This is a genomic window from Streptomyces sp. NPDC002588, from assembly GCF_040295925.1.
Lineage (GTDB): Bacteria > Actinomycetota > Actinomycetes > Streptomycetales > Streptomycetaceae > Streptomyces.
This window is the reverse complement of sequence record NZ_JBEOWF010000035.1, coordinates 1-111,531: the sequence shown is the minus strand read 5'-3', so window position 1 is coordinate 111,531 and position 111,531 is coordinate 1. Positions and strand designations below refer to the sequence as shown.

115 protein-coding genes, 3 tRNA genes and 2 pseudogenes (1 of these 120 only partly in view) are annotated in these 111,531 nt (G+C 70.0%); 36 read left to right on the top strand and 84 right to left on the bottom strand.

Translation table 11 applies throughout. The annotated features are described in order from the left end of the window. The 4 genes from ABT057_RS33580 to ABT057_RS33565 all read right to left on the bottom strand — a co-directional run. A protein-coding gene (locus ABT057_RS33580) for an FG-GAP-like repeat-containing protein (RefSeq protein WP_352347412.1) crosses the window boundary here: on the bottom strand, positions 1–1,324 show its 5' portion. 77 nt of this gene lie to the left of the window's left edge; 1,324 of the gene's 1,401 nt are visible here — the first part of the coding sequence; it begins with the start codon at positions 1,322–1,324; its stop codon lies off the left edge, out of view. An 82-nt stretch (positions 1,325–1,406) separates the two neighbouring features. Further along, positions 1,407–2,462: an LCP family protein gene (locus ABT057_RS33575; protein ID WP_352347411.1), complete on the bottom strand. Its 1,056-nt coding sequence runs from the start codon at positions 2,460–2,462 to the stop codon at positions 1,407–1,409. 83 nt (positions 2,463–2,545) lie between these two features. Beyond that, entirely contained in the window at positions 2,546–3,904 is a 1,359-nt protein-coding gene (locus ABT057_RS33570; RefSeq protein WP_352347410.1) for a glycoside hydrolase family 10 protein, read from the bottom strand. Positions 3,905–3,985: 81 nt separating this feature from the next. Further along, complete coding sequence (locus ABT057_RS33565; protein WP_352347409.1) at positions 3,986–5,053, bottom strand: LacI family DNA-binding transcriptional regulator; 1,068 nt, start codon at positions 5,051–5,053, stop codon at positions 3,986–3,988. A gap of 113 nt (positions 5,054–5,166) precedes the next feature. Here ABT057_RS33565 and ABT057_RS33560 point away from each other — a divergent pair, with 113 nt between their 5' ends. Genes ABT057_RS33560 through ABT057_RS33545 form a run of 4 tightly spaced genes read left to right on the top strand, consistent with a single transcriptional unit; the run spans position 5,167 to position 10,657 of the window. Further along, positions 5,167–7,470: a beta-xylosidase/alpha-l-arabinosidase gene (locus tag ABT057_RS33560; RefSeq protein WP_352347408.1), complete on the top strand. Its 2,304-nt coding sequence runs from the start codon at positions 5,167–5,169 to the stop codon at positions 7,468–7,470. Between the two features lie 14 nt (positions 7,471–7,484). Next, entirely contained in the window at positions 7,485–8,969 is a 1,485-nt protein-coding gene (locus tag ABT057_RS33555) for a M48 family metalloprotease (protein ID WP_352347407.1), read from the top strand. Then, the gene (locus ABT057_RS33550) at positions 8,966–9,907 is read left to right on the top strand and encodes a hypothetical protein (RefSeq protein WP_352347406.1); all 942 of its coding nucleotides are present in this window, start codon (positions 8,966–8,968) and stop codon (positions 9,905–9,907) included. The genes ABT057_RS33555 and ABT057_RS33550 overlap by 4 nt, the downstream gene beginning before the upstream one ends. A 45-nt stretch (positions 9,908–9,952) precedes the next feature. Beyond that, positions 9,953–10,657, top strand: a complete 705-nt coding sequence (locus ABT057_RS33545; RefSeq protein ID WP_352347405.1) for a DUF4253 domain-containing protein — start codon at positions 9,953–9,955, stop codon at positions 10,655–10,657. Between the two features lie 313 nt (positions 10,658–10,970). Here the strand turns inward: ABT057_RS33545 and ABT057_RS33540 are convergent. The 4 genes and pseudogenes from ABT057_RS33540 to tsaB form a co-directional block, all read right to left on the bottom strand. Continuing rightward, positions 10,971–11,219, bottom strand: a pseudogene (locus ABT057_RS33540) (hypothetical protein); the annotation flags it as partial. Beyond that, positions 11,216–12,313 carry a tRNA (adenosine(37)-N6)-threonylcarbamoyltransferase complex transferase subunit TsaD gene (tsaD, locus tag ABT057_RS33535; RefSeq protein WP_352347404.1) on the bottom strand — a complete coding sequence of 366 codons (1,098 nt, stop codon included), beginning with the start codon at positions 12,311–12,313 and terminating at the stop codon, positions 11,216–11,218. The gene tsaD and the pseudogene ABT057_RS33540, both read right to left, overlap by 4 nt. Continuing rightward, a complete protein-coding gene (gene rimI, locus ABT057_RS33530; protein ID WP_352347403.1) occupies positions 12,306–12,824 on the bottom strand; it encodes a ribosomal protein S18-alanine N-acetyltransferase in 519 nt (172 codons plus the stop codon). The genes tsaD and rimI overlap by 8 nt, the downstream gene beginning before the upstream one ends. Beyond that, the gene (gene tsaB, locus ABT057_RS33525) at positions 12,821–13,474 is read right to left on the bottom strand and encodes a tRNA (adenosine(37)-N6)-threonylcarbamoyltransferase complex dimerization subunit type 1 TsaB (protein ID WP_352347402.1); all 654 of its coding nucleotides are present in this window, start codon (positions 13,472–13,474) and stop codon (positions 12,821–12,823) included. The genes rimI and tsaB overlap by 4 nt, the downstream gene beginning before the upstream one ends. A gap of 142 nt (positions 13,475–13,616) precedes the next feature. Between tsaB and ABT057_RS33520 the strand changes: the two genes are divergently transcribed. Further along, positions 13,617–14,165, top strand: a complete 549-nt coding sequence (locus tag ABT057_RS33520) for a hypothetical protein (protein WP_352347401.1) — start codon at positions 13,617–13,619, stop codon at positions 14,163–14,165. 7 nt (positions 14,166–14,172) lie between these two features. Here ABT057_RS33520 and ABT057_RS33515 read toward each other — a convergent pair whose 3' ends face one another. The 7 genes from ABT057_RS33515 to ABT057_RS33485 all read right to left on the bottom strand — a co-directional run bounded on the left by ABT057_RS33515 (position 14,173) and on the right by ABT057_RS33485 (position 20,404). Then, positions 14,173–14,343: a hypothetical protein gene (locus ABT057_RS33515; RefSeq protein ID WP_352347400.1), complete on the bottom strand. Its 171-nt coding sequence runs from the start codon at positions 14,341–14,343 to the stop codon at positions 14,173–14,175. Between the two features lie 143 nt (positions 14,344–14,486). Then, positions 14,487–14,999, bottom strand: coding sequence for a tRNA (adenosine(37)-N6)-threonylcarbamoyltransferase complex ATPase subunit type 1 TsaE (gene tsaE / locus ABT057_RS33510; protein WP_352347399.1), 513 nt, complete (start codon positions 14,997–14,999; stop codon positions 14,487–14,489). Further along, positions 14,965–16,230 (bottom strand): alpha/beta fold hydrolase, encoded by a 1,266-nt coding sequence (locus ABT057_RS33505; protein WP_352347398.1) that lies wholly within the window; start codon positions 16,228–16,230, stop codon positions 14,965–14,967. Before ABT057_RS33505 ends, tsaE begins: the two co-directional genes overlap by 35 nt. Positions 16,231–16,297: 67 nt before the next feature. Further along, entirely contained in the window at positions 16,298–17,464 is a 1,167-nt protein-coding gene (alr, locus tag ABT057_RS33500; RefSeq protein WP_352347397.1) for an alanine racemase, read from the bottom strand. 35 nt (positions 17,465–17,499) lie between these two features. Next, positions 17,500–18,393, bottom strand: coding sequence for a L,D-transpeptidase family protein (locus ABT057_RS33495; protein WP_352347396.1), 894 nt, complete (start codon positions 18,391–18,393; stop codon positions 17,500–17,502). 175 nt (positions 18,394–18,568) lie between these two features. Further along, entirely contained in the window at positions 18,569–20,005 is a 1,437-nt protein-coding gene (locus ABT057_RS33490; protein ID WP_352347395.1) for an NAD(P)H-hydrate dehydratase, read from the bottom strand. 27 nt (positions 20,006–20,032) lie between these two features. Beyond that, the gene (locus ABT057_RS33485) at positions 20,033–20,404 is read right to left on the bottom strand and encodes a holo-ACP synthase (RefSeq protein ID WP_352347394.1); all 372 of its coding nucleotides are present in this window, start codon (positions 20,402–20,404) and stop codon (positions 20,033–20,035) included. Positions 20,405–20,866: 462 nt separating this feature from the next. Here ABT057_RS33485 and ABT057_RS33480 point away from each other — a divergent pair, with 462 nt between their 5' ends. Next, positions 20,867–21,298: a hypothetical protein gene (locus ABT057_RS33480; RefSeq protein ID WP_352347393.1), complete on the top strand. Its 432-nt coding sequence runs from the start codon at positions 20,867–20,869 to the stop codon at positions 21,296–21,298. Positions 21,299–21,346: 48 nt separating this feature from the next. Here the strand turns inward: ABT057_RS33480 and glmS are convergent, their stop codons facing one another. Beyond that, positions 21,347–23,194 carry a glutamine--fructose-6-phosphate transaminase (isomerizing) gene (gene glmS / locus ABT057_RS33475; protein WP_352347392.1) on the bottom strand — a complete coding sequence of 616 codons (1,848 nt, stop codon included), beginning with the start codon at positions 23,192–23,194 and terminating at the stop codon, positions 21,347–21,349. Positions 23,195–23,361: 167 nt separating this feature from the next. On the opposite strand from glmS, the gene coaA reads away from it, so the two are divergent. Continuing rightward, positions 23,362–24,330 carry a type I pantothenate kinase gene (gene coaA, locus ABT057_RS33470; protein WP_352347391.1) on the top strand — a complete coding sequence of 323 codons (969 nt, stop codon included), beginning with the start codon at positions 23,362–23,364 and terminating at the stop codon, positions 24,328–24,330. 28 nt (positions 24,331–24,358) lie between these two features. Further along, the gene (locus tag ABT057_RS33465; protein WP_352347390.1) at positions 24,359–25,297 is read left to right on the top strand and encodes a DUF389 domain-containing protein; all 939 of its coding nucleotides are present in this window, start codon (positions 24,359–24,361) and stop codon (positions 25,295–25,297) included. Here ABT057_RS33465 and ABT057_RS33460 read toward each other — a convergent pair whose 3' ends face one another. Both ABT057_RS33460 and ABT057_RS33455 read right to left on the bottom strand, forming a co-directional pair. After that, a complete protein-coding gene (locus tag ABT057_RS33460; protein WP_352347389.1) occupies positions 25,298–26,548 on the bottom strand; it encodes a glycosyltransferase in 1,251 nt (416 codons plus the stop codon). Between the two features lie 19 nt (positions 26,549–26,567). Continuing rightward, the gene (locus tag ABT057_RS33455) at positions 26,568–27,572 is read right to left on the bottom strand and encodes an alpha/beta hydrolase (protein WP_352347388.1); all 1,005 of its coding nucleotides are present in this window, start codon (positions 27,570–27,572) and stop codon (positions 26,568–26,570) included. Between the two features lie 192 nt (positions 27,573–27,764). Between ABT057_RS33455 and ccrA the strand changes: the two genes are divergently transcribed. Then, on the top strand, positions 27,765–29,087 hold the full coding sequence (gene ccrA, locus ABT057_RS33450; RefSeq protein ID WP_352347387.1) for a crotonyl-CoA carboxylase/reductase: 1,323 nt from the start codon (positions 27,765–27,767) through the stop codon (positions 29,085–29,087). A 27-nt stretch (positions 29,088–29,114) separates the two neighbouring features. Here ccrA and ABT057_RS33445 read toward each other — a convergent pair whose 3' ends face one another. Together ABT057_RS33445 and ABT057_RS33440 are read right to left on the bottom strand one after the other, a co-directional pair. Continuing rightward, positions 29,115–35,789, bottom strand: a complete 6,675-nt coding sequence (locus ABT057_RS33445) for an SDR family NAD(P)-dependent oxidoreductase (RefSeq protein ID WP_352347386.1) — start codon at positions 35,787–35,789, stop codon at positions 29,115–29,117. Then, positions 35,786–37,555, bottom strand: a complete 1,770-nt coding sequence (locus ABT057_RS33440; RefSeq protein ID WP_352347385.1) for a fatty acyl-AMP ligase — start codon at positions 37,553–37,555, stop codon at positions 35,786–35,788. Before ABT057_RS33440 ends, ABT057_RS33445 begins: the two co-directional genes overlap by 4 nt. A gap of 347 nt (positions 37,556–37,902) precedes the next feature. Between ABT057_RS33440 and ABT057_RS33435 the strand changes: the two genes are divergently transcribed. Beyond that, positions 37,903–39,342 (top strand): MFS transporter, encoded by a 1,440-nt coding sequence (locus tag ABT057_RS33435; RefSeq protein ID WP_352347384.1) that lies wholly within the window; start codon positions 37,903–37,905, stop codon positions 39,340–39,342. A 37-nt stretch (positions 39,343–39,379) separates the two neighbouring features. On the opposite strand, the gene glmM is transcribed toward ABT057_RS33435, so the two are convergent. From glmM to rplM, 3 genes are all read right to left on the bottom strand, one after another. Beyond that, on the bottom strand, positions 39,380–40,738 hold the full coding sequence (gene glmM / locus ABT057_RS33430) for a phosphoglucosamine mutase (protein ID WP_352347383.1): 1,359 nt from the start codon (positions 40,736–40,738) through the stop codon (positions 39,380–39,382). Positions 40,739–40,913: 175 nt separating this feature from the next. Beyond that, the gene (rpsI, locus tag ABT057_RS33425; protein WP_352347382.1) at positions 40,914–41,435 is read right to left on the bottom strand and encodes a 30S ribosomal protein S9; all 522 of its coding nucleotides are present in this window, start codon (positions 41,433–41,435) and stop codon (positions 40,914–40,916) included. Between the two features lie 44 nt (positions 41,436–41,479). Further along, on the bottom strand, positions 41,480–41,923 hold the full coding sequence (gene rplM, locus ABT057_RS33420; protein ID WP_352347381.1) for a 50S ribosomal protein L13: 444 nt from the start codon (positions 41,921–41,923) through the stop codon (positions 41,480–41,482). A 321-nt stretch (positions 41,924–42,244) separates the two neighbouring features. Between rplM and ABT057_RS33415 the strand changes: the two genes are divergently transcribed. Further along, the gene (locus ABT057_RS33415) at positions 42,245–43,120 is read left to right on the top strand and encodes a hypothetical protein (protein ID WP_352347380.1); all 876 of its coding nucleotides are present in this window, start codon (positions 42,245–42,247) and stop codon (positions 43,118–43,120) included. Between the two features lie 24 nt (positions 43,121–43,144). Here the strand turns inward: ABT057_RS33415 and truA are convergent, their stop codons facing one another. The 39 genes and pseudogenes from truA to ABT057_RS33220 form a co-directional block, all read right to left on the bottom strand. Continuing rightward, on the bottom strand, positions 43,145–44,002 hold the full coding sequence (gene truA / locus ABT057_RS33410; RefSeq protein ID WP_352347379.1) for a tRNA pseudouridine(38-40) synthase TruA: 858 nt from the start codon (positions 44,000–44,002) through the stop codon (positions 43,145–43,147). Between the two features lie 144 nt (positions 44,003–44,146). Continuing rightward, positions 44,147–44,659 carry a 50S ribosomal protein L17 gene (gene rplQ, locus ABT057_RS33405; protein WP_352347378.1) on the bottom strand — a complete coding sequence of 171 codons (513 nt, stop codon included), beginning with the start codon at positions 44,657–44,659 and terminating at the stop codon, positions 44,147–44,149. A gap of 117 nt (positions 44,660–44,776) precedes the next feature. Next, entirely contained in the window at positions 44,777–45,799 is a 1,023-nt protein-coding gene (locus ABT057_RS33400; RefSeq protein ID WP_062640332.1) for a DNA-directed RNA polymerase subunit alpha, read from the bottom strand. Positions 45,800–45,913: 114 nt separating this feature from the next. Next, positions 45,914–46,318: a 30S ribosomal protein S11 gene (gene rpsK, locus ABT057_RS33395; RefSeq protein WP_010354218.1), complete on the bottom strand. Its 405-nt coding sequence runs from the start codon at positions 46,316–46,318 to the stop codon at positions 45,914–45,916. Between the two features lie 68 nt (positions 46,319–46,386). Continuing rightward, positions 46,387–46,767: a 30S ribosomal protein S13 gene (gene rpsM / locus ABT057_RS33390; RefSeq protein WP_336539795.1), complete on the bottom strand. Its 381-nt coding sequence runs from the start codon at positions 46,765–46,767 to the stop codon at positions 46,387–46,389. A gap of 202 nt (positions 46,768–46,969) precedes the next feature. Then, positions 46,970–47,083 carry a 50S ribosomal protein L36 gene (rpmJ, locus tag ABT057_RS33385; protein ID WP_004984509.1) on the bottom strand — a complete coding sequence of 38 codons (114 nt, stop codon included), beginning with the start codon at positions 47,081–47,083 and terminating at the stop codon, positions 46,970–46,972. Between the two features lie 73 nt (positions 47,084–47,156). After that, positions 47,157–47,378 (bottom strand): translation initiation factor IF-1, encoded by a 222-nt coding sequence (gene infA / locus ABT057_RS33380; protein WP_003948620.1) that lies wholly within the window; start codon positions 47,376–47,378, stop codon positions 47,157–47,159. A 235-nt stretch (positions 47,379–47,613) separates the two neighbouring features. Continuing rightward, a pseudogene (locus ABT057_RS33375) lies at positions 47,614–47,772 on the bottom strand (type I methionyl aminopeptidase); the annotation flags it as partial. A 98-nt stretch (positions 47,773–47,870) separates the two neighbouring features. Next, positions 47,871–48,707, bottom strand: coding sequence for a type I methionyl aminopeptidase (gene map / locus ABT057_RS33370; protein ID WP_352347377.1), 837 nt, complete (start codon positions 48,705–48,707; stop codon positions 47,871–47,873). 129 nt (positions 48,708–48,836) lie between these two features. Next, positions 48,837–49,499: an adenylate kinase gene (locus tag ABT057_RS33365; RefSeq protein ID WP_352347376.1), complete on the bottom strand. Its 663-nt coding sequence runs from the start codon at positions 49,497–49,499 to the stop codon at positions 48,837–48,839. Further along, entirely contained in the window at positions 49,499–50,812 is a 1,314-nt protein-coding gene (gene secY / locus ABT057_RS33360; RefSeq protein WP_352347375.1) for a preprotein translocase subunit SecY, read from the bottom strand. The genes ABT057_RS33365 and secY overlap by 1 nt, the downstream gene beginning before the upstream one ends. Before the next feature lie 259 nt (positions 50,813–51,071). Further along, positions 51,072–51,527, bottom strand: coding sequence for a 50S ribosomal protein L15 (gene rplO, locus ABT057_RS33355; protein WP_003974249.1), 456 nt, complete (start codon positions 51,525–51,527; stop codon positions 51,072–51,074). Positions 51,528–51,529: 2 nt separating this feature from the next. Next, positions 51,530–51,712 carry a 50S ribosomal protein L30 gene (rpmD, locus tag ABT057_RS33350; RefSeq protein ID WP_009190145.1) on the bottom strand — a complete coding sequence of 61 codons (183 nt, stop codon included), beginning with the start codon at positions 51,710–51,712 and terminating at the stop codon, positions 51,530–51,532. Continuing rightward, complete coding sequence (gene rpsE, locus ABT057_RS33345; protein ID WP_019753099.1) at positions 51,712–52,317, bottom strand: 30S ribosomal protein S5; 606 nt, start codon at positions 52,315–52,317, stop codon at positions 51,712–51,714. The genes rpmD and rpsE overlap by 1 nt, the downstream gene beginning before the upstream one ends. Before the next feature lie 36 nt (positions 52,318–52,353). Next, complete coding sequence (gene rplR, locus ABT057_RS33340; RefSeq protein WP_352347374.1) at positions 52,354–52,737, bottom strand: 50S ribosomal protein L18; 384 nt, start codon at positions 52,735–52,737, stop codon at positions 52,354–52,356. Positions 52,738–52,740: 3 nt separating this feature from the next. Then, positions 52,741–53,280, bottom strand: coding sequence for a 50S ribosomal protein L6 (gene rplF / locus ABT057_RS33335; protein WP_352347373.1), 540 nt, complete (start codon positions 53,278–53,280; stop codon positions 52,741–52,743). A gap of 24 nt (positions 53,281–53,304) precedes the next feature. After that, the gene (gene rpsH, locus ABT057_RS33330; protein ID WP_030788259.1) at positions 53,305–53,703 is read right to left on the bottom strand and encodes a 30S ribosomal protein S8; all 399 of its coding nucleotides are present in this window, start codon (positions 53,701–53,703) and stop codon (positions 53,305–53,307) included. A gap of 214 nt (positions 53,704–53,917) precedes the next feature. Beyond that, positions 53,918–54,103: a type Z 30S ribosomal protein S14 gene (locus tag ABT057_RS33325; protein ID WP_003956452.1), complete on the bottom strand. Its 186-nt coding sequence runs from the start codon at positions 54,101–54,103 to the stop codon at positions 53,918–53,920. A 5-nt stretch (positions 54,104–54,108) separates the two neighbouring features. Then, entirely contained in the window at positions 54,109–54,666 is a 558-nt protein-coding gene (gene rplE, locus ABT057_RS33320; protein ID WP_007494758.1) for a 50S ribosomal protein L5, read from the bottom strand. Then, on the bottom strand, positions 54,666–54,989 hold the full coding sequence (gene rplX / locus ABT057_RS33315) for a 50S ribosomal protein L24 (RefSeq protein ID WP_030039760.1): 324 nt from the start codon (positions 54,987–54,989) through the stop codon (positions 54,666–54,668). Before rplX ends, rplE begins: the two co-directional genes overlap by 1 nt. 2 nt (positions 54,990–54,991) lie before the next feature. Next, complete coding sequence (gene rplN, locus ABT057_RS33310; protein ID WP_003998823.1) at positions 54,992–55,360, bottom strand: 50S ribosomal protein L14; 369 nt, start codon at positions 55,358–55,360, stop codon at positions 54,992–54,994. Between the two features lie 97 nt (positions 55,361–55,457). After that, positions 55,458–55,745: a 30S ribosomal protein S17 gene (rpsQ, locus tag ABT057_RS33305; RefSeq protein ID WP_003992363.1), complete on the bottom strand. Its 288-nt coding sequence runs from the start codon at positions 55,743–55,745 to the stop codon at positions 55,458–55,460. Further along, on the bottom strand, positions 55,745–55,969 hold the full coding sequence (gene rpmC / locus ABT057_RS33300) for a 50S ribosomal protein L29 (RefSeq protein ID WP_352347372.1): 225 nt from the start codon (positions 55,967–55,969) through the stop codon (positions 55,745–55,747). The genes rpsQ and rpmC overlap by 1 nt, the downstream gene beginning before the upstream one ends. After that, positions 55,969–56,388 carry a 50S ribosomal protein L16 gene (rplP, locus tag ABT057_RS33295; protein WP_030788270.1) on the bottom strand — a complete coding sequence of 140 codons (420 nt, stop codon included), beginning with the start codon at positions 56,386–56,388 and terminating at the stop codon, positions 55,969–55,971. The genes rpmC and rplP overlap by 1 nt, the downstream gene beginning before the upstream one ends. Before the next feature lie 5 nt (positions 56,389–56,393). Next, complete coding sequence (gene rpsC / locus ABT057_RS33290) at positions 56,394–57,221, bottom strand: 30S ribosomal protein S3 (protein WP_352347371.1); 828 nt, start codon at positions 57,219–57,221, stop codon at positions 56,394–56,396. Further along, positions 57,221–57,568: a 50S ribosomal protein L22 gene (rplV, locus tag ABT057_RS33285; protein WP_030420835.1), complete on the bottom strand. Its 348-nt coding sequence runs from the start codon at positions 57,566–57,568 to the stop codon at positions 57,221–57,223. Before rplV ends, rpsC begins: the two co-directional genes overlap by 1 nt. Before the next feature lie 41 nt (positions 57,569–57,609). Beyond that, positions 57,610–57,891: a 30S ribosomal protein S19 gene (rpsS, locus tag ABT057_RS33280; protein ID WP_030782571.1), complete on the bottom strand. Its 282-nt coding sequence runs from the start codon at positions 57,889–57,891 to the stop codon at positions 57,610–57,612. A gap of 12 nt (positions 57,892–57,903) precedes the next feature. Continuing rightward, positions 57,904–58,740, bottom strand: coding sequence for a 50S ribosomal protein L2 (gene rplB, locus ABT057_RS33275; protein ID WP_352347370.1), 837 nt, complete (start codon positions 58,738–58,740; stop codon positions 57,904–57,906). A gap of 38 nt (positions 58,741–58,778) precedes the next feature. After that, positions 58,779–59,198, bottom strand: coding sequence for a 50S ribosomal protein L23 (rplW, locus tag ABT057_RS33270; protein ID WP_079660414.1), 420 nt, complete (start codon positions 59,196–59,198; stop codon positions 58,779–58,781). After that, positions 59,198–59,857: a 50S ribosomal protein L4 gene (gene rplD / locus ABT057_RS33265; protein ID WP_352347369.1), complete on the bottom strand. Its 660-nt coding sequence runs from the start codon at positions 59,855–59,857 to the stop codon at positions 59,198–59,200. The genes rplW and rplD overlap by 1 nt, the downstream gene beginning before the upstream one ends. Positions 59,858–59,865: 8 nt before the next feature. Further along, entirely contained in the window at positions 59,866–60,510 is a 645-nt protein-coding gene (rplC, locus tag ABT057_RS33260) for a 50S ribosomal protein L3 (protein ID WP_210572712.1), read from the bottom strand. Between the two features lie 18 nt (positions 60,511–60,528). After that, positions 60,529–60,837, bottom strand: coding sequence for a 30S ribosomal protein S10 (gene rpsJ / locus ABT057_RS33255; RefSeq protein ID WP_003948644.1), 309 nt, complete (start codon positions 60,835–60,837; stop codon positions 60,529–60,531). Between the two features lie 420 nt (positions 60,838–61,257). After that, complete coding sequence (locus ABT057_RS33250) at positions 61,258–61,770, bottom strand: hypothetical protein (RefSeq protein WP_352347368.1); 513 nt, start codon at positions 61,768–61,770, stop codon at positions 61,258–61,260. Positions 61,771–61,800: 30 nt separating this feature from the next. Next, on the bottom strand, positions 61,801–62,934 hold the full coding sequence (locus ABT057_RS33245) for an acyltransferase family protein (protein WP_352347367.1): 1,134 nt from the start codon (positions 62,932–62,934) through the stop codon (positions 61,801–61,803). Between the two features lie 176 nt (positions 62,935–63,110). Next, positions 63,111–64,304 carry an elongation factor Tu gene (tuf, locus tag ABT057_RS33240; RefSeq protein WP_352347366.1) on the bottom strand — a complete coding sequence of 398 codons (1,194 nt, stop codon included), beginning with the start codon at positions 64,302–64,304 and terminating at the stop codon, positions 63,111–63,113. A 156-nt stretch (positions 64,305–64,460) separates the two neighbouring features. Next, a complete protein-coding gene (fusA, locus tag ABT057_RS33235) occupies positions 64,461–66,587 on the bottom strand; it encodes an elongation factor G (protein WP_352347365.1) in 2,127 nt (708 codons plus the stop codon). A 39-nt stretch (positions 66,588–66,626) separates the two neighbouring features. Then, positions 66,627–67,097: a 30S ribosomal protein S7 gene (gene rpsG / locus ABT057_RS33230; RefSeq protein ID WP_030788318.1), complete on the bottom strand. Its 471-nt coding sequence runs from the start codon at positions 67,095–67,097 to the stop codon at positions 66,627–66,629. Between the two features lie 3 nt (positions 67,098–67,100). Then, on the bottom strand, positions 67,101–67,472 hold the full coding sequence (rpsL, locus tag ABT057_RS33225) for a 30S ribosomal protein S12 (RefSeq protein ID WP_003948652.1): 372 nt from the start codon (positions 67,470–67,472) through the stop codon (positions 67,101–67,103). Between the two features lie 264 nt (positions 67,473–67,736). Then, complete coding sequence (locus ABT057_RS33220; protein WP_352347364.1) at positions 67,737–68,750, bottom strand: glycosyltransferase family 2 protein; 1,014 nt, start codon at positions 68,748–68,750, stop codon at positions 67,737–67,739. Positions 68,751–68,898: 148 nt separating this feature from the next. Here ABT057_RS33220 and ABT057_RS33215 point away from each other — a divergent pair, with 148 nt between their 5' ends. Continuing rightward, positions 68,899–70,176, top strand: a complete 1,278-nt coding sequence (locus ABT057_RS33215; protein WP_352347363.1) for a glycosyltransferase family 39 protein — start codon at positions 68,899–68,901, stop codon at positions 70,174–70,176. 46 nt (positions 70,177–70,222) lie between these two features. Here ABT057_RS33215 and ABT057_RS33210 read toward each other — a convergent pair whose 3' ends face one another. From ABT057_RS33210 to ABT057_RS33195, 4 genes are all read right to left on the bottom strand, one after another. Continuing rightward, entirely contained in the window at positions 70,223–70,708 is a 486-nt protein-coding gene (locus ABT057_RS33210) for a DUF1707 and DUF4190 domain-containing protein (RefSeq protein ID WP_352347421.1), read from the bottom strand. Between the two features lie 121 nt (positions 70,709–70,829). Continuing rightward, positions 70,830–71,042, bottom strand: a complete 213-nt coding sequence (locus tag ABT057_RS33205) for a MerR family transcriptional regulator (RefSeq protein ID WP_352347362.1) — start codon at positions 71,040–71,042, stop codon at positions 70,830–70,832. Further along, positions 71,039–71,656, bottom strand: a complete 618-nt coding sequence (locus ABT057_RS33200) for a hypothetical protein (protein WP_352347420.1) — start codon at positions 71,654–71,656, stop codon at positions 71,039–71,041. Before ABT057_RS33200 ends, ABT057_RS33205 begins: the two co-directional genes overlap by 4 nt. A 127-nt stretch (positions 71,657–71,783) precedes the next feature. Beyond that, positions 71,784–72,140, bottom strand: a complete 357-nt coding sequence (locus ABT057_RS33195; protein WP_352347361.1) for a WhiB family transcriptional regulator — start codon at positions 72,138–72,140, stop codon at positions 71,784–71,786. Between the two features lie 220 nt (positions 72,141–72,360). Between ABT057_RS33195 and ABT057_RS33190 the strand changes: the two genes are divergently transcribed. The 5 genes from ABT057_RS33190 to ABT057_RS33170 all read left to right on the top strand — a co-directional run bounded on the left by ABT057_RS33190 (position 72,361) and on the right by ABT057_RS33170 (position 75,251). Then, complete coding sequence (locus ABT057_RS33190; protein ID WP_352347360.1) at positions 72,361–72,876, top strand: helix-turn-helix domain-containing protein; 516 nt, start codon at positions 72,361–72,363, stop codon at positions 72,874–72,876. A 402-nt stretch (positions 72,877–73,278) separates the two neighbouring features. After that, positions 73,279–73,692 carry a hypothetical protein gene (locus ABT057_RS33185; RefSeq protein WP_352347359.1) on the top strand — a complete coding sequence of 138 codons (414 nt, stop codon included), beginning with the start codon at positions 73,279–73,281 and terminating at the stop codon, positions 73,690–73,692. Positions 73,693–73,835: 143 nt separating this feature from the next. Next, complete coding sequence (locus tag ABT057_RS33180) at positions 73,836–74,438, top strand: phage tail tube protein (protein WP_352347358.1); 603 nt, start codon at positions 73,836–73,838, stop codon at positions 74,436–74,438. A gap of 91 nt (positions 74,439–74,529) precedes the next feature. Continuing rightward, positions 74,530–74,820 (top strand): hypothetical protein, encoded by a 291-nt coding sequence (locus ABT057_RS33175; protein WP_352347357.1) that lies wholly within the window; start codon positions 74,530–74,532, stop codon positions 74,818–74,820. Between the two features lie 65 nt (positions 74,821–74,885). Beyond that, entirely contained in the window at positions 74,886–75,251 is a 366-nt protein-coding gene (locus ABT057_RS33170; RefSeq protein ID WP_352347419.1) for a hypothetical protein, read from the top strand. 31 nt (positions 75,252–75,282) lie between these two features. On the opposite strand, the gene ABT057_RS33165 is transcribed toward ABT057_RS33170, so the two are convergent. After that, positions 75,283–76,074, bottom strand: a complete 792-nt coding sequence (locus tag ABT057_RS33165) for a hypothetical protein (protein WP_352347356.1) — start codon at positions 76,072–76,074, stop codon at positions 75,283–75,285. Between the two features lie 401 nt (positions 76,075–76,475). On the opposite strand from ABT057_RS33165, the gene ABT057_RS33160 reads away from it, so the two are divergent. From ABT057_RS33160 to ABT057_RS33085, 16 genes are all read left to right on the top strand, one after another. Beyond that, the gene (locus ABT057_RS33160; RefSeq protein WP_352347355.1) at positions 76,476–76,691 is read left to right on the top strand and encodes a hypothetical protein; all 216 of its coding nucleotides are present in this window, start codon (positions 76,476–76,478) and stop codon (positions 76,689–76,691) included. A gap of 204 nt (positions 76,692–76,895) precedes the next feature. Next, positions 76,896–77,294: a hypothetical protein gene (locus tag ABT057_RS33155; RefSeq protein WP_352347354.1), complete on the top strand. Its 399-nt coding sequence runs from the start codon at positions 76,896–76,898 to the stop codon at positions 77,292–77,294. Positions 77,295–77,404: 110 nt separating this feature from the next. Further along, positions 77,405–78,145, top strand: coding sequence for a hypothetical protein (locus ABT057_RS33150; protein WP_352347353.1), 741 nt, complete (start codon positions 77,405–77,407; stop codon positions 78,143–78,145). A gap of 31 nt (positions 78,146–78,176) precedes the next feature. Continuing rightward, the gene (locus ABT057_RS33145; RefSeq protein WP_352347352.1) at positions 78,177–79,370 is read left to right on the top strand and encodes a phage tail protein; all 1,194 of its coding nucleotides are present in this window, start codon (positions 78,177–78,179) and stop codon (positions 79,368–79,370) included. Continuing rightward, a complete protein-coding gene (locus ABT057_RS33140; RefSeq protein ID WP_352347351.1) occupies positions 79,367–80,635 on the top strand; it encodes a phage tail tape measure protein in 1,269 nt (422 codons plus the stop codon). Before ABT057_RS33145 ends, ABT057_RS33140 begins: the two co-directional genes overlap by 4 nt. A 43-nt stretch (positions 80,636–80,678) precedes the next feature. Next, positions 80,679–81,599: a phage distal tail protein gene (locus tag ABT057_RS33135; RefSeq protein ID WP_352347350.1), complete on the top strand. Its 921-nt coding sequence runs from the start codon at positions 80,679–80,681 to the stop codon at positions 81,597–81,599. A 4-nt stretch (positions 81,600–81,603) separates the two neighbouring features. Next, positions 81,604–82,803 (top strand): hypothetical protein, encoded by a 1,200-nt coding sequence (locus ABT057_RS33130; protein ID WP_352347349.1) that lies wholly within the window; start codon positions 81,604–81,606, stop codon positions 82,801–82,803. A gap of 45 nt (positions 82,804–82,848) precedes the next feature. Then, the gene (locus ABT057_RS33125; RefSeq protein WP_352347348.1) at positions 82,849–84,069 is read left to right on the top strand and encodes a hypothetical protein; all 1,221 of its coding nucleotides are present in this window, start codon (positions 82,849–82,851) and stop codon (positions 84,067–84,069) included. A 27-nt stretch (positions 84,070–84,096) separates the two neighbouring features. After that, on the top strand, positions 84,097–85,281 hold the full coding sequence (locus ABT057_RS33120) for a hypothetical protein (RefSeq protein ID WP_352347347.1): 1,185 nt from the start codon (positions 84,097–84,099) through the stop codon (positions 85,279–85,281). A 28-nt stretch (positions 85,282–85,309) separates the two neighbouring features. Then, positions 85,310–86,332, top strand: coding sequence for a hypothetical protein (locus ABT057_RS33115; protein ID WP_352347346.1), 1,023 nt, complete (start codon positions 85,310–85,312; stop codon positions 86,330–86,332). Between the two features lie 36 nt (positions 86,333–86,368). Then, complete coding sequence (locus tag ABT057_RS33110; protein WP_352347345.1) at positions 86,369–87,511, top strand: hypothetical protein; 1,143 nt, start codon at positions 86,369–86,371, stop codon at positions 87,509–87,511. Then, positions 87,511–88,254, top strand: a complete 744-nt coding sequence (locus ABT057_RS33105) for a hypothetical protein (protein WP_352347344.1) — start codon at positions 87,511–87,513, stop codon at positions 88,252–88,254. The genes ABT057_RS33110 and ABT057_RS33105 overlap by 1 nt, the downstream gene beginning before the upstream one ends. 12 nt (positions 88,255–88,266) lie before the next feature. After that, a complete protein-coding gene (locus ABT057_RS33100; protein ID WP_352347343.1) occupies positions 88,267–88,728 on the top strand; it encodes an ATP-binding protein in 462 nt (153 codons plus the stop codon). A 72-nt stretch (positions 88,729–88,800) separates the two neighbouring features. Further along, positions 88,801–89,676, top strand: coding sequence for a peptidoglycan-binding protein (locus tag ABT057_RS33095; protein WP_352347342.1), 876 nt, complete (start codon positions 88,801–88,803; stop codon positions 89,674–89,676). A 15-nt stretch (positions 89,677–89,691) separates the two neighbouring features. Further along, positions 89,692–89,967 carry a hypothetical protein gene (locus tag ABT057_RS33090; RefSeq protein WP_352347341.1) on the top strand — a complete coding sequence of 92 codons (276 nt, stop codon included), beginning with the start codon at positions 89,692–89,694 and terminating at the stop codon, positions 89,965–89,967. After that, the gene (locus ABT057_RS33085; RefSeq protein WP_352347340.1) at positions 89,964–90,230 is read left to right on the top strand and encodes a hypothetical protein; all 267 of its coding nucleotides are present in this window, start codon (positions 89,964–89,966) and stop codon (positions 90,228–90,230) included. Before ABT057_RS33090 ends, ABT057_RS33085 begins: the two co-directional genes overlap by 4 nt. Before the next feature lie 85 nt (positions 90,231–90,315). Here ABT057_RS33085 and ABT057_RS33080 read toward each other — a convergent pair whose 3' ends face one another. The 11 genes from ABT057_RS33080 to ABT057_RS33030 form a co-directional block, all read right to left on the bottom strand. Beyond that, entirely contained in the window at positions 90,316–94,215 is a 3,900-nt protein-coding gene (locus ABT057_RS33080; RefSeq protein ID WP_352347339.1) for a DNA-directed RNA polymerase subunit beta', read from the bottom strand. A 94-nt stretch (positions 94,216–94,309) separates the two neighbouring features. Next, a complete protein-coding gene (gene rpoB / locus ABT057_RS33075; protein ID WP_352347338.1) occupies positions 94,310–97,795 on the bottom strand; it encodes a DNA-directed RNA polymerase subunit beta in 3,486 nt (1,161 codons plus the stop codon). 524 nt (positions 97,796–98,319) lie between these two features. Next, complete coding sequence (gene rplL, locus ABT057_RS33070; RefSeq protein ID WP_352347337.1) at positions 98,320–98,745, bottom strand: 50S ribosomal protein L7/L12; 426 nt, start codon at positions 98,743–98,745, stop codon at positions 98,320–98,322. Between the two features lie 81 nt (positions 98,746–98,826). Continuing rightward, entirely contained in the window at positions 98,827–99,357 is a 531-nt protein-coding gene (gene rplJ / locus ABT057_RS33065; RefSeq protein ID WP_266521127.1) for a 50S ribosomal protein L10, read from the bottom strand. 292 nt (positions 99,358–99,649) lie between these two features. Next, the gene (locus ABT057_RS33060; RefSeq protein WP_352347336.1) at positions 99,650–100,636 is read right to left on the bottom strand and encodes an SCO4651 family lipoprotein; all 987 of its coding nucleotides are present in this window, start codon (positions 100,634–100,636) and stop codon (positions 99,650–99,652) included. A gap of 115 nt (positions 100,637–100,751) precedes the next feature. Then, entirely contained in the window at positions 100,752–101,663 is a 912-nt protein-coding gene (locus ABT057_RS33055; protein ID WP_352347335.1) for an SCO4651 family lipoprotein, read from the bottom strand. A gap of 158 nt (positions 101,664–101,821) precedes the next feature. Continuing rightward, the gene (gene rplA / locus ABT057_RS33050) at positions 101,822–102,547 is read right to left on the bottom strand and encodes a 50S ribosomal protein L1 (protein ID WP_352347334.1); all 726 of its coding nucleotides are present in this window, start codon (positions 102,545–102,547) and stop codon (positions 101,822–101,824) included. 83 nt (positions 102,548–102,630) lie between these two features. Then, on the bottom strand, positions 102,631–103,065 hold the full coding sequence (rplK, locus tag ABT057_RS33045) for a 50S ribosomal protein L11 (protein ID WP_005481290.1): 435 nt from the start codon (positions 103,063–103,065) through the stop codon (positions 102,631–102,633). Between the two features lie 153 nt (positions 103,066–103,218). Continuing rightward, positions 103,219–104,070, bottom strand: coding sequence for a transcription termination/antitermination protein NusG (nusG, locus tag ABT057_RS33040; RefSeq protein WP_352347333.1), 852 nt, complete (start codon positions 104,068–104,070; stop codon positions 103,219–103,221). Positions 104,071–104,150: 80 nt separating this feature from the next. Then, positions 104,151–104,438, bottom strand: coding sequence for a preprotein translocase subunit SecE (gene secE, locus ABT057_RS33035; protein ID WP_352347332.1), 288 nt, complete (start codon positions 104,436–104,438; stop codon positions 104,151–104,153). Between the two features lie 113 nt (positions 104,439–104,551). Further along, a tRNA-Trp gene (locus ABT057_RS33030) sits at positions 104,552–104,624 on the bottom strand. A 226-nt stretch (positions 104,625–104,850) separates the two neighbouring features. On the opposite strand from ABT057_RS33030, the gene ABT057_RS33025 reads away from it, so the two are divergent. Continuing rightward, positions 104,851–106,077: a pyridoxal phosphate-dependent aminotransferase gene (locus tag ABT057_RS33025; RefSeq protein ID WP_352347331.1), complete on the top strand. Its 1,227-nt coding sequence runs from the start codon at positions 104,851–104,853 to the stop codon at positions 106,075–106,077. Positions 106,078–106,225: 148 nt separating this feature from the next. Next, positions 106,226–107,257: an adenosine deaminase gene (locus ABT057_RS33020; protein WP_352347330.1), complete on the top strand. Its 1,032-nt coding sequence runs from the start codon at positions 106,226–106,228 to the stop codon at positions 107,255–107,257. 12 nt (positions 107,258–107,269) lie between these two features. On the opposite strand, the gene ABT057_RS33015 is transcribed toward ABT057_RS33020, so the two are convergent. The 6 genes from ABT057_RS33015 to ABT057_RS32990 all read right to left on the bottom strand — a co-directional run bounded on the left by ABT057_RS33015 (position 107,270) and on the right by ABT057_RS32990 (position 109,821). Beyond that, a complete protein-coding gene (locus tag ABT057_RS33015) occupies positions 107,270–108,325 on the bottom strand; it encodes a UDP-N-acetylmuramate dehydrogenase (protein WP_352347329.1) in 1,056 nt (351 codons plus the stop codon). A 55-nt stretch (positions 108,326–108,380) separates the two neighbouring features. Beyond that, on the bottom strand, positions 108,381–108,809 hold the full coding sequence (locus ABT057_RS33010) for a MaoC family dehydratase (RefSeq protein ID WP_352347328.1): 429 nt from the start codon (positions 108,807–108,809) through the stop codon (positions 108,381–108,383). Next, on the bottom strand, positions 108,809–109,273 hold the full coding sequence (locus tag ABT057_RS33005; RefSeq protein WP_352347327.1) for an FAS1-like dehydratase domain-containing protein: 465 nt from the start codon (positions 109,271–109,273) through the stop codon (positions 108,809–108,811). The genes ABT057_RS33010 and ABT057_RS33005 overlap by 1 nt, the downstream gene beginning before the upstream one ends. A gap of 101 nt (positions 109,274–109,374) precedes the next feature. Further along, positions 109,375–109,539, bottom strand: coding sequence for a 50S ribosomal protein L33 (gene rpmG / locus ABT057_RS33000; protein ID WP_018834916.1), 165 nt, complete (start codon positions 109,537–109,539; stop codon positions 109,375–109,377). A 90-nt stretch (positions 109,540–109,629) separates the two neighbouring features. Next, positions 109,630–109,702 (bottom strand) — tRNA-Met (locus ABT057_RS32995). A 46-nt stretch (positions 109,703–109,748) separates the two neighbouring features. Beyond that, a tRNA-Thr gene (locus tag ABT057_RS32990) sits at positions 109,749–109,821 on the bottom strand. A 322-nt stretch (positions 109,822–110,143) separates the two neighbouring features. Between ABT057_RS32990 and ABT057_RS32985 the strand changes: the two genes are divergently transcribed. Further along, the gene (locus ABT057_RS32985; RefSeq protein ID WP_352347326.1) at positions 110,144–111,409 is read left to right on the top strand and encodes an amidohydrolase family protein; all 1,266 of its coding nucleotides are present in this window, start codon (positions 110,144–110,146) and stop codon (positions 111,407–111,409) included. Positions 111,410–111,531 lie beyond the last annotated feature (122 nt).

Here is a 111,531-nt window from a genome sequence, read left to right as displayed (position 1 = left end):
CCGTCACGATGCCCGTCGGACGGCCCCGCAGCGACCAGACCGCGCCGTCACCCGAGTTCTCGTGGGGCGCGGCGGCCGCGAGGTCGGCGTAGCCGTTGCCGTTGATGTCGAGGAGGCGGACCGCGCCGCCGAAGTCGTCGCCCGTCTCCACGGCGCCGGGGACGCCCTTGGTGTCCTGGGTGAAGGCCTGGGCGCCGTTGCCGGTCAGGCCGCCGCGGCTGCCGTAGAGGATGTCGACGACACCCGCGCCGTCGTCGTAGCCGAGTTCCTCGCCGGGCGCGCCGACGGCCACGTCGTCGTAGCCGTCGCCGTTGACGTCGCCGACCGACACGGCGCCGCCGAACAGGTCCACGGTCTCCCGCCCGCCGGGGACTCCGGGCGTGTTCTGGCTGTACGTCTTCCAGGTGGACGCGGGCCTGAGGCCGGCGGCCGAGCCGCGGGCCACGACGACCGTCGAGTTGTCCTCGTCGCCGCGCACGACGTCGTCGTAGCCGTCGCCGTCGACGTCGCCGAAGGCCACCCCGCCGGCGCCGGCGGGGGCCTGGGCGGAGGTGAACGTGGCGCCGGCGGACGAGGAGGAGCCGAGGTAGAAGGTGGAGCCGAAGCCGCCGTCGCCGGTGTAGACGGTCAGTGCGAGGTCGTCGCGTCCGTCGCCGTTGACGTCCCCGGCGGCGCTGTCGAGCACGTCGTCGTACCGGAAGTCGTCCGGGCCGAAGTCCCGGGTGGCGGCCGGCTTGCCGGCGCGGGAGAGCGGGCCGGTCCAGACGGTGGCCGTGGTGCCGAAGGGGTCGTCGACCTGGGAGCGGCCGCCGCGGAAGAGGGCCAGGTCCTGCTTGCCGTCGCCGTCGAAGTCGCCGGTCTGGGTGACCGAGGCGGGGACGGAAACACCGCCGGACAGACCGCCCCTGCCGCCCCAGACGACGACCGCGTCCCGTGTCGTGCGGGTCTGCCCGACGACGAGGTCCGTGCGCCCGTCGCCGTCCAGGTCGCCCTTGGACAGCTGGATGCCGAATCGCTCGCCCGCGGCGGGGCTGCCCGGGATGCCGGTCGTGGCGCGGCTGACGACCGTGCGCCGGGTCTTGGTCAGGCCGTGCGGGCCGCCGTACATGACGACGACGTAGCCCGCCTCCTTCTGCCCGCTCACCGTGCCGTTCGGGGCGCCGATCGCGAGGTCCTGGTAGCCGTCGCCGTCGAAGTCGTCACGGACGGAGTGCGGGGTCGCCGCCTCGGCGTGGCCCGTCAGGACGGACGGGACCGCGCCCAGCGCCAGCACTCCGGCCACGAAAGGCACGGTCCATGTCTTGTACGAACGCAGAGTGGACACCAGGAAACCCCCTTGTTACGGCGACACCGTCACCGCAACAGACACCTCGGGGCTCCCGAAAGTTGTGGCGACCGGCCCGGCGTCAGCGCAGCGACTCCCACAGCTCGCTCGCCTCCGGCTCGTCGGCCACCACCCGGTTGGGGTCGGACGGGGCCGTCACGACCGGCATGGTGACCGTCCTGACCTTGTCGGCGCCGAGGCCCTCGAGGCTCCGGCCGAGCTCCATCAGTTCGCTCAGCGAGTTCAGCCCGGTGTCGGTGGTGAGGCTGCCGGTGATCGCGTCGGCGACCTTGTAGAGCTTGGCGGGGCTGGTGAGGAGGTCGGTGGCGGCGATCTGTTCCAGCAGGGCCTTGACCAGCTTCTGCTGGAGCTTGATGCGGCCGAGGTCGCTGCCGTCGCCTATGCCGTGCCGGGTGCGGGCGAGCGCGAGGGCCTTCTTGCCGTCGAGGTGGTGGGTCCCGGCCTCGAGGTGGAGATGGCTGTCGTCGTCGTCGATGTCCTCGTCGGTGGTGACGGTGACCCCGCCGAGCGCGTTCACCAGCTTCGCGAAGCCGGAGAAGTCGACCTCGATGTAGTGGTCCATCCGGACGTCGGTGATCGACTCGACGGTCTTGACCGCGCAGACGGGTCCGCCCACCGAGTACGCGCTGTTGAACATCGCGCCGTAGGCCACCGCCGAGGTGCCGCCGGAGGTCAGCGGGCAGGACGGGCGGGTGACGAGGGTGTCGCGGGGGATGCTGACGACGGTCGCGCTGGTCCGTCCCGCGTCGATGTGCACCACCATGGCGGTGTCGGAGCGGGCGCCGCCGCTGTCGCCGCCGCCGAGTTCCTGGTTCTCCTTGCCGCTGCGCGAGTCGGAGCCGAGGACCAGGATGTTCACGGCCTCGGTGGGCAGCGGCGTGGCGGAGGCCGAACCCGACGGGGTCGGCGTGGTGACCGCCTTCGCCGGGCGGTTGTCGCCGAGCGCGCTGTCGATGTCGACGCTCTTGATGTTGTCGTTGAGGTGCCAGTAGACCCAGCCGCCCGCCCCGATGCCGAGCACCAGGGTGGTGGCCAGTGCGAGGCCGGCGGCCTTCACCACTCTCGACCGCCGGCCCGCTCTTCTGCCGTCTTCGCCGTGCTCCTCGCGTCGCGTCACGGGGAGCAACGTAGGTGGGGATTATTAGCGGACTGTTAGGACGGCGAGCCCGACCGGGATTTCTTGTGAAAATCTCAGGATTCTCAGCTCACCGTCACGGTCGGCACCGGATTGCTGCCGCTCCAGCTCGCGTTGAACCCGAAGCTCACCGAGCCGCCGTCCGGCACCGAGCCGTTGTAGGTCGCGTTGACGCAGGACACCACCGCGCCCGACTGGGTACAGCCGGCGTTCCAGGCCTGGGTGATCTGCTGGCCCGCCCCGAACGTCCAGGTCGCCCGCCAGGACGACAGGGCCGCACCCGAGCAGGAGATCGTCACGTTCCCGGTGAACCCGGTGTTCCACTGGCTGCCCACGCTGTACGCCGCCGTGCACGCACCGGCCGGCGGGGGCGTGGTCGTGCCTCCGAGTGCCTCCGCGATGCCGTAGTACGCCGGTTTCGGCGCGTAGTTCGCGTCGTACGGCGTCGCCGCCCCGTACCCGGGGAAGGTGCTGTCGACCCACGAGTCGGAGTCGGTGAAGCCCCACACGGTGAGGTTCACACAGCGCGCGACCGCCACGCAGGCCGCGGTGACCGCCTTGTAGTCGGCCTTCTGCTGGGCGAGTTCGGCGCTGTCGGCGGGCAGCGCCATCCGGATGTCCAGCTCGGTGATCGCCACGTCGACACCGAGGTCGGCGAAGCGCTGGATGTTCTGCTGGAGGGTGGACGGCACCTGACCGAGGACGAGGTGGGCCTGGAGTCCGACCCCGTCGATCGGAACCCCGCGCTCCTTCAGCGACCTGACCAGGTTGTAGAGGGCGGTGGACTTCGCGTTGACGCCCTCGACGTTGTAGTCGTTGATGTACAGCCTGGCGGCCGGGTCGGCGGCCCGCGCCCAGGTCAGGGCATTGGCGATGTAGTCGGCGCCGAGGCCGTTGTACCAGAGGGTCGAGCGGTAGGTGCCGTCCTCGTTGAAGGGCTCGTTGACGACGTCCCAGGCGGCGATCTTCCCCTGGTAGCGGCCGACCTCGGTGGTGATGTGGTTCTGCAGCAGGGTGGTCAGCTGCGCCGACGTCCAGCTGCCGTTGGTCAGCCAGCTCGGGTTCTGGCTGTGCCAGACCAGGGTGTGGCCGCGCACCTGCTGGCCGTGCGCCTGGGCGAAGGCCACGATCTGGTCGGCCTCCGTCCAGTTGAAGCCGCCCTGCGTCGGCTCCACCGAGCCCCACTTCATGGCGTTGCCGGGGGTGAGGGAGCCGAACTGCGCCCCCGCGATGTCGCCGTAGGTCCCGGTGAGCTTGGAGCCGGTGACCGCCGTGCCGACGACCTTGCCCTTGGCCGCGCCGAGGTCGCGCAGCGGGGTGTCGGCGGCGTGCGCCGCCGGTGCCGTGAACAGCAGCGCGAGGCCGGACACGAGCGCCGCCAGGGACAGGCCTGTTCTCAGAGATCTCGTGCGGGTGGATCTCATGCGGGTGCCTCCGAAAGTTTCGGTCGTGCAACCGATTGGCTTCGGAGGAGTGTGGAGGCGCCCCCCGCACCCGTCAATACGTCAGCTTCCAGCCACCGGCGGCGGCGCCGTGCTCGTCCGCACCACCAGGCTCGTCGCCAGCTCCACCCGCGTCGCCGCCGGCGCCTCCTCGGACGACGCGGACCGCCCGAGCTCCAGCACCAGCCGGGCCGCCGCCTCCGCCATCTCCGTCAGCGGCTGCCGTACGGTCGTCAGCGGCGGCCCCACCCAGCGGGCCACCGGAAGATCGTCGAAGCCGACCACGCTCACGTCCTCCGGGATCCTGAGCCCCAGCTCACGGGCGGCCTCGTAGCAGCCGAGGGCCTGCAGGTCGTTGCCTGCGAACACGGCGGTGGGCCGGTCGGGGCGGTCCAGCAGCTCACGGCCGAGCCGGTAGCCGGTCTCGTGGTGGAAGTCCCCCGTCTTGACCAGTCCCTGCTCGACCGGCAGCCCGGCGGTCTCCAGCGCGGCCCGGTAGCCGTCGATCCGGGCCCGGCTGCACATCATCTGCGGGGGCCCGCTGATCGCCCCGATCCGCCGGTGCCCGAGCTCGACCAGATGCCGGGTGGCGGCGAGCCCGCCCTGCCAGTTGGTCGCCCCGATCGACGGCACGTCGGCGCCCGGGTCGCCGGCCGGGTCCATCACCACGAACGGGATGGAACGGCTGGTCAGCAGCGCCCGCTGGGACTCGTCGAGCCCGGAGAGGACGAGCACGACCCCGTGCGGACGGCGGGCCGCGACCTGGTCGGCCCAGGTCCGCCCGGGAGTGAGCCGCCCGGCGCTCTCGCTCAGCACCACGCTCAGCCCGGCGTCCCGCGCCACGTTCTCCACTCCCCGGATGACCTCCATCGCCCAGGCGCTCTCCAGTTCGTGGAACACCAGGTCGATCAGTGGCGAACGGGTCGCCTCGGCGCGCCGGCGCCGGTAGCCGTGGGCGCGCAGCAGTTCCTCCACCCGGGTGCGGGTCGCGGGGGCGACGTCCGCGCGGCCGTTGAGGACCTTCGAAACAGTCGGTGCCGAGACGCCCGCCTCGCGGGCGATCTCCGCGAGCGTGGCGGTCTGCGTCAGCCGCGCTCCTGTCCGCGTTCCCGCGGGCTCCGAGGAAGTCATGGCGGCGATCGTATCCCCGCACCCCCTCTTGACGAACCTTGTGCGGCACCATAGGTTCCCGGAACATTCGAAGTGTGTTACGAAACATTCGAGTTCTTCGGGACAGGAGTTTCATGACCACCGCCCCCTGGCGTGACCCCGCTCTGCCCGCCGCCGCCCGTGTCGACGACCTCCTCTCCCGAATGACCCTGGAGGAGAAGACCGCCCAGCTGTACGGCGTGTGGGTCGGCGCCACGACGGACGGCGACGGAGTCGCCCCGCACCAGCACGACATGACCGCCGACTACGACTGGAACGAACTGATCACCCGCGGGCTCGGCCAGCTGACCCGTTCCTTCGGCACCGCCCCGGTGGACCCCGCGACGGGCGCCCGCGCCCTGGCCCTGGCCCAGCACCGCATCGCCGCCGCCGGCCGCTTCGGCATCCCGGCCGTCGCCCACGAGGAGTGCCTGGCCGGCTTCACCGCCTGGCGGGCCACCGCCTACCCGGTCCCGCTGGCCTGGGGCGCCGCCTTCCACCCGGAACTGGTGGAGGAGATGGCCCGGGCGATCGGCCGCGACCTGCGCGCGGTCGGCGTCCACCAGGGTCTCGCCCCGGTCCTGGACGTCGTACGCGATCCGCGCTGGGGCCGGGTGGAGGAGACGATCGGCGAGGACCCGTACCTGGTCGGCACGGTCGGCACGGCCTATGTCCGCGGACTCGAGTCCGCGGGCGTCGTCGCCACGCTCAAGCACTTCGCCGGATACGCCTCCTCGGCGGGCGCCCGCAACCAGGCACCGGTCCGGGCGGGCACCCGCGAGTTCGCGGACGTCACCCTGCCGCCCTTCGAGATGGCGCTGCGCGAGGGCGGCGCGCGCTCGGTGATGGCGGCGTACACCGAACGGGACGGGGTCCCCTCCTCCGCCGATCCGGAACTGCTCACCGCGCTCCTGCGCGAGGAGTGGGGCTTCACGGGCACGGTCGTCGCCGACTACTTCGGCATCGGCTTCCTCCAGACCCTGCACCGGGTGGCGGGCACCCCGGCCGAGACGGCCGGGCTGGCGCTGGCGGCCGGCATCGATGTCGAGCTGCCGACCGTGAAGTACTACGGCGAGACGCTGACCGCCGCCGTCCGCGCGGGCGAGATCCCGGCGGACCTGGTCGACCGGTCGGCCCGCCGGGTCCTGCTCCAGAAGTGCGAGCTGGGCCTCCTGGACGAGGACTGGCAATCGCCGGTCCCGGAGACGGTCGACCTCGACCGGCCGGAGAACCGCGCCCTGGCCCGCCGGCTGGCGGAGGAGTCGGTGGTCCTCCTCGACAACCCGGACGGCCTGCTCCCCCTCTCCCCCGACACCCGGATCGCGGTGGTCGGCCCGCGGGCGGCGGACTCCCTCGCCATGCTCGGCTGCTACTCCTTCCCGTCCCATGTCCTGCCCCACCACCCCGGGGTGGAGACGGGCGTCGCGATCCCCGCCCTCCTGGACTCCCTGCGGGCCGAACTCCCGGACGCCAAGGTCACGTTCACGGAAGGGTGCCCGGTCTCCGACCCCGACCCGTCCGGCTTCACCGAGGCCATCGCCCGCGCCTCGGAGGCGGACGTGTGCGTGGCCGTGCTCGGCGACCGGGCCGGCCTGTTCGGCCGGGGCACCTCGGGCGAGGGCTGCGATGTGACGGACCTGAACCTCCCCGGCGTCCAGGGCGAGTTGCTGGACGCGCTGGTGGCCACCGGCGTCCCGGTCGTCCTGGTCCTGCTCACCGGCCGCCCGTACGCGCTCGGCCGCTGGCACGGGCGGCTGGGAGCCGTGGTCCAGGCGTTCTTCCCCGGCGAGGAGGGCGGCCCGGCCGTCGCCGGAGTCCTCTCGGGCCGCGTCAACCCCTCCGGCCGCCTCCCGGTGAGCGTGCCGCGCGTACCGGGCGGCCAGCCCTGGACCTACCTCCAGCCGCCGCTGGGCCTGGCGGGCGAGGTCAGCAACGTGGACCCGACACCGCTGTACCCGTTCGGACACGGCCGCTCGTACACGTCCTTCGCCTGGGAGGACTTCACCGGCCCGGCCGCGGAGACCGGCACGGACGGCTCGTACGACCTGTCCGTCACCGTACGCAACACCGGGGACCGGGCGGGGGCGGAGGTCGTCCAGTTGTACCTGCACGACCCGGTGGCGAGCGTGACCCGCCCCGACGTACGGCTGATCGGCTACCGGCGGCTGGAACTGGCGCCCGGCGAGTCGGCCCGCGTGACCTTCGGCTTCCACGCCGACCTGTCCGCCTTCACCGACCGCTCGGGGCGGCGGGTGGTCGAACCGGGCGACCTGGAACTGCGGTTGGGGACGTCGAGCGCGGCGATCCGGGAGGTGGCACGGCTGCGGCTGACGGGAGCGGTACGGGAGGCCGGGGCGGGACGGCGGCTGCACTGCGACGTGGAGGTTTTGCACAACTGAGGTGCGGACGGGGGGTGCCCCCGTGTCAGAATCCGCCGACATGTCGGGCCGGCGGCGGGACAGCGCATGGACACCCCATACCGGAGCGCCACGGAGCGCGCGAGTGGCTGCTGGGCGCCGCCCTGCTGATCCTGGCGTGGCTGCCGACGGCCGTGGCCTGCGCGGCATGCCTCGGTGTCACGCTGTTCTGGCACCCGGACGGTTCCGTGCTCGCCCCCCTGCTGCTGTTCTGGTTCGGTGTCTTCGGCGCCGTCGCGCGCAAGCGCGGACCGCTCCCCGGGCGGGTGGTGCGCCCCGACGACGAACCCGAACTCGCCGCGCTCGTCCGGGACGTGGCCGCCCGCCTCGGCTTCCGCGCACCGCTCCTCGTCCGGATCGTCCCGGAGGTCCAGGCTTCCGTGGGCCGGGTCCGGGTCGCCGGGGTCCGCTCCCACGTCCTCCTCCTGGGCCTGCCCCTCCTGCGCAACCTGACCGAACGCGAGCTGGCCTCGGTCGTCGCGCACGAACTGGCACACGAGCGCCGGGAGAGGGGCCACTGTGCCGCCCTGCTGTCCTACGCCCATGCCCGCCTCGCCGACCGCCTGGACCGCCGTTTCCGCCCCCTCGCGCCGCCGGCCGCCCCGCTTCTGCGCGCCTCCCAGCGGTACCTGTGGCGGACCGAGACGGCCGCCGACGCGGGCGCGGCCGAGGTCGCCGGCACCGAGGCCACCGCGTCGGCGCTGGAGCGGACCGTCACCCTCCACTCCGTCTTCGAGTGCCTCGCCGAACCCTGGCTGTCCGAACTGGCCGAACGCGACGCCTGGCCCAAGGACTTCTACGACGCCCTCGACACCGCGTTCGCCGACCCGCACATGGCGGCCCGCGCCGCCCGCACCGCCGCCGAGGACGACGCGGTCGACCCGTACGCCACGGCCGACCACCCTCCCCTGGCGATCCGCCTCGCCGCACTGCCGACGCGGGCGGGGACGGGGACGTACGGCGCCGCGCCCGTCGCGCTGCGCACGGGCCCGGAGATCGCCCGCTGGTGCACGCGACGACTCGCCCTGCAGAACGGCGAGGAGGAGAACGACGTCCAGCCCGTACGGCTGCTGGCGCTGCCCCCCGAGGAACTGCGCGAACTGAACGACGCCCCGGGCACGGCCCCGTTGTTCCGGGCCACCGGCACGGACACCCCGGCAGCCGCGGTCGCGACGGCCCTGGACACCCTCGCCGACGGCAGCTGGCAGCGGCTGGCCCGCCGCCTGGAACCGCGTCTGCGCCGGGCCCCGGCGGCCGTGCGCGGACAACTGGCCCGGAGGGTCTTCACGGCGGCGGTCGCCGAAGCGCTCGCCGAGACACTGGAGACGTCCCGCTGGACGCCGGCGACCCGCTGGACGACCACGGTCCTGACGTCCCCGGACGGCCGCCGGACCGTGGACCTCCGCGCCCTGGTCGCCGACGCCGTGACCGCCGCCGACCCGGCCGTCCCCCGTGCCCTGCTGAAGGAGACGCCCGCATGACCCGCCCCCTGCGCGCAGGGCTCCTCGGCATCGCCGTCACCCTCACCGGATACGCCCTGTTCGCCGCCTGGCTGGGCCTCCACGCCGCGAGCTACGTGGACGCCCGCGACCGTGCCACGGCCCGGACGACGGGCGTGGTCGTCGAGGACGGCATCGGCGACGACCTCGACATCCGGGTCCGCTGGACGGACGCCGAACACCACACCCATGTCCAGCGCTTCGGCGTCTACGACACCGACCGCTACTCCAAGGGTGCGGACTTCCCGGTCGCCTACGCCCCCGGCTCCCGGGAGGGCTTTCCGGCCGACCCGGACGAGACGGCGGAGGAGGACGACCTGACCGCCCCGATCCTCCTGGCCGCCGCGTCGGCCCTCCCCGTCCTCCTCGTCTGGATCCGGCGCGCCCTGCGGTTCCGCCGGACGGCCCGCCGCCCCGGCCGGCCCATGACGGCACGCGTCCGCGCCGGCACCCGCAGGGCGCTCTGGCGCGCCTCCACGGCGACCTGGCTGCAGCTGACGGCACCGGAGGGCCACGAGCACTGGCAGCGGGTCATGTGGCATCCCGCCCTGCACGACCCACCGGCCGAAATCCCCGTGACCGTGCACGGCACGGGCACCGTCGTGGCCGTCCTCCCCGACGGCACCCGCCTGGTCCCCCTGGGGCGGCTGCGGGAACATCCCCCGGCCACCGTCCTCTTCCACGACGACGAGACCGTCCGCGCGGACCTGCGGGACGCGTTCGTCCTCCCGCCCGGCATCGCCGTACGCCCCGCACCGCCCTGGCCCGAGGGCGCCCGGAGAGCCGCCGTCGGCACCGCCCTCGGCCTCGTCACGGGCCTCCTCCTGACGGGCCCGACCCTGACCGGCACGGTGGCCTTCGCCCTCGGCGGCGCGACCTTGTTCACCTCGGTGTGGGCGCTGTCGGCACCGCAGCCGTAGCCCGGCCGCAGCCTCGTTGTCAGTGGCCCCCCTTACCTTCCGCCCATGGACATCTCACTGCCGCAGTCCCTGCCACCGGGCAGGATCGTCGAGTCGTACGGCCAGGACGGCCTCCTGGTGTGGATGAGCGAGCGCAAGCTCCTGGACGCGGACGTGTGGTGGCAGCGCCTCTACGCCGAGCGGGCACGGACGGGGCTGTATCCGGTGCTGCTCGAGTACACGGAGGACACGTACGAGTTCAAGACCGACGGGGACGGCCCGGTCGACGCCGCCGCGTACCTCCGGGGCGAGTGGAATCCGCGCTCCTGGCCGGTCTTCCCCGAGTGGCCGGGCCTGGCCGCACCGGCCTCGACGGGACCGGACCCCGACCTGTGCGCGGCCGAGGCCGCCACCGCCGTCGTACGCGAGGACCGGGCCCGCTGCCTGGCGCTGGTCCAGGCCGAGCGGGGCTCCGACGTACCGGTCGTCCTGGGCTGGCCGGGAATGGGCAACCACATGACCGCGGACGAACTGTCAGGGGTGCTCCGCTCCTGGGAGGACCGCTTCGGAGCGCGTCTCGTCGGCCTCACCCACGGCGAGACGCTCCTCTCGGCCGCGGCTCCCCCACGCGACCTCCACGAGGCCCACGTCCTGGCCTGCGAGCACTACCTGGCCTGCCCCGACGTGTTCCACAACAACTTCGACGACTGGGAGAACACGTATCCGCAGGAACTCCTGACCCTGCGCCGGTGGCGGTTCTGGTGGGACTGAGGGGGTCTATTCAGCCCGTCCGCTCCGCCCCCGTCGCGAAGAAGCGCTCCACGTACTCCCCCGGCGGGAGCGTGCTCTCGCGCATGAGGGAGAAGACCTCGGCACCCTCGCCGGGCGGGTCGCCCAGCAGGTAGCTCTCGGCGAAGCGGACGTACTCGACGCCGTCGACGTCCTCGCAGTATCGGGCGGCCTCCGCCTCCGCGCGGGCGATCGCCTCGTCGCAGGAGCGGGCGGTCCAGAGCGTGACGCGTTCCTCGTAGGTGCCCAGGCGGGCGTGGCGGAAGACGCAGCGGACGGCGTACCAGGAGCGTTCCAGTGACTCGAAGCGCCAGCGGTGGACCGGGCGGGTCACCGACTCCGGCGGCGGATCCGGGAGTTCGGGAAGCCCGGCGTCGTCGTACTCCGCGTCCCACCACGTGATGACCAGGACCCGGTCCTGCGGGGCACGGAAGGTCTCGCGGCGCAGGGGCCGTTCCGGGAGGGGCTGGGCTTCGGCCCAGCCGACGAGGTCGGGGCCGCCGCCCGCGACCGCCCGGGCCTCCCACATCAGCGCGACCGTCATGAGTACAGGTTGTCCCCACTGACCTCGTGCACATGGTCGTGGTCCTGGCCGGTGCCGGGGACGTGCGGGTCCGTCACCGGGAGGGAGGAGTCGGCCGAGAGGTCCCAGCTCGATGCCGAACGGCCCCTCGCCACCATCTCCGCGCCCAGCGCCGCGACCATCGCGCCGTTGTCCGTGCACAGCTTGGGACGGGGGACGCGCAGACGGACACCGGCCGCCTCGCAGCGCTCCTGGGCCAGCACCCGCAGGCGGGAGTTGGCGGCCACCCCGCCGCCGATCATCAGGTGGTCGACGCCCGCGTCCTTGCAGGCCCGTACCGCCTTGCGGGTCAGGACGTCGACGACGGCCTCCTGGAAGGACGCGGCCACGTCCCGGACCGGGACCTCCTCGCCCGACGCCCGCTTCGCCTCGATCCAGCGGGCGACCGCCGTCTTCAGACCGGAGAAGGAGAAGTCGTACGCCGGGTCGCGCGGGCCGGTCAGACCGCGCGGGAAGGTGATCGCGGCCGGGTCGCCCTCGCGGGCGTAGCGGTCGATGACCGGTCCGCCGGGGAAGCCCAGGTTCAGCACGCGCGCGATCTTGTCGAAGGCCTCGCCCGCCGCGTCGTCGATGGTGGCGCCCATGGGGCGGACGTCCGAGGTGATGTCCGACGACAGCAACAACGACGAGTGGCCTCCGCTCACCAGCAGGGCCATCGTCGGCTCCGGCAGCGGGCCGTGCTCCAGCTGGTCCACGCAGATGTGGGAGGCGAGGTGGTTCACGCCGTAGAGGGGCTTGCCGAGGGCGTAGGCGTACGCCTTCGCCGCCGAGACGCCGACCAGCAGCGCGCCCGCCAGTCCGGGGCCCGCGGTGACCGCGATGCCGTCGAGGTCCTTCGCCGAGACGCCCGCCTCCTTGAGCGCCCGCTCGACGGTCGGGACCATCGCCTCCAGATGGGCGCGGGAGGCGACCTCCGGGACGACACCGCCGAAGCGGGCGTGCTCGTCGACGCTGGAGGCGACGGCGTCCGCCAGCAGGGTGGTGCCCCGGACGATGCCGACGCCGGTCTCGTCGCACGAGGTCTCGATGCCGAGGACGAGGGGTTCGTCAGCCATGGGTGTCGGTTCCTTGTCCTGTTCCCTGTAGTGGAGTCGCCGGGTCGGTGCGGCGCATCACCAGCGCGTCCACGTTCCCCGGCTGGTAGTAGCCGCGCCGGAAGCCGATCGGCTCGAAGCCGAAGCGTTCGTAGAGCTTCTGCGCCCGGACGTTGTCGACCCGGCACTCCAGCATCACTTCGGCGCACTCGAACGCGGTCGCCGCCCGCAGCAGCTCGGCGAGCAGCCGCCCGCCGAGACCGGTGCCCTGCTGGTCGCGGGCGACGGCGATCGTCTGGACGTCGGCGAGGTCTCCGGACGAGGCGAGTCCGGCGTATCCGACGACGCGCCCGCCCTGCTCGGCGACGACATAGCGGCGGGTCGCCTCGGGCCCGCGCGAGTGCGCCAGCTCGGACCAGAACATGCCCCGGGACCAGGTGTCCTCGGGAAACAGGTCCTTCTCCAGCTCCAGCACGGAATCGATGTCCCACCAGCGCATCTCGCGCAGACGAGGAGTCACGGCGTCGGTCACTTGGGGGTGACCACCTTGTAGTTCTTGGGGACCTGGGCGTCCGGCCGGCGCAGGTACAGCGGGCGCGGGTCGGGGAGTTCACCGCCCGCGGCGAGCCGCTCGACTGCCAGCGAGGCCAGCGCGGCCGCCGAGACGTGCTCCGGCTCGTGCGCCTCGGGGAAGGTGTCCGGGTACAGCAGCGCGCCCGCGCCGACGGCCGGCAGCCCGGCCACCTGCTCGGCGATCTCGGCGGGCCGGTCCACGGCCGGCTCCGTGAGGCGGGTGCGGGAGTCGGCGTAGCGCGCCCAGTAGACCTCCTTGCGGCGGGCGTCCGTCGCCACGACGAACGGGCCCGCGACGTCGGAGGCGTACGCGAGGCCGTCGAGCGTGCACAGTCCGTGCACGGGGACGCCGAGCGCGAGCCCGAAGGTGTCGGCGGTCATCAGCCCGACGCGCAGCCCGGTGTACGGGCCGGGGCCGACGCCGACGACGATCCGGGTGACGGCGTCGAGCCTGCACCCGGCCTCGGCGAGGAGCCTGTCCACGGCCGGCAGCAGCAGTTCTCCGTGCCGGCGCGCGTCCACCTGGCTCGAGGAGGCGATGACGTCCGTGCCGTCGTGGAGCGCGACGGTGACGGCGGGGGTGGCGGTATCCAGAGCGAGCAAGAGCACGCAAACAGCCTACGGCCCTCCGGCGCCCGTGTCGGATGTCCCGGTCGGGCCCGGGGCGACTGCTAACGTCGCCGCGACGACATTCAATACATTCAAGGCATTCAAGACAGCATCGAAGACAACGACGCCGAGGTGATCGTTCGTGTCAGGCAGCAGCTCGGCCTTCGTCGCCGGGTTCACGGCGGCGGCCGTCGCGACGGTCGGGTTCCTCGCCTACCAGGCGTCGGCGACCGTGCCCGCGGGCCTGGGCAGGCCGCGCGCCGCCGTCTCGTCCGCCGCGCCGAAGGCGCCCCGGGACACGAAACACCCCGCCGCGCTGCCGGGCAGGTCCGGGAGCGGCCGACGGGTGGTGTACTCGGTGGACGACGACCGGGTGTGGCTGGTCGGCATGGACGGCCAGGTCCGGCGCACGTTCCCGGTCACCCCCGGCAGGGTCGACCCGCTCCCCGGCACGTACTCCGTCACCTCCCGCTCGGGCCGGATCACCGGCACCGACGGCACGCCGGTCGAGCACGTCGTCCGCTTCACCACGGTGGGCGGCGTGACCATCGGCTTCAGCGCGGCGGTGAAGGACGTGACACCGCCGTCAGGAGCACCGGTGCGCACCGGCGGCATCCGGGAGTCCCGGGCGGACGGCAACGCGATGTGGGACTTCGCGACGATCGGCCAGCAGGTGGTCGTGATCCGCTAGAAGCGCCCTAAGCCGCCCGGGGGTGGTCGACCGGCTTGCGGGCGACGGCCGGATCCGGCAGCCGGGGCGGGGTCGACACCGCCTCCGCAGCCGCGCACGAGGCCAGCAGATCGCGCATGGACACCCCGGCGAGCGCGAACGGCCCGGGCGGCTGGACCTTGGGCTCGGTGGTCGGCATGGGCGCCTCCTGAGAGCGGGGCGGGACCTGGTTAGGCAGACCTAACTACGGACTGGCTACCATGTGACCACGCACAAGACGCCGAACGCAACATTTTGCCGACGTCCTGTCGGAAACGTTCACGGAAACGAGCGCACGGCAGGTCAGGCCGCCAGCACGGTCAGATCCGCCGCGGCCCACCGCTCGCCCAGCCCGGTGACGGTCACCTGCCGCACCTCGTCCGTCGTGTCGCCGACGGCCCGGTGGATCCGTACCTGGAGCCGCTCCTCGGTCAGCTCCTCGACCTTCCCCTCGCCCCACTCCACGACGATCACGGACTCGGGCAGCGACACGTCGAGGTCCAGGTCCTCCATCTCGTCGAGCCCGCCGCCCAGGCGGTAGGCGTCGACGTGGACGAGCGGCGGACCGTCCCCGAGGGAGGGGTGCACCCGGGCGATCACGAAGGTCGGCGAGGTGACGGCCCCCCGGACCCCGAGCCCCTCGCCGAGCCCCCGGGTCAGCGTCGTCTTGCCCGCGCCGAGCTCCCCGCTGAGCATCACGAGATCGCCGGCGCGCAGCAGTTTGGCCAGGCGGCGGCCCAACTCGCGCATCTGCTCGGGAGAGTTGATGATCAGGTCGGTCTCAGCCAGGTTGTGCGCTGCCGCTGGTGCTTCCATAGCCACCCACGGTAGCCCCTGCCGGAACGGCACCCGCGCGGGCGAGCAGATCGGCGAGGCGGTCGGTGACGACCTCCGGGTGCTCCAGCATGACCAGGTGCCCGGCGTCCGGCACCAACACCAGCTCGGCGCCCGGCAGCATGTCGGCGATCGCCTCGCTGTGCTCACTCGGCGTGACGAGGTCCCCGATCCCGGCCAGCACGAGCACCGGCATGTCCGCGAACAGGGCGAGCGCCTCGGTCTTGTCGTGATCGGTGAACGCCGGATAGAACTCGGCGACGACGTCGATGGGCGTCCCCTCGATCATCCGCTCGGCGAACCGCGCCACGGCCGGGTCGACGTCCCGCGAGGCGAACGAGTACCGCTTGATGATCCCCGCGAACAGGTCCGCGGTGGCCCGCCGCCCCTTCTCCACCAGCGCGGCCTGCTGCCCGAGCGCCTTCAGCACACCGGGCAGCACCCGCCGTACGGCGTTGACGCCGGCCACCGGCAGCCCGAAGTTGACCTCGCCGAGCCGCCCGGAGGACGTGCCCACGAAGGCGGTGGCGACGACCCGCTCCCTGATGAGCTCGGGGTACTGCGCGGCGAGCGCCATCACCGTCATCCCGCCCATGGAGTGCCCGACGAGCACGATCGGCCCCTCCGGCACGGCCGCGTCGATCACGGCCTTCAGATCGCGCCCCAGCTGGTCGATGGTGAGCGCCACCCCGTCCTTGAGCTGGTCGACCCCGCGTGCGGAGCGCCCGTGGCTGCGCTGGTCCCAGTGCACGGTCCGTACGACGCCCCGCAGCGCCGCCCGCTGGAAGTGCCAGGAGTCCTGGTTGAGGCAGTAGCCGTGGCTGAAGACGACGGTGACCGGCAGCGGCGCCTTGCGCCCGAACAGCCGGCGGCGCCGCCCGGCCGGCCCGCCCTGCGGCTCGACGTCGTCCACCTCGTAGTACAGCTCGGTGCCGTCGTCGGCGACGGCCTTGCCCGGAATGCCGCGCAGTCCGCCGTACGGCCCGGCGGCGTCGAGCGCGAGGCGGGCCTTCGCCCGCATGCCGCGTCCCACGGTCATCCGCTCGATGGCAACCCCGGCCGCCGCGCCCGCGGCGATCACGCCTATCGCGGCGCCGGCGATACCGGTCGCCCGGCGCCAGCCTCCCGCCGCCCCGGCCGCCCCCGTGGCGGAGGCCGCGGCGACGACCGCCGAGGCGGCACCCGCCACCGCCTCCGCGCTGCTCTCGCTCACGTACCGCTCCTCTGGTCCCCAAGGTGCCGACTACAGGTGATCCCTTACCCGCGGGTTACCCGCTTCGTCACTCGTTCACATAGACGCGAGGAACCCGTGCACCGATCCGCGTGACGATTTCGTATCCGATGGTTCCCGCGGCCTGCGCCCAGTCCTCGGCGGTGGGCTCACCCCGGTCGCCGGACCCGAAGAGGACGGCCTCGGTACCGGGCGCGGGCTCGTCACCGCCGAGATCGACGACGAACTGGTCCATCGCGATCCGCCCCGCGACGGTACGCCACTTGCCGCCGACGAGGACCGGCCCGGTCCCGGAGGCGTGCCGCGGCACTCCGTCGGCGTACCCCAGCGGCACCAGCCCGAGGGTGGTCTCGCCCGGGGTGACGTAGTGATGGCCGTAGCTCACGCCGTGGCCGCCCGGGACGTGCTTGACCAGGGCCAGCGAGGCCGTCAGCGTCATCACGGGGCGAAGCCCCAGGTCGGCGGAGGAGCCGAGCGCGGGGCCGGGCGAGACGCCGTACATCGCGATGCCCGGCCGGACCAGGTCGAAGTGGGCCTCGGGGAGCGTGAGTGTGGCCGGTGAGTTGGCGATGTGCCGGACCTCGGGCCGCGCGCCCTGCCCCTCGGCGTACGCGACCATCTCGCGGAAGAGGGCGAGCTGGGCGGCGACCGAAGGATGTCCCGGCTCGTCGGCGCAGGCGAAGTGCGACCACAGCCCGGTGATCCGGATCAGCCCGGCCGCCTCCGCCTCCAGCGCCCCGGCGACGAGCCGCCGCCAGTCCGCACCGGGCTGGCTGCCGCCCCGCCCGAGCCCGGTGTCGGCCTTGAGCTGCACCCGCGCCGGCCGGCCCGCCGCGCGCGCCGCGCCCACGAGCTCGTGCAGCGCCCACTCCCCGCTCAGCGACACGTCGAGGTCGGCGTCGATCGCCTCCCGCCAGGGCCCGCCGGGCGTCCACAGCCAGCACATCATCCGTACGTCGGCCGGCAACTCGCCCGAGGCGCGCAGCGCGAGGGCCTCCTCGGGAGTGGCGGTACCCACCCAGCCGGCCCCGGCCCGCACGGCGGCACGGGCGCACGCGAGCGCCCCGTGCCCGTATCCGTCGGCCTTGACGACGGCCATGAACGCCGCCCCCGGCGCCTTGGCGCGCAGGGTCCGCACATTGGCCCGCAGCGCGGCCAGGTCGATCTCGGCACGCGCGCGCGGCGGGTCGGCGGGCGTCTTGGCGGTCTCACTCATCACGGCCCAGTGTCTCAGAGGTGTCGGACAACGCCTCAGCTGCCGGGTCGCCGGCCCCACACATACACCCGGTCCCCCTTCTTCAGCACGTCCCACAGCTTGCGTGCGTCACGGACGGTGAGATTGACGCAGCCCATGGAGCCGACCGTGGTGTGGATGGTGCCGTAGACGGCGTGGAACGCCTGTCCCCCGTCGAAGAACTGGGCGTAGGGCATGGGGGTGTTGTAGAGGGTCGACACGTGGTTCTTGTGCTTCCAGTAGACGGTGTGCCACCCCGTGCGGGTCGGGTACGCCTTCCGCCCGCTCCGCATGGTGAGGGGGCCGAGGACGACCTTCGGCCCCTTCTGCACCCAGGTCAGCTGACGGTCGAGATCGACACAGGCAACACGGGCGTCGGTCTCGGGGCACTTCTTGGCGGCGTTGGGGTTCTTGCGCGCCGACAACCACATCACCCGGGCCCAGGTCACCGGCCCCGCGAACCCGATGGCGGGCTTGATGTTCTCCTTCTTCTGGAACGCCTGGATCGCCTTGCAGTCGGCGGCGGACTGCTTCCCGTCCACCTTCAGCTTCAAGTACCGCTCGACCGCCCGCTGGTACGGCCCGGTCGACCTGGTGCAGGTCACCCGGGCGGCGGCGTCCGCGAGGGGCACCCACTCGATGAGGTCGTAGGTCCCGTCCGGCGCGCCCTTCGGTTCGACGGCGTCCTCGGCGGCGCTCGGCCGGTACACGTGCGGCGCGAGCACCTGGTCGGGGGTGTCGATCTGCCAGGGCTGGTGGGGGCCGGGCGGAACCCCGGGCACGAGCTCGCTCTCGGGGACCGGAGCGGGAGCGGGCCGCGCGGGGAGGGCGGCGGCGGCACCGACGGGCAGCAGGGCGGCCGCGGTGAGCAGGACGGCGAGACCGCGGGAGGCAACAGGTCCACTGATCATGCGACAAGCGAAACGTCCCTCTTGTGTGATTCACGGCAGCCGCGCGGAAAGGTCACCCGGACGCGGCGGCACCCGCCGCGGGCCTGGCAGAAGGGTCTGCGCCCGTTGCCGAGCCTCAGGGCGGGGGGTGCGCCGACTCGGGACGGTAGTGCCCGCCGTATGAAACAGCGGCGCCTCAGCGCCGTACGTCCCGCCAGGCCTCCGGAATCGCCTCGGCCACGCCGTACGCCCCCACCGGCGCCCCCTCCGCCGCGTACCGCCCCGCCAGCCCGTGCAGATACGCCCCCGCGCTTCCCGCGTCCACCGCGCTCAGCCCCGCCGCCAGCAACGAGCCCGCCAGCCCCGACAGCACGTCCCCGCTTCCCGCCGTGGCGAGCCAGGGCGTCCCGGTCGCGTTCACCCGCACCGGCCCGCCGCCCGCACCGGTCACCACCGTGGTCGACCCCTTGAGCAGCACGGTCGCCCCGTACCGCTCCGCGAGCTCGCGGACCGCCGACAGCCGAGCCGCCTCGACCTCCTCCCGCGCCACGCCCAGCAGCGCGGCGGCCTCCCCGGCGTGCGGGGTCATCAACGTCGGCGCGGTACGGCCCCGTACGGCGTCCCGCTCGGCGAGCCGCAGCCCGTCCGCGTCCAGCAGCACCGGCACGTCCGCGTCCAGCACCTCGGCGACGGTCGCCGCGTCGTCCCCCGCGCCCGGTCCCACCACCCACGCCTGCACCCGGCCCGCCCGCTTCGGCCCCCGCTCGGACACGAGGGTCTCCGGGAACCGCGCGATGACCGCGTCACCGGCCGGCCCCACGTACCGCACGGCGCCCGCGCCGCCCCGCAGCGCCCCCGCGACGGCGAGCACGGCGGCCCCCGGATACCGCGCGGAGCCGGCCGCGATCCCCACGACCCCCCGCCGGTACTTGTCGCTCTCGGCCCCGGGGAGAGGCAGCAACTCCGCGACGTCGGCATGCTGCAGGGCCTCCGTCTCCGCCTCCTCCGGCAGCACGGCCCCCAGCCCGATGTCGACGAACCGCACCGCCCCTGCGTATCCCCGCCCGGGATCGATGAGCAGCCCCGGCTTGTGCGTGCCGAAGGTGACGGTCACATCGGCCCGTACGGCGGCCCCCCGCACCTCGCCGGAGTCCGCCTCCACCCCGCTCGGCAGATCCACGGCGACGACGACGGCCCCGGACCGCTCGACGATCCGGACCACCTCGGCCGCGTCCGCCCGCAGCCCGCCCTTGCCCCCGATCCCCACGATCCCGTCGACGACGAGGTCGGCCCGCTGAATCACCCTCTCGGCGCCCGCCACCCGCACCGCACGGCCTCCCGCCCGCCGCAGGGCGGCCAGTCCGCCGCCGTGCGCCCGCTCGGGCGACAGCAGCACCGCGCTCACCCCGGCCCCCCGCCGCGCCAGCCGGGCCCCGGCGTACAGCGCGTCACCCCCGTTGTCCCCGCTCCCCACCAACAGCACGACCCGCCGCCCGTACACCCGCCCCAGCACATCCGCGCAGGCGACGGCGAGCCCGGCAGCGGCCCGTTGCATGAGCGCCCCCTCGGGAAGCCGCCCCATCAGCTCCCGCTCGGCGGTCCTGACCGTGTTCACACAGAAGGCAGTACGCATGTGCCCGAGTCTGTCACTGCCGGGCCCTCACCCCTCGGCAATCACCACCGCCGAAGCCACCCCCGCGTCATGACTGAGCGACACATGCCACGCCTGGACGCCCAGTTCGGCGGCCCGGGCCGCGACGCTCCCCTGTACCCGCACCCGCGGCTGCCCGCTGTCCTCGACATACACCTCCGCGTCCGTCCAGAGCAGCCCGGGCGGCGCGCCCAACGCCTTGGCCAACGCTTCCTTCGCCGCGAACCGCGCCGCCAGCGAGGCGACCCCTCTGCGCTCCCCGCTCGGCAGCAGCAACTCGCTCTCGACGAACAGCCGCCCGGCGAGCGCGGGTGTGCGCTCCAGCGACGCCGCGAACCGTTCGATCTCCGCCACGTCGATTCCGACGCCGATGATGCTCATGCCGAGCACCCTAAGGCCGGGATATCACCCCGCGCGTTGTCACAGCCCGCTGCTGCCCTGCGGCGACTTGATCACCACCTGGGGGCGGAGAGATGAGCGGCACCGACGGCGGACCCATACCCTCGACCGGGCCGACCTTCGATCCGTACGACAACACGCCCGAGCTGATCCCGCTGCGCACCGCCGCCCGGGCGGGTGACTGGCCCGCCGTGCGCGCCTTCTTCGCGGGACTGGACACGGCCGACAAGATCTCCTCCGCCTCCGCCCTCCTCGCCGACATCTCCGGCGTCGAAACGTTCCTGGAACCGGCGGCCGGCCCCCCAGTGGTCGTCGTCCGCGCTGACCGGCACCCAGCACTACTCCCTGGAGGACGAGGACGTCCTCCTGCTCATCTCTCCCCGGGGCGTCACGCTCCGGACCCCCCGCGGCCCGATCACGGTCCTCTACGACTCGGTGGCGGCGATGACCGCCCGCCCCGACGGCGCCCGTTCCCTGACCGGCCACGACGGATTCGTGGTCACCGTCGAACCGACCCTCTACCAGGACATCACCCCGGAGGTCATCGCCGAGATCGACGCGGCGGTACCGCCGGAGGCGGTGGTACGGATGCCTGCCCGCGCCCCCGACCGCATCCCGCGCCCCCGCCCGAGCGAGCCCGCCCCCGAACAGACCGGGGGCGACCGCCCCCGCCACCCCTGGGGCTGGACCGTGGGCGTGTGGCTGATCGGCGCGACGGCCGCGGCGTGGAGCGTGATCACGGCGATGGTCCTGGCCGTCGAGTTCACCGACCCCCGTGTGGAGTGGGACGTGGTCCTGGCCGTCCTGATCCCGGAGGTCCCCCTGGTCTGGACGACCTGGGCCCTGGCCAAGGGCCGCCGGGCCCGCCGCCGCTGACGGCGGGCCGGGGCGCCGCCCCCACCGGGCAGGGGCGGCCTCGGGGGACTACTCCACCGTCACCGACTTCGCCAGGTTGCGCGGCTGGTCCACCTCGTTCCCCCGCGCCGTCGCCAACTCGCACGCGAACACCTGCAACGGCACCGTCGCCACCAGCGGCTGCAACAGCACCGGCGTCGCGGGGATCCGTACGAGATGGTCGGCGTACGGCACCACCGCCTCGTCCCCTTCCTCCGCGATGACGATCGTCCGCGCACCCCGCGCCCGGATCTCCTGGATGTTGGACACGACCTTGTCGTGAAGGACTGACCGCCCCCGGGGCGAGGGCACGACCACGACCACCGGGAGATCCTCCTCGACGAGAGCGATCGGCCCGTGCTTGAGCTCCCCCGCCGCGAACCCCTCGGCGTGCATGTAGGCGAGCTCCTTCAGCTTCAGCGCTCCCTCCAGCGCGACCGGATACCCGACGTGCCGCCCGAGGAACAGCACGGTCTTCTTCCCGGCGAGCGACCGCGCCAGCTCCCGTACCGGCTCCATGGTCTCGAGGACGCGCTCGACCTGACCGGAGATCTGCGCGAGGTCGCGGATGACGGCCCGGATCTCGTCGGCCCACTTGGTGCCCCGCACCTGCCCCAGATACAGGGCCACCAGATAGCAGGCCACCAGCTGGGTGAGGAAGGCCTTCGTCGACGCGACCGCCACCTCCGGCCCGGCATGCGTGTACAGCACCGCGTCCGACTCCCTGGGGATCGTCGAACCGTTGGTGTTGCAGATGGCCAGCACCCTGGAGCCCTGCTCGCGCGCGTGCCGCAGCGCCATGAGCGTGTCCATGGTCTCCCCGGACTGCGAGATGGCGATGACGAGCGAACGGGAGTCGAGGATGGGGTCGCGGTACCGGAACTCACTGGCCAACTCGACCTCGCACGGAATCCGCGTCCAGTGCTCGATGGCGTACTTGGCGATGAGCCCGGCGTGGAAGGCCGTACCGCACGCGACGACCACGACCTTGTCGATCTCCCGCAGCACCCCCGGAGGGATCCGCACCTCGTCGAGCGTCAGCGAGCCGGACGGATCGATCCGGCCGAGCAGGGTGTCGGCGACGGCCTTGGGCTGCTCGGCGATCTCCTTGAGCATGAAGTAGTCGTAGCCCCCCTTCTCCGCGGCGGAGGCGTCCCAGTCGATGTGGTACGACCGCACCTCCGCCGGGGCCCCGTCGAAACCGGTGACCGTCACCCCGTCCCGCCGCAGCTCCACCACCTGGTCCTGTCCCAGCTCGATCGCCGACCGCGTGTGGGCGATGAACGCGGCGACGTCCGAGGCGAGAAAGGCCTCCCCCTCCCCGACGCCCACCACGAGCGGTGAGTTCCGCCGCGCGCCCACGACCACGTCCGGCTCGTCGGCATGCACCGCGACCAGCGTGAACGCCCCCTCCAGCCGCCGGCACACCAGCCGCATGGCCTCGGCGAGGTCGGCGGTCGCCGAGTACTCCTCGGCGAGCAGGTGCGCCACGACCTCGGTGTCCGTCTCGGACGACAGCTCATGGCCCCGCTCGGCCAACTCGCCCCGCAGACAGGCGAAGTTCTCGATGATCCCGTTGTGGACGACGGCGACGCGCCCGGCGTTGTCGAGATGGGGATGCGCGTTCGCATCCGTCGGCCCGCCGTGCGTGGCCCACCGCGTGTGCCCGATCCCCGTCGTCCCGGTCGGCAGCGGCCGCGCCCCGAGCTCCTTCTCCAGATTGACGAGCTTGCCGGCCCTCTTCGCGGCGGCGAGCCCCCCGTCCGCCAGGACGGCGACGCCCGCCGAGTCGTATCCCCGGTACTCCAGCCGCTTCAGCCCGGCCATGACGACCTCGAGCGCCGACTGAGACCCCACGTATCCCACGATTCCGCACATGCGGGGCAGCCTAGGCTCGAGAAGCTCCCCGAACACGCCTCCGTGTGCCCGATTCCGGATTTTCCCACGGCCGTATCCCGTCGTCGGGCGCGACGGCGTGACGCACCCCACCCCGCCACCCGTTCAAACTCCGTTAACAATGGACTGTGATCTCTCCGGTCTCCTCGATGCCCCGGAGCGCCCACCGGCACAGGCCGGAGGCGACTCCCTTCGTCGACCTCACCCGCTCCGAGTGGAGCGCCCTGCGCGACAAGACGCCGCTGCCCCTCACCGCCGAGGAGGTCGAGAAGCTGCGCGGCCTCGGTGACGTCATCGACCTCGACGAGGTGCGGGACATCTACCTCCCGCTCTCCCGCCTCCTCAACCTCTACATCGGCGCGACCGACGGCCTCCGCGGGGCCCTGAACACCTTCCTCGGCGAACAGGGCTCACAGTCCGGCACCCCGTTCGTCATAGGGGTCGCCGGCTCCGTCGCCGTGGGGAAGTCGACCGTCGCCCGCCTCCTTCAGGCCCTCCTCTCCCGCTGGCCGGAACACCCGCGGGTGGAACTGGTGACCACCGACGGTTTCCTGCTCCCCACCAGAGAGCTCGAAGCCCGCGGCCTGATGTCGCGGAAAGGGTTCCCCGAGTCCTACGACCGCCGCGCCCTCACCCGTTTCGTCGCCGACATCAAGGCCGGCAAGGACGAGGTCACCGCCCCCGTCTACTCCCACCTGATCTACGACATCGTCCCCGACCGGCGCCTCACGGTCCGCCGTCCCGACATCCTCATCGTCGAGGGACTCAACGTCCTGCAGCCCGCCCTCCCCGGCAGCGACGGCCGCACCCGGGTCGGCCTCGCCGACTACTTCGACTTCAGCGTGTACGTCGACGCGAGCGCCGAGGACATCGAACGCTGGTACCTCAGCCGCTTCCGCAAGCTGCGCGCGACCGCCTTCCAGAACCCCGACTCGTACTTCCGCAAGTACACCCAGGTCTCCGAGGAGGAGGCCCTCGACTACGCCCGCGCCCTCTGGCGCACGATCAACAAGCCCAACCTGGTCGAGAACATCGCGCCCACCCGCGGCCGCGCCACCCTGATCGTCCGCAAGGGCTCCGACCACAAGGTCCAGCGCCTGAGTCTGCGCAAACTCTGACTCGGACCCCGACGGCTACCCTGCCCCCATGCTGCACCTGCGCCTGATCAGCCCGTCGGAGAAGACCGCCGAGGTGCTCCGCCTGATCGAGAAGACCGTCGGCACCACCCATCTGGTGGTCATGGAGGGCGCGGCCCGCAATCCCTCCGGCGACGTCGTGACCTGCGACGTCGCCCGCGAGGCCGGTGACGAACTGCTCACCGGGCTCCAGCGGCTGGGCCTCGAGGAGTCCGGCTCGATCGCCGTCGAGAACATCGACCTGTCCCTCTCCCTGCGCGCCGACAAGGCCGAGGCGGAGGCACCGGGCGAGGGCGCCGACGCGGTCCTGTGGGAGCACCTCACCGACGCCACCCACGAGGAGTCGACCCTCTCCGTCACCTATGTCGCCTTCATCACCCTGGCCACGATGATCGCGGCCTGCGGCGTCGTCCTCGACAACGCGATCCTGATCGTGGGCGCGATGGCCGTGGGACCGGAGTTCGGCCCGCTGGCGGGCGTCTGCACGGCGATCGTGCAGCGCACCCCACGGCTGGCGGTGCGCTCGCTCGTCGCGCTGCTGGTGGGTTTCGCGGCGGCGATGGTACTGACGGCGGGCTTCAGCGTCTTCATGGACGCCGTCGGACTGTTCACCAAGGCCCAGTTGGAGGCCGACCGGCCCAACACGGGCTTCATCTACGCCCCGGACTGGTTCTCCTTCGTCGTGGCCGTCCTGGCCGGTGCGGCCGGCATGCTCTCCCTCACCTCCGCGAAGTCGGGCGCCCTGGTCGGCGTCGCCATCTCGGTGACCACGGTCCCGGCAGCCGCCAACGCGGCCGTCGCGCTGGTCTACGGCGACACCCATCAGACGCTGCGCTCCTCGGAGCAACTGCTCCTGAACCTGCTGGGGATCATCCTGGCCGGCACCCTGACGCTGCTGACCCAGAAGTGGCTCTGGGAGAAGCAACGGGGTCGTCTGCGCAGGCCTTGATCACCCCCGGGAGACCCCGTACCGGGCGAGGACCCGGCAGGCCCGGGCGGTACCGTCCTCGGTTTCCAGGGCACGGCCGAGCCGACGCGCCGCCTCGGCGTAGGGGGCGTGCCGGGTGAGGGCGTGCAGGCGTCGGGCGAGGACGGGAACGGCGAGTTCCCCGGCCGGCAGGGGCGGGGGCCCGGCGCCGAGCTCACGCACCCGTGCGGCCCAGTAGGCCTGGTCACCGAAGAACGGGCAGACCAGCGCGGGTCTGCCGGCCCGCAGTGCCGCGGCCGTCGTGCCGGCCCCGCCGTGGTGGACGACGGCGGCCATCCTGGGGAACAGCCAGTGGTGAGGGGTGTCGCCCACCACGAGGATGTCGTCCTCGCTGGTGGCGGGGTCTCCGGCCAGCACCCCGCGCAGTCTCGCGCGTCGCAGCGCCGTGCGTACGACGGCGTCGGTCGCCGCGGGGTCGGCGGTCCGCATACTGCCGAATCCGACGTAGACGGGCGGGGGCCCGCCTGCCAGGAAGTCGAGCAGGCGCTGTGGGGGTTTCCACGACGGCTGTTCGTGGTGCCAGAAGCCGGTCATGTGGACGTTCGGTCCCCAGTCGGCCGGCCGCGGCACGACGGCGGGGCTGAACGCGCAGAGCACGGGGGCGCGACGGGCCTGCCGGAGAGCAGCCGTCAGGGACAGCGCCGGCAGGCCGAGGCCGTCCCGGCGCCATGTGTTGACGAACTTCCGGCACACGAGCCAGGAGCCGAGGTCGACCGCGTCGAAGCTGAGCCGGTTGCCCCAGCCCCCCAGCATCCGGGCAGCCGGTGCGAACGGGTGCGGAAAGGCCTTCGTCGGCTGGCTCGGCTGGAAGTGGATGACGGCGTGCGGTACCCGGAGGTACTGGCTCAGATGGACGCCGAGGAGGCCGAAGGTGGGTGCCAGCACCAGGTCGGCGCCCTTCGCTCCGGCCTGTGTCTCTTCCAGCATCGGCATGATGTGGGGTCGCAGGACTCGGTCGACCCGGCGGATGAATGCCACCGGGTTGCTTCGGCCGGCGAGCAGTTCCTGGCCCTCGGCGGATGCGATGATCTCGGCGGGGTCGGCGGGAAGGGGATGGAAGTCCAGCCCCGCCCCGGCGATCAGATGCTGATAGCGCGAGCTGGCGAGAACCCTCACCGTGTCGCCCCGAAGGGTCAGCGCCCGGCCCAGTGCCAGGCAGGGCTGGACGTCGCCCCGGGACCCCGCGGCGAAGAGCACCACTGCCCGACCCATGCCGATGCCTCTCTGTGTCTCACCTGCCGCTGCCGGCGTCCGCCCGCGTACTCGGCTCGAGCGACTTCAGGACCGCGGGCCAGATGTGGTGCAGTTCGTTCTGCCAGTACGGCCAGGAATGCGTCCCGGGCCTGTACAGATGCATCGAGACGGCGACGCCCGCGGAGCGGAGCGACGACGCGAACTTCGCGTTCTGCTTGGGAAGCACCGCCTCGCCCAGCACACTCGCCATCATGACGTCCAGTGAGCGCCCCTGGTCCAGGGGTCCGAGCGTGCTGTCGCCCGAGGACAGATGGACGTGTGTTCCGCGAAAGGCGCGAGGCATGGCAGCGGGGTTGTGGGCCTGCCAGACATCGGCGTCGGCCACCGGGTCTCCCCAGACCTTCCTGATGTCGACGCCGTCCCTCTGGGAGCCGAGCGCGAGGGCCAGACGCACGCCTGGGTCGTTGAGATCCACGTAGGAACTCATGGCCGCCACATACCGGAACATCCGCTGGTGGTGTGCCGCGTAATTGAGTGCGCCGAAGCCTCCCATGGAAAGCCCCACAACGGCTCGCGAGCGTCCGGCATGGAACTTCCGTTCCATGAGCCGTACGAGTTCGGCGGTGTGGAAGGTCTCCCAGCGGGGTGTACTGGCGAACCAGTCGCTGTAGTATCCGGCTTTTCCTGCGTCAGGCATGACGATGAGCACGTCGGAATTACGCGACAGCGCTTCCACATCTGTCTCGCGCGTCCACGACGTGTAGTCGTCATTGCCGCCGTGCAGCATGTACAAAACCGGGAAGGTGCTTCTCGAATCCTTTCTCCAATTCTTGGGGAGAATGACACGGACAGGAATCGACATACCCATGGCCGGCGAACGGACCGTGAGGTCGAGCATTCTGTCGTCGATTTTTCTCTCTGCGGTGACGCGCGCCTCCGCGCCGACAGGTCGGGGCGGTCCGTCCACCCTCTGTTCAGTTGCGCTCGCCTCGGATGAGAGCAGGGCGGCGACGAGCCAGAAGCACACCACGAAAAACTTCATGAGATGCGAAACTCCTCAGGGGGGATAGGCTCGGCAAAGCATGTCGAAATACCTCCTTTACTGCCAGCGGACACACCGTTCGTGCGACGCCCGGGGGGCAATCGCCCGTACGGCAGAGCAGCGGTTGCGGAGCAACGGGTCAGCGGTTCTCGTGGAACAAGTCGTGAGACTCGAGCCAGATTGGAGCCGAAAATGACATTGCCCCTGTCCGAAGCGGTCATCGCGGGTGCGGACGCGGCGGACCTCGAGTCGCTTCCCCTCCCGGACCACTTCTCGGCTGCCTGTGTGCGCGCCAGCGACGTCAGCATGTTCGAGGGCGTCGAGGACAAGGACGTACGCAAGTCGCTGAACGTCACGGACGTGCCGATGCCCGAACTCGCTCCGGACGAGGCCCTGATCGCCGTGATGGCGAGCGCGATCAACTACAACACGGTCTGGACGGCCATGTTCGAGCCGTTGCCCACCTTCCAGTTCCTCAAGGCGATGGGGAAGACCGGGCGATGGGAGGCGCGGCACGACCTGCCGTACCACATCGTGGGTTCGGACGCCTCGGGCGTCATCGTCCGCACGGGGTCGTCCGTGCGCAGATGGAAGGTCGGTGATCACGTCTCGATCTCGCCGGCCTATGTCGACGAACAGGATCCCGACACGCACCACGACGGCATGCTCGGGCTCGGGCAGAAAGCGTGGGGGTTCGAGACGAACTTCGGCGGTCTGGCTCACTACGCCGTCGTCCGAGCCAGCCAGCTGATGCCGAAGCCACCTGCTCTGACCTGGGAGGAAGCGGCCGTCAACCCGTTGTGCGCCAGCACCGCCTACCGCATGCTGGTCAGCGACCGCGGTGCGCGGATGAAGCAGGGCGACATCGTGCTGGTCTGGGGGGCGACCGGTGGGCTGGGCTCCTACGCCGTCCAACTGGTACGCAACGGCGGCGGCGTTCCGGTGGGCGTGGTGAACTCCGACGAGAAGGCGCGACTGCTCAGGTCGCTGGGGTGCGACGCCGTCATCAACCGCCAGGAGGTGCTCGACGGGGACGACACGCTCCTGCAACGCCCCGAGGGGTGGAAGAAGATGGGCAAGGCGATCCGCGAGGCGGTCGGCGATGACCCGCACATCGTGTTCGAGCACGTCGGCAGGAAGACCTTCCCCGCGTCCGTGTTCCTCGCCAGGCGCGGCGGGACGATCGTCACCTGCGGATCCAGTACCGGCTACGAGCACACCTACGACAACCGGTACCTGTGGATGCGGCTGAAGCGCATCATCGGCAGTCACGGCGCGAACCTTCACGAGCAGTGCGAGGTCAACCGGCTCATCGCGATGGGCGGCGTCGTTCCCGCTCTGTCGAGGACGTATCCGCTGGCGGAGGTCGGGGCGGCCGCGCGGTCCGTCCAGGCCAACGAGCACATCGGCAAGGTCGGTGTGCTGTGTCTGGCTCCGCGCCCCGGGCTCGGGGTCACCGACCCGCAGGCCCGTGCCCGGGTGGGTGAGGAGCGGTTGCGCCTGTTCCGCAGGTGAGCCCGCGGAACAGGCGCGGCGCGCCGGTCACCCGGCGGGCCACCCCAGTGCGCGGGTGAGGTGCCGCGCGATGGTCTGCACATGAGGCGGGTCGATGACGGACAGGTGGTCGCCCTCGACGGGAACGATCTCGAGGGACCGGCACAGCGGAGCCCATCCGAGGTCGGCGTCCTGCCGGAGATAGCGCGGATCCAGGGCGGTGGTCAGCTTCTGGGGCTGCCGGGCGCGGTAGAGCACCACGTGGCCGTCGTGGGGACGGGGGGCGTACCGCTCGCCGACGCGGGCGTCGACGTACGAGGTCCGTTGGTGTTCCATGATGCCCGGGCTCATCTCGAGGCCTGCGTCGGCGACCAGACGCATGATCACCTCGATCTGCTGGTCGTCCGGGGTGGCCGCCAGTTCCTCGTAGGGCAGGTCGAGGCGGTGACCGTACGTCTTCTCGATGTATTCGGCGAAACGGCCGAAACGCTCGAGCAGGAACTCCGGTGACTCCCGCTGTTGCAGAGCGGCGGGCAGGATGGTGTCGATCAGTCCGAGGAACCCGACACCCTGTCCTTCGGCCTTCAGCTGACGAGCCACCTCGTAGGCGAGACATCCCCCGAAGGACCAGCCGAGCAGGTGGTAGGGCCCGTCCGGCTGGATGTCCCGCAGGAGCGTCAGGTAGTGGGCGGCCTTGCCCTCCATCGTGCTCAGCTCGTCGACGCGTTCCAGCCCGTACACGGGTTGTCCGGCCGGCAACAGCCCGGTCAGGGGCAGGTAGACGGAGGTCGGGCCGCCGGCGGGGTGGAAGGTGAACAGCGGGGGGCGCTGTGCCCCGGCGAGTGGGGGGCGCAGGGTGGTGACCGCCGACGGGCCGGTCCGGTTGACCACCGGCCGGATCAGTTCGGCGACGGCCGCGACGGTGCGCTGGGCGAGGACGTCGTCGGCCGTCAGGCCGAGTTCCGTGTCGTTGCCGAGGCGCTGGAGGATGACGTCGACCATGGCCGCGGCGGACTGTCGGTCTCCGCCCACGGCTGTGAAGTCCTCGCGGATGTCCTTGGGCCCATGGTGCAGGACCTCGGCCCAGGCGCTCGCGACCAGCCGCTCCGCGGCGTCCCTGGCACCGAGGAGGCTCGGCAGCCGGGGTGTGGAGGGCTCTGTCCGCCCGGTGCCGTCCGGCGCTGCCGGTGCGGAGGCGGCCCTGGGTCCCGCGGCGTCGAGGCCGAGTTGTTCCAGCACCGCGGAGCCGAGTTCACGCAGGGAGGCGCCGCGCAGCAGAGACGGGGCGGGCAGGTCGACGTCGAAGTCCTGACGGATCGCGTTGCGGATCCGCACCGCCATCAGGGAGTCCAGTCCCAGCTCGGTCAGCGGGATCGTCTCGCTGAGTTCGTGGGCACCGAACCCCATGATGGCCGCCGTTCTCCTGACCAGGCGGGCGTACACCGTGTCCGGGGCGGAGTCTCCGAGGGCCGCGATGCCGACGGGGCCGGCCCAGTCGTCGTCGCCGAGTGTGCCGTCCTCGAGGACGTCGGTGAAGAAGGGGATGGCCGACAGGCCGGGGAATGCCGCCAGCACGCGGTCGGTGTCGAGGTGGACGACGCCGGAGTGGGTGCGGTTGAGGGTGACGAGTGCCTGCAGGGCGTCCATTCCCTCGCCCAGCCGGATGGGCTCCAGGGCCAGCGCCGGGTTCGCGGCGGCCGCACCGATGTTCTCCCAGGGGCCCCAGGCGATGGCGGTGGCGGGCAGGCCGATGGCCCTGCGCCGGTGGGCCAGGGCGTCGAGCCAGGCGTTGGCGGCCGCGTAGGCGGACTGTCCGGGTGAGCCGAGAAGGGCGGCGGCCGAGCTGTAGATCACCCACCAGTCCAGGTCGTGGCCGGCGACGGCCGTCTCCAGGTGCCGGGCTCCGACGGTCTTCGGCCGCAGCACCACGTCGATGTCCGCCGGCTCGAGGTCCGTGATCATGCGGTCGTGCAGGACACCCGCACAGTGCGCGACGCCGCGCAGGGTGTGCCCCTCGGCGAGGGCGGCCCGCACCAGGCTGGGGGCCACCTCCGGTTCCGCGATGTCCCCTTGGACGACGGTGACCGAGGTCCCCCGGGCCTGCAACTCGCCCATGACGGCCTGGGCTTCGGGTCCGGGGGGCCGACGTCCGTTGAGGACGATGCGCCCGGCGCCCTGCTCGGCGAGCCGGCTCGCGGTCGCCAGGCCCAGTCCGGTCAGGCCGCCGGTGATGACGTAGGCGCCGTCGGGACGGGTGAAGGTCACCTGGTCGTTGCGCTGTGGGGTGAGGTCGGCACGGGCGAGACGGGCGGTGAGGCGGGTGCCGGTCCGCCAGGCGATTTCGTCGGCGTCGCCGTCGGCGAGGAATTCCTGGACGAGGTCGTCGACCGCGCCGGGCTGTTTGTCGATGTCCACCAGGGAGGCGCGCAGGTGGGGGTGTTCGAGTGCCAGCACACGGACGAGGCCGCGCAGACACGCGAGGGGCGGTGTCCCGGGTTCCCCGGGTGCCGTCGCCTGTGCCAGCACGGTGGCCATCCACAGACGCGGCGGTTTGCGGTGCGTACCGCCGGCCAGGCGGCGGGCCAGCCGTGCCGCCGTGCGCAGTGGCCCCATGTCGTCCTCCCGGTCGTGCTGCGGGAGGAAGAGGATCACGGCGCTCGGGCCGTCCTGCGGGGCCTCCAGCCAGACGTCGAGTGCGGCGTCGCAGTCGTCGTCCCCGGCATCGGTCAGGGTGACGTCGACGCCCCCGGCTTCCAGGGCCGACACGAGCGAGGCGGTGGTGCCGCCCGCGGCGTCCGGTTCGTCGCCGACGAGCAGGGCACGCTGCAGACGGCCCACCGGCAGGGGGGCGGTGGACTTCTCCCACCGGATGTCGTAGGTGCACGTCTCGAGCGGCCGGGGCACTTCGTGCTGCTCGACGGGACGCAACTGGACGAACCGTGCGGCGATCTCGCTCGTGGCGCCCTCGGCGGTGACGTGCCACTGGTCGACGTCGGTGTCCGAGGGACCGGCCACGCCCGCGGGCGTGCAGTGGATGTCGTACCCGGTGTCGAGCACGCCCGGCCCCTTGACCTGCAGGGACCGTACGCCGACCGGGACGGTGTGCGTGGTGGCCCGGGCGGTGCGGTCGCCGCCCGGCGGGGTGCGCGCGGCGCTCAGCGCTTCCAGCATGGCGGTCAGCAGGTGTGCGTAGGACGGCCGGTGCGGAGGCTGAAGGTCCTCGGGTGCGAAGCGCTGTACGAGGACCGGCGCCGGTTCCGCGTCGGGGTGGTCGGCGTCCTGGAGTTCGGGGTCGCGGGTGATGCGGGCCGAGGCGTGACAGCGCCAGGTGCTGCCGGTGCCCCTGGCGTGGAGGGAGACGGAGCCGCGGGTGCCGGAGTCCGGTTCCCACACCACGGTCAGCGGGGTGCTGCTGGAGACGGCCAGCCACTCGTGGATCCGCAGGTCCTCGATGCCGAGGTGGGTGATGCCCTCTCGGGCCCACAGGTCCAGGCCCGCCTCGATCACCAGTTCCGCGGCCTCGACCAGGGTCAGCACCGCTCGGTCGTGGACCGTGCTCCGGGGGCCGTGCCGGAGCGTGCCGACGTCCGCCTGCCACAGCGCGGCACCGCTCCTCGGGTCGTCGGTGCGCACCCCCAGCAGAGGGTGGCCGAGGACGTCGGCCGAGGGGGCGGGGCGGGGGAACCAGAACCGTTCGTGACGCCAGGCGGGGGTGGGCAGTGGGGTGCGTGCGCCGGCCGGCCACAGCCCGGTGTCGACGGTGACGCCCGCGAAGTGCAGCCGGGCCAGCGCGGCGCGCAGGTCGACGGTGTCGTCGGCGTTCTTGTGCAGGGTCGGGACGACCAGGGCCCGGTCGCCGCCCGCGGTCGCGTCGAGGGTCTCGGTGAGCGGCACGACGGCGATGGGATGGGGCGAGATCTCCAGGAACAGCGTGTGGCCGTCCTCGGCGGCGGCGGTCACCGCCTGCTGCAGGCGTACCGGGCGGCGGACGTTGAGGCACCAGTAGCCCGCGTCGGCTGCCATGTGTTCGCGGGGATCGTCGAGGACCGTGTTGTACCAGGGCGTGGTGGGTGTGCGCGGGCGCAGTGCGGCGAGATCTTCGCGCAGCGGCGTCAGGACGGGATCGACCGCGGCCGAGTGACCGGCTCCGCCGACCTCGAGCAGCCGGGCGAGGTGCCCCTGTTCGGCCAGCTCGTCCACCAGGTCTCGCACCGCCTGGACCGGTCCCGCCACCGTGCAGCGCTGGGGCGAGGAGTGTACGGCGACCTCGACGCCGGGGAAGCGGCCTAGGACGTCCGTCCGGGTCTGCGCGGACAGCTCGACCGCGGCCATCGCTCCGGCGTGTCCGGCGTCGATGGTGGCGAGGTGGGCCGATCGGCGGGCGATGACGCGAAGTCCGTCGTCGGCGTCGAGGGCTCCGGCGACCACGGCGGCGGTGACCTCGCCCATCGAGTGGCCGATGACGGCGGCCGGCTCCACACCGTAGGCCCGCAGGGTCTGCGCCAGGGCCAGCTGGATGCCGAAGAGCAGCGGCTGGGTCCGGTCCACGGTGTGGTCGGAGCCGGACGTGAGGAGGTCGGCCAGCGAGGAGCCGGTCTCCTTGAGGAAGACCGGGTCGAGCGCGGACACCTGGGCGGCGAAGAGCGGGTCGTCGGTCAGCAGTCGCCGCGCCATGCCGTCCCACTGCGAGCCGTAGCCCGAGAAGACGAAGACGGGCCGGCGCGCCGTCGACGGCTGCGCCGCTGCGGCGTCGGTGCACGCGGCGACCACTCCGGGCACCGTCTCGTCCCTGGCCAGCGCGGCGAGCTTGGCAGCCGCCTCGGTGCGGGTCCGCGCGACGACGGCGGCGCAGGACGGGCCACGGCGGTACGAGGCGAGAGTGTGGGCGATGTCGGTGAGGGCGGGCGCGTCGTCGGAGGCCACCCACCGCGACAGACTCGCGGCCACGTCGGGGAGCCGGTCCGAGGAACGGGCGGACACCACCAGGATGTGCGGCGGATCGCCCTCCTCGGCGTCGGCCCGCGAGGACCGGCCGGGCACCGGAGCGGTCGGCGGCGCCTGCTCGACGACGACGTGGGCGTTGGTCCCGCCGAAGCCGAAGGCGGACACACCGGCGCGTCCGGGGCGGTGCCCGGGAGTGGGCCACGCCGTCGGTTCGGTGACCACGCGCAGACCCAGGCCGGTGAAGTCGATGTGCGGGTTGGGGGTGTCGAAGTGCAGGCTGGGCGGGATACGGCCGTGCTGCAGGGCCAGCGCGGTCTTGATCAGGCCCATGATGCCGGCGGCGCCTTCGAGGTGGCCCAGGTTGCTCTTGACCGATCCGATCAGCAGCGGCCGGTCGGGCTGTCTGCCGCCGCCGACGACCGCGCCGAGGGCCGAGGCCTCGATGGGGTCTCCCAGCAGGGTGCCCGTCCCGTGCGCCTCGACGTAGTCGATGTCGGCGGCGCCGACCGTCGCGTCACGCAGGGCGTCGCGCAACAGCGCCTCCTGCGCCGTCGGGTTGGGTGCCATGAGGCCGGCCGACCGGCCGTCCTGGTTCACGGCGGTGCCCCTGATGACGGCGATCACCCTGTCGCCGTCGCGCCGGGCGTCGGCGAGTCGCTTGAGCACGACGACGCCGCAGCCCTCGCCGCGGGTGATTCCGTCCGCGGCGGCGTCGAAGGGTTTGCATCTGCCGTCGGCGGCCAGCGCTCCGGCCTGTTCGAACGAGGCCGTGACCGCCGGGGACAGGAGCACATTGACTCCCGCGGCGAGTGCCGTGTCGCACTCCCGGCTGCGCAGACTGCGGCAGGCCAGGTGCACGGCCACGAGGGACGACGAGCAGGCCGAGTCGGTGGTGATGCTGGGGCCGTGGAGGTCGAGCAGATAGGACACGCGGTTGGCGACGATGCTGCCGGCGGCTCCGGTGCTGGTCCACGGTGTCAGGCGCGCGGGATCCGAGGTGGTCAGATGCCCGTATTCGAGGGCGCTGAGGCCGACGAAGACGCCGGTGGCGGTGGACCGGAGGGCGTGGGCGGGGACTCCCGCGTGGTCCAGCGCCTCGCAGCCGACCTCGAGCACCAGCCGCTGCTGGGGATCCATGACTTCGGCCTCGTGAGGCGTGATGCCGAAGAATCGCGCGTCGAAGCCCTCGATGTCGTCGAGGAAGGCGCCCCACCGTGTGGTGGACTCCATCAGGGCGGTGGCGTCGGGCGCCGTGCCGGCGAAGTTCGGCCAGCGTTCTTCGGGCACCTGGCCGACCAGGTCCGTTCCCGCCAGGAGCCGCTCCCAGAACGCGTCCGGCCCGTGCACGTTCCCGGGCAGGCGGCATCCGATGCCCACGATGGCGATGGCGCCCTCGTCGGCGGGGGCGGTGGGGGCCGCTTCGCCGGACGCACCGGGCCGCTCGTCCGTCTCCACGGTGCCGTCGTCGTCGGCCCTCGTCAGGGTGCTGACCAGTTGTCCGATGGTGGGGTGCTCCCACAGCAGCGTGGCGGACAGCGACCGGTCGAGCATCTTCTCCAGTTCGCCGGTCAGTCCGACGGCGTCACGGGAGGTGAGACCGTACTCCGCCAAAGGGCGGGCGTCGTCGAGCTGTTCCGGAGGGATGCCGCTGATCTCCGAGACCAGTTGCAGCAGCGCGTTCCGCAGTTCGGCGACGCCCGCCCCGGAGCGACGGTCCGTGGTGAAGGGGGTGGTCCGGGTGTCCTCGACCGGCTCCTGGTCTCCGCCTGGTCGCTTCATGCGGTGCCGGCCTCCCCCTGCGCTCGCGCGTCGGAACTCCAGGCGCCCTGGAGGTACTGCTCACGGCAGGCGCCGCGGGCGACCTTGCCGCTCGTGGTGTGGGGAACGGTGCCGGGCGCGGCCAGGACGAAGTCGTGGACGGCGACGCCGTGACCGGCGGAGACCGCCGCCCGGACGGCACGTGTCGCCTCGTCCCGGACACTGTGGGGTTCCGCCAGGTCACGGGTGTGCTCGGCGACGACGACCAGGCGTTCTCCGTCATCGGTGAGGACGGAGAACGCCGCGGTGTGATGGCGGCGGATCGCCGGGTGGGCGCTCTCGACGGTCTGCTCGACGTCCTGCGGATAGTGATTGGTGCCGTCGATGATGACGAGGTCCTTGATGCGCCCGGTGATGTAGAGCTGCTTGTCGTGACACAGCCCCAGATCGCCCGTGCGCAGCCAGCGGCGCGTTCCGTCGCCCGGATCGTCGCCGTGCAGGGTGGCTCCGAAGGTGGCTTCGCTCTGCTCCCTGCGCCCCCAGTAGCCACGTCCGACGTTGGGCCCGCGAAGCCAGATCTCACCGACGTGCCCGTCCTCCAGACGGACGCCGGTGACCGGATCGACGATGGCGGCCTCCTGGCCGGTGGGCCGGCCGCAGCCGACCAGGCGGGTCACGGCCTGCGTCTCGGTCTCCTCGGCCACTCGCGCGGTGCCGGCCGCCAGCGCGGCCCGGTCGAAGCAGGTGACGGTCGGTTCCTCGCCGGCCGGTGACGCGGAGACGAAGACGGTCGCCTCGGCCAGCCCGTACGACGGGCGCATGGCGGTGCGGACCGTGCCGACGGGGGCGAAGGCCTCCTGGAACCGCCGGAGCGTCTGCCCGGAGATGGGTTCGCTGCCGTTGACCATGGCGGCGACCGACCCCAGCGACAGCTCGGCGCGCTCCCCGTCGGCGACGCGGCGCACACAGTAGTCGTAGGCGAAGTTCGGAGCGGCGGTGAGCGCTCCCGGATGCCGGGTGAGCAGCCGCAGCCATCTGACGGGCTGCTGGACGAAGGCCAGCGGATCCATGAACACGGAGTGGACGTGACCCACCACGGGCAGCACGATCGCCAGCACGAGCCCCATGTCGTGGTACAGCGGGAGCCATCCGACGGTGCAGTTGCGCCCCGCGCGGATGTCGTACGCCTCCAGGGCCTGGCGAGCGTTGACGCAGACGTTGGCGTGGGTGATCTCCACGCCGGACGGTACGCGGGTGGAACCCGAGGTGTACTGCAGATAGGCGCAGTCCTCGGGCTGCGGACGAAAGGACCTCCCACCCGTCATCGCGCCCTCCGGCGCCGGCTCCGCGACCAGGTCCTGCTCGGTGACCACGCGCACCCGCAGGCCGTCCAGGTCGGCGCAGAACTTCTCGGCGGTCTGCAGCGACCCCGGGCTGGTGAGGGCGAGGACGGGGTCGGCGTCGGCGAGCACGGCGGCGAGTTTCTCCGCATGACCGGGCAGGTCCGGGGGGAAGAGGGGCACGGCGATCGCGCCGGCGCAGGTGGCCGCGAGGAAGCCGACGACGTAGTCCAGGTTCTGCGGTGCGACGACGGCCACCCGCTCGCCGGCTGCGCCGGCGTGGCGCAGGGCCGTCGTGAGGGCGCTCACGCGCTGCTCCAGTCGGCGCCAGGTCAGACTGGAGGGAACGCCGTCGCGGTCGCTGCTGAAATCCACGAAAGTGAACGCAGTTTCGTCGGGTGCACGTGCTGCGGCCTGAGCGAGATAGTCGCTGATCGTGTCTCTCACGGTTTCCAGCACCGAGTCACCGAACCTTTGTTCTAGGAAAGGAATGGACTCTTCGGCCGTCAGGCCGTCGGGCGTATCCGATGGCGGTTTTCGCCGCCCGTCACCGCTTCCACGAACAGCGGCAGCAGGTGAGCGAACAGCCAAACACGGAGACATGCCGGGCTTCCAGTGACACGCCGAGGCGGCTTTCCAGCCGGCGCAGGCCAGCAGGGTCTCCGCGAGTCGCGCTCGATATACCCGGACGGCAGCGTATGCAGGAGGGATTGAAGAACGTGACCGCCCGTCCGCCCCCTCCCCCGCCGCCCGAGGCAGGTACCGTGAGTCGATCGCGCGCCATTATCATTGTCATGGCCGTCCTTTTGCCGTCGTTCATGACGGCCCTGGACAACACCATCGTGAATGTGGCGCTGCCCCAGATTCGCGCCGAACTCGCATTGGACGATGCCGGATTGAAGTGGGTGGCGGCCATTTACCCGCTCACCCTGGCGAGCCTTCTCCTGCTGGGCGGACATCTGGCCGACACCATCGGTCGGCGCCTGACGCTGCTGCTCGGCGTCGCCCTCTTCAGCGCCTCCTCGGCCGGGTGCGGCCTGGCGGCCTCCGGGACGGCCCTGATCGCCTTCCGCGGGCTGCAGGGAGCCGGCGCCGCCCTGATTCTGCCTTCCTCGCTGGCGGTCCTCTCCCATGACCTGCCGCCCCGCGCGCGCACCGCGGCCTTCAGCGCGACCACCGCCACCCTGGCCTCGGCACTGGCCTGCGGACCCGTGGTCTCCGGAGTCCTGACCCAGCATCTCGGCTGGGAGTCGGTGTTCGCCATGAACGTTCCGCTCGGATGCGCGAGTCTCCTCGCCGGTCTCCTGCTCCCCGGACCCGGCTCCTCGACCCCCTCTTCGACCGCCCCGTCGGCCACCATCTCGCTGCGCGTGGTCGCGTTGGCGTGCTGCTCGCTCGCGGCCCTCGCCCACTGCCTGATCGAGGGACCTGAACGCGGTTTCGACAGCATTCCGGTGGCCGCTTCGGGGGTCATTCTCGTCGCCTCGGCCGTCGGCCTGTCGTACGAGTTGACCCTGCGCCGCAACACCGCGCTGCGGCTCCTCTTTCGGCAACGCCCATTCGTGGGCGGAATCATCACTCAACTGCTGTGGGGCCTCAGCGTGAGTGGAGTCTATTTCTTCACGTCGCAATTTCTGCAGAACGGCCTCGGCCTTGCCCCGACATCAGCCGGACTGACGTTTGTCCCCGTGGCTCTTTCCCTGATCGTCGCCGCACCTTTCATTGCCCGAATGGCGCTCCGCTGGGGAGACGGGCGAATCTCCGCCCTGGGCCTGCTCATGGTGGGCCTGGGGCTGCTGATGGTCGCCCTGGGAAGCTCCGGAGGAAGTCTCGTCCATATCCTGCCCGGCCTTTCGGCCATCGGCTTCGGCTCCGCGCTGGCTGTTCCGCTGACCACGCGTGCTCTGGAATCCCCGCCCGATCGCCTTTCCGGCATCGCCGCCGGACTGTTCAGCGCCGTGCGCGAGGCATCCGGAGTCGTCGGGATCGCCCTCGTGGGCGCGATGGTGTCGTTCGTGGAGCGGGCCGCGGCCGCCGCGGGGGCCAACGACTCGGACGCCTTCCTCTCCGGCTACCAAGCCGGTCTCTGTCTGGCGTCCGCGCTGGTCGGGGCAGGGGCCCCCGTCGCGTTGTGGGCACTGCGACGCCACGGGGGCGCGGGGCACCGCGTGACAGGTCCCGGCGAACCGGACGGCCCGAACCACGCGGATCCCGCCACACCGAACCATCCCTAAGGGCTGTCCCGTAATCCCCGGTGTGGTGCGACTCGCTCTAACCCAGCGCGGACTTGACCGCGTCGGCCAGCCGGCCGGCGACGGAGCGAGCCTGGTCGATGTCCGCCGCCTCGACCATCACCCGTACCAGCGGCTCGGTACCGGAGGGCCGCAGCAACACCCGCCCGGTGGAACCCAGCTCCCGCTCCGCCTCGGCGATCGCGGAGGCGAGCTCCTCCGAGGAGGAGACCCGGGACCGGTCCACATCCGGCACATTGATCAGCACCTGCGGCAGCCGCTCCATCACCGAGGCCAGCTCCCGCAGCGACCGCCCGCTCTGGGCCACCCGCGCCGCCAGCATCAGCCCGGTCAGCGTCCCGTCCCCCGTGGTCGCGTGGTCAAGGATGATCACGTGGCCGGACTGCTCACCGCCGAGCGCGTACCCGTGCTCCTTCATCTCCTCCAGCACGTACCGGTCACCGACCGCCGCCTGGACGAGCCGGATCCCCTCCCGCTCCATCGCGAGCTTGAACCCGAGGTTGGACATCACGGTGGCCACCACGGTGTCCGACCGCAGCGCCCCCCGCTCCCGCATGGCCAGCGCCAGCACGGCGAGGATCTGGTCCCCGTCGACCTCGCCGCCCGTGTGGTCCACGGCGAGACAGCGGTCCGCGTCACCGTCGTGGGCGATGCCGAAGTCCGCCCCGTGCTCCACGACCGCGGCCTTCAGCTTCTCCAGGTGTGTCGACCCGCACCCGTCGTTGATGTTGAGCCCGTCCGGCTCCGCACCGATGGTCACGACCTCCGCGCCCGCCCGGGCGAATGCCTCCGGCGACACCCGGGCCGCCGCGCCGTGCGCCTCGTCGAGGACGATCCTCAGCCCGTCCAGCCGGTTCGGCAGGACGGCGATGAGGTGGGCGACGTACCGGTCGAACCCCTCGTCGTACGAGCGCACCCGCCCGACGCCGCCGCCCGTCGGGCGCTCCCACGGCTCCCCGCGCCGGTGCTCCTCGTAGACCGCCTCGATCCGGTCCTCGAGCTCGTCGGCGAGCTTGTGGCCGCCGCGGGCGAAGAACTTGACGCCGTTGTCGGGCATCGCGTTGTGGCTCGCGGAGAGCATCACGCCGAGGTCGGCGCCGAGCACACCGGTGAGGTACGCGACGGCCGGCGTCGGCAGCACCCCGACCTTCAGCACGTCCACGCCCGCACTCGCGAGGCCCGCCACCACGGCGGCCTCCAGGAACTCCCCGGACGCACGCGGATCCCGTCCCACGACGGCCACCGGCCGGTGGCCCTCGAAGGTGCCCGCCTCGGCCAGCACGTGTGCCGCGGCGACGGACAGGCCGAGCGCCATCTCGGCCGTCAGATCCGCGTTGGCGACACCGCGCACGCCGTCCGTACCGAAGAGTCGTCCCACTTGTCCTCCTGAGGAAGCGTCAGTTACGAAAATCGCACTACACCGGATAGCGGCATCCGGTCACACAAGCATTTGAGCATCTTGTGCCGTTATACGCCCCCGTTTGCGGTAAAACGAACGCCCCGACGGCACTGTGGCGTGCCGCCGGGGCGTTCGCAGAGCAGGCAGCGAGCGATTAACGCTTGCTGTACTGCGGAGCCTTGCGGGCCTTCTTCAGACCGGCCTTCTTCCGCTCGACCGCACGGTCGTCGCGGCGCAGGAAGCCGGCCTTCTTCAGGGCGCCGCGGTTGTTGTCGACGTCCGCCTCGTTCAGCGCGCGGGCGACACCGAGACGGAGCGCACCGGCCTGACCGGAGACACCGCCACCGGCGATGCGGGCGACGACGTCGTAACGGCCCTCGAGCTCGAGGACCTTGAACGGCTCGTTGACTTCCTGCTGGTGCACCTTGTTCGGGAAGTAGTCCTCGAGGGTGCGACCGTTGATCTTCCACTTGCCGGAGCCCGGGACGATCCGGACACGGGCGATGGCGTTCTTGCGACGGCCCAGGCCGGCGGCCGGCTGCGGGTCGCCGAAGCGGGAGGCCAGCGACTCCGAGGTGTACTCGCCCTCGACGGGGACCTCGGACTCGGTGGTGTAGCTGTCGATGTCGACGAGCTCGGTCTCTTCGAGCGGCTGCTCGGCAGTGGTCTCAGCCACGGTGATTCCTCAGATTCTCTTAGCTTGGGGTGGTGTGGCCGGTGTTACTGCGCGACCTGGGTGATCTCGAACGGCTGCGGCTGCTGCGCGCCGTGCGGGTGCTGGTCACCCTTGTAGACCTTCAGCTTCGTGAGCATCTGACGGCCCAGCGTGTTCTTCGGGAGCATGCCCTTGACGGCCTTCTCGATGGCCTTCTCCGGGTTCTTGTCCAGCAGCTCGTCGTAGCGGACGGAGCGCAGACCACCCGGGTAGCCGGAGTGGCGGTACGCCATCTTCTGGGTCCGCTTGTTGCCGGACAGGTGCACCTTGTCGGCATTGATGATGATGACGAAGTCACCGGTGTCGACGTGAGGGGCGTAGATCGGCTTGTGCTTGCCGCGCAGAAGGGAGGCGGCAGTGGTGGCGAGACGGCCCAGGACAACGTCCTGAGCGTCGATGACGTGCCACTGGCGCGTCACATCGCCGGGCTTGGGGCTGTACGTACGCACGGTTCGTAGCCTTCGCTTCGAGTGAGTGGTCCTGACAAGGTCACCGAAGACGATCACGACAGCCCAGACCGCACTGCGGTGACGCAAACCGCGTGCTGGTCGCTGGTCATCGGCCCGGTGGACCGGTGTAAGGGCCCGTCCCGTGAGAATGAGCAAGCCAATACACAACGAAGATGCAGGATACCCGTGCGGCCACGGTGGGGTCAAAACGAGCGCATCACGCCCGCCCCCGCACGGCAAACACGACATCTCCGGGTGAGAGGGTTTCAAAGCGAGTTGAGGCGGAACACCGGGCGTGTCATGCCGTCTAAGATGCGGCCCATGAGCTATGGGCAGGGGGGACCTCAGTCCCAGTGGGATCCGTGGAAACCGAACTCCCAGCAGCCGTGGAGCGGCGGCGGCGACGGCGCGAGCCCTGACTGGGCCGCGCTGGCGGAGGCGTCGGAGACGCGTAACCGGCGCCGCAAGCTGTTCTTCATAGGCGGGGGCGCGCTCGCGACCATCGGCATCGGCACCGCCGTCGCCATGGGCGTGGTGAACGCGAGCAGCGACGACGAGGCCAACCGGCCGACGTCCTCGGTGCCCGCGACCGCCGATCTGCCGAGCGCGTCCGGCACCCCGTCCTTCGCACCGACCAGCGCCCCGCCGCCGCTGGACCCGAAGGAGTTCGTCTCCAGCAAGGCCAAGGACACGGCGGCCAACAGCCCGAACCTGATGTTCCCGGGCAACCAGCTGACCATGGGCTCGAACGTCTACTCCAAGGGCCCGACCGCCGACTCCCCCACCTGCACCTCGGGCGCCCAGGGCACCCTGCCCAAGGTGCTGACGGCGAACGGCTGCACCCGGATGATGCGGGTCACCTACACCAAGGGCAACATCGCGGTGACGCTCGGTGTCGCGATCTTCGACACCGAGGCCCAGGCCCTCAAGGTCAAGAGCCAGTCCGACAAGCAGAGCATCGTCAAGGCCCTCACCGGCGGCGGCGTGAAGGCCTTCTGCAACGGCGCGATCTGCCGCTCGACGACCAACTCCTACGGCCGCTACGCCTACTTCACGATCACCGGCTTCAGCACCGGCAAGGACGTGACCACCAAGGACACCGCGGTCTTCACCGCGGGTGACGACCTCGCCCAGTTCGCCTTCCAGCAGATCCGCAAGCGCGGCCAGACCCAGGCCTCCGCGGCCGCGAACGGCTGATCCACCGCCCGGGCCGGGGCCGGCTCAGCAGCAGCCGGCCCCGGGCAGCGTCCGCCTGTTCCGCGCCTCCTTGTTGCGCGCGGCGAGCAGCTCGTCGGCCGGGTAGCCGACCTCCTCCAGCGTCAGCCCGTGCGGCCGTACGACATGCACGGCCGAGTCCCGTACGCCCGCGGCCAGCACCTTCCCGGGCCACTCCGGCCCCCGGTGCCCGTCCCCCACGAACAGCAGCGCGCCGATCAGCGAGCGCACCATGTTGTGGCAGAACGCGTCGGCGCGGACCGTGGCGGTGATGATCCCGTCCTCGCCCTTGCGCAAGCTCAGTTCCTGCAGTGTGCGGATGGTGGTCGCGCCCTCCCGCCGCTTGCAGTAGGCAGCGAAGTCGTGCTCCCCGAGCAGCCGCTCGGCCGCCTCGTTCATCGCGTCGACGTCGAGCGGCCAGTCGTGCCAGAGGACGTGCCCCCGCAGCAGCGGGTCGACGCCCCCGGGATTGTCGGTGACCCGGTACGCGTAGCGCCGCCAGACGGCCGAGAAACGGGCGTTGAAGCCCCTGGGAGCCTCCCTGAGCGCCCACACCCGGACATCGCGCGGCAGCCGCCCTGCGAGCCGCTTCAGCAGCTTCTCGTGGTGCTCCCGCCAGACGCCCTCCGGCAGATCGACATGGGCGACCTGCCCGCGCGCGTGCACCCCGGCATCGGTCCGCCCGGCCACGGTCAGCTCGTACGTCGTCCCCCCGGAGCGCGTGACGGTCCGCAGGGCGTCCTCGATCTCCCCCTGCACGGTCCGCCGCCCCCCTGCCTGCTTCGCCCACCCGGAGAACGAGGTCCCGTCGTAGGACAGATCAAGGCGCACCCGCACGAACCCGGGCTCAACTTCGTCACTCACACAGAGATCCTCTCAGGTACCCGAAAGCGGGCCCGCTCCTGAAAGGAACGGACCCGCTGAGCGCGCCCCAGAGGGGCGCGGGAAACCGCGCGACAAGCCGCGACGAAGCCGCGGCCCGCCGAACAGACAGGACCCGGCAGACGCTTACGCGTCCTTGGACTCCTCGGCCGGAGCGTCCTCGGCCTCGCCGGCCTCGGAAACGTCGGCCTTGGTCTCCTCGGCAACCGGAGCGGCCTCGGCGTCCTTGGCGGCACGCTTCGTCGCGGCCTCGGCCTCACCGGTCGCCTGCTGCGCCACCGTCAGCGCCTCGACCAGCTCGATGACGGCCATGGGCGCGTTGTCGCCACGACGGTTACCGATCTTGGTGATACGGGTGTAGCCGCCCGGACGGTTCTCGTAGCGCGGGCCGATCTCGGTGAAGAGCGTGTGGACGACGCTCTTGTCCGTGATCACCTGGAGCACCTGACGGCGGTTGTGAAGGTCGCCCTTCTTCGCCTTGGTGACCAGACGCTCGGCGTACGGCCGCAGACGGCGGGCCTTCGCCTCGGTGGTGGTGATGCGGCCGTGCTCGAAGAGGCTCTTCGCGAGGTTCGCGAGGAGCAGCTTCTCGTGCGCGGCACTGCCGCCCAGACGGGCACCCTTGGTGGGCTTCGGCATGGTTCTTCTCCTGTGTGTCTGCCCCGGCCGTATCAGGTACCGGGGTCAGTATCCGAGCGGGCGGTCGCCCGTCGGAGATCCGGGGTCCGCCGACGCGGACCCCGGAGGTGGTGGAGATCAGTACTGCTCGGTCTCCACGAAGCCCGCGTCCGCGTCGTCGTCGGCGCCGAAGGCGTCGGCAGCGGCCGTGGGGTCGAATCCGGGCGGGCTGTCCTTCAGGGCCAGGCCCATGCCGGCCAGCTTCGCCTTGACCTCGTCGATGGACTTCGCACCGAAGTTGCGGATGTCCAGGAGGTCCGCCTCGGAACGCGCCACGAGCTCACCCACGGAGTGGATGCCCTCACGCTTGAGGCAGTTGTAGGAGCGGACGGTCAGCTCGAGCTCCTCGATCGGGAGCGCGAGGTCGGCCGCCAGCGCCGCGTCCGTCGGGGACGGACCCATGTCGATGCCCTCGGCGTCGATGTTGAGCTCGCGGGCGAGCCCGAACAGCTCGACCAGCGTCTTACCGGCGGAGGCCATGGCGTCACGCGGACGCATCGCCTGCTTGGTCTCGACGTCGACGATCAGCTTGTCGAAGTCGGTGCGCTGCTCGACACGCGTGGCCTCGACCTTGTACGTGACCTTCAGAACCGGCGAGTAGATCGAGTCGACCGGGACACGGCCGATCTCCTGGCCCACCTGCTTGTTCTGCACAGCCGAGACGTAGCCGCGACCGCGCTCGACGGTCAGCTCCATCTCCAGCTTGCCCTTGCCGTTGAGCGTGGCGAGGACGAGGTCGGGGTTGTGCACCTCGACACCGGCCGGGGGCGCGATGTCGGCGGCGGTGACCAGACCCGGACCCTGCTTGCGCAGGTACATCACGACCGGCTCGTCGTGCTCACTGCTCACGACCAGCTGCTTGATGTTGAGGATCAGGTCGGTGACGTCCTCCTTGACGCCCGGCACGGTGGTGAACTCGTGCAGGACACCGTCGATGCGGATGGACGTGACCGCCGCACCCGGGATCGACGAAAGGAGCGTACGGCGGAGGGAGTTGCCGAGGGTGTAGCCGAAGCCCGGCTCCAGCGGCTCGATCACGAACCGGGAGCGGAACTCGTCGACGACCTCTTCGGTCAACGAGGGACGCTGAGCGATCAGCATGTTGTGTTCCTTCAGTCAGGGGCGCCCGCTATTTGACGCCCGACTCTGTACTGCAAGGGTACGGGCGGTGCGCCTCGAAGGAGACACACCGCCCGAGCCCCGAAAACCAGCGCGTCAGACGCGACGACGCTTCGGCGGGCGGCAGCCGTTGTGGGGGGTCGGGGTGACGTCCTGGATGGAGCCGACCTCGAGGCCCGTGGCCTGCAGGGAACGGATGGCGGTCTCACGACCGGCGCCCGGGCCCTTGACGAACACGTCGACCTTGCGCATGCCGTGCTCCTGAGCGCGGCGGGCAGCCGACTCGGCGGCCATCTGCGCGGCGAACGGCGTGGACTTGCGCGAGCCCTTGAAGCCGACGTGGCCGGCGGAGGCCCAGGAGATCACGTTTCCGGCCGGGTCCGTGATGGACACGATCGTGTTGTTGAACGTGCTCTTGATGTGCGCCTGGCCGTGCGCGACGTTCTTCTTTTCCTTGCGGCGCACCTTCTTGGCAGCGCCCTGACGTCCCTTGGGGGGCATGTGGAAAACTCCTACGGGAGGTGGTCGGTCCTACAGCGAAGACCGCTGGACGGCGAGTCCGCTGCGGACTACTTCTTGCCCGGCTTCTTCTTGCCGGCGATGGCGCGACGCGGGCCCTTGCGGGTGCGGGCGTTGGTGCTGGTGCGCTGACCGCGGACGGGCAGACCGCGACGGTGACGGAGACCCTGGTAGCAGCCGATCTCCACCTTGCGGCGGATGTCGGCCTGGACCTCGCGACGGAGGTCACCCTCGGTCTTGATGTTGTTGTCCACGTACTCGCGGATCGCGACGAGCTGCTCCTCGGAGAGGTCGCGAACGCGGGTGTTCGGGTCGACGCCGGTCGCAGCCAGCGTCTCCTGCGAGAGGGTCCGGCCGATGCCGAACACGTAGGTGAGGGCGACCTCCACGCGCTTGTCGCGCGGGATGTCAACACCGGAAACGCGTGCCATTCAATGGCTCCTGGTGATCGTCGGAGGTCTTCCACAGGACCGCCTCCCAGCCGCCGTACCAGGTACGAACTGGGTCCCCGGCCTCCGAACCGGGGGTGTCAGGCGATTTCGGGAAATCCCCTGGGTCCTGCGTATGAACATATTCAGCTCGCGTCGCGCGAATCTCTGCGATGTCGATGCAGAGGGTGTGATCCTTGTGCGATCAGCCCTGGCGCTGCTTGTGGCGCGGGTTCTCGCAAATGATCATGACCCGGCCGTGACGGCGGATCACCCTGCACTTGTCGCAGATCTTCTTGACGCTCGGCTTGACCTTCATTGGGTGAGGTTCTCCGGGTCAGTTGCCGACAGCCCCGAACGCCCGCCAGGACGCACGAAGGTATGGGCAAGATCTACTTGTACCGGTAGACGATCCGGCCACGAGTCAGGTCGTACGGAGACAGCTCCACCACGACCCGGTCGTCAGGGAGGATACGGATGTAGTGCATCCGCATCTTGCCGCTGATGTGTGCCAGGACCTGGTGGCCGTTCTGGAGCTCGACCTTGAACATGGCGTTCGGAAGAGACTCGACGACAGTGCCCTCGATCTCGATGGCACCTTGCTTCTTGGCCACGCTTCGCCCTTCGAATCGACTACCTTGATCGACTCCCCCGCTTTCCCCTGGGGCCGCATGCAGACATGCGGGTGCACGAGAGCCGACGAGTCAGTCTACGTCAGCACTCCGAGAAACACGAATCGAAGAGTCTGCCCCACAGCGGAGATCATTACGCAAGGGACCGCCGCTACCACCGTGGGCAGTGGCACCCCATGACGGACCAGCCGACCCCGACCGACAACGCCGAGTGCCGTCAGGTCAGTGGATCCGGCGCGGTCTCGACGCCGTGCTCCGCCAGCTTGGCCCTGCCGCCGTCCGGGGACGTCAGGACCAAGGGGCCCTCCTCCGTCAGCGCGACGCTGTGCTCCCAGTGCGACGACCACGTGCCGTCCGTCGTGATGACCGTCCAGTCGACCCATCCCCGACGCCCCTCTCGCGGGCTCGGCGCCGGAGGCGCCTCACAAGCTTCGAGCGGCTGCGCCGGCCGCCGCGGCACAGGCCCGGGGGCCGTCAGGTCAGTGGATCCGGCGCGGTCTCGACGCCGTGCTCCGCCAGCTTGGCCCTGCCCCCGTCCGGGGACGTCAGGACCAAGGGGCCCTCCTCCGTCAGCGCGACGCTGTGCTCCCAGTGCGACGACCACGTGCCGTCCGTCGTGATGACCGTCCAGTCGTCGTCGAGGACCTGGGTGCGGGGGGTGCCGAGGGAGACCATCGGTTCGATCGCGAGGCAGAACCCGGGGACCAGCTTGGGGCCCTTGCCGCGGCGGCGGTCGACGTAGTTCAGCAGGTGCGGGTCCATGTGCATCTCGGTGCCGATGCCGTGGCCGCCGTAGTCCTCGATGATGCCGTAGCGGCCGCCGCCGGGCTTGGGCTGGCGGCGGATGTAGGTCTCGATCGCGCGCGAGACGTCGACCAGGCGGTTGCCGAGCTTCATCGCGGCGATGCCGGCCCACATGGACTCCTCCGTGACCCGGGAGAGCTCGATCAGCTCGGGGGCGTGGCCCGAGCCGACGAACGCCGTGTACGCCGCGTCGCCGTGCCAGCCGTCGACGATCGCGCCGCAGTCGATGGAGATGATGTCACCGGACTTCAGGACCACCTCGTCGGAGGGGATGCCGTGGACCACCACGTCGTTCACCGAGGTGCAGATCGTCGCGGGGAAACCGCCGTAGCCCAGGAAGTTCGACTTCGCGCCGTGCTCCGCGAGGACCTTGCGCGCCACCTCGTCCAGGTCCTTCGTGGATGCCCCCGGCACCGCCGCCTCCCGCGTCGCCGCGTGGATGGCGGCGACGACCAGCCCCGCCGCACGCATCTTCGCGATCTGCTCGGGGCTCTTGATCTGCACCATGGGGGCCTGCGCTCTCCGTCACTAGGTCGGGGTGACCCGTCGGGGTCACTCGGTCGGGGGGTCCTGCTACGTACACAACAGTACGGCCGTGGGGTCCCGGGGACTCCCACGGCCGTACAGGGGCGACGACTACGCGTCCTCGCTCTCACGCTTCAGCGCGGCCAGCGCGCGGCTGGTGACCTCTTCCACCGGGCCCATGGAGTCGATCGTCACGACCAGTCCCTGGGCCTTGTAGTAGTCGATGATCGGCTCGGTCTGCGTGTGGTAGACCTCCAGCCGCGTACGGACCGTCTCCTCGGAGTCGTCGTCCCGCTGGTACAGCTCGCCGCCGCACACGTCGCACACGCCGTCCTGCGCCGGCTTCTTGTACGACACGTGGAAGACGTGGGACGAGTCGTTGCGGCAGATGCGCCGGCCGGCGATCCGCTTGACGACCTCCTCCTCGGGGGCCTCCAGGTCCAGTACCGCGTCCAGCTTGATGCCCTCGGTGGTGAGCAGTTCGTCCAGGGCCTCGGCCTGCGAGACGTTGCGCGGGAAGCCGTCCAGCAGGAAGCCGCGCTCGGCGTCCGGCTGCTCCATGCGGTCCTTGGCCATCGCGATGGTCACCTCGTCGGGGACGAGGTTCCCGGCGTCCATGTAGGACTTCGCGAGTTTCCCGAGGTCGGTCTGCCGGCTGATGTTGGCGCGGAACAGGTCGCCCGTGGAGATGTGCGGCACGCTCAGTGTCTCGGCCAGGCGAGTGGCCTGCGTACCCTTTCCGGCACCCGGCGGCCCGACGAGGACGATTCGCATCAGCGGAGGAACCCTTCGTAATTGCGCTGCTGGAGCTGGCTCTCGATCTGCTTCACCGTCTCGAGACCCACACCCACGATGATCAGGATGCTGGTCCCGCCGAACGGGAAGTTCTGGCTTGCCCCGAAGCCAGCCAACGCCATCGTCGGGACGAGAGCAATCAGACCCAAGTACAGCGAACCCGGCCAGGTGATCCGGTTGAGCACGTACGACAGGTACTCAGCGGTCGGTCGGCCAGCCCGGATGCCCGGGATGAAGCCACCATACTTCTTCATGTTGTCGGCGACTTCCTCGGGGTTGAAGGAGATCGCCACGTAGAAGAAGGAGAAGAACACGATGAGCAGGAAGTACATGCTGATGTAGACCGGGTGGGTGCCCTTGGTCAGGTTCTGCTCGATCCAGGTCTTCCAGCTGGAGTTCCCGCTGGAGAACTGGGCGACGAGAGCCGGGATGTAGAGCAGCGACGAGGCGAAGATGACCGGGATCACACCGGCCTGGTTCACCTTGAGGGGGATGTACGTCGAGGTGCCGCCGTAGGACCGGCGGCCGATCATGCGCTTCGCGTACTGCACGGGGATCCGGCGCTGGGCCTGCTCGACGAAGACCACCAGGCCCACCATCACCAGGCCGACCAGGATGACCGTGCCGAACTCGATCCAGCCGTCGGCCAGGGTGCCCTGCTTCTTGATGGCCCACAGCGCGGACGGGAAGGTCGCGGCGATCGAGATGAACATCAGGATCGACATGCCGTTGCCGATGCCGCGGTCGGTGATGAGCTCACCGAGCCACATCACGACGGCCGTACCGGCGGTCATGCAGATGACCATGACGATGGTGGTGAAGATCGCGCGGTCCGGGACGATGCTCGAGGCGACCGAGCAGCCGGAGAACAGGGCGCCGCTGCGGGCGGTGGCCACCAGGCCGGTGCCCTGCAGGATGGCGAGCGCCACCGTGAGGTATCGGGTGTACTGCGTGATCTTCGTGGTACCGGCCTGGCCCTCCTTCTTCAGGGCCTCCAGGCGCGGGATGACCACGGTCAGCAGCTGAAGGATGATGCTCGCCGTGATGTACGGCATGATGCCCAGCGCGAAGACGGTGATCTGCAGCAGCGCACCACCGCTGAACATGTTCACCAGACCGAAGAGGCCCTGGTTGCCGGACGCCTCGTCCACGCACTGCTGGACGGACGTGTAGTCGACACCGGGGATCGGGATGTGCGTGCCGACCCGGTAGACCACGATGATGGCGAGCGTGAAGAGCAGCTTCTTGCGCAGGTCGGGCGTCTTGAACGCCCGGGCGAACGCGGTGAGCACGGTGCCTCCTGCGACCCCCGCGCAACTGCGTCAAGGGTGACGGTCTTGAGGGTCCAATAAGAACAACGACATACGACAACGACATGAGTAACGGTCGACTGCCGCTCAAGGTGCCCTCTTGAGAGAACCTTGTGAAAAGTGGGCAGTGCAGGTCACCTTACCCGCGACACAGCCGCCCTAGGAACGACCAACCGGGGATACCCCATTTGTGGGGTATCCCCGGTCGGGATCGCTCAAGTCATCGAGACGCCTGATGGGTTCAGACGAGCTCGGTGACGGTGCCGCCGGCGGCGGTGATCTTCTCCTTGGCGGAGCCGGAGACGGCGTCGACCGTCACCTGCAGCGCCACGGAGATCTCGCCCTGGCCGAGGACCTTGACGAGGCTGTTCTTGCGAACGGCACCCTTGGCCACCAGACCCTCGACGGTGACCTCGCCACCCTCGGGGTAGAGCGCGGCCAGCTTGTCGAGGTTCACGACCTGGAACTCGGTCTTGAACGGGTTCTTGAAGCCCTTCAGCTTCGGAAGACGCATGTGGAGGGGCATCTGGCCACCCTCGAAGCGCTCCGGAACCTGGTAGCGGGCCTTCGTGCCCTTGGTACCACGACCGGCCGTCTTACCCTTCGAGGCCTCACCACGACCGACACGGGTCTTCGCGGTCTTGGCGCCCGGGGCGGGACGGAGGTTGTGGATCTTGAGCGGGTTGTTCTCCGCCATGATCAGTCGACCTCCTCGACCGTCACGAGGTGGCGGACGGTGTGCACCATGCCGCGGAACTCGGGGCGGTCCTCCTTGACGACCACGTCACCCAGGCGCTTGAGGCCCAGGGAACGCAGGGTGTCACGGTGGTTCTGCTTGCTGCCGATGTAGGACTTCGTCTGCGTGATCTTGAGCTGAGCCATCACGCACCCGCCCCGGCACGCGCACGCAGCAGGGCCGCGGGAGCGACGTCCTCGAGCGGCAGACCACGGCGGGCCGCGATCTCCTCGGGACGCTGCAGACCCTTCAGGGCCTCCACGGTGGCGTGCACGATGTTGATCGCGTTGTCGGAGCCGAGCGACTTCGACAGCACGTCGTGGATACCGGCGCACTCGAGCACGGCACGCACCGGACCACCGGCGATGACGCCGGTACCGGGGGACGCGGGCTTCAGGAGCACGACGCCGGCCGCCTTCTCACCCTGGATGGGGTGCGGGATGGTGCCCTGGATACGGGGGACCTTGAAGAAGTGCTTCTTGGCCTCCTCAACGCCCTTGGCGATGGCGGCCGGCACCTCCTTGGCCTTGCCGTAGCCGACACCCACGGTGCCGTCACCGTCGCCCACCACGACCAGCGCGGTGAAGCTGAAGCGACGACCACCCTTCACAACCTTGGCGACGCGGTTGATCGCGACGACGCGCTCAACGTACGCGGTCTTCTCGGCGGCAGCAGCGCCGCCGTCACGGCCCTTCCGGTCCCGCCGCTCGCCGCCACCGGCACCGCTTCCGCGGCGCTGGGGTCCAGCCATTGGATTACCTCTCTCTTTCCGCTAGCTACAAGCGGCTCAGAACTTGAGCCCGGCCTCGCGGGCGGCGTCCGCCAGGGCGGCGATGCGCCCGGCGTACTGGTTACCACCACGGTCGAACACGACAGCCTCGACGCCGGCGGCCTTGGCACGCTCGGCGACCAGGGCGCCGACCTGCTTGGCCTGCGCGGACTTGTCGCCCTCGCCACCGCGGATCGACGTGTCCAGCGTGGACGCCGAAGCCAGGGTGTGGCCCTTCAGGTCGTCGATCACCTGCGCCACGATGTGGCGGTTGGAGCGGGTAACGACCAGACGGGGACGCTCCGACGTACCGTTGATCCGCTTGCGGATCCGGATGTGACGGCGCTTGATCGCGGCGCGCTTGTAGGCGTCGCCCTTCAGGATCTTCTGCCCGTATGCCATGGCTTACTTACCCGCCTTTCCGACCTTGCGGCGGATGACTTCGCCCTCGTACTTGACGCCCTTGGCCTTGTACGGGTCAGGCTTGCGCAGCTTGCGGATGTTGGCCGCAACCTCGCCGACCTTCTGCTTGTCGATGCCCTCGACCTGGAAACGGGTCGGGGTCTCGACCTTGAAGGTGATGCCCTCGGGGGCCTCGACCAGGATCGGGTGGCTGTAACCGAGCGCGAACTCGAGGTTCGAGCCCTTGGCGGTCACGCGGTAACCGACACCGCTGATCTCGAGCTTCTTCACGTAACCCTGGGTCACGCCGGTGATCATGTTCGCCACCAGCGTGCGGGACAGGCCGTGCAGGGCCTTGCTCTGACGCTCGTCGTTGGGGCGGGTCACCTGCAGGGTGCCGTCGTCGCCCTTGGCGATGTCGATCGGTGCCACGACGGTGTGAGTCAGCGAGCCCTTGGGACCCTTGACCGACACGGTCCGGCCGTCGATGGTGACGTCCACGCCGGCGGGAACCGCGATGGGGAGCTTGCCGATGCGCGACATAGCTGTTTCCTCCGTTCCCTTCTGCTACCAGACGTAGGCGAGGACTTCCCCACCCACGCCCTTCTTGCCGGCCTGCTTGTCGGTGAGGAGCCCGTGCGACGTGGAGATGATCGCCACGCCGAGGCCGCCCAGCACCTTCGGCAGGGAGGTGGACTTCGCGTACACCCGGAGACCGGGCTTGGAGATCCGCTTGATGCCCGCGATGGAGCGCTCACGGTTCGGGCCGAACTTCAGCTCGAGGGTGAGGTTCTTGCCGACCTCGGCGTCCTCGACCTTCCAGCCCGTGATGAAGCCCTCCTGCTGGAGGATCTCCGCGATGTGCGACTTGATCTTGGACGCCGGCATCGTCACGGAGTCGTGGTACGCCGAGTTCGCGTTCCGCAGACGCGTCAGCATGTCTGCGATCGGATCAGTCATGGTCATGAATTGGCCTGTGGCCTCTCTCGCCGGGGTTTCCTGGTGCGCCATCCCTCTCCCCGATCCGAGACGGGACGGGTGCGGCGCGGTGGACCTACGGCGTAGTAAGTCGTACGGGCGACTGTCAGGCGCCCAACCCTCTAAGCCTAAGCCATGAAGGGGTGGGCGCCTGACACGCCCAGTGCTTACCGAGAGCCTCTGGAACCCCTAGATAAGGGATTTACCAGGAGCTCTTGGTCACGCCCGGCAGCTCGCCACGGTGAGCCATCTCACGAAGGCACACGCGGCACAGGCCGAACTTGCGGTACACGGAGTGCGGACGACCGCAGCGCTGGCAGCGGGTGTATGCGCGCACACCGAACTTGGGCTTGCGAGCAGCCTTAGCGATCAGAGCCTTCTTCGCCATCTCGCTCACGCCTCCTTGAAGGGGAAGCCGAGGTGACGAAGGAGCGCGCGGCCCTCAGCGTCGTTGGTCGCCGTGGTGACCACGGTGATGTCCATACCCCGGACACGGTCGATCTTGTCCTGGTCGATCTCGTGGAACATGACCTGCTCCGTGAGACCGAAGGTGTAGTTGCCACGGCCGTCGAACTGCTTGGGGGACAGGCCGCGGAAGTCGCGGATGCGCGGGAGCGCGAGCGACAGGGTGCGGTCCAGGAACTCCCACATGCGGTCGCCACGGAGCGTGACGTGGGCACCGATCGGCTGGCCCTCACGCAGCTTGAACTGCGCGATGGACTTGCGGGCCTTGGTGACGGCCGGCTTCTGACCGGTGATCGTGGTGAGGTCGCGGATGGCGCCCTCGATCAGCTTGGAGTCGCGGGCGGCGTCGCCCACACCCATGTTGACCACGATCTTGACGAGGCCGGGGATCTGCATGACGTTCTCGTACTTGAACTCGTCACGCAGCTTGCCCGCGATCTCCTCGCGGTACTTCGTCTTGAGACGCGGAGTGGTGGTGGTAGCCATCAGATGTCCTCACCCGTCCGCTTGGCAACGCGGATCTTGTTGCCCTCGTCGTCGAAGCGGTAACCGACACGCGTGACGACCTTGTTGCCGTCCTTCTCCACGACCAGCTGAACGTTGGACACGTGGATCGGGGCCTCGGTGGTCACGATGCCGCCGGCCTGGGAGCCCTTGGCGGTCGGACCGGCCTTCGTGTGCTTCTTGACCCGGTTGACACCCTCGACCAGGACGCGGTCCTCGCGGGGGAAGGCCGCGATGACCTTGCCCTGCTTGCCCTTGTCCTTGCCGGTGATGACCTGGACCAGGTCGCCCTTCTTGATCTTCATGCTTACAGCACCTCCGGAGCCAGCGAGATGATCTTCATGAACTTCTTCTCGCGCAGCTCGCGCCCGACCGGGCCGAAGATGCGGGTGCCGCGAGGGTCGCCGTCGTTCTTCAGAATGACGGCGGCGTTCTCGTCGAAGCGGATGTACGAGCCGTCCGGACGGCGGCGCTCCTTGACGGTGCGAACGATGACCGCCTTGACGACGTCACCCTTCTTCACGTTGCCACCGGGGATCGCGTCCTTGACGGTGGCGACGATGACGTCACCGATGCCCGCGTAGCGGCGACCGGAGCCACCGAGCACACGGATGCAAAGGATCTCCTTCGCACCAGTGTTGTCGGCGACACGCAGTCGCGACTCCTGCTGGATCACGTCTATCTCCTGTTTGTCTGCCGGTTCCCCGGGGGCCGTTCAGTGACGGCCCCCGGAGCCTGGCGGAACTGTCCTGCGAGGGATGCCTCGCAGGAAATTACTTGGCCTTCTCGAGGATCTCGACGACGCGCCAGCGCTTCGTGGCGGACAGCGGCCGGGTCTCCATCAGGAGGACGCGGTCGCCGACGCCGGCGGCGTTCTGCTCGTCGTGCGCCTTGAGCTTGTTCGTACGGCGGATGACCTTGCCGTACAGCGCGTGCTTGACGCGGTCCTCGACGGCGACGACGACGGTCTTGTCCATCTTGTCGCTGACGACCAGACCCTCACGGGTCTTGCGGAAGCCGCGCGCCTCTGCGGTCTGCTCAGTCACGTTGCTCTCACTCATCAGGCGCTCTCCACCGTCTCGATGCCCAGCTCGCGCTCACGCATCAGGGTGTAGATCCGCGCGATGTCCTTACGGACGGCCTTGAGCCGGCCGTGGTTCTCGAGCTGGCCCGTCGCCGCCTGGAAGCGGAGGTTGAACAGCTCTTCCTTGGCTTCGCGGAGCTTCGCCAGAAGCTCCTCGTCACCCAGTTCGCGCAGCTCGGACGCCTTGGTACCGACCGACATCACGCTTCACCTGCCTCGCGCTTGACGATCCGGCACTTCATCGGCAGCTTGTGGGCCGCACGGGTCAGCGCCTCACGGGCGATCTTCTCGTTCGGGTAGGACAGCTCGAACATGACCCGGCCCGGGTGCACGTTCGCGATCCACCACTCCGGCGAACCCTTACCGGAACCCATGCGGGTCTCGGCGGGCTTCTTGGTCAGCGGGCGGTCCGGGTAGATGTTGATCCAGACCTTGCCGCCACGCTTGATGTGGCGGGTCATCGCGATACGGGCCGCCTCGATCTGGCGGTTGGTCACGTACGCCGGAGTGAGGGCCTGGATGCCGTACTCACCGAACGCAACCGTCGTACCGCCCTTGGCCTCGCCGCGGCGCTTCGGGTGGTGCTGCTTGCGGTGCTTGACCCTACGGGGGATCAGCATTTCGGTCAGGCCTCCGTTCCGGTGCTCTCAGCCGGAGCGGCGGCGGGAGCGTCGGCCTTGGGGGCCTCGGCAGCCGGAGCCTGCTGCGGCTTACGACCGCGACCGCCACGCTCGCCACCGCGGCCACCACGGGCCGGGCGGTCGGCGCCGCCACGGGCCGGGCGGTTGCCGGCGCGGGCAGCGGCGTTCTCGGCGCGGACCTCGGCGATGTTCTTGACGTCGCCCTTGTAGATCCAGACCTTCACACCGATGCGGCCGAAGGTCGTCTTGGCCTCGAAGAAGCCGTAGTCCACGTTCGCGCGGAGCGTGTGCAGGGGCACACGGCCCTCGCGGTAGAACTCCGAGCGGGACATCTCGGCGCCGCCGAGGCGGCCACCGCACTGGATCTTGATGCCCTTGGCGCCCGCCTTCATCGCCGACTGCATGCTCTTACGCATGGCACGACGGAAGGAGACGCGGGAGGAGAGCTGCTCGGCGACGGCCTGGGCCACCAGCTGAGCGTCCGTCTCCGGGTTCTTGACCTCGAGGATGTTGAGCTGGACCTGCTTCTTGGTCAGCTTCTCCAGGTCGCCGCGGATACGGTCGGCCTCGGCGCCGCGGCGGCCGATGACGATGCCCGGACGCGCGGTGTGGATGTCCACGCGGACACGGTCACGGGTGCGCTCGATCTCCACCTTCGAGATGCCGGCGCGCTCCATGCCGGACGTCATCATCCGACGGATGGCGACGTCTTCCTTGACGTAGTCCTTGTACGACTTGTCGGCGTACCAGCGGGACTTGAAGTCCGTGGTGATGCCGAGCCGGAACCCATGCGGGTTAACCTTCTGGCCCATTACCGGGTTCCTTCCTTGCTGCTGACGACCACGGTGATGTGGCTGGTCCGCTTGCGGATCCGGTAGGCACGGCCCTGGGCACGCGGACGGAACCGCTTCAGGGTCGGACCCTCGTCGACGTACGCCTCGGAGATGAAGAGGCTGTCGACATCGGTGTGGTCGTAGTTGTGCGCGGCGTTGGCGATGGCGCTGTCCAGCACCTTGCCGACCGGCACGCTCGCGGCCTGCGGGGCGAAACGCAGGACCGCCTGAGCCTCCGCGGCATCCATGCCACGGATGAGGTCCACCACGCGGCGGGCCTTCATGGGCGTGACGCGGATGTACCGCGCCTGGGCCCTGGCTTCCATGGTTGTCCTTCCAGTGTCTGTCATGGTCATTCCACCCCGCGTTAGCGGCGCTTCGACTTCCGGTCGTCCTTGACGTGACCCCGGAAGGTGCGCGTCGGCGAGAACTCGCCGAGCTTGTGGCCGACCATCGACTCGGTGACAAACACCGGAATGTGGGTCTTGCCGTTGTGCACCGCGATCGTGTGGCCCAGCATGCTGGGGATGATCATCGAGCGACGGGACCAGGTCTTGATGACGTTCTTGGTGCCGGCTTCGTTCTGGGCGTCCACCTTCTTTACGAGGTGGTCGTCGACGAAGGGCCCCTTCTTGAGACTGCGCGGCATCTAAACCCGCTCCTAGCGCTTCTTGTTCGTCTTGCGGCGGCGGACGATGTACTTGTTCGAAGCCTTCTTCGGCGAACGAGTACGACCCTCCTTCTGACCCCACGGGGAGACCGGGTGGCGACCACCGGAGGTCTTGCCCTCACCACCACCGTGCGGGTGGTCGACCGGGTTCATCGCGACACCGCGGACGGTCGGGCGAACGCCCAGCCAGCGCTTGCGGCCCGCCTTGCCCCAGTTGATGTTGCTCTGCTCGGCGTTGCCGACCTCGCCGACCGTGGCGCGGCAGCGCTGGTCGACCAGGCGGATCTCACCGGACGGCATGCGGAGGTGGGCCATCGAGCCCTCCTTCGCGAGCAGCTGCACGGAGGCACCGGCGGAGCGGGCGAACTTGGCACCGCCACCGGGACGGAGCTCGATCGCGTGGATCGTGGTACCGACCGGGATGTTGCGGAGCGCCAGGTTGTTGCCCGGCTTGATGTCGGCCGCGGGGCCGTTCTCGACGCGGTCACCCTGCTGCAGGTTGCGCGGGGCGAGGATGTAGCGCTTCTCGCCGTCGGCGTAGTGCAGCAGCGCGATGCGCGCGGTGCGGTTGGGGTCGTACTCGATGTGCGCGACCTTCGCCGGCACGCCGTCCTTGTCGTGACGACGGAAGTCGATCACTCGGTAGGCGCGCTTGTGTCCGCCACCCTGGTGGCGAACGGTCACACGACCGGAATTGTTACGGCCGCCCTTGCTGTGCAGGGGGCGGACCAGCGACTTCTCCGGCGTGGACCGCGTGACCTCGACGAAGTCGGCGACGCTGGCGCCACGACGGCCCGGCGTAGTCGGCTTGTACTTGCGGATACCCATTTCTCAGTCCTCGTCCGATATCGGACGATCCGACCCGCTTACGCGGTCGGACCGCCGAAGATGTCGATACGGTCGCCCTCGGCGAGGGTCACGATCGCGCGCTTGGTGGCCGCGCGCTGACCGAAACCGGTCTTGGTGCGCTTGCGCTTACCGATGCGGTTGATCGTGTTGACCCCGGTGACCTTGACCGAGAAGACCGCCTGGACGGCCTGCTTGATCTGGGTCTTGTTGGCGTTCGGGTCGACGATGAACGTGTACTTGTTCTCGTCGAGGAGCGCGTAGCTCTTCTCCGAAACGACCGGCTTCAGCAGCACGTCACGGGGGTCCGTGTACGCCTTGCTGGGCGCGGTGACGACGGTGTTCTTGCCCTCGGTGGCGTGGCGCTTCGCCTTGGCGACGCGCGCGGCCTTGGCAGCCTTGGCGGCCTTGGCGGCGATGCTCGGGTGACGCGTGGCCATCAGGCTTCGCTCCCTTCGGTGTCGTTGGCCTTGTTCGGGCCGGACACGAAGGACTCCAGGGCGGCCTGGGTGAAGACCACATCGTCCGAGACGATCACGTCGTACGTGTTCAGCTGGCCCGGCTCCAGGATGTGCACCTGGGGCAGGTTGCGGGCGGACAGCCACGCGGCCTCGTCGGCGCGCTCGACGACCAGGAGCAGGTTCTTGCGCTCCGAGATCTTGCCGAACAGCGTCCGAGCGGACTTGGTGGAGGGGGTCTCGCCCTCGATCACGCCGGTGACGACGTGGATGCGGTTGTGGCGGGCCCGGTCGGTGAGGGCGTGACGCAGAGCGGCGGCCTTCATCTTCTTCGGGGTCCGCTGCGAGTAGTCACGCGGCTGCGGGCCGTGGACGACGCCACCGCCGGCGAACTGCGGCGCGCGGGTCGAGCCCTGACGGGCGCGGCCGGTGCCCTTCTGCCGGTAAGGCTTCTTACCGCCACCACGGACTTCACCGCGGGTCTTGGTCTTGTGCGTGCCCTGGCGGGCAGCCGCGTTCTGCGCGACGACGACCTGGTGGATCAGCGGGATGCTGACCTTCTCCACGCCGAAGATCTCCGCGGGGAGCTCGACGCTACCGGTCTTCTCGCCGGCAGGCGAAAGGATGTCAACAGTGCTCATCGGTTACCTCAGGCCCCCTTGGCCGCGGTGCGGACCAGGACGAGGCCGCCGTTCGGACCGGGAACCGCGCCCTTGATGAGCAGCAGACCCTTCTCCGCGTCAACGGCGTGGACGGTCAGGTTCTGGGTGGTGACACGCTCGTTGCCCATGCGACCCGCCATGCGGAGGCCCTTGAACACGCGGCCCGGGGTGGCGCAGCCACCGATGGAACCGGGCGAGCGGTGCTTGCGCTGGGTGCCGTGACCGGCGCCGAGGCCCTTGAAGTTGTGACGCTTCATGACACCGGCGAAGCCCTTGCCCTTGCTCTTGCCGGTCACGTCGACCTTGATGCCGGCCTCGAACACCTCGGCGGTGATCTCCTGGCCCAGCGTGTACTCGGAGGCGTCCGCGGTGCGGATCTCGACGAGGTGGCGACGGGGGGTGACGTCGGCCTTGGCGAAGTGACCCTTGAGGGGCTTGTTCACCTTGCGCGGGTCGATCTCGCCGAAGGCGATCTGGACCGACTCGTAGCCGTCACTGTCGTTCGTGCGCACCTGGGTGACGACGTTCGGGCCGGCCTTGACGACGGTGACCGGAACAACACGGTTGTTCTCGTCCCACACCTGCGTCATGCCGAGCTTCTCGCCCAGGATGCCCTTGATCTGCTTGGTCATCTCTCAGATCACCGGCCCTCAGAGCTTGATCTCGATGTCGACACCGGCCGGGAGGTCGAGTCGCATCAGAGAGTCAACGGTCTTGGGGGTGGGGTCGAGGATGTCGATGAGGCGCTTGTGCGTGCGCATCTCGAAGTGCTCGCGCGAGTCCTTGTACTTGTGCGGCGACTTGATGACGCAGTACACGTTCTTCTCAGTGGGCAGCGGCACCGGGCCTGCGACCGACGCACCAGTGCGGGTCACCGTCTCGACGATCTTCTTCGCCGAGGAGTCGATGACCTCGTGGTCGTAGGCCTTGAGCCGGATGCGGATCTTCTGTCCCGCCATGGCTACTCAGTAGTCCTGTCTCTCGTACGCTCCGGAACCCGGTGATTCCGCCTTGTCCTCCGACCCACGCGGTCGGGCGTGTCGCGCTCCCACTGACAAAGATGTCCCTTGTTCGAACATCCCTGCGGGAATGCACACGGCCCACCTGAACCGCAAGCCGGGGGCTAGAGGCCCACCGGGTGCCTGGCCGGTGCAGCACCGCACTTCCCGAAAGATTCCCGTACGTCCGCCCCAGCGCTGCCTCGCGGCAGTTAGGGCGACGAGTACTGTGGGACTCGCTTCCGGTCCCCCCGACGGGAGGCGCGCAGCATCAACACTCGACCGAGCAACCCCGCTAGTCTGCCATACGGGGCAGGGACTCCGCCAATCGAGCCGGAGAGAATACCCCGAGGGTGACGTAGGTCAAACAACCGGCCTGTCTCAGAGTCTGCCGGTGATGACTCCGCGCCAGGTCCACCCCGCACCCAGGACGGTGTCCCGCAGCGGGGTCTTCAGGTCAGAGGTGTCGAAGGCGAACGTCTCGGTCGCCTCCGGACCGCCGTCCCCTCCCCCGCCGAGAGTCCGGCTTTTCGAGACCGTGTACACCTGGCCCCGCCGGGCATCGGCCACGACGGCCAGCCTGGGCACGCCGCCGACCCACGTGACCTCGTACTGCTGGTCGAGGGAGCGGACCTCGTGCTTCTCCGGGACCAGACGCATCCGGACCTGGAACACACGGCTCACCTGGGTGCGGGCGAAGAAGGTCCGCCAGGCGGGGTCGAGGACGCGCCACGCGGCCACCAGGTCGGCCCCCTCCGCACGGCCGTCGCGGACGGCGTAGGGGACGTCGTCACGGTTGAGGCCGAGCAGAGCCGCGTGGACCTCGACGGCGGACAGCGGAGCTACGCCGTCCGCGGGGCGCCTGGTTCCGGTCAGCCTGTCGAAGAGTCCCATGAGATCAACCTACCGGCGGCGGGCGCGCCCCTACCCGTCCCGCAGCCGGGAGAACGCCCCGTCCAGACCCCGCTTCACCGCGCCCGCGAGCGGCCGTTCCACGAACCGGTGGACGGCCCAGCTCAGCAGCAGGAAGCCGGCCAGTACCACCGCGACCAGCAGCCGTGCGTCCATCTCGTCGCGCAGGCGGTTGATGACCGCCGTACCGGCCGCGTAGTGCAGCAGGTAGAGGGGATACGTCAGGCTGCCCGCCGTCACCAGCCAGCGCCACTGGACGCGGTCGGTCCAGCCGACGGCGACCGCGATCATCACGCCCAGGAACACGGTGAAGACGAGGACCGCGCCCCGCCAGCTGCCCACGTGCTCGACCTCGTCGATCCGCGTGCCGATCTCCTTCTGGCCCATCAGCCAGGACATGCCGAGGATGCCCCACAGGAGCAGGTCCTGGCCGAAGCGGTGCATCAGGTACAGGGCGAGGCCCGCGATGAAGTACCAGGACGCCTCCGGGTCGGCGATCAGTTCGAGGAGGGGCCACTTCGCCACCGGGGCCAGCATGGCCGCCGCGCCCCAGACGCAGCAGAACACCACCACCCGGCGGTAGGTCAGGCCCATCCCGACCACGACCAGGAACAGCAGGTAGAAGCGGAGTTCGGACCACAGCGTCCAGTACACGCCGTCCACGTTCTGCACGCCCGAACCGGACTGCAGCATCGTCAGGTTGAGCAGGACGTCCCTCGGGGCAAGCCGTTCCCACACACCCGGCAGCGCCGTCAGCGCGGCCGTCGTGAACAGCACCGCGAACCAGTAGGCCGGGTAGAGGCGGATCACCCGCGACACGAAGAACTGACGCGGTGTCCGGCCCCAGCACGACATGCAGATCACGAAGCCGCTGATCACGAAGAAGATCTCGACGCCGATCCAGCCGTAGTTCGCCACATGGAACACCGTCGGCATGATGTCCGACACCGGGCGGCCCCAGATCAGGTTGCCCGGCTGGTTCACGCGGCGGGTGCCGGCGAAGTGGTGGACCGCGACCATCAGGGCGGCGAGCAGCCGGATGCCGTCCAGGGCGTAGAGGCGGGGGCGCCGCTCACGGCGGGGCGGGGAGACCGCGGTGGGTGCGGGGAGCAGCTGTGCGGTTTGTATGAGAGGGAGGCCAGACATCGTCGTCAGGCTAGGGCCGGCACAGGCGCGTCAGGGGTAGCGCATGGCAACGTTCGTCAACGATTCACCCTCAGCACATCTGTGCGACGACTTGCGCTCCTCGCGGGCCGGGGAACGCGAAAAGGCCCGCACGACCGGAGTCGTACGGGCCCCTTCGGAGAGCTACCGGGCCGAGATCACTTGTTGATCTTGATGACCTGGCCGGCACCGACCGTGCGGCCACCCTCACGGATGGCGAACTTCAGGCCCTCTTCCATGGCGACGGGCTGGATGAGCTCCACCTTCATCTCGGTGTTGTCACCCGGCATGACCATCTCGGTGCCCTCGGGGAGGGTCACGACGCCGGTCACGTCCGTCGTACGGAAGTAGAACTGCGGACGGTAGTTGTTGAAGAAGGGGGTGTGACGACCACCCTCGTCCTTCGACAGGATGTAGGCCTGGGCCTCGAACTCGGTGTGCGGGGTGACCGAACCGGGCTTGATGATGACCTGGCCGCGCTCGACGTCCTCGCGCTTGATGCCGCGGAGCAGCAGACCGACGTTCTCACCGGCCTGGCCCTCGTCGAGCAGCTTGCGGAACATCTCGATACCGGTGACCGTGGTGGTGGTCTTCTCGGTCTTGATGCCGATGATGTCGACGGTCTCGTTGACCTTCAGGACACCACGCTCGATACGGCCGGTGACGACCGTACCGCGACCGGTGATCGTGAAGACGTCCTCGATCGGCATCAGGAACGGCTTGTCGACGTCACGCTCGGGCTCCGGGATGGAGGTGTCGACGGCGTTCATGAGGTCGAGCACGGACTGGGTCCACTCGGCGTCGCCCTCGAGCGCCTTCAGCGCGGAGACGCGGACGACCGGCAGGTCGTCGCCCGGGAACTCGTACTCGGAGAGGAGCTCACGGACCTCGAGCTCGACGAGCTCCAGGATCTCCTCGTCGTCCACCATGTCGGCCTTGTTCAGGGCGACGACGATGTACGGAACGCCGACCTGGCGGGCCAGGAGCACGTGCTCCTTGGTCTGCGGCATCGGGCCGTCGGTGGCGGCGACCACGAGGATCGCGCCGTCCATCTGCGCGGCACCGGTGATCATGTTCTTGATGTAGTCCGCGTGACCCGGGCAGTCGACGTGCGCGTAGTGACGGGTCTCCGTCTGGTACTCGACGTGCGCGATGGAGATGGTGATACCGCGCTGACGCTCCTCGGGCGCCTTGTCGATGTTGTCGAACGCGGTCGCCTCGTTCAGGTCCGGGTACGCGTCGTGCAGCACCTTGGTAATGGCGGCCGTGAGGGTCGTCTTACCGTGGTCGATGTGACCGATGGTGCCGATGTTGACGTGCGGCTTAGTCCGCTCGAACTTCGCCTTCGCCACTGGGGTCCTCCTGTGGAGTGGTTCTGTACGCCTTGGATCGTCGGCGCCAGGTGATCTTTGCTGTTAAGTCCCGGGCCCCGGGTCATTCCGCCACGAATGCGGAGGAACGACCCGTGAGGCTCCAGGGTCAAGCCTAAAGCGTCGTAGCGCGGTGCGTTACTCGCCCTTGGCCTTCGCGATGATCTCCTCGGCGACGTTCCGGGGAACCTCGGCGTAGGAGTCGAACTGCATCGAGTAGCTTGCGCGACCCGACGTCTTGCTGCGGAGGTCGCCGACGTAGCCGAACATCTCCGACAGGGGCACGAGGCCCTTCACGACGCGGGCACCGGCCCGCTCCTCCATGGCCTGGATCTGACCACGGCGGGAGTTGATGTCGCCGATGACCTCACCCATGTAGTCCTCGGGCGTGGTGACCTCGACGGCCATCATCGGCTCGAGCAGCACGGGGCTGGCCTTGCGCGCGGCCTCCTTGAAGGCCTGCGAACCGGCGATCTTGAACGCGAGTTCGGAGGAGTCGACCTCGTGGTAGCCGCCGTCGAGAAGCGTGACGCGGACGCCCGTCATCTCGTAGCCGGCCAGGATGCCGAACTGCATGGCCTCCTGCGCACCGGCGTCCACCGAAGGGATGTACTCCTTCGGGATACGGCCACCGGTGACCTTGTTCACGAACTCGTAGGACGCGTCGCCGCCCTCGATCGGCTCGATCGCGATCTGCACCTTGGCGAACTGGCCGGTACCACCAGTCTGCTTCTTGTGCGTGTAGTCGACCCGGTCGACCGCCTTGCGGATGGTCTCGCGGTAGGCGACCTGCGGCTTGCCGACGTTGGCCTCGACCTTGAACTCACGGCGCATACGGTCGACCAGCACCTCAAGGTGCAGCTCGCCCATGCCACCGATGATGGTCTGGCCGGTCTCCTCGTCCGAGTGGACCTGGAACGACGGGTCCTCCTCGGCCAGGCGCTGGATCGCGATGCCCAGCTTCTCCTGGTCGCCCTTGGACTTGGGCTCGATGGCGACCTGGATGACCGGCGCCGGGAAGTCCATGGACTCCAGGATCACCGGCGACTTGTCGTCGCACAGCGTCTCACCGGTCGTGGTCTGCTTCAGACCCATGACGGCGACGATGTCGCCGGCGCCGACCGCCGCGATCTCCTCACGCTTGTTCGCGTGCATGCGGTAGATCTTGCCGATGCGCTCCTTCTTGCCCTTGACGGAGTTCAGCACGGCGGTGCCGGACTCCAGGCGGCCCGAGTAGACCCGGACGAAGGTGAGCTTGCCGAGGTGCGGGTCGCTCATGATCTTGAACGCGAGGGCGGACAGCGGCTCGTCCTCGGACGGCTTGCGCTTGACGATCTCCTCCGGGTCGTTCACGGCGTGGCCCTCGATGGCCTCGACGTCGAGCGGGGAGGGGAGGTAGCGCACGACCGCGTCGAGCAGGGGCTGAACACCCTTGTTCTTGAACGCGGTTCCGCAGAACACCGGGGTGACCGTGGTGTCCTTGGACTTGCCGGACGCGATGGTGATGCGACGGATCGCGGCGTACAGCTGCTCCACGGAAGGCTCCTCGCCCTCCAGGTACAGCTCCATGATCTCTTCGTCGTTCTCGGCCACGGCCTCGACGAGCTTGCCGCGGTACTCCTCGGCAGCCTCGGTGTGGGTGTCCGGGATGTCGACGATGTCGTACATCTCGCCCTTGGTGGCCTCGGCGGACCAGACGAACGCCTTCATCGTGACGAGGTCGACGACGCCCTTGAAGTCGGCCTCGGCACCGATCGGCAGCTGCATGACGAGCGGCTGCGCGCCAAGACGGTCGCTGATCATGTCGACGCAGCGGTGGAACTCGGCACCGGTCCGGTCGAGCTTGTTGACGAAGCAGATGCGCGGGACGCCGTAGCGGTCCGCCTGACGCCACACCGTCTCGGACTGGGGCTCGACGCCGGCCACGCCGTCGAACACCGTCACGGCACCGTCGAGCACACGCAGGGAACGCTCCACCTCGACGGTGAAGTCGACGTGGCCCGGGGTGTCGATGATGTTGATGGTGTGGTCGACGTCGGCCAGCGGCCAGTGACAGGTGGTGGCAGCAGAGGTGATCGTGATGCCACGCTCCTGCTCCTGCTCCATCCAGTCCATGGTGGCAGCGCCGTCGTGGACCTCACCGATCTTGTAGGAAACGCCGGTGTAGAACAGGATCCGCTCGGTGGTGGTCGTCTTGCCCGCGTCGATGTGGGCCATGATCCCGATGTTGCGGACCTTGGCCAGGTCAAGTGAAGTGGTAGCCATAAGGCTTTCGTCTTCTCTCGGTCTCGATGTGGGTAGCGACTACCAGCGGTAGTGCGCGAAGGCCTTGTTGGACTCGGCCATCTTGTGGGTGTCCTCGCGCTTCTTCACAGCGGCACCGAGGCCGTTGGAGGCGTCGAGAAGCTCGTTGAGCAGACGCTCGGTCATGGTCTTCTCGCGACGGGCGCGGGAGTAACCGACGAGCCAGCGCAGCGCGAGCGTGCTGGCGCGGCCGGGCTTGACCTCGACCGGGACCTGGTAGGTCGCGCCACCGACACGGCGGGACTTGACCTCGATGGTCGGCTTGATGTTCTCGAGAGCGCGCTTCAGCGTGATGACCGGGTCGTTGCCGGTCTTCTCGCGCAGGCCCTCCATGGCGCCGTAGACGATGCGCTCGGCGGTGGAGCGCTTGCCGTTCAGCAGCACCTTGTTGATGAGCGACGTGACAAGAGGAGAACCGTAGACCGGGTCGATGATGACCGGGCGCTTCGGGGCAGGGCCCTTACGAGGCATTTCTTACTTCTCCTTCTTGGCGCCGTAGCGGCTGCGGGCCTGCTTGCGGTTCTTGACACCCTGGGTGTCGAGGGAGCCGCGGATGATCTTGTAGCGAACACCCGGCAGGTCCTTCACACGGCCGCCACGCACGAGCACGATGGAGTGCTCCTGCAGGTTGTGTCCCTCACCCGGAATGTAAGCGGTGACCTCGATCCCGCTGGTCAGACGCACACGCGCGACCTTACGCAGGGCCGAGTTCGGCTTCTTCGGGGTGGTCGTGAACACACGCGTGCAGACGCCACGACGCTGAGGGGAACCCTCGAGTGCGGGCGTCTTGTTCTTCTCGACCTTGTCCTGCCGGCCCTTCCGGACCAGCTGCTGGATCGTAGGCACTACTTCTCCGGTTTCTGTGTGCCGATGGTGAAGCTAACCTGGAACGTCGCCGACCCACGCGGTCGGGTGTGTCGAATCCCGCGGACTTCCGCCGCCAGGCAGCCGCCGGGCAGAAAAAGAAGCGCAGATCACGGTGGCCGCTCTTTGCCCCGGTGCGGTCGAAGGCACGCACAAGAGCCAGGGCACACCCCAGGCACAAGGTCTGAGCGTACCCAGCTCAATCACTCCGGTCAAAACAGAAGCAGCGCGCCCGACACACCGCGGTTACGTATGCGAACCGGATCGCTGGTGTGGTAGGGCGTTCTCCGCGTCCCCTGCCTGCTGAACGGCGGTGTCGTGCCCGACGAAGTAGGTCGGGCGGTTCTGCACGGCGGTGTAGATACGGCCGACGTACTCGCCGAGCAGCCCCACGCAGATCAACTGCACCGCGCCGATGAACAGGACGCCGGTGAACAGGGAGGTCCATCCCGGCACCGTGTGGTCGAAGGCGTGGGCGCTCAGCGTGTACGCCATCAGCCCCAGGCAGACCAGGAAGGCGAAGCCGCCGAGCCAGGTGGCGATGCGCAGGGGCGCCGCGGAGAAGCCGGTGACACTGTCCACGGCCAGGCGGATCATCCGGCCGAGGGGGTACTTGCTCTGCCCGGCCGGCCGGGGAGCCCGCTCGTACGTCACCTGCCCGCTCGGGAAGCCGAGCCAGGGCACGAGGAGCCGGTAGACGCGCTGCTGGTCCGGCAGGGCCTTGAGGGCGTCCACGGCGGCCCGGCTGAGCAGCCTGAAGTCACCGGCCTGGGCCGGGACGGAGGGCCCGGCGAGCCGGCGCACGAGCCGGTAGTAGATCCCCGCCGTCCACCGCTTGAAGCCGGTGTCGCTGGCGCGGTCGGCGCGGATGCCGTAGACGATGTCGAGCCGCTCCCGCTGTGCCAGGGCGAGCATCTCGGGGATCTTCTCGGGCGGGTCCTGGAGGTCGGCGTCGATGCTGACGACGTAGGCGCCGAGGGCACGGTCCAGGCCGGCGGTGAGGGCGGCCTGGTGGCCGGAGTTGCGGCGCAGGCCGATGACGCGCAGTTCGGGCCAGCCCAGCCGGAAGGCGGCGAGCAGTTCCGCGGTGCGGTCGGTGGAGCCGTCGTCGACGGCGACGACCTCGTAGGGCGTGTCCAGGTCGGCGAGGACCGGGCGCAACCGACTGACCAGGGACGGAAGGACCTCTTCCTCGTTGAACATGGGTATGACGACCGACAGCACCCTCGCCCCGGCCACGGCGTCCGACGTGTCCGTCATCCCGCCCTCCCCTTAACCTGTGGCGCACATGTGCGACGCTGTTGCGATCTTATGACCACGCTCTTCCGACCACGCTTCACGATCATCCGGACGAACGACTCCGCCCGCGGCGCCGCCCCGGACGGTCGCTCCAGGGGGGACCCCAGTCATGACCACGGCCCGCAAGGACGCGGCGACGGACTCCGCCATACCCGAGGGGCACGGGGAGCAGCCGTCGGGACGCCGACGGCTCGCGCTGCCTGACGGTCTACGACCGTACCTCCCCCCGATACTCCTGTACGGCGTGACGAAACTCGTCGGCCTGACCGTCTTCGCCGTGCTCCTCGAACAGGCCGACGACTACCAGAAGAAGAACCCGCGGTTCGGCGGCGGCGCCCACTGGTGGGACGTGCTCGGCACCTGGGACGGCTGGTGGTACCTCCAGGTCGCCGAGAAGGGCTACGACCCGCGCCCCCTCGAACCGCTGGCCCCCGGCGGCCTGTTCACCGTGCAGCAGAACTCGGTCGCCTACTTCCCGCTCTATCCCGGGCTGATCCGGGGCGTCTCCGAGATCTCCGGGCTGAGTCTGTTCGGCTCCGCGATCCTGGTGTCCGTGCTGGCCTCGTTCGTGGCCGTGGCCGGTATCTACGCCGTGGTCTCGGCGCTCGCGGGGGTGCGGGCGGGCACGATCGCGGCCGGGCTGTGGGCCGTGGTGCCGGGCGCGGGCGTGGAGTGGGCGGTCTACTCGGAGTCGGTGTTCGTCGCCATCGCGGCCTGGTGCTGCTACTGCGTGATGAAGCGGAGGTGGGTGGCGGCCGGACTGCTCGCCTTCCTGGCCGGGCTGAACCGGCCGACGTCCGCCGCGCTGATAGGGGCGGTCGGACTGGCCGCGCTGGTGACGCTGGCCCGGCGGGAGAGCCGGCGGGAACACGGCGTCGCCGGGCCGGTGTACGCCATGGTCGCCGCGCCGCTCGGGCTGCTCACCTACATCGCCTGGGTGGGGCTGAGCATGGGCGACCTCACCGCGTACTTCACGCTCCAGCGCAAAGGCTGGGCGCACTACTTCGACTTCGGCAAGTACACCCTCGACGTCCTCGGCAACACGGCGGTCGGCCACAACAACTATCTGTTCCCCTTCTCCGTGCCCGATCTGCTCGGGGTGCAGATCGTGCTGGCGCTGCCCTTCCTGGTGGCGCTGATGCTGCGGAAGAAGCCGCCGCTGGTGCTGGTCGCGTACGCGCTGGCGTCGATCGTGACGGTGCTGGGGACGCAGCAGATGTTCGGCAACACGGGCCGGTACCTGCTGCCCGTCTTCCCCCTGCTGCTGGCCCCCGCGGCGGCGATGAGCCGTCTGAAGTGGCCGAGCCTGGCGGTCTTCTTCGTGTCGGCGTCGGTCGCTTCGGGCTGGTACGCGCACTACGTCATCTTCGAGCTGGGGATTCCCTAAGGACGCGGGGCCACGGACGGGGGCCGACCGTGGCGGACGGCGCCGGTCAGGTGGAGGAGACCGACGCCATCATGAGGATCATCAGGAAGAACGCCCAGCCCGCCACCGACAGCCAGCCCAGGATGAGGCCGGCCAGCGCGAACCCCTCGCCGCCCTCACCGGTGCGGCGGATCTCGGCGCGGGCCTTGTGGCCGAGGATCACCGCGGGGATGCCGGTGAGGCCGGCGGTCATGGTCGTCAGAACGCCGCAGACCATGGAGCCGACCGCCTTGCCGTTCGTCGGCGGCGCCGGGGCGGGCAGGAACGTCCGCGGCACGGGCGGCCCGAAGGCCGGGGGTGCGGCGAGGGCCGGCTGGACGGCCATGGGGCCCTGCGGCAGATCGGCGATGACCATCTGCAACTCGCCGACCGTGCGCGCCTGGTAGGCCTGCGCCACGCGTTTCTCGAACTCGGGCTGCTGCAGGCGGCCTTCGCTGAAACCCGCCCTGAGCACGTCCACTGCGCGCTCCCGGTCCGCGTGCGAGGCGAGCATCGAGGCCCCGCCCTGCCCTTGCGGCTGCCATGGTGACGGATACGACACGGGCACCTCCCCCCGGACGGCTGAATGCCTCCATCATCTCTCAACGCACCGTGTCCGCCCATGGTTCCCCCGGTCAGCGCGGGTCACGGTTCGGCCGACGCGCCTCCCGTTCGGCCGCGAAGACGTCCTCCAGCCGGAAGAGCTGGGCCCGGCCCGCCTTGCCGGCCGGTTTCAGCCGGCCGAGCTGGACCCATTTGCGGATGGTGGCGGGGGCGACGCCGACCTCGCGCGCCGCGAGCGGACCGGGGATCAGGGTCGGCCGGTCGGGGATGTTCCCGTCGCTCATGCCCGCTCCCACTCCCCCTCGTCCCAGGTGTGCCGGTAGGCGGGATCGTCGTGGCAGCCGCAGTCGGGGTCGGGGCAGCGGCAGGCCGGGTTGACGCAGAGCACCGCGGCGCGGTCGGGGAAGGCGCGCAGGGAGACCGAGTCGCACCAGGGGCAGCGGCCGGAGATCCGTACGACGGTCTCGGTGTCCCCCAGCGCACGGGCGCACCGGCGGGCCATCCGCCGCGTCTCGTCGCGCACGTGCGCGGCCAGCACCGGATCCGCGGCGATCCCGTCGAGCAGCGCGGCGATCCGGAGCAGCCGCTCGGGCACGGGGGCGCGCCGCGCGCGGGGCAGTCCGAGCCGCTCGCGGACTGCCTCCTCGAGTTCGACGACACCGTCGGTGATGTCGCGGATGGTGTCGGAGACGTGCAGACGGAGGGGGGCGGCGCTGTGGCCGGGGGCGACGAGCCCGTGCCGCTGCTGGAGCAGCAGGGCCTCCGCCCGCTCCTCCCGTAACCGCTCGGCGAGACCGGCGGGAGGCGGCGCGGGCACGGAGGGGCGCGCCGTGGCCGAAGCGCGCCCCGGGACGAGCTCCGCGGCGAGCTCGGGGAACTGCTGGACCAACGTGCCGATCCAGAGCGCGGCCCGCGCGGCGGGGGTGTCCCCCGGGGAGGGGTGGGGGGCCTGGGCGTCGGGTGCGGGGGTGCGCCCGGTGGACGCGGCGCGGGCCGCCGGGGTCACAGGGGTGGTGCGGCGGCGGTCAGGCACGGGCGCCTCCCCCGGCCCGGGGCGGAAGGTGGTCGGCGACCGCGGCCAGGGCCGGGGGCAGGAGGTGGGACGGTACGGCCACCGGGCGGCCGGAGCGCCAGAGGCGGCCGCCGCACACCCCGTCGAACCAGTTGTCGGCCGGCGCCACGGTCTCGGCGCACGCGCTCCGTACGGGACACACCGCGCACGCCCGCAGCGCGGGGGCGGCTTCCCTGGGTTTCTTCGAGAAGACGACCCGTGGGGAGAGCCCGGCGCAGGCGGCCGCGGACTGCCAGCCGGCGGGACGGGGCGGACGGACGTGGGCCGGGCGTGATGGTGGTGGACAGGAGCTGGTTGCGGGCATGGACATGGGACCCCCCTGTCGGTTCGTGAACGAGCCGTGCCAAGTGAACGTCCCCAGCTTACATATTGCGTGCGCGCTCGCAACGAATTTCGGATCCCCTCGCTCCGCGATCCTCCCTCAACCTCCACGAAGGGCGCGAAATTTCCTCATTGCTTGCACGAGAGCACGTAATTCCGTGCGCGCAAGCAAGCTAAACTCTTGCCACCCCCGAAGGAAGCGAGCAGACATGAACACCCAGGACCTGGACGCGTTCGCCGCGTGGGTCGAAGACCTCATGCGCGAACGCGGCTACGACATCGACAGTCCACGCGGCGGCGGAAAGTCCCGCATCGCGGACGAGGCCGGCGTGCACCGCGCGGCCGTCACCCGCCTGCTGCAGCGCCAGAGCATGCCGGACCTCGAGACCACCCGCCGCCTCGCGCGGGTGCTCGGCGTACCGGTCCGCGACATGCTGATCCGCTCGGGCCGGCTGACCGCCGAGGAACTCGCCGACCCGCACGAATACCTGGCCGCACCCGCGCCCAGCGCGGAGTTCGGCCGCCGGCCCACCCTCGAGGAGGTCGCCGAACTGCTCGGCGTCCCCGCGGACCGGCGGGAGATGTTCGTCAGGGTGGTGGAGCAGTTCCTGCCGAACGAGGCAGAGGCCGAGACCACCGGCCGGCCGGAACACGAGCAGGGCCGCGAGGGCGGCGGACGGATCCTGGTGGAGGCCGCGACGACGGCGTCACCCGGCGCCGTCTGACGACCGAAGCCGACACCGACAGGCACCCGTGGGCCGACGGGTGCACCTGTGGGCCGAGGCGACGAGGACTCCGCAGACCGCTCCACCAGTTCCACCAGCCCCACTCCGCGCACATCTCGCGCAGGACACTCCCCCCCCCCGCTCCCCCACGCCGCCCCACAGCCCGCACAAGCCCCCCACTCCCCTCGCCTTCCCGCTCCGCACCACCGCCCCCACCTCGCTCTTCCGCCCCTCCAGCGCCCCTCGGCGCAATTCCCTCGGCGATTTAGTTGCGTGCGCGCACGCTCCTCTGTCACAGTTGGTGCAGCGGCGGAGCTGTGCCCGCAGGGCGCCCGCACACCGGCTCACCGCGTCCCGCCGCCTCCGCACGCCATCCCAACCGCTGCCACGAGGTGACCCGGCATGACCACACCCACTCCACCGAGCGCCTTCCCCGACGTCGAGGCCATGATCGTCGACGTCCTGGAGGACGACTCCAGGCTCTCCGGCGCGATCGTCGCCGTACAGGCGCCGACCGGTTTCGACGGCACGGCCGCCGCCGTCTTCGTCAACCGGCGCGGCGGAGCCTGGGTCGGCGAACTCCACGTCGACCAGCCGCTGATCGAGCTCGAGGTGTACGGCCCGACCAAGCAGGCCGCACACGTCCTGGCCAACGACGCCCGTCAGGCCGTACTCGCGATGGCCAACAACCGGTACGGCACGAACCTCGTCACGGAGGTGGAGGAACAGGACGGCCCGCGCTGGCTGCCCGACTACCTCTACACGGCGGCCAACCGCTACGTGACCGTGATGAAGGTGTACGTGGACGTCTACTGACGGACCCCACCGACGGACGTTCCACCCCACAGACCGAAGGCCCCGCCCCTCGCCTCCCCGAGCCGGCGGGGCCTTCGCCGTACCCGGAACCGCCGGATACGGCACCCCGCATCACCAACACCCCTATATAAGGAGAACCATCCATGGCAGGCACCAACTCCTCGGAGATCCGGATCGCCGGAGTCGGCCGGCTCTACGTCGCCCCCGCCGACACGAAGGTCCCGACGACCTTCTCCACCGACCCGTCCACCGACTGGGCCACCGGCTGGAAGAACCTCGGCTTCACCAACGGCGAGGGCGTCACCTTCAGCAAGAAGGACAAGCTGGAGCCGGTCGACGTGTGGCAGGCCGTCAGCCCGGTGCACTTCGTGTACTCGGACCGCGACCTGACCCTGAAGTTCTCGCTGCTGCAGTTCAACGAGGACACGCTGCCGTTCTTCATGGGCGGCGGGCAGGTCGACGCCGTGGCGAACTCGACGGGCGTCTACAAGTACGACATCGCCGACCGCCCGTACGCCGACGTGCGCGCCCTCGGCCTGGAGTTCACCGACGTCCGCGCCAGCGACGGATCGACCGTGACCTACCGCTTCGGCATCCCGCGCGGCCAGGTCACGGCGGCGGACGACATCAAGCTGGCCCGCAAGTCTCCGGCCCAGCTCGGCATCACCTACACGGCGATGGCGGCCGCCGACGGTTCGGCGCTGGCCAGCTTCGTGATGAAGGACGCCGCGTACGCCGCGTCCTGACCCCTCGGGGTGGGGCGGGCCCTGCACCCGCCCCACCCCGAGCCCCCTCCTCTCCCACCCCGCTGCACGGACCCAAGGAGCACCCATCACCATGGCCCGTTTCGACGTCAACGCCGCCCGCGCCCAGCGCCTCGAAGCCCTCGGCCGTACCTGGTCGTTCGAGCTCGACGGCGAGAGTTTCACCCTGCCCACCGAGCTGACCCGCGCCACCGCGAAGGCGCTGCGGGAGCTCGACGACAACGACGTGGACGGTCTGCTGGGGCTGCTCATGGGCGAGCAGCAGTTCGCCCGCTTCGAGCGGCACGAGGTGACCATGCAGGACATCGCCGCGGTCCTGGAGGCCTACGGCAAGGAGACCGGGCTCGGCCTGGGGGAAGGCTGAGCCTCGTCGGGTTCGTCGACGAACACGCCGAGGCCCTCGAGGCGGACCTGCTCCGCTACTACGGCATCGACCTGCTCGACTGGCACCGCGACCGCCTCTCCGCGCGGCGGCTCGCGGTGCTCGTCAAGCACCTCCCACGCGACAGCGCCCTCAACCGCGATCTGCACGGCGAGGCCGCCGACTGGTCGGTGACCGACCATCTGCTGGCCGCGGCCGTGGACCATCTGGCGGCGGCCAACTGGATGTTCGCCGCGGTCAACTCGGAAGAGGGCGAACAGCCGGAGCCACCGGCGCCGGTGCCGCGTCCGGGAGACGCACAGGAGCCGGAGGCGGGGACAGAGCAGAAGACCGCCGTTCACGACGAGGCGGCCCGGGAGCCCGACGACGGCTCCACGCCCTCCGCGCTCCAGCTGGCCCGGTTCTTCGGCTGACGCACGGGACGGCCGCGCGCTCGTCCGCCGCTCAGTCCTCCCTGCGGCGATGGCCCGCCCGGCCCTCCAGTTCGTCCGCCAGGGCCCTCGCCTTGTCCGACAGACGGGGGCGTTCCTCGCCACGGGAGTCGGCGGGGTCCTCCGGCGGGCGTTCCGCCGGATCCGTGCGGCGGCCCTTGTCCCGGCCCGCGCCCGTGTCCAGCGGGGGCACGCTGGGTCTGCCGTTGCGCCGGACCACCGGCCGGCGTTCCCGTTCCGCGGGGACGGCCCGCTTCCCGCGCACCTCGCGGGCGGAGAGCAGGATGTCGTTCGCGGAGTCGTCCGGGCCGTGTCCCTCGGGCTGCCGGTCGGCGCCGTGTTCGGGTTCCGGTTCCGCGCCGCCCGTCCTGCCCGGCGGCGGGGCGGGGGCCGGCGCCGGCCTGGACCCGCCGTCCGCCACCGACCGCTCCCGCTCCCCGCGCTGCTCGACGAGCGTCACCTCGGAGGGCGGCCGCAGGAGTTGGACGTACGGCAGCTGGATCACCTCACCGCCGGGCTCGCTCTCCGCCCGCCGGGCGCGGCGCGGCCGTCGGCCGGTGCGGGCGTCCTCCTGGCCCTGGAGGTAGGCGGCGGTGATCCGTTCCTCGTAGGCACGGCGGATCGCGGGCAGCTGGTCGGCCACGACGTCGGCCCAGCCGGCGCTGTAGGAGGCCAGTTCGCGGCGGTCGAGCTCGGCGCGCGGAAGGATCACCAGGTCCTCCGGCGGGATGCCGAGGCGCAGGACGAGTTCGGAGAGACGGGCGATGAGATGCGGAAGATCGGCGGACTGTTCGAGCCAGTCCATCGCATGATCGTTTCGCGCGTTGCTCGCGTCGCCGTCCACCCCGTTGGCCTTGCTCTCGTCCCCTGTCCCTTCGCGCGCCCCCGCGCGAGAACGGCTCCCCGCCGCCGTCCACCGTCGTCTGTCGGACCCTCAGTTCCCTTACAGGGCCCTGTAGTTCACCGTTTCATCACCGACGGGCGAACGGGCGGATCCTACTCCACGAACCTGACACAACTTTCGGCGCACCCTGCATCGCCGCAGGTCCGGACCACAAAATCACGGAGAGTCCTGGCCAAACACGGAACGGCACCACGCGTTAACTCGTACACTAGTTCGAACTGGCGCTTCGAACACCCCAGGAGCGTCATCTGCACCACAGATCACCGGACAGACCAGCGGACAGACCGGAAAGCAGGCCCGACATGGCGACTGGCACGAGCAACTCCCAGAAGCAGCCGATCGACACCTACACCCGCCTCGCCCACCTCCTGCACACCACGGCCCCCGACCGCGAGGCACTGCTCGACCGGGTGTACGAAGAACTGCTCGCCCGGGAGTCCCGCGCCTACGCAGCCGGCTGGACGGACGCCCTGACGGAGGCCCGGCGCGCTCGCAGGGACCGGCGGCGCCACCGGTAGGAGCCGGCGACGAGCAGCCTTCGGACCGAAACCGCACGGACCGCATCCTGGCATCCGGCTCCCTCCCTCCCCAGCGCCGCCGGACAGGCCCTAGCCTCTTCTCCACCAGAGTCGGCCATCCGGTGCGGACACGCTCGTGCGGCAGGGGGACGAGGACCAGTGAGCGGCACGGGCAGAGAAGCGAAGGGACGCAAGCTGATCCTCATGGCGATGGGTCTGCTCGTCGCGGTCGCGGGGGTGGGGCTCTTCGGCGTCGTCCGTGACAACAGCGCCCGCCTCGATGCGCTGGAGAACGCCGGCCGGGCGTTCCTGAAGGACCTGGCCGCAGACAAGGGCGAGGACGCCTGCGCCCACATGACCCGGACTGCCCGGTCCCAACTCGCCGCGGACCAGCGCAAGGACAGTTGTCCCCAGGCCGTCGCGGCACTCGTCGGCCCCCTGAACGACACCGAGCGGAACAGTCTGGCGTCCTCCTACAAGTCCAGATTCTTCGCGAGGGACGGAGGACTCGGGCACGTCGGCGTCCGTGACAACGCTCTCGGCATCACCGCGCTGATCCTCTCCGACAAAGACGGAAAGTGGCTGGTGGCCGACATCAGATAAGCCGATACCGCACCGCCGTCCAACCTCCCACAAAGGGGTCGCCATATCACTGGCGGCCCCTTTGTCGCGCGTGGAAAAAGGAAGAAGTCAGGAAGAGAAGGGAGAAAGACTTGTCCACTCCCGTGGAAGATCCGGCCATCAACTCCGTGAACGAATACGTATCGGGGATCATCAACGAAGCAAAGAAGAAGCTGGAGGAATTCGGAAGCGCCATCGGAAAGGTCTGGGGATCAGCCGGGGAGGCCCTCGACACACCGGCCGTCGCCCTGGGCGCCGCCCCCGACGCGTCCTCCATCTCCGCGTCGAGCCAGTCCCTCTACTGGAGCCAGCAGGCCGGAAAGGTCGATGTCAGCGTCGCCACGGCGTCGTTCGACGCATTCAAGGTCGATGAATCCGGCATCTCTTTCATGGGAGCGAAGATCTACGAGTTCCCATGGGTGTCCAAGCTGGAGAACAAATTCGGTACGGCCTCGGCATCCGCCAAGGAACTCAAGGAGCTGGAAGCGCGCTTCTCCACCGCGGAACAGACCCGTACCGCGGAACAGGGGGAAACAAATGAGATCCGCACGCAGGTCGGCGACCTGAAGGACAAGGTCTCCCTGGTCCACAAGTCGGTCGAGAAACTGAGCGACAAGATCACCGTACTCGACGACATGCGGAAGACCTACAGGCAGAAGAAGGTGGGCGACGCCAACCGGTGGGCGACGAGGCAATGGGTCGACAACCGGATCAAGAAAGGCAAGGACGTGGGCGACCGCATCAAGAACGACCCCGCCGTCGCCCGGGCCGGCCAGGACGTCGAGGAGTTGGCGCGGCGCGTGAGGGACCTGGAAGCAGCCGTCGGCAACTGATTCTGCGTAACCAGCCCGAAGGAGGCATGAAATGTCCCTCGTCAGTTCTATGAAGAAGGCGTCCGGATCACTGCAGGACTTCAAGGAGAAGGCCTCGGGTGCTTCCACCGCCGCCAAGGACATCGGCAGCGCAGGACAGAAAGGTGCCACTCAACTCAAGGCCATCAAGACGGCCGCACAGAGTTCCGAAAAGGAGCTCAAGGACCTCAAGACCGCCTCCGACCAGGCCGAAAAATCCCTCGGCAAGGCCGGCAAGACCGGTTCCAGTGCCGGTACGAACCTCGGGAAGTACGAGTCCGGGGCCGGCAAGGCGGCCAAGGGCCAGGACAAGATGAACAAGTCGATGAAGGGCAACTTCTTCGGCATGCTCATGGATCTCCTCGCGCCGCTCATCGAGAAAGTCGTCGACATGGCGGCCAACTCCAAGACCATGCAGAAGGTCCTGAAGACGGCCTTCGAGGTCATCAAGTCCGTGATCAGCAACGTCATGAAGGCCATCGGGCCGATCATGAAGAACGCGGCCAAGCTGATCAAGTCGGTCTGGAGCGGCATCAAGTCGGCGATCTCGGCCGTGGTCAAGGCCATCGCCACCGTCATCAAGACCTACGTCAACACCTGGAAGAAGGTCATCAGCACCGCGCTGAACGCGATCAAGACGGTCGTCTCCAGCGTGTGGAAGGGCATCAAGGCCGTCATCTCCCCGGTCGTCAGCTGGGTCAAGTCGGCGATCCCGAACGCCTTCAAGGCCGTCAAGGACAAGCTGTCCAGCATCTGGGGCGGTCTCAAGGGCATCGCGAGCCGCGCCTTCGACGGCATCAAGAGCGCGGTGAAGGGCCCGATCAACGCGGTCATCGGCATCATCAACCGCGCCATCGGGGCCCTCAACGGCATCAAGGTCTCCATCCCGGGCTGGGTCCCCGGCGTCGGCGGCAAGACCTTCGGCGTCAGCCTGCCGAGGATCCCCATGCTGGCCACCGGCGGTGTCGTCATGCCCCGCTCCGGCGGTGTCCCGGCGATCCTCGCCGAGGCCGGTGAGGCGGAGGCCGTCCTGCCGCTGAGCAAGCTCGACCGGCTGCTCAGGCGGGCCGCCGCCCAGGGCTCGGCGTACGCCGGGGCCACCGGGACCGGCGGCGCGCTGCACATCGAGCACTACTACGCGGCCGAGACGAGCAGTCCGCAGCGCACCGCCGACGCGCTGATGTTCCTGGCGAAGGCACGCGGATGACTGCCGCGGCGATCTCCGTGACCGACCCGCTGGCCGGTGTCGCCTCCGCCCTGGGCTCCTTCCGGGCCCGGCTCGAACAGGGCGGCGGAGCCCTGCGCACCTGCACGGACCGGATCAGGAGCGCGGGATCCGCGGTCGACCGCGTGCGTTCGGCCGCCGACCAGGGCGGCACCGCGCTGCGCCAGGTCAAGGAGAACACCGAAGCCGCCACCCGCTCCGTCACCAAGAGCGCCCAGACCGCCGCCACCGCCGCGTCCGGCATCAGGTCCGCCGGCGCCAAGGGCTCCACGAAGGCACTCGGCGGCCTCAAGTCCGCCCTCGGCGGTGTCTTCGCGATCGTCGGCGCCCTCATCGGGGCATCCGGTGTGCTCGGTGACCTCATGGGCACCTTCGGCACCCTCATGACCATCGGTTCCGGCGTCATGATCGTCATCAACGCCCTCACCCGCGCCAACCCCATCGGCTTCGTCACCGGCCTCCTCCTCCCCGTCGCCGGCTGGCTGCTCGATCTCGCGCTGAACTCCGAGACCGGGCAGAAGCTGATGCAGCAGCTCGCCACCCTCGTACTGAAGTACGTCGAGGGCTATCTGACCGCCATGACCCCGCTGCTCAAGGCCATCGCGAGCGCGGTGAACATCTACGTCACCGGCTATCTCCACCTCGTCACCGCCGCGCTCACCGCCATCGGCGCCCTCGTCGGCACCGCTTTCGCCGTGCTCAAGGCGCTGACCACCGGGGACACCCGGGAGCTCAGCGGCAGGGTGTCGTCGATCTGGCGGGGGTTCAAGGACGCGGTCAGGCCCGCGCTGAACTGGATCACCCAGGACATCCCCCGGATGTTCACCCGGATCAAGGACGCCACCTCCCGCACCCTCGACGCGCTGGGCCAGTTCGTCACCACCGGCGCGCAGACCGTCGCCGGCGTCGTCAAGGGACCGGTCCAGGGCCTGATCGCCTTCGCCAACTGGGTCATCGACAAGCTCAACGGCCTCAGCTTCAGCATCCTCGGCAAGAAGTTCGGCGTGCACCTGGACAGGATCCCGATGCTCGCCGAGGGCGGTGTCGCGGTCCCCGGCGCCTCCCGCCGCACGGGCCGGGTGCTGCCGCTGACCGCCCTGGACCGGCAGCGGGCGCTCGCCCGACGACACCGGGCCGCCTCCGGGCCGCCTTACCGCGTCAAGGAGTTCCACGAGAGCCGGGGCGCCGGTGCCCGCGGCACGGCCGAGGACCTCCTCTTCCTCGCCTCCGCCCACGCCTGCACATAGCCCTCCGCCCACACCCGCGACCGAGAGCGAGGTGACGGCCGACATGGCCGAGAACACGACAACCGCATACACCGACGATGTGGCCCCCGGCTCACTCATCACCCGCGACGGGCAGATGCAGTGGGCCGGACTGCTGATGGGGCCCGGCACACCGTACGAGATCGACCGCGGCGGGCTCAGCGGCTGGGAGGACCTGCCGGAGTACGACTCCTCCGACGCCGACCGGCCCACCGCGCACGGCGCCTGGCCGGGCGCCCGCTACGCCAAGCCCCGCAAGGTCGGCGGCACGGTGTGGACCGTGCCGCCGCAGGACGACACCGCCTCGTCGCTGGGCGCCATGCGCGCCCTGCGCCAGGCCCTGCTCCTCGGTGACGAGGAGCGCTGGCTCGCGGTCCGGCTGCACGGCGAGACGCTGGCCGTGCGGGCCCGGGTCAGCCAGCGCGTGCTGGCCGCCGACCGGACGTACACCACCCAGGGCGTCTCCCGGGCGGCCGTGCAGTGGTACGCCACCGACCCGCGCCGCTACTCGGTCACCGAGCAGACCGCGGTCACCGGCGCCCCGCAGCCGGAGAGCGGGCTGACCTGGCCGCTGACCTGGCCGCTGTACTGGGGACAGGCGGCCTCCACGGGAGACGTCAACGCCGACAACGACGGCTCCGCGCCCACCCACCCGCTGATCACCTTCACCGGCCCGTGCGGCAACCCGACGGTCACCGACCGGACCTCGTCGCTGCGGCTGCGCTACGAGATCGGGCTCGCCGCCGGGGACGAGCTGGTCGTGGACACCGCGGCCGGCACGGTCACCCTCAACGGCACCGCCTCCCGTCGGCACACCGCGGCCGCCGACAGCAGCCCCGAGGAACTTTTCGCCTTCGCCCCCGGCCGTGCCCAGCTGGCCTTCCGACCCGACACCTACGACACCGGCGCCCGGATGACGGTGCGCTGGCGAGCAGCGGAGTGGTGATCACATGACCGTACGAAGCGCCTGGCTCACCGAGAACGGCCAGACCCGCGAGGACACCCGGCTCACCCTGTCCGGCCTGCTCACGGTGAACGCCGGTGCCGCCGAGAACATCCCGCTCAAGGCGCGCGGCGGCATCGTCCCCGGCGGCTTCGCGCTCACCGGCGCCACTGGCGGCATGACCTTCACCATCGGCACCGGCCGTGCCTTCGTCCAGGGCGGCCGGATCAACCAGGGCGCCTATCCGGTCGCGGTGACCGAACCGGAGACGCTGACCGTGCCGGACGGCGACGCCCAGTACGACCGGATCGACCTGGTCGAACTCGTCGTACAGGACAACGTCTACGACGGCACGGCCGAGGCCGCGGCCAAGGTCCGCCTGGTCAAGGGCACCCCCGCGGCCACCCCCGTGGTGCCGAACACACCGGACGGCAGTGCCCTGCCGCTCTACCGGATCCTGGTGCCCAAGGGCCGCTCGGCCGGCACCGGCGGCCTGGACTGGGCCTCCGCGGTCATCAGTCTGCGCTACCCGACCGTGGCCCTCGGCGGGATCGTCCCCGCGGGCGGCTTCAACGGCGCCTACGCCGGCCAGTACCGCGAGGAGTCGGGCGTCCTGCAGCGCTGGGACGGCTCCGCCTGGGTGCCGTACCCGAGGTCCGCCGGCGGGATCGCCCCCTCCGGCGCGGTGGAGAACGGCAGCTACACCGGCCAGTACCGGGAGGACGCGAGCGGTCTGCTGCAGCGCTGGAACGGAAGCGCCTGGAGTTACGCGGAGGGCCGTACGACCATCCTGTTCAGCGCCTCGCAGACCACCACCCAGTCCGTCGCCACCGGCGCCTGGACGCAGCTCACCCTGAACACCGTCGACGTCGACGACACCGGCGGCTGGACCGGGTCCAACGCATACACCGTGCCGCGCGCCGGTTGGTGGCGGATCTCGCTCTGCGTCAGCTGGCTGGGGACCGAGACCAACTCCGTCGGCTCGCGCGGGGCGCGCCTCTACGTCAACGGCACCGGCCTGCCCCGCGCCACCTACCTGATCGGCGCGGGCCCCGGCGCGGCCAGTGTGGGCGGCACCGCCCTGGTGAAGCTGGCGGCCGGCGACAAGCTCGCCCTCTACGGATACCAGAGCTCGGGCGCCACGATCACCACGCTCGGCGGCTCCGGCTACGCCAGCAACCTCAGCGCCGAATGGCGCAGGTCCTGACCTCACCCGCCCCCGGAGAACACGGACGACACAGGAGACCAGCAGATGAACCTGCGCAGCTCATGGGTGGCCGAGACCGGCCAGACCCGCGAGGACACCCGGCTGACCCAGCTGGGCGCCACCACCCCGGCCAATCCCCTGGAGGTCCGCTCGGGCATCCTGCCCGGCTCGTACGACGGCCTGTACCGGCTGTCGGGCTTCTGGATGGACGGCGGCGCCGGCACCATGACCGCCACCGTCCACGAGGGCCGGGCCGTGATCCAGGCCGACAGCAACCAGGGCGCCTACCCGGTCACCCTGCCCGAGCAGATGTCCCTCACCTTCGCCGACGGCGACGCCGCGAGCCCCCGGATCGACCTCGTCGTCCTGCGGATCTACGACGACCTGTACGACGACTCCGGCTTCACCAAGGCCGCCGTCGAGATCGTCAAGGGCACCCCGGCCGCCACCCCGGCGGTCCCGGCGCTCCCGGGCATCGCCCTGCCGATCTACCAGGTGCGGATCCCGGCGGGCCGCAGCGCGGGCAACGGCGGCGTCAGCTGGAACACCGACGTCATCGACCTGCGGACGCCCACTGTCGCGGTCGGCGGCATCCTGCCCGTGGTCGGCGACACCGGCAACGGCGCCTACCCGGGCCAGTACCGCGACTCCGGCGGCGCCCTCCAGCGCTGGGACGGCTCGGCCTGGGTCGGCTACCCCAGCGCGCTGGGCGGCATCGCCCCGGCCGGCGCGGTCACCACCGCCAGCTACACCGGCCAGTACCGCGACTCCTCCGACGGCCGGCTCCAGCGCTGGAACGGCACCGGCTGGGTGTCGTACCAGCCGGTTCCCACCTGGACCGACTACACCCCGGCGTGGGGCGCCGAGGCGGGCACCGCGCCCGCCATCGGCAACGGCACCATCGTCGGCTCGTACGCGAAGATCGGCACGGTGGTGCACGTCCGGATCTATCTGAAGATCGGCTCCACGACCAACCTCTCCGCGCAGACCAGCCCCGGCGCCTGGACCTTCGGGCTGCCGGTCGTGCCGACGTCCACCGCCTGGAAGCTGGACGGCCGGGTGCTGGGCGTGGAGGCCTTCGACGCCTCCGCGGGCCTGTTCTACCAGGGCAGCGGACTGCTCGCGGTCACCAGCGGCGTCGGATACGTCCGCTCCGTGCGCGACACCTTCAAGACCAGCGCCACCGCCTGGGACAAGACCCTGCCGTTCACCTGGGCCACCAACGACATCCTCTCCATCCACGGCACGTACGAGTCCGCCTCCTGAGGCGCTCGCCAGCAAGGGGACACCCTCATGAACGTGCATTCCGCCTGGCTGTCCCCGGACGGCCAGACCCGCGAGGACACCCGGCTCACCCAGACCGGGGCACTCACCCCGGTCACCGACAGCAAGGGCCGCTCCGGTGTCCTGCCCGGCTCGGAGAACGGCCTGTACCGGGTCACCGGCCTGTGGCTGAACGGCACCGCGGGCGCCATGACCGCCACCGTGAGCCCCGGGCGCGCCGTCATCCAGTCGACGGCCGCCCGCGGCGCCTATCCGGTGGCGGTCACCGACCCGGTCCCGCTGGTCTTCGCCGACGGCGACGCCCAGTACGGCCGGATCGACCTGGTCGTCCTGCGGATCTACGACGACCTGTACGACGCCTCCGGCCGCTCCGAGGCCGCCGTCGAGATCGTCAAGGGCACCCCGGCCACCACCCCGGTAGCGCCGACCGCCCCGGACGCCTCGCTCGTCCTGTTCACGGTCGCCGTCGCCAAGAACGCCGGCGCCGGCAGCGGGGGCATCGCCTGGGACACCGCCCGCGTCGACCTGCGGCCCACCACGGTCGCCGTCGGCGGCATCCTGCCGACCCGCTCCGACGACACCGCGCCCGGCGGCTACCCCGGCCACTACCGCGACATCGACAGCACCCTCCAGCGCTGGGACTCCACCGCCTGGGTGCCGTACCCGAAGGGCGTCGGCGGGATCGTCCCGGCCGGGGTGCTGACCACCGGCGGCTACGCCGGGCAGTACCGCGACTCCTCCCTCGGCCAGCTCCAGCGCTGGAACGGCAGCGGCTGGCTGCCGGCCGTGCCGGGGCCGGTGTTCGTCTCGTCGCTGGCAGCCGGGACCACCACGTCGACCGCGTACACGGCCACCCTGAGCACCGGTACGGCGTTCACCCTCGCCTTCGTCGCACCGCCCTCCGGCGCCGTGATCCTCGGTCTGGGCGCACGGATCTCCACCTCGGGCACCGAGACCGCCCAGGCACATATGTCCCCGCAGATCACCCAGGGTTCCACGGTGGTCTGGGCGGCCTCCGACGACCGGTCCGCCACCGGCTCGGGCTCGCTGGGCGAGTCGGTGTCCACCCAGCTGCGGATGAGTGCGCTCACCGCAGGCACGACCTACACGGTCACCGCGATGTACCGCTCGGCCACCTCCGGCGTGACCTCCTGGTTCGACTCCCACTATCTGCGCGTCGACCCGATCGCCTGACCTCCCGTCTCACCGAAAGGAGCAGACCATGCCCGTACGCTCCGGCTGGCTCTCCCCCGACGGCCAGTCCCGTGAGGACACCCGCCTCGTCTCGCTGGGCGCCCTCACCCCGACCTCGCCCGTCGCCACCCGCTCCGGCGTCCTGCCGGGCTCCGCCGAGGGCCTCTACCGCATCTCCGGCTTCACCCTCACCGGGACCGCCGGCACCCTGTCCGCCACCGTCAGCCCGGGGCGCGCGGTGATCCAGGGGTCCGACGCCCAGGGCGCCTACCCGGTCGCCCTCACCGAGTACCTGCCCCTGGTGTTCGCCGACGGCGACGCCCAGTACGGCCGGGTCGACCTGGTCGTCCTGCGCGTGTACGACGACGCCTACGACGGCTCGGGCCGCACCGAGGCCGTCGTCGAGATCGTCAAGGGCACCCCGGCCGCCACCCCGGCCGTCCCGGCCGTACCCGCCCTGGCCCTCCCGCTGTACGAGGTGACCGTGCCCAAGGGCGCGAGCGCCGGCACCACGCCCATCGACTGGGCCAACGCGCTCGTCGGCCGCCGGACCGCCACGGTCGGCGTCGGCGGCATCCTGCCGGTCACCACCGACACCACCAACGGGTCCTACCCGGGCCAGTACCGCGACCTGAACGGGGTCGTCCAGCGCTGGTCCGGCACGGCCTGGACGGACTATCAGCCGCCGCTCGTCGTGGAGACGCTCACGACCGGACTCACCGTCACCGGCAGCTGGTCGCTGTCGTGGTACGGCGCCCGCCGCACCCGCGGGGTGTGCTCGTTCTCGGTCGGACTCCTGCGCACCACGAGCGCCCTCACCGCGACCGCCGCCGGCACCACCAACCCCGGCAACGTCGCGGACGAGGCGATCTGCGTGCTGCCGGCCGGCTGGCGGCCGGCCGTCGAGACCTACGCGACCGCGAGCGACGGCTACGCGAGCGGCGCGGTCCGGATCGCCGCCGACGGCACGGTCCAGCTCGTCGCCTGGGCGACGAGCGGGGTGATCCAGGTGGGCAACAACCTGCGGTTCTCCGCGTGCTTCGTCCTGTGACCGCCGCCCGCACAGGCCTGAGGAGCTGATCCGCCCATGAGCATCACCACTCCCTACCGAGCGATCTTCTGCGACCTGCTCAGCGACCGCACCATCGACATCCTGCCCCTGCGCGACGTCACCGTCGACGACTACATCGGCAAGGCCGGCTCGCTCTCCGGCACCATCCCCGTGCCGGACACGGCGATGGCCGCCCGGGTCCGCCGTATCGAGGAGGGCCGCACCTCGGTCTACCTCCAGCGCGGCAACGACCTGTGGTGGGGCGGCATCGTCTGGACGGCCACCCTGCAGAGCGACGACCAGGGCGTGCTCTCCCTCGGCATCCAGGCGGCCACCTTCGAGTCCTACGCCGGCCGCCGCCGTATCCGCGACGACCTCAACTTCCAGAACACCGACCAGCTGGTGGTGGCGCGCAAACTCTGGGAGCACCTGCAGACCGGCAAGTTCGACGACGAGACCGGGACCACGGTCCCCGGCGGGAACATCGGCGTCAGCTACGGCTACGAGACCTCCGATCCCCCGCAGCCCCGCTCGGTCGCCTACCGCGACGGCGACGAGACCGTCTACCTGGAGGCACTGGACGCGCTCGCCGCCCAGGAGAACGGCTTCGAGCACCACATCGGCGTCTACCGCGACCCGGTCAGCGGCGCACGCGTGCGCCGGCTGCGCCTGGGCAGCCCGAAGATCGGCATCGGCAGCACCGACCTGGTGATGGACCGTCCCGGCTCGGTCCTGTCGTACTCCTTCCCGCGCGACGCCACCCGCGGCGGCACCACCGCCCGGGCCCGCGGCGCCACCGACAACACCAGCCAGGCCGTCGAGTCCCGCCCGCTGTACGCCGACGCGGACATCGCGGTCGGCCGGACCCTGATCGCCGCCGGCTACCCGCGGATCGACCTGACCTCCGACCACAACGACGTGGCCAGCACCACCGTCCTGAAGTCGCTGGCCAACGCGGAACTCGCCGAGGGCGCCGGGGCCGTGGTGATCCCCGAGATCAGCGTCCGCCTGGACGACCTGGTGCCGCCCGCGCTGCTCGGCCGCACGGTCCGGCTGCGCGTCACCGACGAGTGGTGGACCGAGGGCCTCGACGCCCGCTACCGGATCATCGGCGTCAAGGTCAGCCCGGCGCAGCGCGGCCGCCCCGACACCGCCGAGCTCTACCTGGAGGAGGCCTGATGCCCCAGCTCCCCGAAGACATCATCGACCGGCTGACCCAGATGGAACGCCGGATCCAGCAACTGTCCACCGCCGTCAACTCCCGCCCCGCGCTCAACACGATCACCGGCGGCGAGGTGAAGATCAGCGACGGCACCCTGAAGGTCACCGACGGCGGCACCTTCCTGGTGCAGCGGCCCAACAGCGACGACCCGATGTTCCGGGTCGGCTCCTGGAAGGACGCGGAATACGGCCTGGAGATCCACCGCCAGACCGGCAGCCTCGCCATGACCCTGTTCAACGGCGACGGCACCGCCGGCTCGCTCCAGCCGCTGCGGATCTACGACAACGGCAACCGGGAGATCTTCTCCGACGACGTCAACAGCGGCGGTGTGGCCCGCCCGTGGCTGGCCATGCTGCCCCCGCAGGACACGACGCAGACACGCTGGCCGCAGACCGCCGCGACGGCCTGGACGACGATCGCGCTCTCGTACAACCCGATCTGGCAGCCCAAGATGCGGCTCCGGCTGAGCACCGGGGTCAGCTCCGGCGGGTCCGGCCAGGTCCGGGTGCTGGTCAGCGGCGCCCAATGGGGTCCCACGGTCACCGCCGGCAGCGAGTTCGACTACACCGACGCGGTCGCCGCCGACTTCGCCACGGTCTTCGCCCCCTCCGCCAACGCCGTCAAGGTCGAGATCCAGGCCATCGCCACGGCCGGCACCGTCTACGCGACCCCGGTCCTCATGTACGGCCGCCAGAGCTGAAAGGCAGGACCCATGGACATCGACCCCACCCAGCCCTGGGGCATCACGATCGACTACGCCGGCCGGGCCACCCTCGTGGAGGACGGCCACACGATCCACGTCAACGTCACCGACAGCAGCCTCAGTTCCGTCATCGAGCCGGACTCGATCACCGGCCGCTACGCGTCCGTCACCGTCACCGCCCAGTTCAGCGAGACCGGTGACAACGCCACCGTGCTCCGCGGCTACGGCCGGATCACCATCGACCCCGCCGAAACGGCGCCGGTCACCCCCGACCAGACGGCCGTCCAGCGGGCGGTCGCCGCGGCGCTCGCCGACTTCCGGGAGAACACGGCCGCGTACACCGCGCTGTGCGCGACGTGGACGACGGATCCCGAGCCGGAGCCCGACCCCGAGCCGGAGCCTGATCCGGAGCCCGAAACAGAGACCGACTCCGAAGCAGAGACCGACTCCGAGCCCGGCTCCGGCCTCTGAAAACCCGCCCCGCGCCGCCCCCGCCGGCCGGGGTTCTCTCATGCCCGAAAACTCCCCAGGGAGGCACCACCCATGGCGAACCCCCTCTCCGCCGACGCCCTCGTCGCGGCCCTCAGATCCGAGGGCGTCACCGTCGTCGAGCACTCCGGCTGGCGTACCCACAACCGCAACAGCAAGGGCAGCTGGGGCCCGGTGAACGGCGTGATCATCCACCACACCGTCACCTCCGGCACCAGCAACTCCGTGAGCATCTGCTTCAACGGCTACTCGGCCCTGCCCGGCCCCCTCTGCCACGGCGTGATCGCCAAGGACGGCACGGTCCACCTCGTCGGCAACGGCCGCGCCAACCACGCCGGCAGCGGCGACGGCGACGTCCTGCGCGCCGTCGTCGCCGAGAGCACGACCCTGCCGGCGCCGAACCAGAACGACACCGACGGCAACGTCCACTTCTACGGCTTCGAGTGCGTCAACCTCGGCGACGGCAAGGACCCGTGGCCCGACGTCCAGCTGGAGGCCATGGTTCGCGCCTCCGCCGCGCTGTGCCGGGCCCACGGCTGGAGCGCGCACTCCGTGATCGGCCACAAGGAGTGGACGAACACCAAGATCGACCCGCGTGGCTTCGCCATGGCGGACTTCCGCGACCGGGTCGCCGCCCGGCTCGGCGCCGGGCCCACCGGGCCGAGCACGACGAAGCCGGCGGCCTACCAGCCCTTCCCGGGTACCGAGTGGTTCCACAAGAACCCGAAGTCGGCGATCGTCACCGCGATGGGCAAGCGCCTGGTCGCCGTCGGCTGCTCGGCGTACGCCTCCGGCCCCGGCCCGCAGTGGACCGAGGCCGACCGGCTCTCCTACGCCAAGTGGCAGCGCAAGCTCGGCTACACCGGCGCCGCCGCCGACGGCTGGCCCGGCGCCAAGTCCTGGGCGGCGCTGCGGGTCCCCCACATCTGAGAGCGAGGTCAGCACATGTCAGAGGCCGCCAAGCGGACCCTCCGCACCGTTCTCCAGACCGCTGTCGGCCTGTGCGTCCTGCTGCCGACCGTCGTCGGCGCCGCCGGCATCCCCGACACCCTCCCCTGGATCGCCGGCGCCCTGGCCGTCGCCGCCGCCGTGACCAGGACCATGGCCCTGCCCGCCGTCCAGGCCCTGCTGCCCGGATGGCTGCGCACGGACTCCCCGCCGAACGGGGACGCCGCACTGCTGTCGCTGGCCGAGGCACGCGAGGAACGGAGGGATGCGTGAACGAACCCCACCCGTTCTCCGACCCCACCTCCGTCGCCGTGGAACTGGAGCGGCTGCGCGGCACCGTCGAGGCCGGGTTCGCCCGGGTCGACGGCTCGCTCGCGCTGCTCGTGCAGCGCAGCGACCAGACCGACAAGCAGCTCGCCGACCATGAGCAGCGCCTCGACGCGCTGGAGCGCTCGCGCTGGCCGGTGGCCAGCATCGGCGCACTGGCCGCCGTCGCCACGGTGGCCGTGACGGTCTGGGAGCTGACCGCACGCTAGGCACGAACGCAGGAACCCAGGAACCCAGGAACGCCGAAGGGCGGTCACCCCGTACGAAACGGGGTGACCGCCCTTCTACTCGTTCTTACTGGTTGTACGGACCGTAGTCGTAGTCCTCCAGCGGGACGGCCTGGCCGGAGCCCGTGCCGAACGGCGAGTAGTCGATGTCGTCGTAGCCGACGGCCGAGTACATCGCGGCCTTCGCCTCCTCGGTCGGCTCCACCCGGATGTTGCGGTAGCGGGACAGACCCGTACCGGCCGGGATGAGCTTACCGATGATGACGTTCTCCTTGAGGCCGATGAGGCTGTCGGACTTGGCGTTGATCGCCGCGTCCGTCAGAACTCGGGTCGTCTCCTGGAAGGAGGCGGCCGACAGCCAGGACTCCGTCGCCAGCGAGGCCTTGGTGATACCCATCAACTGCGGACGACCGGAGGCCGGGTGACCGCCCTCCTGGACCACACGACGGTTCTCGGTCTCGAACTTCGAGCGCTCGACCAGCTCACCGGGCAGCAGCTCGGCGTCGCCGGACTCGATGATCGTCACCCGGCGCAGCATCTGCCGGATGATGATCTCGATGTGCTTGTCGTGGATCGACACACCCTGCGAGTTGTACACCTTCTGGACCTCGCCGACCAGGTGGACCTGGACGGCACGCTGGCCCAGGATGCGCAGCACGTCGTGCGGGTTCTGGGTACCCACGGTGAGCTGCTCGCCCACCTCCACGTGCTCGCCCTCGCCGACCTTCAGACGGGCACGCTTCGAGATCGGGTACGCCGTCTCGTCGCTGCCGTCGTCCGGGGTGATGACGATCTTCTTGGTCTTCTCGGTCTCCTCGATGCGCACCCGGCCGGAGGCCTCGGCGATCGGGGCGACACCCTTCGGGGTACGGGCCTCGAAGAGCTCGACGACACGCGGCAGACCCTGGGTGATGTCGTCACCGGCCACACCACCGGTGTGGAAGGTACGCATCGTCAGCTGGGTGCCGGGCTCACCGATGGACTGGGCGGCGATGATGCCGACCGCCTCACCGATGTCGACCAGCTTGCCGGTGGCCAGCGAGCGGCCGTAGCACATGGCGCAGGTGCCGACGGCGGACTCGCAGGTCAGGACCGAGCGGGTCTTGACCTCCTCGACGCCGGCGCCGACCAGCACGTCGATCAGGACGTCACCGAGGTCGACGCCCGCCGGGGCGAGCACCTTGCCGTCCACGACGATGTCCTCGGCGAGGCAGCGCGCGTACACGGACGTCTCGGCGTTGCCCGCCTTGCGCAGCACACCGGTCTCGTCGCGCTCGGCGATGGCCAGCTTGAGGCCGCGCTCGGTGCCGCAGTCCTCCTCGCGGATGATGACGTCCTGCGAGACGTCCACCAGACGACGGGTGAGGTAACCCGAGTCGGCGGTACGCAGGGCGGTGTCCGCCAGACCCTTACGGGCACCGTGCGTGGAGATGAAGTACTCCAGCACGGACAGGCCCTCACGGAAGGACGCCTTGATCGGACGCGGGATGGTCTCGTTCTTCGCGTTCGACACCAGACCACGCATACCGGCGATCTGCCGCATCTGCATCATGTTTCCTCGGGCACCCGAGTCAACCATCATGAAGATGGGGTTCGTCTTGGGGAAGTTCTCGTTCATCGCCTCGGCGACCTCGTTGGTCGCCTTGGTCCAGATCGCGATGAGCTCCTGAGTGCGCTCTTCCTTGGTGATCAGACCGCGCTCGTACTGCTTCTGGACCTTCTCGTCCTGCGCCTCGTACCCGCGGACGATCTCCTTCTTCGCCTCGGGAACGACGACGTCGGAGATGGCGACGGTGACACCGGAACGGGTGGCCCAGTAGAAGCCGGACGCCTTCAGGTTGTCGAGCGTCGCCGCCACGATGACCTTGGGGTAACGCTCGGCGAGGTCGTTGACGATCTCGGAGAGCTGCTTCTTGCCCACCGAGTAGTCGACGAACGGGTAGTCCTCGGGCAGCAGCTCGTTGAAGAGCGCGCGGCCCAGCGTGGTGCGCAGACGGAACGAGTCCCCCTGCTGCCACTCGGGCTCGCCCTCCTCCTGCACCGGCGGGGTCCAGCCGCGCGGCGGGATGGTGCCCACCGGGAAGCGGATGTCGATCGCCGACTGCAGGGCCAGCTCACCGGCGTCGAACGCCATGATCGCCTCGGCCGTGGAGCCGAAGGACCGGCCCTCGCCCTTGGTGTCACGCAGTTCGCCGTCGGTGGTGAGGAAGAACAGACCGAGGACCATGTCCTGGGTCGGCATCGTCACCGGACGGCCGTCGGCGGGCTTGAGGATGTTGTTCGAGGACAGCATCAGGATGCGGGCCTCGGCCTGCGCCTCCGCGGACAGCGGCAGGTGCACGGCCATCTGGTCACCGTCGAAGTCCGCGTTGAACGCGGTGCAGACGAGCGGGTGGATCTGGATGGCCTTGCCCTCGACCAGCTGCGGCTCGAAGGCCTGGATGCCGAGGCGGTGCAGGGTGGGCGCACGGTTCAGCAGCACCGGGTGCTCGGCGATGACCTCTTCGAGGACGTCGTACACGACGGTGCGGCCGCGCTCCACCATGCGCTTGGCGCTCTTGATGTTCTGCGCGTGGTTGAGGTCCACGAGCCGCTTCATCACGAACGGCTTGAAGAGCTCCAGCGCCATCGCCTTCGGCAGACCGCACTGGTGCAGCTTCAGCTGCGGACCGACGACGATCACGGAACGCGCCGAGTAGTCGACACGCTTGCCGAGCAGGTTCTGACGGAAACGGCCCTGCTTGCCCTTCAGCATGTCGCTGAGGGACTTCAGCGGGCGGTTGCCCGGACCGGTGACCGGACGGCCGCGACGGCCGTTGTCGAACAGCGCGTCCACGGCCTCCTGGAGCATGCGCTTCTCGTTGTTCACGATGATCTCGGGCGCGCCGAGGTCGAGAAGCCGCTTCAGACGGTTGTTGCGGTTGATCACACGGCGGTACAGGTCGTTCAGGTCGGAGGTCGCGAAGCGGCCACCGTCCAGCTGCACCATCGGACGCAGGTCCGGCGGGATGACCGGCACGCAGTCCAGCACCATGCCCTTGGGGCTGTTGCTGGTCTGCAGGAACGCGGAGACGACCTTCAGGCGCTTGAGCGCACGGGTCTTCTTCTGGCCCTTGCCGGTACGGATGATCTCGCGGAGACGCTCGGCCTCCTCGTCGAGGTCGAAGGACTCCAGGCGCTTCTGCAGCGCCGCGGCACCCATCGAACCGTCGAAGTACGTGCCGAAGCGGTCGCGCAGCTCGCGGTAGAGCAGCTCGTCGCCCTCGAGGTCCTGGACCTTGAGGTTCTTGAAGCGGGTCCACACCTCGTCGAGCCGGTCGATCTCGCGCTGGGCACGGTCGCGCAGCTGCTTCATCTCGCGCTCGGCGCCTTCGCGCACCTTGCGGCGCACATCGGCCTTGGCACCCTCGGCCTCGAGCTCGGCCAGGTCGGTCTCGAGCTTCTTGGCGCGGCCCTCGAGGTCGGCGTCGCGACGGTTCTCGATCTGCTGCCGCTCGACGGAGACGTGCGCCTCCAGGGAGGGCAGGTCACGCGTGCGGCGCTCCTCGTCGACGTACGTGATCATGTACGCCGCGAAGTAGATGACCTTCTCGAGGTCCTTGGGAGCCAGGTCCAGCAGGTAGCCCAGCCGGCTCGGGACACCCTTGAAGTACCAGATGTGCGTGACGGGTGCGGCCAGTTCGATGTGGCCCATCCGCTCACGGCGCACCTTGGCGCGGGTGACCTCGACGCCACAGCGCTCACAGATGATGCCCTTGAAGCGGACGCGCTTGTACTTGCCGCAGTAGCACTCCCAGTCCCGGGTCGGACCGAAGATCTTCTCGCAGAAGAGTCCGTCCTTTTCGGGCTTGAGGGTGCGGTAGTTGATGGTCTCGGGCTTCTTGACCTCGCCGTGGCTCCACTGACGGATGTCGTCAGCGGTGGCCAGACCGATCCGGAGCTCGTCGAAGAAGTTGACGTCGAGCACTATGCGTCAATCCCTCTCAGGGTTGTAAGTCATGGGGTCTGATACGGGGGTCCTGGGGCCGGAGGCCTTCATGGCGAAGGCCTCCGGACTCCCGTCAGACCTCTTCGACGCTGCTCGGCTCGCGCCGGGACAGGTCGATGCCAAGCTCCTCCGCAGCGCGGAAGACGTCCTCGTCGGTGTCGCGCATCTCGATGGACATGCCGTCCGAGGACAGCACCTCCACGTTGAGGCACAGGGACTGCATCTCCTTGATGAGCACCTTGAAGGACTCGGGGATGCCGGGCTCGGGGATGTTCTCGCCCTTGACGATGGCCTCGTAGACCTTCACGCGGCCGGTGACGTCGTCGGACTTGATGGTCAGCAGCTCCTGGAGGGCGTAGGCGGCGCCGTACGCCTCCAGCGCCCACACCTCCATCTCGCCGAACCGCTGGCCACCGAACTGGGCCTTACCACCCAGCGGCTGCTGGGTGATCATCGAGTACGGGCCGGTCGACCGGGCGTGCAGCTTGTCGTCGACCAGGTGGTGCAGCTTCAGGATGTACATGTAGCCGACCGAGATCGGGTCCGGGAACGGCTCACCGCTACGGCCGTCGAACAGCCGCGCCTTGCCGGACGGGAGCACCATGCGCTCGCCGTCGCGGTTCGGGATGGTGTGCTGGAGCAGACCCGCGAGCTCGTCCTCACGCGCACCGTCGAAGACCGGGGTCGCGACGTTGGTGCCCGGGGCGACCGCGTCGGCGCCGATGACCTGCAGTCGCTGCGCCCACTCGTCGGCGAGACCGGAGACGTCCCAGCCGCGGCTGGCGAGCCAGCCGAGGTGGATCTCCAGGACCTGTCCCGGGTTCATTCGGGACGGCACACCGAGCGGGTTGAGGATGATGTCGACCGGGGTCCCGTCCTCGAGGAACGGCATGTCCTCGATGGGCAGGATCTTGGAGATGACGCCCTTGTTGCCGTGGCGGCCGGCGAGCTTGTCACCGTCGGTGATCTTGCGCTTCTGCGCAACATACACACGGACCAGCTGGTTGACGCCGGGCGGCAGTTCGTCGCCCTCCTCGCGGTCGAAGACGCGCACACCGATGACCTTGCCGGTCTCGCCGTGCGGCACCTTCAGCGAGGTGTCACGGACCTCACGGGCCTTCTCACCGAAGATCGCGCGCAGCAGGCGCTCCTCCGGCGTCAGCTCGGTCTCACCCTTGGGCGTGACCTTGCCGACGAGGATGTCACCGGCGATGACCTCGGCGCCGATACGGATGATGCCGCGCTCGTCGAGGTCGGCGAGGACCTCCTCGGAGACGTTCGGGATGTCCCGGGTGATCTCCTCGGGGCCGAGCTTGGTGTCACGGGCGTCGACCTCGTGCTCCTCGATGTGGATCGAGGAGAGGACGTCGTCCTGCACGAGGCGCTGCGACAGGATGATCGCGTCCTCGTAGTTGTGACCCTCCCACGGCATGAACGCCACGAGCAGGTTCTTACCGAGGGCCATCTCGCCGTTCTCGGTGGCCGGACCGTCGGCGAGGACCTGGCCCTCGATGATCCGGTCGCCCTCGTTGACGATGACCTTCTGGTTGACCGAGGTGCCCTGGTTGGAGCGGGCGAACTTGGCCAGCCGGTAGGTGATGTACGTGCCGTCGTCGTTGGCGGTGGTGATGTAGTCGGCCGAGACCTCCTGGACCACACCCGCCTTCTCCGCCTTGACCACGTCGCCGGCGTCGACGGCGGAGCGGTACTCCATGCCGGTGCCGACGAGCGGGGACTCGCTCTTGATGAGCGGCACGGCCTGGCGCATCATGTTCGCGCCCATGAGGGCACGGTTGGCGTCGTCGTGCTCGAGGAACGGGATCATGGCGGTCGCGACCGACACCATCTGGCGCGGCGAGACGTCCATGTAGTCCACGTCGTCACCGGGGACGTAGTCGACCTCGCCGCCACGGCGGCGGACCAGGACGCGGTTCTCGGTGAAGCGCAGGTCGTCGTCGAGCGTGGCGTTGGCCTGCGCGATGACGAAGCGGTCCTCTTCGTCGGCCGTCAGGTAGTCGACCTCGTCGGTGACGACGCCGTCGACGACCTTGCGGTACGGCGTCTCCACGAAGCCGAACGCGTTGACACGGCCGTAGGAGGCGAGCGAGCCGATCAGACCGATGTTCGGGCCTTCGGGCGTCTCGATCGGGCACATGCGGCCGTAGTGCGAGGGGTGCACGTCACGGACCTCGAAGCCGGCCCGCTCACGGGAGAGACCACCCGGACCGAGAGCCGACAGACGGCGCTTGTGGGTGAGACCCGACAGCGGGTTGTTCTGGTCCATGAACTGCGACAGCTGGCTGGTGCCGAAGAACTCCTTGATGGAGGCGACGACCGGCCGGATGTTGATCAGCGTCTGCGGCGTGATCGCCTCGACGTCCTGGGTCGTCATGCGCTCACGCACGACGCGCTCCATACGAGCCAGACCGGTGCGGACCTGGTTCTGGATGAGCTCGCCGACGCTGCGCAGACGACGGTTGCCGAAGTGGTCGATGTCGTCGGTCTCGACGACGATCGTGTCACCGCTGTCGCCGACCGTCTCGGTCTCGCCGGCGTGCAGCTTCACCAGGTACTTGATCGTCGCGATGATGTCCTCGACGGTCAGGATGCCCGCGTCCAGCGGCGCGTCCGCGGCCAGCTTCTTGTTGACCTTGTAGCGGCCGACCTTGGCGAGGTCGTAGCGCTTGGGGTTGAAGTAGAGGTTCTCGAGCAGCGTCTGCGCGGCCTCACGCGTCGGGGGCTCGCCCGGACGGAGCTTGCGGTAGATGTCGAGCAGCGCGTCGTCCTGGCCCTGGGTGTGGTCCTTCTCCAGGGTGGCGCGCATGGACTCGTACTCGCCGAACTCCTCGAGGATCTGCTCGGTGGTCCAGCCGAGCGCCTTCAGGAGGACGGTCACCGACTGCTTGCGCTTGCGGTCGATGCGGACGCCGACCATGTCGCGCTTGTCGATCTCCATCTCCAGCCAGGCACCCCGGGACGGGATGATCTTGGCGGAGAAGATGTCCTTGTCGGACGTCTTGTCGATCGAGGAGTCGAAGTAGACACCCGGCGAACGGACCAGCTGCGACACCACGACACGCTCGGTGCCGTTGATGACGAACGTGCCCTTGTTGGTCATGAGCGGGAAGTCGCCCATGAAGACCGTCTGGGACTTGATCTCGCCGGTCTCGTTGTTGGTGAACTCGGCCGTCACGAAGAGCGGAGCCGCGTACGTGAAGTCGCGCTCCTTGCACTCGTCGATGCTGTTCTTCGGCGGCTCGAAACGGTGGTCGCGGAAGGTCAGCGACATCGACCCGGAGAAGTCCTCGATCGGGGAGATCTCCTCGAAGATCTCCTCGAGGCCGGACTTGGTGGGGACGTCCTGACCGTTGTCCAGAGCCTCCTCGACCCGACTCTGCCAGGCGGTGTTGCCGAGCAGCCAGTCGAAGCTCTCGGTCTGCAGCGCGAGCAGGTTGGGAACCTCGAGAGGCTCCTTGATCTTTGCAAAGGAGATGCGCAGCGGGGCGGTGCTGGCGCCGTTGTTCGTATTCGCGGTCGAGGCGTTGCGCGAGGCGGCCAAGAGGGGGTCCTTCCGAGGGCTCGGACTCACTACGCGCGTACCGGCCCCTCTCCCGGACACAGAGACAGAAACCCCAGCTCAGGGCGGTTTCGGTCGTCGGTGGTCGAGGGAGGGCAGACCCCTGGTGACGGACAGGGGACAGCTAACAGGCAGCGCAAAGGGTCAGTGTAGCCACTCGGCACACTGATGTCCAGTCCCGTCTTTCAGGGACCCTCGTTGTCCTCAACGCCTGCGCCACATGCCTGCCTTCAACGCGTTGATACTGCCCTCTTCGCCGTCGATCCATGCCTCGGATTCGGATCCTTGTGACGACGCGTCCTGAGAATTGCGCGCTGCGTGCGGTTCGTCAAGGCCCCCTACGTAAGCCCGGGCCGCGGGAGGCGCGACGAAGATCACCATACCCCTCGCGATCGAGGCTGCAAGGCAACCGTGGCCGCCTCCCAGGAACGCCGAAGAGCGACCACCCAGATGGATGATCGCTCTTACGCGCTACGGCGTTACAGGCCCTGTGGACCTGTGCGGTGTTACTTGACCTCGACGGAGGCGCCGGCGCCCTTGAGGGACTCGGCGGCCTTCTCCGCGGCCTCCTTGGCGACCTTCTCGAGAACGGGCTTCGGAGCGCCGTCCACGAGGTCCTTGGCCTCCTTCAGGCCCAGCGAGGTCAGCTCACGCACGACCTTGATGACCTGGATCTTCTTGTCGCCGGCGCCGGTGAGGATGACGTCGAACTCGTCCTGCTCCTCAGCGGCCTCGGCCGGGGCGGCCGGACCGGTGGGGCCGGCGACGGCGACCGCGGCGGCGGCGGTGACGTCGAACTTCTCCTCGAACGCCTTCACGAACTCGGAGAGCTGGATGAGGGTCATCGTCTCGAACTCGGCGAGCAGTTCTTCCTGGGTGAGAGCCACGACGGCTTCCCTTTCACTAATTTCGGCTGGTGCCGGGATGTACATGTCTGGCGGGCGTACGTTCGGCCCGCTACGACCACTGCCTGTGACGGGCTGCCTCAGGCGGCGGTCATTTCGCGAGCCGAATTACTCGGCACCGCCCTGCTCGTCCTGCTTGGCACGAAGCGCGTCCACGGTGCGGACGAGCTTCGACGGGAGCGCCTGGAAGACCTGAGCAGCCTGAGTCTGCTTGCCCTTGAAGGCGCCCGCCAGCTTGGCGAGCAGAACCTCGCGGGACTCGAGGTCCGCGAGCTTCTTGATCTCGTCGGCGGACAGCGCCTTGCCGTCAAGGACACCGCCCTTGATGACGAGGTTCGGGTTGTCCTTGGCGAAGTCACGAAGACCCTTCGCCGACTCCACCGGGTCACCGGTGACGAAGGCGACCGCCGTCGGACCGTTGAACAGGTCGTCGAGCGTCGTGATCCCGGCCTCGTTGGCCGCAATCTTGGTCAGCGTGTTCTTCACCACGGCGTACTGGGCGTTCTCACCGAGCGAACGACGCAGCGTCTTGAGCTGCGCCACGGTGAGACCCCGGTACTCGGTCAGCACGGCAGCGTTCGAGCTACGGAACTGCTCCGTGAGCTCGGCCACCGCGGCAGCCTTGTCGGGCCTTGCCATAGAGCGTCGGCCTCCTTCCGGGTGATGAGGACCGCTCGGAAGGGGCCGGGACAAACGAAACGCCCCGGCGCAGGCGCACGGGGCGTAGCTCGACCGAACGGGATCCATGTGCGGATTCCGCGGATTCCGGTCCGGGAGCACTTCCACAGTCACCTGCGCGGGTCGTCCGCGTATCAGCGGATCCTTCGGCCACCGCACCTTCTGACGAACGCGCGGCAACGACCAGCGGTCTTTGGCTTCTGTAGGAGAGTACGGGAACGGGTCGGCGTCAGGCAAATCCGCCCGGAGCGGCTCAGCCGGAGGTCGTCGACCCGAGGCCTTCGAGGTCCAGGTCCTCCAGCTCGGCCAGCTCGTCGTCCAGCCCGGGGTCGCCGGTGCTGCCGTCCTCGGTGAAGCCGCTCTCCGCGAGCTCCTTGAACATGTCGGCCATGTCGAAGGTCTCGGCGGCGGGAGGCACCTCGACCTGGGCCTTCGTGCCGTAGTCGGAGAAGGTCATGCTCATCTCGACGTCACCCTCGGGGGTGTCCATGCCGACGTCCATGCGCACCGGGAGGTCGTTCTCGTCGACCCAGACCTCGGTGTCGTAGTCGGTGATGCCGGCCTTCTCGATGTTCTTGAGGGCCCTGGCGCGCTCCTTGGGCCCGAGCACGTCCAGGGAGTTGCCGGACTCCAGCAGCTCCTTCACCGTGAGCGTGCCCTTGTAGTGCTCGGCCCGGACGCCGTCGACCCTCTCGCTGCCGACGTGCTTCAGGTTCGGCGAGTCGAGCAGCATGGCGAGCTGCTCCGTCGGGTCCTGGTTCAGGTTCTCCAGGCCGGAGGACATCTGCTTCTTGAGCTCCGCGTCGCCGCCGGCCTCCGCCAGGGCCGCGAAGTCCATCTTCATCCAGCGCTTGCCGTCCATCTCGGCGGGTGCGGACTCCCCCATGTCCATGTACATCACGTTGTCCCGGACGATCATCCGGACGCGCTCAGGGGCGTCCGGGTCCGCCTCGAGGACGGAGCCCGTCATGGTGAGGTCCATGACGGCCGGGTCCCAGCCCATGATCCCGGTCATCTTCATGTCGCCGCCGCCGTCCTCGAGGGCGGCCGGCACCGACATGGTCATGGTGACCCGGGCGGACTTGGCCTCGGTCGTCTTCTCGAAGGAGGCCGTGAGGACCTGGGCGGCGGACCGCTGCACACCGCCGGCCCCGCCCTGCCCCCCGCTTCCGCAGGCGACGGCACCGGTCAGCAGCAGCACCGTGGTCGCGGCCGCGGCGGTCTTGTGCGGTCTGTTCATATGTCCCCCCAGGACGTCGTGACGCGCGTTCCCCCCGCGTCCCTTACCTGTGGCCGACCATATCCTGAGCCGCTCTTTGCCGTCCTGCGGGTTTCGGACCGTCCCGGACTGTCCGTCAGCCCGCCGACTGCTGCTGCACCAGCTCCGAGAAGTCCGCGGTGTCGCTCGCGGGCGGCTCCTCGACCGAGACATGGGTGCCGTAGTCGCTGTAGTAGGCGGTCTGGTTGTAGGCGCCCGACGAGGTCTCGCCCTTCTCGATCTTCTTGACCAGCAGGTCCTGGTCGTCGACCCAGATGTCCACGGTCTCGGTGGTGACGCCGCCCTGCTCCAGCGTCTTCTTCAGTTCGTCGAGCTGGCTGCGGCTCAGGTTGGAGTTCTTCTCGGCGAGGTCGGCCACGTCGACCGTCCCCGAGTAGTGGGTGGTCTGCCGGCCCCGCACCGTCTCCTCGCCGACCTTGTGCACGTCCCCGGAGGCCAGCAGGAGCTTCACCGACTGGTTGGGTGTGGTGTTCTGCATCTGGTCCTTGAGATACGCGCCGGACCCGCCGCCGAGGGTCTCCAGGTCGTCGTAGTCGTACTTGATCCAGTGCTTCCCGCCGGACTGCTCGGCGAAGGTGTCACCCATCCGGGCGTAGTAGGCGTCGGGCAGATAGCGGGCCTGCATCGACGTGGTGCCCAGCTGGCGCATGGTGTCGGCCATGGTGCCGCCGGTGTAGGTGACGGTGAGGTTGCCGGTCAGGCCGTCGCCCCAGGCGAGGGCCCCGTCGGCGGTCATCGACATCAGCGAGCCCATGCTGGTGGTCGACTCGACCTTCGCGGAGTCCGCGCCGTCGGTCGACTTCTCGGCACTCCGCAGGGCGGCGATGGGATCGAACCGCACCGCCCCGTCGCCCGAGGCCTTCGAACCTCCGGAGCCACCGGAGCCCCCGGAGTCGTCCGAGCCGCCCGAACTGCAGGCCGTCGCACCCGCCACCAGGCTCATCGCCGCGATGGACAGACCTGCCGTCCGCACGATCCTGCGCTTCATTCGCCCCACCCCCATGAGAATCCCGTGACTGCACGGTAACCCACCGCACTGACAACCGGGTTCACAGTCGTTCGAAAAGTGCTCTACGACCAAAAGGGACGAGCCCCGCACCTCGAAAGGTTGCAGGGCTCGTCACCGACTGGGGTGAGCTGTGGGGCTCAGACCGCGGCCGGGTCCTCCTCGACGAGGAGGTTGCGGGTGCGGTTCGGGTCGATCTGGATGCCGGGGCCGATCGTGGTGCTGATCGCGGCCTTCTTGATGTAGCGACCCTTGGCGGCGGACGGCTTCAGACGGAGGATCTCCTCCAGGGCCGCGCCGTAGTTCTCCACCAGCTTGTCGTCCTCGAAGGACGTCTTGCCGATGATGAAGTGCAGGTTCGAGTGCTTGTCGACGCGGAACTCGATCTTGCCGCCCTTGATCTCGGTCACAGCCTTGGCGGTGTCCGGGGTGACGGTGCCGGTCTTCGGGTTCGGCATCAGGCCACGGGGACCGAGCACACGGCCGAGGCGGCCGACCTTGCCCATGAGGTCCGGGGTGGCGACGACGGCGTCGAAGTCCAGACGGCCCTTCGCGACCTCGTCGATCAGTTCGTCGGAGCCGACGATGTCGGCGCCCGCGGCCTCCGCGGCCGCAGCACGGTCACCGGTCGCGAAGACCAGGACCCGGGCGGTCTTGCCGGTGCCGTGCGGCAGGTTCACGGTGCCACGGACCATCTGGTCGGCCTTGCGCGGGTCGACACCCAGGCGGAAGGCGACCTCGACGGTGCCGTCGAACTTGCTCGTGGAGGTCTCCTTGGCGAGACGGACGGCCTCGAGCGGGGCGTAGAGCTTCTCCCGGTCGACCTTGGCGTCCGCAGCGCGGAGAGACTTGCTGCGCTTGCTCACTACTGCTCCTGGTGATTCTGAGGAGTCGTGGTACGGGCCGAGCAGGCCCTTCCACACTTCTTGTTCGGAACGGGGGGTGGAGGTCAGCCCTCGACCGTGATGCCCATGGAACGGGCGGTGCCGGCGATGATCTTCGACGCGGCGTCCAGGTCGTTGGCGTTGAGGTCGGGCAGCTTGGTCGTGGCGATCTCGCGGACCTGCGCCTCGGTGATCTTGGCGACCTTGGTCTTGTGCGGCTCGCCGGAGCCCTTCTCGACACCCGCGGCCTTGAGGATCATCTTCGCGGCCGGCGGCGTCTTGGTCACGAAGGTGAAGGAACGGTCCTCGTAGACCGTGATCTCCACCGGGATGACCCAGCCACGCTGCGACTCGGTCGCGGCGTTGTAGGCCTTGCAGAACTCCATGATGTTGACGCCGTGCTGGCCGAGCGCGGGGCCGACCGGCGGGGCCGGGTTCGCCGCGCCGGCGTTGATCTGGAGCTTGATGAGCCCCGTGACCTTCTTCTTCTTGGGAGGCATTTCGGGTCCTCTCCCGTTTCTTGTCGATTTCCGAGTGCCCGAAGGCAACCGCACAACCCTAACGGGTAGGGCCGCGCGGCTAAAAACCGAGCAGGTCAGACAGGCTGCGTGAGCCCGTCTGACCTGGCCGGTGGCTCTGTGTCGCCGAAGGCGTCAGTTCTTCTGGATCTGGTCGAAGGAGAGCTCGACCGGAGTCTCGCGGCCGAAGATCTCGACGAGGCCCTTGACCTTCTTCGAGTCGGCGTTGATCTCGTTGATCGTGGCCTGCAGCGTGGCGAACGGACCGTCGGTGACGGTGACCGAGTCGCCGACCTCGAAGTCCAGCACCTGGACCTCGACCTTGCGCTGCGGAGCGGGCTTGCCCTCGGCCTCGGCGGCCTCGCGGGCCGCCTTCTCCTCGGCCTCCGGGGCGAGCATCTTGACGATCTCGTCCAGGGTCAGCGGGTAGGGGTCGTAGGCGTTGCCCACGAAGCCGGTGACGCCGGGGGTGTTGCGGACGACGCCCCAGGACTCGTTCGTCAGGTCCATGCGGACCAGGACGTACCCGGGAAGCTTGTTCTGGCGGATCGTCTTGCGGTCGCCGTTCTTGATCTGGACGACCTCTTCCTGCGGCACCTCGGCCTGGAAGATGTAGTCCTCGACGTTCAGCGAGACGGCGCGCTGCTCCAGGTTGGTCTTCACGCGGTTCTCGTAGCCGGCGTAGGTGTGGATCACGTACCACTCGCCGGGGAGGGTGCGCAGTTCCTCGCGCAGTGCGGCGACGGGGTCGACGGGCTCGGCTGGCTCTTCTTCCTCGGCCTCGAGCTCGTCCTCGGCGTCCTCGACGCCTTCGGAGTCGTCCTCGTCCTCGTCCTCGACGTGGAGCGCGGCTTCCTCGGCGGGCTCGCCCGCCTCGGCATCGGCAGCCTCGAACTCGTCCAGGTCCTCGTCAGCGCCCTCGACGATGTCGAGCTCGTCGTCCACCTCGTCGGGCTCGATGGCGTCGTTCAGGTTCTGGTCAGACACGGTGGCTGCTTCTTCCTGGATACATAGGGGTGGAACATGCGAAAGGGGCGCCGGATACCTCGGCGCCCTTCGCTCTCGGCTCAGCCAAAAACGTACTTGGCGGCGTGGCTGAGTCCATAGTCAATCACGGTCACCAGGCCGATCATGATGACGACGAAGACGATCACCACGGTCGTGTACGTCGTCAGCTGGCCGCGTGTGGGCCAGACGACCTTGCGGAGCTCCGCGACAATCTGACGATAGAAGAGCGCGAGGCGCTTCAGCGGGCCCTTCTTGGCACGCTTGCCGCCCTTTCGGTTCTTCTTCTGCGCCTCAGGCAGTTCGTCCTGGGCATCAGGCGTATCGATGGAGCCCACGGCGTCCGCCATTCGTCCTCACCTGTTCCCGGGTCGTGGCCGTGCCGCGCCCGGTCTGAGCCGCACGGCGGTGCATTGCTGTATCTACATACGCTGCGCACACATCCTGGCGAAGGTGTGTGTAGCAGGGCCGGAGGGACTTGAACCCCCAACCGCTGGTTTTGGAGACCAGTGCTCTACCAATTGAGCTACGACCCTTTGTGTGTCCCCAACGTACCGCATCCGACCGGATGCTTGGTGTGCACCGGTTGTGGCACGGCTGTCGAAGGCCAACGACGTGTGAGTGTACGTGGTCTTGAGCGCTCCGTCGAACGCAAAGCGTTCCTGGCCGGATTCATTCTGATGTGCAGTCGGCTGCCCCTCCGGTGCCCAGTCCGTGAAACCCGTGTGCCGCGCCGGTTTCCGGTCTGAAAACATGGGTCGTATGAGCGCTGCAACCCCACCCACCGAGCGCCGGGTCTCCGCCCGAGTCGGCGCGATCTCCGAGTCCGCCACCCTCGCCGTGGACGCCAAGGCCAAGGCCCTGAAGGCCGCCGGGCGTCCGGTGATCGGCTTCGGCGCCGGTGAGCCCGACTTCCCGACCCCGGACTACGTCGTCGAGGCGGCCGTCGCGGCCGCCCAGGAGCCCAAGTACCACCGCTACACGCCGGCCGGCGGTCTGCCCGAGCTGAAGGCCGCGATCGCCGCGAAGACCCTGCGCGACTCCGGCTACGAGGTCGACGTCTCGCAGATCCTGGTCACCAACGGGGGGAAGCAGGCGATCTACAACGCGTTCGCCGCGATCCTCGATCCGGGCGACGAGGTCATCGTCCCGGCGCCGTACTGGACGACGTACCCGGAGTCGATCCGTCTCGCCGGCGGTGTCCCGGTGGAGGTCGTGGCCGACGAGACGACCGGCTACCGGGTCTCGGTCGAGCAGCTGGAGGCGGCGCGCACCGAGAACACGAAGGTCGTGCTCTTCGTCTCCCCCTCCAACCCGACCGGCGCGGTCTACAGCGCCGAGGAGGCCGAGGCGATCGGCCGCTGGGCCGTCGAGCACGGTCTGTGGGTCCTGACGGACGAGATCTACGAGCACCTGGTCTACGGCGACGCGAAGTTCACCTCGCTGCCGGGGATCCTGCCCGAGCTGCGCGACAAGTGCATCGTGGTCAACGGCGTCGCGAAGACGTACGCGATGACCGGCTGGCGGGTCGGCTGGATCGTCGGCCCCAAGGACGTCGTCAAGGCCGCCACCAACCTGCAGTCGCACGCCACCTCGAACGTCTCCAACGTGGCCCAGGTCGCCGCGCTGGCCGCCGTCTCCGGTGACCTGTCCGCCGTCGACCGGATGCGTGAGGCCTTCGACCGGCGCCGCAAGACGATCGTGCGGATGCTGAACGAGATCGACGGCGTCCTCTGCCCGGAGCCCGAGGGCGCGTTCTACGCGTACCCGTCGGTGAAGGGTCTGCTCGGCAAGGAGATCCGCGGCAAGCGCCCGCAGACCTCCACCGAGCTCGCCGAGCTGATCCTGGACGAGGCCGAGGTCGCGGTCGTCCCGGGCGAGGCCTTCGGCACGCCGGGCTATCTGCGGCTGTCCTACGCGCTGGGCGACGAGGACCTCGTCGAGGGCGTGAGCCGCATCCAGAAGCTGCTGGCGGAGGCCACGGACTGACCCTCCGCCCCTCCACGCGCGCGTACGGGCCGTCTCCCTTCGGGGAGGCGGCCCGTTTTCGTCCCGGGGGCCCGATTCTTCGTGCGAGCAAGACCACGTTCGGGGAATCCGCTACCCGGACGACATCGGCGTACGGCAGGATCGCTGAATGGAGCATGTACGTGATGTCTCTGAGCTGCCGAAAGCCCATCTGCACCTGCACTTCACAGGGTCGATGCGGCCAGGGACCGTGCTGGAGCTGGCCGACAAGTACGGGGTGCGCCTCCCCGAGGCCCTGACCGACGCGCTGACCAGCGGCGAGCCGCCGAGACTGCGGGCCACGGACGAGCGGGGCTGGTTCCGCTTCCAGCGCCTGTACGACGCGGCGCGGTCCTGTCTGAGGCAGCCCGAGGACATACAACGCCTGGTGCGGGAGGCCGCGGAGGAGGATCTCCGGGACGGCTCGGGGTGGCTGGAGATCCAGGTCGACCCGACGTCCTACGCACCCAGGCTGGGCGGTCTGATCCCGGCGCTGGAGGTCATCCTGGACGCCGTCGAGACCGCCTCGCGCGATACGGGGCTCGGGATGCGGGTCCTGGTCGCCGCCAACCGGATGAAGCACCCGTTGGACGCCCGCACGCTGGCCCGGCTCGCGGTGCGGTACGCGGACCGGGGCGTGGTCGGTTTCGGGCTGTCGAACGACGAACGCCGGGGTATGGCCCGGGACTTCGACCGGGCCTTCGCCATCGCCCGGGAGGGCGGGCTGCTGTCCGCGCCGCACGGCGGTGAACTGACGGGCCCGTCGTCCGTAAGGGACTGTCTGGACGACCTCCACGCCACCCGGGTCGGTCACGGCGTCCGGGCGGCGGAGGACCCGCGGCTGCTGAGGAGGCTCGCCGAGCGGGGCATCACGTGCGAGGTGTGCCCGGCGTCGAACGTGGCGCTCGGGGTGTACGAGAAGCCCGAGGACGTGCCCCTGCGGACCCTGTTCGAGGCGGGCGTACCGCTGGCGCTCGGCGCCGACGACCCACTCCTGTTCGGCTCGCGGCTGGCCGCCCAGTACGAGATCGCCCGGCAGCACCACGGCTTCACGGACACCGAGCTCGCGGAACTGGCCCGGCAGTCCGTGCGGGGTTCGGCCGCACCGGAGGGCATGAAGGCGAAGCTGCTGGCGGGGGTGGACGACTGGCTGGCCTCCTGAGCGGGGCCGTCCTCAGAGCTCGACGCCGACCATCACCGGCTCGTTGACGAGGGTGATCCCGAAGGCCTCCCTGACCCCGGCCACGACCTCACGGGCCAGCGCCAGCAGGTCTTCGGTGGTGGCCGTGCCGCGGTTGGTGAGGGCGAGGGTGTGCTTGGTGGAGATCCGGGCGGGCCCGCTGCCGTAGCCCTTGGCGAAGCCGGCCTTGTCGATCAGCCAGGCCGCTGAGGTCTTGGTGTGACCGGGCCCGGCGGGGTACGCCGGCGGCTGCGCCCCGTCCCCCAGCCGCTCCCTCACGCGCGCGTGGAAGGCGGCGAAGCCGGCGTCGGTGAGGATCGGGTTGGTGAAGAACGACCCGGCGGACCAGGTGTCGTGGTCCTCGGGGTCGAGCACCATGCCCTTCCCGGCCCGCAGCTCGAGCACGGTCTGCCGGGCCTCGGCGAGGGGCACCCGGTCCCCGGGCTGCACGCCCAGGGCGCGCGCGGTCTCGGCGTACCGGATCGGCGCCGACAGCCCGCCCGCGTCCTCCAGCCCGAAGCGGACCCGCAGGACGACGTATCGCTCGGGGTCGGCCTTGAAGCGGCTGTGCCGGTAGGAGAAGGCGCACTCCTCGTTGGTGAGGGTGACCGTCTCGCCGGCGTGGCGGTCGTAGGCGATCACTTCGGTGATCGTGGCGGAGACCTCCTGCCCGTACGCCCCCACGTTCTGGATCGGGGTCGCGCCGGCCGATCCCGGGATCCCGGCCAGGCATTCGACGCCGGCCAGTCCGGCCTCGACGGTACGGGCGACGGCGTCCGTCCAGATCTCGCCCGCGGCCAGCTCCAGCCGGGTGCCGACGAGTTCGAAGCCGCGCGTGGCGATGCGCAGGGCGGTGCCCTCGAAGCCCTTGTCCCCGATGACGAGGTTCGACCCGCCGCCGACCACCAGCAGCGGTGTGCCCTCGGCGTCGGCCGCCCGCACGGCGTCGACCACCTCGGCGTCGGTGACCGCGGTCACCAGCCGGGCGGCGGGCCCTCCGAGCCGGAAGGTGGTCAGCGGGGCGAGCGGGGCGTCACGGTTCTCCAGCACGCCCACAGCCTACGAGACCCGGTACTGGCCGTGACCGCGCCCGCCCCTGCGGGCCTCAGGCCAGCCGCACGACCGCCCGAGACATGCCGAGCACCTTCTGCCCACCGCTGGTGACGGTCAGATCGACCCGCACGGTGTTGTCGTCGAGTTTGGCGGCCACCTTGCCGGAGACCTCGATCACAGCCCCCTGGTCGTCGTTCGGGACGACGACGGGCTTGGTGAAACGGACGCCGTAGTCGACGACCGCTCCGGGGTCCCCCGTCCAGTCGGTGACGACCCTGATCGCCTCGGCCATGGTGAACATGCCGTGCGCGATGACGTCCGGCAGACCCACCTCCTTGGCGAACTTCTCGTTCCAGTGGATGGGGTTGAAGTCCCCCGAGGCACCCGCGTACTGGACGAGTGCGGCCCGGTTCACCGGGAAGGCCCGCGCCGGCAGTTCGGTGCCGACCTCGACGTCGTCGTAAGCGATCTGCGCCGCCATCAGGCCTCGCCCTCCTCGGGGTCCGCCGCGCGCGCGACGAGCTTGGTCCAGGCGGTCACGACGTGCTCGCCGGCCTCGTCGTGGACCTCGCCTCGGATGTCCAGGATGTCGTTGCCCGCAATCGACTTGACCGCCTCGATGGTCGAGGTCACCGCGAGCCGGTCGCCGGCGCGCACCGGGCGCTTGTAGGCGAACTTCTGGTCGCCGTGCACCACCCGGCTGTAGTCGAGGCCCAGCAGCGGGTCCTGGACGACCTGTCCCGCCGCCTTGAAGGTGATCGAGAACACGAAGGTCGGCGGGGCGATCACATCGGCGTACCCGAGCGCCTTGGCGGCCTCGGGGTCGGTGTACACCGGATTGGTGTCTCCGACGGCCTCCGCGAACTCGCGGATCTTCTCCCGGCCGACCTCATAGGGATCGGTGGGCGGGTAGGTCCGCCCCACGAAGGACTGGTCGAGCGCCATGGGCTCGGTACCTCCTGGTTGTCTACTGGCCGGTCACTGCTCATTCAACGACGCGAGGCCGCCCCCGATCACTCGGGGACGGCCTCGCATACGAGCCTGATTTATCGCGTTTCGCGGTGCGCGGTGTGCGCGTTGCAACGCGGGCAGTGCTTCTTCATCTCCATTCGATCCGGGTTGTTACGCCGGTTCTTCTTGGTGATGTAGTTCCGCTCCTTGCACTCCACGCAGGCCAGCGTGATCTTCGGGCGGACGTCGGTGGCAGCCACGTGAGTGCTCCTTGACGAACGGATGGGATTGGTTCAACGCAAGAAAGAGTAGCCGATCGAAGGACCGACCCCGCAATCGGCTACTGTCAGTAGCGGTGACCGGACTTGAACCGGTGACACAGCGATTATGAGCCGCTTGCTCTACCGACTGAGCTACACCGCTTTGATGTGATCCGTTCCCGCCTCGCGACGGGAACCTCTCACACCAGAGCCCCAATACGGAATCGAACCGTAGACCTTCTCCTTACCATGGAGACGCTCTGCCGACTGAGCTATTGGGGCGAGCGAGGAAGACATTACACGGTCCGCAGCGGTTCGCCCAAATCCGTTTCGCGGGCCTCGCGGGGGCCGTCGTCACCGCCCCCGCGCACCCTTCCCGGCAGCCGTTTCCGCCGCGCCCCACAGCCCCCACCAGCCCCTCCATCCACTCCCCCACCCACTCCCCACCCCACTCCCCACCCCCGCCACCACGCCGGTACGACTATTCGGCTCCTCCTCGCCGACGCCGGACCGCCGCCCTACGCTCGACTCACTCTGCGTGATCTTGCGTCCCCTGCGCGGTCCCCGGGGTCTCCCCCGCGCAGTCCCGAGCCCCTGGAGTGCGATGCCCGACAGCAGGCCCCAGCCGCCCCCCTCCTCGTCCGGCACCCCGGGCGGTGCGGCCGACCCTGCCGCCTTGCTGCTGTGCGGGGCGCGACTGGCGGACGGCCGGACGGTGGACGTACGGCTGGGCCGCGGGCGGATCGAGGCGGTCGGCACGGCCGGCAGCCTGGCGGCCGGCCCGCCCCGCGCCGCCGGGCCCGCCCGCGTCGACCTCGGCGGCTACCTCCTCCTCCCGGCCCCCGCCGAACCGCACTCCCACGCCGACACCGCGCTGACCGCCGACACCGACGGCCCCGCCTCCCACACCCCCGAGGACGTCCAGCGCCGCGCCACCGAGGCCGCGCTGCTCCAGCTCGGGCACGGCGCGACCGCCCTACGGGCACACGTGCGCGTGGGCGACGTCCAGGGCCTGGGCGCGCTGGCCGCCGTGCTCCAGGTCCGGCGTACGCTGCGCGGCCTCGCCGAACTGACGACGGTGGCGACGCCCCGCGTGCTCACCGGGGTGGCCGGCGCGGACGGCCTCGCGATGCTGCGGGACGCGATGAAGATGGGCGCGACGGCGGTGGGCGGCTGCCCCGACCTCGACCCCGACCCGACCGGCTATGTCGAGACGGTCCTCGGCGTCGCCTCCGAACACGGCTGCCCCGTCGACCTGCACACCGACGCCGCCGACCCGGCCCGGCTGGCCCGGCTCGCCGCCATGGCCGGCGGTCTGCGCCCCGGCGTCACCCTCAGCCCGTGCGGCGGCCTCGGCAGCCTCCCCGCCGAGACCGCCGGCCGCACCGCCGACCAACTGGCCGCCGCCGGCGTGACGGTGGTCTGCCTCCCGCAGGGCGGCTGCGGCGTGGCGGAACACCGCGGCCCGGCGCCCGTACGGCTGCTGCGCGCGGCCGGCGTACGCGTGGCGGCCGGCAGCGGGGCGCTGCGCGACGTGTCCAACCCCGTCGGCCGCGGCGATCCGCTGGAGGCGGCCTACCTCCTCGCCTCCCGTCACGGACTGCGCCCCGAGGACGCCTACGACGCCGTGAGCGCCTCCGCGCGCGCGGCCCTGGGCCTGCCCGAGATCCGCGTCGAGGCCGGCTTCCCGGCCGACCTGCTGGCGGTCCGCGGCGACCGGCTGGCGGGCGTGCTCTCCCTGGCCTACAGCCGCATCGTGATCCACCGCGGCCGGGTCGTGGCCCGCACCAGCGCGGTACGCGAGTACCGCAACTCGGCGGCGACCGCGGAACCGGGGCTTCCGAGGCAGGGACGGGGGCAGTTGTCCTAGGTGTTCTGTCCCGGGAGGTTGTGGACAGGTGAGGCAGATCTCGGCTGAGGGATCTTGAAATAGGTGAGGGCCTTCTGGCCTGGTGTGGATTGCGACATCTGCACCAGCAACAGAAAGGCCCT

Coding starts and splice junctions, on each gene's coding strand:
- ABT057_RS33140 (WP_352347351.1), top strand. CDS start 79,367: ATGACTGCCGCGGCGATCTCCGTGACCGACCCGCTGGCCGGTGTCGCC.
- ABT057_RS33565 (WP_352347409.1), bottom strand. CDS start 5,053: ATGACTTCCTCGGAGCCCGCGGGAACGCGGACAGGAGCGCGGCTGACG.
- ABT057_RS33210 (WP_352347421.1), bottom strand. CDS start 70,708: ATGCTCGCCTCGCACGCGGACCGGGAGCGCGCAGTGGACGTGCTCAGG.
- rpsH (WP_030788259.1), bottom strand. CDS start 53,703: ATGACCATGACTGATCCGATCGCAGACATGCTGACGCGTCTGCGGAAC.
- ABT057_RS33400 (WP_062640332.1), bottom strand. CDS start 45,799: ATGCTGATCGCTCAGCGTCCCTCGTTGACCGAAGAGGTCGTCGACGAG.
- ABT057_RS33165 (WP_352347356.1), bottom strand. CDS start 76,074: ATGGACTGGCTCGAACAGTCCGCCGATCTTCCGCATCTCATCGCCCGT.
- ABT057_RS33465 (WP_352347390.1), top strand. CDS start 24,359: ATGCTGCACCTGCGCCTGATCAGCCCGTCGGAGAAGACCGCCGAGGTG.
- ABT057_RS33245 (WP_352347367.1), bottom strand. CDS start 62,934: ATGTCTGGCCTCCCTCTCATACAAACCGCACAGCTGCTCCCCGCACCC.
- rplW (WP_079660414.1), bottom strand. CDS start 59,198: ATGGCCACGCGTCACCCGAGCATCGCCGCCAAGGCCGCCAAGGCTGCC.
- ABT057_RS33480 (WP_352347393.1), top strand. CDS start 20,867: ATGACCGCCCGCCCCGACGGCGCCCGTTCCCTGACCGGCCACGACGGA.
- rpmD (WP_009190145.1), bottom strand. CDS start 51,712: ATGGCTCAGCTCAAGATCACGCAGACGAAGTCCTACATCGGCAGCAAG.
- ABT057_RS33005 (WP_352347327.1), bottom strand. CDS start 109,273: ATGGCGCTCGACCAGTCCTTCGTGGGGCGGACCTACCCGCCCACCGAT.
- rpsK (WP_010354218.1), bottom strand. CDS start 46,318: ATGCCCCCCAAGGGACGTCAGGGCGCTGCCAAGAAGGTGCGCCGCAAG.
- rplC (WP_210572712.1), bottom strand. CDS start 60,510: ATGACCAAGCAGATCAAGGGCATCCTGGGCGAGAAGCTCGGCATGACG.
- ABT057_RS32985 (WP_352347326.1), top strand. CDS start 110,144: ATGCCCGACAGCAGGCCCCAGCCGCCCCCCTCCTCGTCCGGCACCCCG.
- ABT057_RS33110 (WP_352347345.1), top strand. CDS start 86,369: ATGAGCATCACCACTCCCTACCGAGCGATCTTCTGCGACCTGCTCAGC.
- ABT057_RS33145 (WP_352347352.1), top strand. CDS start 78,177: ATGTCCCTCGTCAGTTCTATGAAGAAGGCGTCCGGATCACTGCAGGAC.
- ABT057_RS33365 (WP_352347376.1), bottom strand. CDS start 49,499: ATGCGAATCGTCCTCGTCGGGCCGCCGGGTGCCGGAAAGGGTACGCAG.
- rpsM (WP_336539795.1), bottom strand. CDS start 46,767: ATGGCACGCGTTTCCGGTGTTGACATCCCGCGCGACAAGCGCGTGGAG.
- ABT057_RS33325 (WP_003956452.1), bottom strand. CDS start 54,103: ATGGCGAAGAAGGCTCTGATCGCTAAGGCTGCTCGCAAGCCCAAGTTC.
- ABT057_RS33550 (WP_352347406.1), top strand. CDS start 8,966: ATGACCCGCCCCCTGCGCGCAGGGCTCCTCGGCATCGCCGTCACCCTC.
- rplR (WP_352347374.1), bottom strand. CDS start 52,737: ATGGCATACGGGCAGAAGATCCTGAAGGGCGACGCCTACAAGCGCGCC.
- ABT057_RS33435 (WP_352347384.1), top strand. CDS start 37,903: ATGGCCGTCCTTTTGCCGTCGTTCATGACGGCCCTGGACAACACCATC.
- rplL (WP_352347337.1), bottom strand. CDS start 98,745: ATGTACATCCCGGCACCAGCCGAAATTAGTGAAAGGGAAGCCGTCGTG.
- alr (WP_352347397.1), bottom strand. CDS start 17,464: ATGAGTGAGACCGCCAAGACGCCCGCCGACCCGCCGCGCGCGCGTGCC.
- ABT057_RS33095 (WP_352347342.1), top strand. CDS start 88,801: ATGGCGAACCCCCTCTCCGCCGACGCCCTCGTCGCGGCCCTCAGATCC.
- ABT057_RS33545 (WP_352347405.1), top strand. CDS start 9,953: ATGGACATCTCACTGCCGCAGTCCCTGCCACCGGGCAGGATCGTCGAG.
- ABT057_RS33190 (WP_352347360.1), top strand. CDS start 72,361: ATGAACACCCAGGACCTGGACGCGTTCGCCGCGTGGGTCGAAGACCTC.
- secE (WP_352347332.1), bottom strand. CDS start 104,438: ATGGCGGACGCCGTGGGCTCCATCGATACGCCTGATGCCCAGGACGAA.
- ABT057_RS33100 (WP_352347343.1), top strand. CDS start 88,267: ATGGACATCGACCCCACCCAGCCCTGGGGCATCACGATCGACTACGCC.
- ABT057_RS33115 (WP_352347346.1), top strand. CDS start 85,310: ATGCCCGTACGCTCCGGCTGGCTCTCCCCCGACGGCCAGTCCCGTGAG.
- rpsG (WP_030788318.1), bottom strand. CDS start 67,097: ATGCCTCGTAAGGGCCCTGCCCCGAAGCGCCCGGTCATCATCGACCCG.
- fusA (WP_352347365.1), bottom strand. CDS start 66,587: ATGGCTACCACTTCACTTGACCTGGCCAAGGTCCGCAACATCGGGATC.
- ABT057_RS33415 (WP_352347380.1), top strand. CDS start 42,245: ATGAGCTATGGGCAGGGGGGACCTCAGTCCCAGTGGGATCCGTGGAAA.
- rplF (WP_352347373.1), bottom strand. CDS start 53,280: ATGTCGCGCATCGGCAAGCTCCCCATCGCGGTTCCCGCCGGCGTGGAC.
- ABT057_RS33445 (WP_352347386.1), bottom strand. CDS start 35,789: ATGAAGCGACCAGGCGGAGACCAGGAGCCGGTCGAGGACACCCGGACC.
- ABT057_RS33055 (WP_352347335.1), bottom strand. CDS start 101,663: ATGAAGCGCAGGATCGTGCGGACGGCAGGTCTGTCCATCGCGGCGATG.
- map (WP_352347377.1), bottom strand. CDS start 48,707: ATGGTGCAGATCAAGAGCCCCGAGCAGATCGCGAAGATGCGTGCGGCG.
- rpsQ (WP_003992363.1), bottom strand. CDS start 55,745: ATGAGTGAGAGCAACGTGACTGAGCAGACCGCAGAGGCGCGCGGCTTC.
- ABT057_RS33560 (WP_352347408.1), top strand. CDS start 5,167: ATGACCACCGCCCCCTGGCGTGACCCCGCTCTGCCCGCCGCCGCCCGT.
- ABT057_RS33175 (WP_352347357.1), top strand. CDS start 74,530: ATGGCCCGTTTCGACGTCAACGCCGCCCGCGCCCAGCGCCTCGAAGCC.
- ABT057_RS33025 (WP_352347331.1), top strand. CDS start 104,851: ATGAGCGCTGCAACCCCACCCACCGAGCGCCGGGTCTCCGCCCGAGTC.
- ABT057_RS33160 (WP_352347355.1), top strand. CDS start 76,476: ATGGCGACTGGCACGAGCAACTCCCAGAAGCAGCCGATCGACACCTAC.
- ABT057_RS33130 (WP_352347349.1), top strand. CDS start 81,604: ATGACCGTACGAAGCGCCTGGCTCACCGAGAACGGCCAGACCCGCGAG.
- ABT057_RS33515 (WP_352347400.1), bottom strand. CDS start 14,343: ATGCCGACCACCGAGCCCAAGGTCCAGCCGCCCGGGCCGTTCGCGCTC.
- ABT057_RS33010 (WP_352347328.1), bottom strand. CDS start 108,809: ATGGCGGCGCAGATCGCTTACGACGACGTCGAGGTCGGCACCGAACTG.
- ABT057_RS33455 (WP_352347388.1), bottom strand. CDS start 27,572: ATGAAGTTTTTCGTGGTGTGCTTCTGGCTCGTCGCCGCCCTGCTCTCA.
- ABT057_RS33155 (WP_352347354.1), top strand. CDS start 76,896: ATGGCGATGGGTCTGCTCGTCGCGGTCGCGGGGGTGGGGCTCTTCGGC.
- rpsJ (WP_003948644.1), bottom strand. CDS start 60,837: ATGGCGGGACAGAAGATCCGCATCCGGCTCAAGGCCTACGACCACGAG.
- ABT057_RS33020 (WP_352347330.1), top strand. CDS start 106,226: ATGGAGCATGTACGTGATGTCTCTGAGCTGCCGAAAGCCCATCTGCAC.
- ABT057_RS33215 (WP_352347363.1), top strand. CDS start 68,899: ATGACCACGGCCCGCAAGGACGCGGCGACGGACTCCGCCATACCCGAG.
- rplB (WP_352347370.1), bottom strand. CDS start 58,740: ATGGGTATCCGCAAGTACAAGCCGACTACGCCGGGCCGTCGTGGCGCC.
- ABT057_RS33220 (WP_352347364.1), bottom strand. CDS start 68,750: ATGACGGACACGTCGGACGCCGTGGCCGGGGCGAGGGTGCTGTCGGTC.
- rplP (WP_030788270.1), bottom strand. CDS start 56,388: ATGCTGATCCCCCGTAGGGTCAAGCACCGCAAGCAGCACCACCCGAAG.
- rplV (WP_030420835.1), bottom strand. CDS start 57,568: ATGGAAGCCAGGGCCCAGGCGCGGTACATCCGCGTCACGCCCATGAAG.
- ABT057_RS33490 (WP_352347395.1), bottom strand. CDS start 20,005: ATGCGTACTGCCTTCTGTGTGAACACGGTCAGGACCGCCGAGCGGGAG.
- rplE (WP_007494758.1), bottom strand. CDS start 54,666: ATGGCTACCACCACCACTCCGCGTCTCAAGACGAAGTACCGCGAGGAG.
- ABT057_RS33120 (WP_352347347.1), top strand. CDS start 84,097: ATGAACGTGCATTCCGCCTGGCTGTCCCCGGACGGCCAGACCCGCGAG.
- ABT057_RS33060 (WP_352347336.1), bottom strand. CDS start 100,636: ATGAACAGACCGCACAAGACCGCCGCGGCCGCGACCACGGTGCTGCTG.
- ABT057_RS33205 (WP_352347362.1), bottom strand. CDS start 71,042: ATGAGCGACGGGAACATCCCCGACCGGCCGACCCTGATCCCCGGTCCG.
- ABT057_RS33460 (WP_352347389.1), bottom strand. CDS start 26,548: ATGGGTCGGGCAGTGGTGCTCTTCGCCGCGGGGTCCCGGGGCGACGTC.
- ABT057_RS33185 (WP_352347359.1), top strand. CDS start 73,279: ATGACCACACCCACTCCACCGAGCGCCTTCCCCGACGTCGAGGCCATG.
- ABT057_RS33495 (WP_352347396.1), bottom strand. CDS start 18,393: ATGATCAGTGGACCTGTTGCCTCCCGCGGTCTCGCCGTCCTGCTCACC.
- ABT057_RS33485 (WP_352347394.1), bottom strand. CDS start 20,404: ATGAGCATCATCGGCGTCGGAATCGACGTGGCGGAGATCGAACGGTTC.
- ABT057_RS33105 (WP_352347344.1), top strand. CDS start 87,511: ATGCCCCAGCTCCCCGAAGACATCATCGACCGGCTGACCCAGATGGAA.
- ABT057_RS33180 (WP_352347358.1), top strand. CDS start 73,836: ATGGCAGGCACCAACTCCTCGGAGATCCGGATCGCCGGAGTCGGCCGG.
- ABT057_RS33250 (WP_352347368.1), bottom strand. CDS start 61,770: ATGGGACTCTTCGACAGGCTGACCGGAACCAGGCGCCCCGCGGACGGC.
- rplO (WP_003974249.1), bottom strand. CDS start 51,527: ATGGCGGAGAACAACCCGCTCAAGATCCACAACCTCCGTCCCGCCCCG.
- rplK (WP_005481290.1), bottom strand. CDS start 103,065: ATGCCTCCCAAGAAGAAGAAGGTCACGGGGCTCATCAAGCTCCAGATC.
- tsaE (WP_352347399.1), bottom strand. CDS start 14,999: ATGGAAGCACCAGCGGCAGCGCACAACCTGGCTGAGACCGACCTGATC.
- rplX (WP_030039760.1), bottom strand. CDS start 54,989: ATGAAGATCAAGAAGGGCGACCTGGTCCAGGTCATCACCGGCAAGGAC.
- rpsC (WP_352347371.1), bottom strand. CDS start 57,221: ATGGGCCAGAAGGTTAACCCGCATGGGTTCCGGCTCGGCATCACCACG.
- rpmJ (WP_004984509.1), bottom strand. CDS start 47,083: ATGAAGGTCAAGCCGAGCGTCAAGAAGATCTGCGACAAGTGCAGGGTG.
- rplQ (WP_352347378.1), bottom strand. CDS start 44,659: ATGCCGAAGCCCACCAAGGGTGCCCGTCTGGGCGGCAGTGCCGCGCAC.
- ABT057_RS33570 (WP_352347410.1), bottom strand. CDS start 3,904: ATGAGATCCACCCGCACGAGATCTCTGAGAACAGGCCTGTCCCTGGCG.
- ABT057_RS33135 (WP_352347350.1), top strand. CDS start 80,679: ATGGCCGAGAACACGACAACCGCATACACCGACGATGTGGCCCCCGGC.
- ABT057_RS33090 (WP_352347341.1), top strand. CDS start 89,692: ATGTCAGAGGCCGCCAAGCGGACCCTCCGCACCGTTCTCCAGACCGCT.
- rpmC (WP_352347372.1), bottom strand. CDS start 55,969: ATGTCGGTCGGTACCAAGGCGTCCGAGCTGCGCGAACTGGGTGACGAG.
- glmS (WP_352347392.1), bottom strand. CDS start 23,194: ATGTGCGGAATCGTGGGATACGTGGGGTCTCAGTCGGCGCTCGAGGTC.
- rplJ (WP_266521127.1), bottom strand. CDS start 99,357: ATGGCAAGGCCCGACAAGGCTGCCGCGGTGGCCGAGCTCACGGAGCAG.
- ABT057_RS33125 (WP_352347348.1), top strand. CDS start 82,849: ATGAACCTGCGCAGCTCATGGGTGGCCGAGACCGGCCAGACCCGCGAG.
- ccrA (WP_352347387.1), top strand. CDS start 27,765: ATGACATTGCCCCTGTCCGAAGCGGTCATCGCGGGTGCGGACGCGGCG.
- tsaD (WP_352347404.1), bottom strand. CDS start 12,313: ATGGCTGACGAACCCCTCGTCCTCGGCATCGAGACCTCGTGCGACGAG.
- rpsE (WP_019753099.1), bottom strand. CDS start 52,317: ATGGCTGGACCCCAGCGCCGCGGAAGCGGTGCCGGTGGCGGCGAGCGG.
- rplD (WP_352347369.1), bottom strand. CDS start 59,857: ATGAGCACTGTTGACATCCTTTCGCCTGCCGGCGAGAAGACCGGTAGC.
- coaA (WP_352347391.1), top strand. CDS start 23,362: ATGCCCCGGAGCGCCCACCGGCACAGGCCGGAGGCGACTCCCTTCGTC.
- rpsS (WP_030782571.1), bottom strand. CDS start 57,891: ATGCCGCGCAGTCTCAAGAAGGGGCCCTTCGTCGACGACCACCTCGTA.
- ABT057_RS33195 (WP_352347361.1), bottom strand. CDS start 72,140: ATGTCCATGCCCGCAACCAGCTCCTGTCCACCACCATCACGCCCGGCC.